General features: G+C 70.5%; 92 protein-coding genes, 1 pseudogene and 1 riboswitch (1 of these 94 running past the window's edge). Of the genes and pseudogenes, 65 read left to right on the top strand and 28 right to left on the bottom strand.

Annotated features, from left to right (window positions below; all coding sequences use genetic code 11):
* Together M1203_RS34870 and M1203_RS34865 are read left to right on the top strand one after the other, a co-directional pair.
* On the top strand, window positions 1-99 hold the final stretch of the coding sequence (locus M1203_RS34870; RefSeq protein ID WP_249953857.1) for a DUF1266 domain-containing protein. Its footprint begins 1,080 nt before the window's first position; only the last 99 of its 1,179 coding nucleotides appear in the window; the start codon falls outside the window, past its left edge; its stop codon occupies window positions 97-99.
* 14 nt (window positions 100-113) lie between these two features.
* Entirely contained in the window at window positions 114-1,301 is a 1,188-nt protein-coding gene (locus M1203_RS34865; protein WP_249953856.1) for a DUF1266 domain-containing protein, read from the top strand.
* Between the two features lie 147 nt (window positions 1,302-1,448).
* Here M1203_RS34865 and M1203_RS34860 read toward each other — a convergent pair whose 3' ends face one another.
* Entirely contained in the window at window positions 1,449-3,485 is a 2,037-nt protein-coding gene (locus M1203_RS34860) for a M4 family metallopeptidase (RefSeq protein ID WP_249953855.1), read from the bottom strand.
* Between the two features lie 435 nt (window positions 3,486-3,920).
* The gene (locus M1203_RS34855; protein ID WP_249953854.1) at window positions 3,921-4,538 is read right to left on the bottom strand and encodes a TetR/AcrR family transcriptional regulator; all 618 of its coding nucleotides are present in this window, start codon (window positions 4,536-4,538) and stop codon (window positions 3,921-3,923) included.
* A gap of 194 nt (window positions 4,539-4,732) precedes the next feature.
* Here M1203_RS34855 and M1203_RS34850 point away from each other — a divergent pair, with 194 nt between their 5' ends.
* Window positions 4,733-5,914, top strand: a complete 1,182-nt coding sequence (locus M1203_RS34850; RefSeq protein WP_249953853.1) for an alpha/beta hydrolase — start codon at window positions 4,733-4,735, stop codon at window positions 5,912-5,914.
* 39 nt (window positions 5,915-5,953) lie between these two features.
* Here the strand turns inward: M1203_RS34850 and M1203_RS34845 are convergent, their stop codons facing one another.
* The 4 genes from M1203_RS34845 to glgX all read right to left on the bottom strand — a co-directional run bounded on the left by M1203_RS34845 (window position 5,954) and on the right by glgX (window position 13,199).
* The gene (locus tag M1203_RS34845) at window positions 5,954-6,976 is read right to left on the bottom strand and encodes an alcohol dehydrogenase (RefSeq protein WP_249953852.1); all 1,023 of its coding nucleotides are present in this window, start codon (window positions 6,974-6,976) and stop codon (window positions 5,954-5,956) included.
* Between the two features lie 171 nt (window positions 6,977-7,147).
* On the bottom strand, window positions 7,148-9,100 hold the full coding sequence (locus M1203_RS34840) for an ABC transporter ATP-binding protein (protein WP_249953851.1): 1,953 nt from the start codon (window positions 9,098-9,100) through the stop codon (window positions 7,148-7,150).
* On the bottom strand, window positions 9,097-10,941 hold the full coding sequence (locus M1203_RS34835) for an ABC transporter ATP-binding protein (RefSeq protein WP_249953850.1): 1,845 nt from the start codon (window positions 10,939-10,941) through the stop codon (window positions 9,097-9,099). Before M1203_RS34835 ends, M1203_RS34840 begins: the two co-directional genes overlap by 4 nt.
* Window positions 10,942-10,991: 50 nt before the next feature.
* Window positions 10,992-13,199: a glycogen debranching protein GlgX gene (glgX, locus tag M1203_RS34830; RefSeq protein ID WP_374404738.1), complete on the bottom strand. Its 2,208-nt coding sequence runs from the start codon at window positions 13,197-13,199 to the stop codon at window positions 10,992-10,994.
* 353 nt (window positions 13,200-13,552) lie between these two features.
* On the opposite strand from glgX, the gene M1203_RS34825 reads away from it, so the two are divergent.
* From M1203_RS34825 to M1203_RS34785, 9 genes are all read left to right on the top strand, one after another.
* On the top strand, window positions 13,553-14,719 hold the full coding sequence (locus M1203_RS34825; RefSeq protein WP_249953874.1) for an Ig-like domain-containing protein: 1,167 nt from the start codon (window positions 13,553-13,555) through the stop codon (window positions 14,717-14,719).
* Window positions 14,720-14,981: 262 nt separating this feature from the next.
* Complete coding sequence (locus M1203_RS34820) at window positions 14,982-16,283, top strand: Ig-like domain-containing protein (RefSeq protein ID WP_374404725.1); 1,302 nt, start codon at window positions 14,982-14,984, stop codon at window positions 16,281-16,283.
* Between the two features lie 116 nt (window positions 16,284-16,399).
* Window positions 16,400-17,170, top strand: coding sequence for an enoyl-CoA hydratase/isomerase family protein (locus M1203_RS34815; protein WP_249953847.1), 771 nt, complete (start codon window positions 16,400-16,402; stop codon window positions 17,168-17,170).
* Window positions 17,171-17,421: 251 nt separating this feature from the next.
* Window positions 17,422-17,946, top strand: a complete 525-nt coding sequence (locus tag M1203_RS34810) for an ATP-binding protein (protein ID WP_249953846.1) — start codon at window positions 17,422-17,424, stop codon at window positions 17,944-17,946.
* Between the two features lie 73 nt (window positions 17,947-18,019).
* A complete protein-coding gene (locus M1203_RS34805) occupies window positions 18,020-18,850 on the top strand; it encodes a polysaccharide deacetylase family protein (RefSeq protein WP_249953845.1) in 831 nt (276 codons plus the stop codon).
* Window positions 18,850-20,088: a YncE family protein gene (locus M1203_RS34800; protein ID WP_249953844.1), complete on the top strand. Its 1,239-nt coding sequence runs from the start codon at window positions 18,850-18,852 to the stop codon at window positions 20,086-20,088. The genes M1203_RS34805 and M1203_RS34800 overlap by 1 nt, the downstream gene beginning before the upstream one ends.
* Window positions 20,089-20,209: 121 nt before the next feature.
* Window positions 20,210-20,911 carry an ADP-ribosyltransferase gene (locus M1203_RS34795; RefSeq protein WP_249953843.1) on the top strand — a complete coding sequence of 234 codons (702 nt, stop codon included), beginning with the start codon at window positions 20,210-20,212 and terminating at the stop codon, window positions 20,909-20,911.
* Between the two features lie 210 nt (window positions 20,912-21,121).
* Entirely contained in the window at window positions 21,122-21,334 is a 213-nt protein-coding gene (locus M1203_RS34790; RefSeq protein WP_249953842.1) for an EF-hand domain-containing protein, read from the top strand.
* Window positions 21,335-21,442: 108 nt separating this feature from the next.
* On the top strand, window positions 21,443-22,384 hold the full coding sequence (locus tag M1203_RS34785) for a CopD family protein (RefSeq protein ID WP_374404721.1): 942 nt from the start codon (window positions 21,443-21,445) through the stop codon (window positions 22,382-22,384).
* A 16-nt stretch (window positions 22,385-22,400) separates the two neighbouring features.
* Here M1203_RS34785 and M1203_RS34780 read toward each other — a convergent pair whose 3' ends face one another.
* Complete coding sequence (locus M1203_RS34780) at window positions 22,401-22,781, bottom strand: helix-turn-helix domain-containing protein (RefSeq protein WP_249953841.1); 381 nt, start codon at window positions 22,779-22,781, stop codon at window positions 22,401-22,403.
* A 117-nt stretch (window positions 22,782-22,898) separates the two neighbouring features.
* Here M1203_RS34780 and M1203_RS34775 point away from each other — a divergent pair, with 117 nt between their 5' ends.
* Entirely contained in the window at window positions 22,899-23,306 is a 408-nt protein-coding gene (locus M1203_RS34775) for a RidA family protein (protein ID WP_249953840.1), read from the top strand.
* A 104-nt stretch (window positions 23,307-23,410) separates the two neighbouring features.
* Here M1203_RS34775 and M1203_RS34770 read toward each other — a convergent pair whose 3' ends face one another.
* Window positions 23,411-25,639: a peptidoglycan recognition protein gene (locus M1203_RS34770; protein ID WP_249953872.1), complete on the bottom strand. Its 2,229-nt coding sequence runs from the start codon at window positions 25,637-25,639 to the stop codon at window positions 23,411-23,413.
* 309 nt (window positions 25,640-25,948) lie between these two features.
* On the opposite strand from M1203_RS34770, the gene M1203_RS34765 reads away from it, so the two are divergent.
* Window positions 25,949-26,470 carry an SMI1/KNR4 family protein gene (locus tag M1203_RS34765; RefSeq protein ID WP_249953839.1) on the top strand — a complete coding sequence of 174 codons (522 nt, stop codon included), beginning with the start codon at window positions 25,949-25,951 and terminating at the stop codon, window positions 26,468-26,470.
* A gap of 81 nt (window positions 26,471-26,551) precedes the next feature.
* Here M1203_RS34765 and M1203_RS34760 read toward each other — a convergent pair whose 3' ends face one another.
* The 8 genes from M1203_RS34760 to gcvT form a co-directional block, all read right to left on the bottom strand.
* Window positions 26,552-27,583 (bottom strand): YncE family protein, encoded by a 1,032-nt coding sequence (locus tag M1203_RS34760; protein WP_249953838.1) that lies wholly within the window; start codon window positions 27,581-27,583, stop codon window positions 26,552-26,554.
* Between the two features lie 91 nt (window positions 27,584-27,674).
* A complete protein-coding gene (locus tag M1203_RS34755; RefSeq protein ID WP_249953837.1) occupies window positions 27,675-28,451 on the bottom strand; it encodes a hypothetical protein in 777 nt (258 codons plus the stop codon).
* 62 nt (window positions 28,452-28,513) lie between these two features.
* Complete coding sequence (locus M1203_RS34750) at window positions 28,514-29,134, bottom strand: RNA polymerase sigma factor (RefSeq protein WP_249953836.1); 621 nt, start codon at window positions 29,132-29,134, stop codon at window positions 28,514-28,516.
* A gap of 78 nt (window positions 29,135-29,212) precedes the next feature.
* Window positions 29,213-29,644: a hypothetical protein gene (locus M1203_RS34745; RefSeq protein ID WP_249953835.1), complete on the bottom strand. Its 432-nt coding sequence runs from the start codon at window positions 29,642-29,644 to the stop codon at window positions 29,213-29,215.
* A gap of 155 nt (window positions 29,645-29,799) precedes the next feature.
* A complete protein-coding gene (locus tag M1203_RS34740) occupies window positions 29,800-31,182 on the bottom strand; it encodes an L-serine ammonia-lyase (protein ID WP_249953834.1) in 1,383 nt (460 codons plus the stop codon).
* A 144-nt stretch (window positions 31,183-31,326) separates the two neighbouring features.
* Window positions 31,327-32,595 carry a serine hydroxymethyltransferase gene (gene glyA / locus M1203_RS34735; protein WP_249953833.1) on the bottom strand — a complete coding sequence of 423 codons (1,269 nt, stop codon included), beginning with the start codon at window positions 32,593-32,595 and terminating at the stop codon, window positions 31,327-31,329.
* A 16-nt stretch (window positions 32,596-32,611) separates the two neighbouring features.
* On the bottom strand, window positions 32,612-32,989 hold the full coding sequence (gcvH, locus tag M1203_RS34730; protein ID WP_249953832.1) for a glycine cleavage system protein GcvH: 378 nt from the start codon (window positions 32,987-32,989) through the stop codon (window positions 32,612-32,614).
* A gap of 106 nt (window positions 32,990-33,095) precedes the next feature.
* Window positions 33,096-34,289 carry a glycine cleavage system aminomethyltransferase GcvT gene (gene gcvT, locus M1203_RS34725; protein ID WP_283959353.1) on the bottom strand — a complete coding sequence of 398 codons (1,194 nt, stop codon included), beginning with the start codon at window positions 34,287-34,289 and terminating at the stop codon, window positions 33,096-33,098.
* 153 nt (window positions 34,290-34,442) lie between these two features.
* Window positions 34,443-34,540, bottom strand: a riboswitch (glycine riboswitch).
* Between the two features lie 171 nt (window positions 34,541-34,711).
* On the opposite strand from gcvT, the gene M1203_RS34720 reads away from it, so the two are divergent.
* The 11 genes from M1203_RS34720 (at window position 34,712) to M1203_RS34670 (ending at window position 46,958) form a co-directional block, all read left to right on the top strand.
* Window positions 34,712-35,461: an AAA family ATPase gene (locus M1203_RS34720; RefSeq protein WP_249953831.1), complete on the top strand. Its 750-nt coding sequence runs from the start codon at window positions 34,712-34,714 to the stop codon at window positions 35,459-35,461.
* A gap of 176 nt (window positions 35,462-35,637) precedes the next feature.
* Window positions 35,638-36,378 carry an enhanced serine sensitivity protein SseB gene (locus tag M1203_RS34715; RefSeq protein ID WP_308404950.1) on the top strand — a complete coding sequence of 247 codons (741 nt, stop codon included), beginning with the start codon at window positions 35,638-35,640 and terminating at the stop codon, window positions 36,376-36,378.
* Window positions 36,379-36,641: 263 nt separating this feature from the next.
* Complete coding sequence (locus M1203_RS34710; protein ID WP_249953830.1) at window positions 36,642-37,427, top strand: enhanced serine sensitivity protein SseB C-terminal domain-containing protein; 786 nt, start codon at window positions 36,642-36,644, stop codon at window positions 37,425-37,427.
* 382 nt (window positions 37,428-37,809) lie between these two features.
* Window positions 37,810-38,808 carry an ABC transporter permease gene (locus M1203_RS34705; RefSeq protein ID WP_249953829.1) on the top strand — a complete coding sequence of 333 codons (999 nt, stop codon included), beginning with the start codon at window positions 37,810-37,812 and terminating at the stop codon, window positions 38,806-38,808.
* Window positions 38,809-38,850: 42 nt separating this feature from the next.
* Complete coding sequence (locus M1203_RS34700; protein ID WP_249953828.1) at window positions 38,851-40,611, top strand: ABC transporter substrate-binding protein; 1,761 nt, start codon at window positions 38,851-38,853, stop codon at window positions 40,609-40,611.
* Window positions 40,612-40,748: 137 nt separating this feature from the next.
* Window positions 40,749-41,759, top strand: a complete 1,011-nt coding sequence (locus M1203_RS34695; RefSeq protein ID WP_249953827.1) for an ABC transporter permease — start codon at window positions 40,749-40,751, stop codon at window positions 41,757-41,759.
* On the top strand, window positions 41,756-42,811 hold the full coding sequence (locus M1203_RS34690; RefSeq protein ID WP_249953826.1) for an ABC transporter ATP-binding protein: 1,056 nt from the start codon (window positions 41,756-41,758) through the stop codon (window positions 42,809-42,811). Before M1203_RS34695 ends, M1203_RS34690 begins: the two co-directional genes overlap by 4 nt.
* The gene (locus M1203_RS34685; protein ID WP_249953825.1) at window positions 42,808-44,019 is read left to right on the top strand and encodes a dipeptide ABC transporter ATP-binding protein; all 1,212 of its coding nucleotides are present in this window, start codon (window positions 42,808-42,810) and stop codon (window positions 44,017-44,019) included. The genes M1203_RS34690 and M1203_RS34685 overlap by 4 nt, the downstream gene beginning before the upstream one ends.
* 113 nt (window positions 44,020-44,132) lie before the next feature.
* Complete coding sequence (locus M1203_RS34680; protein ID WP_249953824.1) at window positions 44,133-44,801, top strand: trimeric intracellular cation channel family protein; 669 nt, start codon at window positions 44,133-44,135, stop codon at window positions 44,799-44,801.
* A gap of 48 nt (window positions 44,802-44,849) precedes the next feature.
* Window positions 44,850-45,683 (top strand): thioesterase family protein, encoded by an 834-nt coding sequence (locus M1203_RS34675; protein WP_249953823.1) that lies wholly within the window; start codon window positions 44,850-44,852, stop codon window positions 45,681-45,683.
* Between the two features lie 111 nt (window positions 45,684-45,794).
* Window positions 45,795-46,958, top strand: a complete 1,164-nt coding sequence (locus tag M1203_RS34670; protein WP_249953822.1) for a cysteine desulfurase family protein — start codon at window positions 45,795-45,797, stop codon at window positions 46,956-46,958.
* A gap of 46 nt (window positions 46,959-47,004) precedes the next feature.
* On the opposite strand, the gene M1203_RS34665 is transcribed toward M1203_RS34670, so the two are convergent.
* Entirely contained in the window at window positions 47,005-47,709 is a 705-nt protein-coding gene (locus M1203_RS34665; RefSeq protein ID WP_249953821.1) for an N-acetylmuramoyl-L-alanine amidase, read from the bottom strand.
* Between the two features lie 60 nt (window positions 47,710-47,769).
* Between M1203_RS34665 and mnmA the strand changes: the two genes are divergently transcribed.
* Window positions 47,770-48,903, top strand: coding sequence for a tRNA 2-thiouridine(34) synthase MnmA (gene mnmA, locus M1203_RS34660; RefSeq protein ID WP_249953820.1), 1,134 nt, complete (start codon window positions 47,770-47,772; stop codon window positions 48,901-48,903).
* On the opposite strand, the gene M1203_RS34655 is transcribed toward mnmA, so the two are convergent.
* Window positions 48,904-50,622 carry an alpha-amylase family glycosyl hydrolase gene (locus M1203_RS34655; protein WP_249953819.1) on the bottom strand — a complete coding sequence of 573 codons (1,719 nt, stop codon included), beginning with the start codon at window positions 50,620-50,622 and terminating at the stop codon, window positions 48,904-48,906. It lies immediately after the preceding gene.
* Window positions 50,623-50,825: 203 nt separating this feature from the next.
* Here M1203_RS34655 and M1203_RS34650 point away from each other — a divergent pair, with 203 nt between their 5' ends.
* Window positions 50,826-53,393 carry a beta-galactosidase gene (locus tag M1203_RS34650; RefSeq protein ID WP_249953818.1) on the top strand — a complete coding sequence of 856 codons (2,568 nt, stop codon included), beginning with the start codon at window positions 50,826-50,828 and terminating at the stop codon, window positions 53,391-53,393.
* Window positions 53,394-53,490: 97 nt separating this feature from the next.
* Here the strand turns inward: M1203_RS34650 and M1203_RS34645 are convergent, their stop codons facing one another.
* From M1203_RS34645 to M1203_RS34635, 3 genes are all read right to left on the bottom strand, one after another.
* Window positions 53,491-55,104 carry a peptidoglycan-binding protein gene (locus tag M1203_RS34645; protein ID WP_249953817.1) on the bottom strand — a complete coding sequence of 538 codons (1,614 nt, stop codon included), beginning with the start codon at window positions 55,102-55,104 and terminating at the stop codon, window positions 53,491-53,493.
* 292 nt (window positions 55,105-55,396) lie between these two features.
* Complete coding sequence (locus M1203_RS34640; protein ID WP_374404735.1) at window positions 55,397-56,173, bottom strand: alpha/beta fold hydrolase; 777 nt, start codon at window positions 56,171-56,173, stop codon at window positions 55,397-55,399.
* Between the two features lie 65 nt (window positions 56,174-56,238).
* Window positions 56,239-56,574, bottom strand: coding sequence for a DUF427 domain-containing protein (locus tag M1203_RS34635; RefSeq protein WP_249953869.1), 336 nt, complete (start codon window positions 56,572-56,574; stop codon window positions 56,239-56,241).
* 113 nt (window positions 56,575-56,687) lie between these two features.
* On the opposite strand from M1203_RS34635, the gene M1203_RS34630 reads away from it, so the two are divergent.
* From M1203_RS34630 to M1203_RS34540, 19 genes are all read left to right on the top strand, one after another.
* Window positions 56,688-57,227: a TIGR00730 family Rossman fold protein gene (locus tag M1203_RS34630; RefSeq protein WP_249953815.1), complete on the top strand. Its 540-nt coding sequence runs from the start codon at window positions 56,688-56,690 to the stop codon at window positions 57,225-57,227.
* 29 nt (window positions 57,228-57,256) lie between these two features.
* Window positions 57,257-57,946: an SDR family oxidoreductase gene (locus M1203_RS34625; RefSeq protein ID WP_249953814.1), complete on the top strand. Its 690-nt coding sequence runs from the start codon at window positions 57,257-57,259 to the stop codon at window positions 57,944-57,946.
* An 8-nt stretch (window positions 57,947-57,954) separates the two neighbouring features.
* On the top strand, window positions 57,955-58,995 hold the full coding sequence (locus M1203_RS34620; protein WP_283959361.1) for a methionine synthase: 1,041 nt from the start codon (window positions 57,955-57,957) through the stop codon (window positions 58,993-58,995).
* A gap of 8 nt (window positions 58,996-59,003) precedes the next feature.
* The gene (gene ligA, locus M1203_RS34615) at window positions 59,004-61,241 is read left to right on the top strand and encodes an NAD-dependent DNA ligase LigA (protein ID WP_283959360.1); all 2,238 of its coding nucleotides are present in this window, start codon (window positions 59,004-59,006) and stop codon (window positions 61,239-61,241) included.
* Between the two features lie 261 nt (window positions 61,242-61,502).
* Window positions 61,503-63,638 (top strand): bifunctional diguanylate cyclase/phosphodiesterase, encoded by a 2,136-nt coding sequence (locus M1203_RS34610; RefSeq protein ID WP_249953812.1) that lies wholly within the window; start codon window positions 61,503-61,505, stop codon window positions 63,636-63,638.
* A gap of 213 nt (window positions 63,639-63,851) precedes the next feature.
* Window positions 63,852-64,148, top strand: a complete 297-nt coding sequence (gene gatC, locus M1203_RS34605; protein ID WP_010984178.1) for an Asp-tRNA(Asn)/Glu-tRNA(Gln) amidotransferase subunit GatC — start codon at window positions 63,852-63,854, stop codon at window positions 64,146-64,148.
* Window positions 64,149-64,153: 5 nt separating this feature from the next.
* Window positions 64,154-65,665 (top strand): Asp-tRNA(Asn)/Glu-tRNA(Gln) amidotransferase subunit GatA, encoded by a 1,512-nt coding sequence (gene gatA / locus M1203_RS34600; RefSeq protein ID WP_249953811.1) that lies wholly within the window; start codon window positions 64,154-64,156, stop codon window positions 65,663-65,665.
* A complete protein-coding gene (locus M1203_RS34595; RefSeq protein WP_030351834.1) occupies window positions 65,662-65,904 on the top strand; it encodes a hypothetical protein in 243 nt (80 codons plus the stop codon). Before gatA ends, M1203_RS34595 begins: the two co-directional genes overlap by 4 nt.
* Before the next feature lie 98 nt (window positions 65,905-66,002).
* A complete protein-coding gene (locus M1203_RS34590) occupies window positions 66,003-67,274 on the top strand; it encodes an ATP-binding protein (RefSeq protein WP_249953810.1) in 1,272 nt (423 codons plus the stop codon).
* Window positions 67,271-67,912, top strand: coding sequence for a DUF4276 family protein (locus M1203_RS34585; RefSeq protein WP_249953809.1), 642 nt, complete (start codon window positions 67,271-67,273; stop codon window positions 67,910-67,912). Before M1203_RS34590 ends, M1203_RS34585 begins: the two co-directional genes overlap by 4 nt.
* The gene (gene gatB, locus M1203_RS34580) at window positions 67,909-69,417 is read left to right on the top strand and encodes an Asp-tRNA(Asn)/Glu-tRNA(Gln) amidotransferase subunit GatB (RefSeq protein ID WP_308404949.1); all 1,509 of its coding nucleotides are present in this window, start codon (window positions 67,909-67,911) and stop codon (window positions 69,415-69,417) included. The genes M1203_RS34585 and gatB overlap by 4 nt, the downstream gene beginning before the upstream one ends.
* Before the next feature lie 187 nt (window positions 69,418-69,604).
* A complete protein-coding gene (locus M1203_RS34575; protein WP_249953808.1) occupies window positions 69,605-70,861 on the top strand; it encodes an SLC13 family permease in 1,257 nt (418 codons plus the stop codon).
* 5 nt (window positions 70,862-70,866) lie between these two features.
* Window positions 70,867-71,346 (top strand): universal stress protein, encoded by a 480-nt coding sequence (locus tag M1203_RS34570; RefSeq protein ID WP_249953807.1) that lies wholly within the window; start codon window positions 70,867-70,869, stop codon window positions 71,344-71,346.
* A 150-nt stretch (window positions 71,347-71,496) separates the two neighbouring features.
* A complete protein-coding gene (locus M1203_RS34565; RefSeq protein ID WP_249953806.1) occupies window positions 71,497-73,671 on the top strand; it encodes a phosphocholine-specific phospholipase C in 2,175 nt (724 codons plus the stop codon).
* Window positions 73,672-73,829: 158 nt separating this feature from the next.
* On the top strand, window positions 73,830-76,058 hold the full coding sequence (locus tag M1203_RS34560; protein ID WP_249953805.1) for an MMPL family transporter: 2,229 nt from the start codon (window positions 73,830-73,832) through the stop codon (window positions 76,056-76,058).
* An 86-nt stretch (window positions 76,059-76,144) separates the two neighbouring features.
* Window positions 76,145-76,723, top strand: a complete 579-nt coding sequence (locus tag M1203_RS34555) for a GNAT family N-acetyltransferase (RefSeq protein ID WP_249953804.1) — start codon at window positions 76,145-76,147, stop codon at window positions 76,721-76,723.
* A 97-nt stretch (window positions 76,724-76,820) separates the two neighbouring features.
* Complete coding sequence (locus M1203_RS34550; RefSeq protein WP_249953803.1) at window positions 76,821-77,477, top strand: hypothetical protein; 657 nt, start codon at window positions 76,821-76,823, stop codon at window positions 77,475-77,477.
* A 235-nt stretch (window positions 77,478-77,712) separates the two neighbouring features.
* Window positions 77,713-77,886 (top strand): hypothetical protein, encoded by a 174-nt coding sequence (locus M1203_RS34545; RefSeq protein WP_249953802.1) that lies wholly within the window; start codon window positions 77,713-77,715, stop codon window positions 77,884-77,886.
* 52 nt (window positions 77,887-77,938) lie between these two features.
* On the top strand, window positions 77,939-80,986 hold the full coding sequence (locus M1203_RS34540) for an AAA family ATPase (protein ID WP_308404948.1): 3,048 nt from the start codon (window positions 77,939-77,941) through the stop codon (window positions 80,984-80,986).
* Between the two features lie 54 nt (window positions 80,987-81,040).
* Here the strand turns inward: M1203_RS34540 and M1203_RS34535 are convergent, their stop codons facing one another.
* Both M1203_RS34535 and M1203_RS34530 read right to left on the bottom strand, forming a co-directional pair.
* Window positions 81,041-82,186 (bottom strand): PQQ-dependent sugar dehydrogenase, encoded by a 1,146-nt coding sequence (locus M1203_RS34535; RefSeq protein ID WP_249953800.1) that lies wholly within the window; start codon window positions 82,184-82,186, stop codon window positions 81,041-81,043.
* A gap of 105 nt (window positions 82,187-82,291) precedes the next feature.
* Complete coding sequence (locus tag M1203_RS34530) at window positions 82,292-83,287, bottom strand: aldo/keto reductase (RefSeq protein ID WP_249953799.1); 996 nt, start codon at window positions 83,285-83,287, stop codon at window positions 82,292-82,294.
* A gap of 72 nt (window positions 83,288-83,359) precedes the next feature.
* Here M1203_RS34530 and M1203_RS34525 point away from each other — a divergent pair, with 72 nt between their 5' ends.
* The 6 genes from M1203_RS34525 (at window position 83,360) to serA (ending at window position 93,201) form a co-directional block, all read left to right on the top strand.
* A complete protein-coding gene (locus tag M1203_RS34525) occupies window positions 83,360-84,298 on the top strand; it encodes a 2-hydroxyacid dehydrogenase (protein ID WP_249953798.1) in 939 nt (312 codons plus the stop codon).
* Between the two features lie 382 nt (window positions 84,299-84,680).
* The gene (locus M1203_RS34520) at window positions 84,681-87,530 is read left to right on the top strand and encodes an EAL domain-containing protein (RefSeq protein ID WP_249953797.1); all 2,850 of its coding nucleotides are present in this window, start codon (window positions 84,681-84,683) and stop codon (window positions 87,528-87,530) included.
* Between the two features lie 237 nt (window positions 87,531-87,767).
* Window positions 87,768-89,633, top strand: coding sequence for an acetolactate synthase large subunit (locus tag M1203_RS34515; protein WP_249953796.1), 1,866 nt, complete (start codon window positions 87,768-87,770; stop codon window positions 89,631-89,633).
* Window positions 89,634-89,677: 44 nt separating this feature from the next.
* Window positions 89,678-90,202, top strand: coding sequence for an acetolactate synthase small subunit (ilvN, locus tag M1203_RS34510; protein WP_030351817.1), 525 nt, complete (start codon window positions 89,678-89,680; stop codon window positions 90,200-90,202).
* A gap of 164 nt (window positions 90,203-90,366) precedes the next feature.
* Window positions 90,367-91,368 carry a ketol-acid reductoisomerase gene (gene ilvC / locus M1203_RS34505; protein WP_249953795.1) on the top strand — a complete coding sequence of 334 codons (1,002 nt, stop codon included), beginning with the start codon at window positions 90,367-90,369 and terminating at the stop codon, window positions 91,366-91,368.
* A 240-nt stretch (window positions 91,369-91,608) separates the two neighbouring features.
* Window positions 91,609-93,201, top strand: coding sequence for a phosphoglycerate dehydrogenase (gene serA, locus M1203_RS34500; RefSeq protein WP_249953794.1), 1,593 nt, complete (start codon window positions 91,609-91,611; stop codon window positions 93,199-93,201).
* Between the two features lie 49 nt (window positions 93,202-93,250).
* Here the strand turns inward: serA and M1203_RS34495 are convergent, their stop codons facing one another.
* A complete protein-coding gene (locus M1203_RS34495) occupies window positions 93,251-94,489 on the bottom strand; it encodes a helix-turn-helix domain-containing protein (protein WP_249953793.1) in 1,239 nt (412 codons plus the stop codon).
* Between the two features lie 191 nt (window positions 94,490-94,680).
* On the opposite strand from M1203_RS34495, the gene M1203_RS34490 reads away from it, so the two are divergent.
* From M1203_RS34490 to M1203_RS38870, 4 genes are all read left to right on the top strand, one after another.
* The gene (locus M1203_RS34490; protein WP_249953792.1) at window positions 94,681-95,607 is read left to right on the top strand and encodes a proline dehydrogenase family protein; all 927 of its coding nucleotides are present in this window, start codon (window positions 94,681-94,683) and stop codon (window positions 95,605-95,607) included.
* A gap of 57 nt (window positions 95,608-95,664) precedes the next feature.
* Window positions 95,665-97,296, top strand: coding sequence for an L-glutamate gamma-semialdehyde dehydrogenase (gene pruA / locus M1203_RS34485; RefSeq protein ID WP_249953791.1), 1,632 nt, complete (start codon window positions 95,665-95,667; stop codon window positions 97,294-97,296).
* A 123-nt stretch (window positions 97,297-97,419) separates the two neighbouring features.
* Window positions 97,420-97,980, top strand: coding sequence for a GNAT family N-acetyltransferase (locus M1203_RS34480; RefSeq protein ID WP_249953790.1), 561 nt, complete (start codon window positions 97,420-97,422; stop codon window positions 97,978-97,980).
* Window positions 97,981-98,238: 258 nt separating this feature from the next.
* On the top strand, window positions 98,239-98,370 hold the full coding sequence (locus tag M1203_RS38870; RefSeq protein ID WP_106979439.1) for a hypothetical protein: 132 nt from the start codon (window positions 98,239-98,241) through the stop codon (window positions 98,368-98,370).
* Between the two features lie 12 nt (window positions 98,371-98,382).
* On the opposite strand, the gene M1203_RS34475 is transcribed toward M1203_RS38870, so the two are convergent.
* Window positions 98,383-99,960, bottom strand: coding sequence for a metallophosphoesterase family protein (locus M1203_RS34475; RefSeq protein ID WP_249953789.1), 1,578 nt, complete (start codon window positions 99,958-99,960; stop codon window positions 98,383-98,385).
* Between the two features lie 128 nt (window positions 99,961-100,088).
* On the opposite strand from M1203_RS34475, the gene M1203_RS34470 reads away from it, so the two are divergent.
* The 3 genes from M1203_RS34470 to cimA all read left to right on the top strand — a co-directional run bounded on the left by M1203_RS34470 (window position 100,089) and on the right by cimA (window position 104,507).
* Window positions 100,089-101,138 (top strand): 3-isopropylmalate dehydrogenase, encoded by a 1,050-nt coding sequence (locus M1203_RS34470; RefSeq protein ID WP_249953788.1) that lies wholly within the window; start codon window positions 100,089-100,091, stop codon window positions 101,136-101,138.
* A gap of 225 nt (window positions 101,139-101,363) precedes the next feature.
* On the top strand, window positions 101,364-102,452 hold the full coding sequence (locus M1203_RS34465) for a branched-chain amino acid aminotransferase (RefSeq protein ID WP_249953787.1): 1,089 nt from the start codon (window positions 101,364-101,366) through the stop codon (window positions 102,450-102,452).
* A gap of 438 nt (window positions 102,453-102,890) precedes the next feature.
* Window positions 102,891-104,507: a citramalate synthase gene (gene cimA / locus M1203_RS34460; RefSeq protein WP_249953786.1), complete on the top strand. Its 1,617-nt coding sequence runs from the start codon at window positions 102,891-102,893 to the stop codon at window positions 104,505-104,507.
* Window positions 104,508-104,569: 62 nt separating this feature from the next.
* On the opposite strand, the gene M1203_RS34455 is transcribed toward cimA, so the two are convergent.
* Window positions 104,570-106,459: a ricin-type beta-trefoil lectin domain protein gene (locus M1203_RS34455; protein WP_249953785.1), complete on the bottom strand. Its 1,890-nt coding sequence runs from the start codon at window positions 106,457-106,459 to the stop codon at window positions 104,570-104,572.
* Window positions 106,460-106,758: 299 nt separating this feature from the next.
* On the opposite strand from M1203_RS34455, the gene M1203_RS34450 reads away from it, so the two are divergent.
* Window positions 106,759-107,739 (top strand): LacI family DNA-binding transcriptional regulator, encoded by a 981-nt coding sequence (locus M1203_RS34450; RefSeq protein ID WP_249953784.1) that lies wholly within the window; start codon window positions 106,759-106,761, stop codon window positions 107,737-107,739.
* A 103-nt stretch (window positions 107,740-107,842) separates the two neighbouring features.
* A complete protein-coding gene (locus M1203_RS34445; RefSeq protein ID WP_249953783.1) occupies window positions 107,843-109,213 on the top strand; it encodes a hypothetical protein in 1,371 nt (456 codons plus the stop codon).
* Window positions 109,214-109,302: 89 nt separating this feature from the next.
* Here the strand turns inward: M1203_RS34445 and M1203_RS34440 are convergent, their stop codons facing one another.
* Window positions 109,303-109,911, bottom strand: coding sequence for a YceI family protein (locus M1203_RS34440; protein WP_249953782.1), 609 nt, complete (start codon window positions 109,909-109,911; stop codon window positions 109,303-109,305).
* Between the two features lie 248 nt (window positions 109,912-110,159).
* On the opposite strand from M1203_RS34440, the gene M1203_RS34435 reads away from it, so the two are divergent.
* The 4 genes from M1203_RS34435 (at window position 110,160) to M1203_RS34420 (ending at window position 115,147) form a co-directional block, all read left to right on the top strand.
* Window positions 110,160-110,669 carry a hypothetical protein gene (locus M1203_RS34435; RefSeq protein ID WP_249953781.1) on the top strand — a complete coding sequence of 170 codons (510 nt, stop codon included), beginning with the start codon at window positions 110,160-110,162 and terminating at the stop codon, window positions 110,667-110,669.
* Window positions 110,670-110,814: 145 nt separating this feature from the next.
* Window positions 110,815-113,163, top strand: coding sequence for a polysaccharide lyase 8 family protein (locus M1203_RS34430; protein WP_249953866.1), 2,349 nt, complete (start codon window positions 110,815-110,817; stop codon window positions 113,161-113,163).
* Window positions 113,164-113,314: 151 nt separating this feature from the next.
* On the top strand, window positions 113,315-114,898 hold the full coding sequence (locus tag M1203_RS34425) for an acyl-CoA carboxylase subunit beta (RefSeq protein ID WP_249953780.1): 1,584 nt from the start codon (window positions 113,315-113,317) through the stop codon (window positions 114,896-114,898).
* 45 nt (window positions 114,899-114,943) lie between these two features.
* Window positions 114,944-115,147 carry an acyl-CoA carboxylase subunit epsilon gene (locus tag M1203_RS34420; protein WP_249953779.1) on the top strand — a complete coding sequence of 68 codons (204 nt, stop codon included), beginning with the start codon at window positions 114,944-114,946 and terminating at the stop codon, window positions 115,145-115,147.
* Window positions 115,148-115,238: 91 nt separating this feature from the next.
* On the opposite strand, the pseudogene M1203_RS34415 reads toward M1203_RS34420, so the two are convergent.
* Window positions 115,239-115,343: pseudogene (locus tag M1203_RS34415) on the bottom strand (ATP-binding protein); the annotation flags it as partial.

Genomic DNA, 115,343 nt, shown 5'->3' with positions numbered 1-115,343 from the left:
GACGACGACTCCGACGCCAGGTATCAGGAGTCGCTCGACCATCACCGCGTCCTCACCCAGGACCCCGCCGGCCCCTACCGGAACATCCCCTGGTCATGAACCCCACGAACCCAATGAACCCCACGAACCCCACGAGTCCCGCTAACACCCCCGCGTACGGCACCCCTTGGATATCGCCGTCCGAGACCGAACGCCTGCTGTACGAGGCCGGGGCGCGCGGTGACGTCGAGGCCCAGCTACGGGTGCTGGCGGGCGAGGGGCTGTACATCGGCGCGCCGAAGGCCGAGGTCGACGCGGAGCCCGACATCGTCCACTGGCGTCCGCACCGCGACGAGGCCGGACGGAGCTGCAAGCCGGTCCTCACGCGCGGGATGCTGCCGCCGTGGCACCCCGAGTGGGTGTTCCACCGTGTCTCACTCCGGTGGATCGCCGAGTTCGAGTGGCGGGACCCTCGGCAACTGCTCGCGGTCAACGCGGGTACCCCCGCACAGCTTCTGCTGCCCGCCCTGCCCCAGCACCGCGCGCTGTGGCTGCGGTACTACGCGGAGAACGACCGCTCGTCACGCGGCCGGCTGATCGCGCTGCGGCACGGTCCGCTGCACGGGCCGCTCGCCTACGGTCTGGCCTGCGGCGCGCATCTGGCCGTCGGGAACGGGGTGCCGTGGAACGAGGTCGGCACCGCCTACCACGACTACACCGAGGAGGTCGCGCTGCTCCGTGACTCCTGGGACGTCACCGAACGCACTGGCTGGCAGCGGGAGTTGAAAGCACTGCTGGACGCGCGCAACAGCCCGCCCGAGCCCGATTTCGCCCTCCGGGTGCGCGAGGAGCTACGGGCCGGTCTCGGCGGCCCGCCGTCGGCCGACCTGTGGCGCGAGACGGCCGCCGGGCACGCCCAGGACCTCGGGGCCGGCCACGGCGCGGTCAAGGGCATCGAGGAGCTGGTGCGGCGCATCGTCCGGTACGAGGCCAGGTTCCGCGCCGACGGGCTGCTGCCGCCGGACGGCAGGGTGAGCACCACGGTCGCCTACGACTACGGGCGTGCGGTGAATCTGGCCCGCTGGGGGCTGTCGGCGCGGTTCTGCGATCCGTACGAGGCCCAGCAGGCGATCGTGCACGCCGGGGCGCTGAGCAAGTCGGCGTACCGCTCGTGGGAGGACTTCTCCGCGGCGTACGCGCTCGGCAGGGTGCTGCGCTTCGACGGCGAGGAGTACGGCTCGTTCTACGAGCAGAACGTCGTCGCCCACCGTCAGCTGACGGAGAACGAGGGCAGCCCCTGGCGGAACATCCCCTGGCGCTGAGCGACCGTGGGCCGGGCCCGACGCGAGCCGAAGGACTCGACGCGAGCTGACGGACTCGACGCGAGCCGAGGGGACTGGGCGCGGACACGGAACCGCCCGGGGTGTCGTCACACCCCGGGCGGTCCGCCGATCGCAGGGTCCCGCGGCTCAGCTCGTCGGGAAGGTGAGCTTGAAGCTGTTGATACGGCCCGTGTCCTGCGCCGCGACATCCTGGACCCTCAGCTGCCAGGTGCCGTTGGCCACCTCGGACGAGGCGTTCACGGAGAAGGTCTCCACGACGTTGTCCGCGGAGTCGCTGCCGCTGGAGTTCTTCAGCCGGTACGCGGTGCCGTCCGGCGCGACCAGGTCGATGACCAGGTCACCGCGCCAGGTGTGCGTGATGTCCACGCCGACCAGGAGGTTGGTCGGGGCGTTGCCCGTGATGCCGGTGACGTTGATCGAGGAGGTCACCGCCGCGCCGTTGTCCGGGATGGCCACCGCTCCGGTGTTCTCGAAGACCGTGCCGCCCCCGCCGCCACCACCGGGGCGGGTGCCGACCGCGATACCCGCCCAGGCGTTCGCGACGGCGGTGTACTCGGGGCTGGTGGTGCCGTACAGCTCACCGGCGACCGCGAGCGTGCCGGTGCGGGCCGCCGCGTAGTTGGTCGTGGAGGTGAACTTCGTGGTGAGCGCCTTGAACCAGATCTGCTCGGCCTTCGCCCGGCCGATGCCGGTCACCGGCAGACCGTCGGAGGTCGGGGAGTCGTACGAGACACCGTTGACGACCTTGGCGCCGCTGCCCTCGGAGAGCAGGTAGAACCAGTGGTTCGCCGGGCCCGAGGAGTAGTGGACATCGATGTTGCCGATGCCGGAGTACCAGTAGTCCTTGGACGCGCCGTCCTTGCTCGGCTTGTCCATGTAGCGCAGCGGGGTGCCGTTGCCGTTGATGTCGATCTTCTCGCCGACCAGGTAGTCACCCGGGTCCTGCGGGCTGTTGGCGTAGAACTCGACCGCCGCGGCGAAGATGTCGGAGGTGGCCTCGTTCAGACCGCCGGACTCGCCGCTGTAGATCAGACCGGCGGTGGCGGCGGTGACGCCGTGGGACATCTCGTGCGCGGCCACGTCGATGGAGGTCAGCGGCTTGGCGTTGCCCGATCCGTCGCCGTACGTCATGCAGAAGCAGCTGTCCTGCCAGAACGCGTTGACGTAGTTGTTGCCGTAGTGGACCCGGGAGTACGCGCCGACGCCGTCACCGCGGATGCCGCTGCGGCCGTGCACGTTCTTGAAGTAGTCCCAGGTCTCCCCGGCGCCGTAGGCGGCGTCGGCGCCCGCGGTCTCCAGGTTGGACGGGGTGCCGTTGCCCCAGGTGTCGGTGGAGTTCGAGAAGAGCGTGCCGGTGCCCGAGGTGCCGCGGTTCAGGTTGTACGTCCTGTGGTTGCCGCGACCGCCGTCGGTCAGGTTGTACGTCGACCCCGACTGGGTGGAGCCGAGGGTGACCTGACCGCTGTACTGGGTGTTGCCGACGCCGTTGTTGACGGCCTGCCACTCGTACAGCTTCTTGCCGGTGGCGGCGTCGGTGACGACATGCAGCTCGTTGGGGGTGCCGTCGTCCTGGAGTCCGCCGACGACGGTCTCGTAGGCGAGGGTCGGTGAACCCTGCGCCATCCAGACCACCTTGCGCGGCGCGCGCTCGGCCTCGGTCTTCTTCGAACCGTCCGCGGCGGCGGCGCCGAGCGCCTGCTTCTCGGCGACGGCCGGCGCGACCTCGGCCGTGGTGGCGACGTTCTTCAGCGCGGCGGCGGACGCCTTGCTGACGGACTGGGTCGTGCCCGCCTTCGTCGCGGCGACGACGAGGTCACCACCGAGGACCGGAAGGCCCTGGTAGGTGCGCTCGTACCGGGTGTGCGTGGTGCCGTCGACGTCCTGGACGACATCGCGGACGACGAGCTTCTCCTGTGCGCCGAGGCCGAGTTCCTTGGCGGTGGCCGCCTTGGACGCGTCGGCCTCGCGTATCAGCGCGGTGCGCTGTGCGGGGGAGAGGGTGCGCGGCAGCGCTCCGGGGTCGGCCTTGCCGGCGACGGGCGCGGCGGGCGCGCTGTCCGGCTGGGCGCTGGCGGTGCCGGCCTGGACACCGACGGTGAGAAGAGCTGCTGCGGCGATCAGAGCGCCGGTCGCGGTGGCGCGGCGGCTGAGCGTGGGTCTCACGCGAACTCCTTCTGCGAGGGGGGTACCGGGCAGCTCGGTGGGCCGTCCGGACAGTGCACGCGGAGCAAGGTGGTGCGGAGAACGGGGGAAGAGTGGCAGGCGTGACGGCTGGCTGTCAGGAGCGCGTCAACAAGTTGGCCGGAATTCGTTCGCTGCCCGAATGGCCTTGTTCGTTAAGCGGACGTTTCGTCGATCATTGCGGTGGTGTTTCCGGGGGTTCGCGGTAGCCGGATCCGGACAGGGTGCGGAGATCCGGCGGGCGGCTCGCGCTGTTGTGGATTGTGAACGGGGTGTGGTGCGAGGGGCCGATGTGCCGTGACGCGATCACTGCGGATCGTGGCTCGTTTCGTACCATCGGTTGTACGGAGCGGACACGGCCCGTGGGCGTGCCTCCCGGCCCCTCCGATGCCGGACCCCCCGACCCTTTGGCACGTCCTAGGCGGGTCGGTACGAGGTGATCAGCCGGGCGAGATGCGCACCCGCCGTACGCAGCGGTTCGTCGCTCCTGGACACCTGAGCCGCGAACTCGGCGCCCTCCAGCGTGCTGATCACCGTATGTCCCAGGTCCTGGGCGTCCTCGTCGGGGATCCCGGCGCGGCGGAGCGCGTCGGTCACGAGCCCGCGCCAGTGCGCGAAGGCCAGCGCGGCGGCCCGCTGGATGTCCGGTGCGCGGCCGGCCGTTCCCAGGGCGGTGGCCGTGACCGGGCAGCCGTCGATCCAGTCCGAGGCGCGCAGGCCGGTCGCGAGGCCCTCGGCGCAGGCGACGACCGCCCGGGCCGGGTCCGGCTCGCCGGCCAGCACCTCGCGCAGGATCGTGGCGAACTCCCGGTCGCCGTGCTCGATCGCGGCGACGGCCAACTCCTGCTTCCCGCCGGGGAAGAAGTGGTAGATGGAGCCCAGTGTGGCGTTGGCCTCCTGGGCGATCTGCTTGATCCCGGACCCGTCGTACCCCTGTCGCTGCATCAGCCGCGAGGCGGCCCTGACGACCCGTTCGCGGGTGCCGAGGGTGGCCTCCGGATCGCCGTCCGAGTGGTGCCGAGCGGTGGTCTTCATCGGATCAGGCTATCGGGTGGAGCGTTCGCTCCAGTGCCCCCCGCCGACGAGGAGCGGGGCGTTTGACCACGGGTGGCGCGACCCCGAGTCCGGCGGACCCTGAGTCCGGCGGACCCTGGGGTGGGGCGGGAGTCAGGGACGGGTCGGCCCGTGGTCGGACGCGCCGGTCCGGCCGCTCGCCTAGCGTCTGGGGCATGAAGCGACTTCACCGTACGGCGACCGCCGCGGCACTCGCGCTCCCGGTCGTCGCGGCAGGTACCGCCTCGGCGCTACCGGCACCCTTACCCGTCACCGCGCCCGCCGCGCCCGGTTCCGTGGCCAGGGCCGAGACGCCCCAACTGCCCCGGCCCACCGGCCCGTACGCGGTCGGCCGGCACTCGCTGCACCTCACGGACCACTCCCGCCCCGACCCCTGGGTGCCGGAAGCGGGCGCGCGTGAACTGATGGTCACCCTGTACTACCCGGCGCGGGCCGGTACGGGCACGCCGGCCCGGTACGCGACCACCGAGGAGATCCGGCTGCTCATTGAGTCCCAGAACCTGGACGCCACCGTTCCGCCGGAGACACTGAGCGCGACCGGTGTACACAGCCGTGTCAACGCCCGCCCCTCAGAAGGCGGTTCGCATCCCCTAGTGGTGCTCTCCCCGGGCTTCACCGTCTCCCGCTTCACCCTCACCGCCCTCGCGGAGGATCTGGCGAGCCGCGGGTATGTGGTCGCCGCCCTGGACCACGCCTACGAGTCCGCGGGCGCGGCCTTCCCGGGCGGCCGGACGCTGACCTGTGTCGCCTGCGACAAGCTCAGGGAAACCGAGGACTACGGCGTCGCCACCACGGTCCGCGCCCAGGACGTGTCCTTCCTCCTGGACCGGCTGACCGGGAGCTCGCCTGCCTGGCGGTACGCGCACCTCATCGACAAGAAGCGGATCGGCATGGCCGGCCACTCGCTCGGGGGCGCGAGCGCGGGATCCGCCATGGCGGGCGACAGCCGCGTTCGGGCGGGCATCAACATGGACGGGTCCTTCCACGGTTCCGTACCCCCCGAAGGGCTCGACGGCCGCCCCTTCATGATGCTGGGCACCGAAGTGCTCCACCATCCCGGCGGCGAGGACGACAGCTGGGACACGGCCTGGGAGCGCCTGGACGGCTGGAAGCGCTGGCTGACCCTCGCGGGCTCGGACCACTTCACCTTCACCGACGCCCCGTTGCTCGCCGAGGAGTTCGGGCTGCCCACGCCGGAGCTCTCCGGGGAGCGCTCGATCGACCTCACCCGCGCGTACGCCGGGGCCTTCTTCGACCAGCACCTGAGGGGCATCCCGAGGTCCCTGCTGGACGGCCCGACGGCGGCCGACCCGGAGGTGCGGTTCAACAACCCCTGACGGGTGAGGGAAGAAGCGAGATCGGGGCCGGGGCGCGCGTCAGTGGGGGGTGAGCACCATCCGGAAGCGGGCGGCGCCGGAGAGCATCCGGTCGTACGCCTCGGCCGTCCGGTCCAGCGGCATGACCTCGATCATCGGGCGGATCCCGTGCAGGACACTGAACTCCATGGTGTCCTGCACGTCCTGAGCGGTGCCCGAGGGATGGCCGCGAATGATCCTGCCGCTCATCAGGAGCTGGCCCGAGGTGATGCTCATCGGCTCGGGGGCCGCGCCGATGAGGACCAGCTCGCCCCGGTGGGACAGCCCGTCCACGGTCGCCGTGACGGCTTCGGCGTTGGCGGCGGTCGCGAGGACGACCTTCGCGCCGCCGAGTGACCGCAGCGCGTCCGCGACCGGGGTGTCCGCCGTACTGTCGATGTAGTGGTGCGCCCCGAGCTCTCTGGCGAAGTCCTCCTTGGCGGCCCCGCGGGCGATGGCCACGGTCTCGAAGCCCATCGCGACGGCGTACCGCACCCCCAGATGGCCGAGACCGCCGATGCCCAGTACGGCGACCAGGTCGCCCGGCCGCGCGGAGCTGCGCCGCAGTCCGTTGAAGGTGGTCACCCCCGCGCAGGCCATGGGACCCGCGTCCGTCGCCGCCAGCCCGTCGGGGATCCGGGCCAGGGCGTCGGCCGGCGCGATGACCGACTCGGCGAAACCGCCGTCGTACGTCCATCCGGGGACCTTCAGGTTCTCGCACACGATGAAGTCGCCCTGCCGGCACGGCACGCAGTGGTGGCAGCTGCCGCCGAACCACCCCACCGTCACGCGTTCTCCCACCTGCCAGCCACTCCGCGTCCCGTCGCCCAACTCCTCGATCCGTCCGGCGATCTCGTGCCCGGGGACCACCGGAAACCGCACGCCCGGCAGGAGGCCCCCCACGAAAGCGCTGTCGCTGTGACAGACCCCGCAGGCGTCCACGGCCACCCGCACCTCCCCTGGCCCCGGCCGCGGGACCTCACGCTCGACGATCTCGAACGGCCCGTCGGCGGAGGCGACCTGCGCGACTCGGTAGGTGCTCATCTGGATCTCTCCGGGGGCGGAGGGGTACGGAACGGAGGGGTACGGGGAAGCGAAGCCCCCCGAACCAGCAGACCAGCTCGGACCCGGTCACGCGCGCCGAGTGAAGCAGGCGAGTTCCCCCGTGGCGGACCGGCGCGGTCCAGCGGGTCCTTGTCCCGGGCCCGGTTTCCGTCAGGCCAGGCTGTCGCGCCAGGCTCGATGGAGGCCCGCGAAGCGGCCCGTGCCGGCGATCAGGTCCGCGGGGGCGCCGTCCTCGACGATGCGGCCGTGTTCCATCACCAGCACCCGGTCCGCGATCTCGACCGTCGACAGGCGGTGCGCGATGACCACCGCCGTACGGCCGCGCAGGACCGTGTCCATCGCGCGCTGCACCGCGCGCTCGCCCGGGATGTCGAGGGAGCTGGTCGCCTCGTCGAGGATCAGGACCGCCGGATTCGCCAGCAGCGCGCGGGCGAAGGCGACGAGTTGGCGCTGGCCCGCGGAGATGCGGCCACCGCGCTTGCGCACGTCCGTGTCGTAGCCGTCGGGCAGGCCGCTGATGAACTCATGGGCGCCGATGGCCTTCGCCGCGCCTTCGATGTCCTCGCGGGAGGCGTCCGGGCGGCCCAGGGCGATGTTCTCGGCGACCGTGCCGGAGAACAGGAACGCCTCCTGGGTCACCATCACCACTCCACGCCGCAGCTCGGGGGTGTCCAGCTCGCGCAGATCGACGCCGTCGAGGAGGATCCGGCCCTCCGTCGGGTCGTAGAACCGCGCCAGCAGCTTCGCCAGCGTCGACTTGCCGGCGCCCGTCGAGCCCACGACCGCGACCGTCTGGCCCGCCGGGATCGTCAGATCGAAGCGGGGCAGGACCTCGCCGCCCGTGCGGTACGCGAAGCCCACCCCGTCGAAGACGGCCTCCCGGCCCGGGAACTCGCCGGTGAGCGCGGGCAGCGTCCGGGGGTTCGACGCCTCGGGTACCGAGGGCGTCTGGGCCAGCAGGCCCGCGATCTTCTCCATCGAGGCCGCCGCCGACTGGTACGAGTTGAGGAACATCCCCAGCCGGTCGATCGGGTCGTACAGCCTGCGCAGATACAGCACCGCCGCGGCCAGCACACCCAGCGCGAGCGTGCCGTCCGCCACCCGGTAGGCGGCCCACAGGACGATCGCGGCGACGGCGGTGTTGGCGACGAAACGGGAGCCGACCACATACCGGGCCATCTCCAGCAGCGCGTCGCCGTTGCTGTGCTCATGGCGGTGGTTGAGCGCGTGGAAGTCCCTGTCATTGGCGCGCTCGCGGCGGAACGCCCGCACCGGCCTGATGCCGTTCATCGTCTCCGCGAACTTCACGATCACGGCCGCGATCGCGGTGGAGCGCAGGCCGAAGACGATCCCCGCCCGCCGCTGATAGAGCCGCACCAGCAGATACAGCGGTACGAAGGAGAGCACCGCCAGCGATCCGATCCCCAGGTCCAGATAGAGCAGCATCGCCGAGATGTACGCGAAGGCCAGCACCACCCCGATGAGTTCCTGAAGGCCCTCGCCGAGCAGCTCGCGCAGTGACTCCACATCGGTCGTCGACCGGGAGATCAGCCGCCCGGAGGTGTAGCGCTCGTGGAAGTCCAGGCTCAGCGCCTGGGCATGGCGGAAGATCCGGCCGCGCAGATCGAGCAGTACGTCCTGGTTGACCCGGGCCGAGACCCGGATGAAGGCGTACTGGAACGCCCCCGAGCCCAGCGCGCAGATCAGATACCCCGCTCCGACGGCGTACAGCGGCCCGTTGTCGCCGTCGCGGAAGGCGGGCACACCGCGGTCGATGGCGTACGCGACGATCAGCGGGCCCGCCTGGGAGGCGGCCTGCTGGAGCAGCAGGAGCAGCGCGGCCAGCGCGACCCGCCCGCGCCTGACCTTCAGCAGGGACCGCAGCAGGGCGCCGGTCGCGCCGGGGGGCGCGGGCAGGGCGTCCTGGCCGAACGGGTCGTCGGCGTCTGCGGTGTGGGCCTGTGCGGCGTGGGCCTGGGTGGCGTGTGCCTCGACGGCATCGGGCGCGGCCGGCGGCGTGGGGGAGCCCTTGCCACCCGGCTCGACCGGGCCGTTCGCGTCCGGGCCCGGGGCGCCCTGGCCCGTGGTGGTCGATGTCGTCATCGGATGCTCTCCTCAACAGGCCCGGAAGCGGCTTCGGCTTCGGCTCCGGATCCGGCCCCGGGATCCCGTTCCGTCCCGGACATCAGCCACGCGTACTCCTCGCTGCTGCGCAGCAGCTCCTGATGGGTGCCGACGGCGGCGATCCGGCCCCCCGACATCAGCGCCACCCGGTCGGCGAGCAGCACCGTGGACGGCCGGTGCGCCACCACCAGCGCCGTGGTCTCCCGGAGCACCTGCCGCAGCGCGGTCTCCACCAGCGCTTCCGTATGGACGTCCAGCGCGGACAGCGGATCGTCGAGCACGAGGAAGCGCGGCCGGCCGACCACCGCCCGTGCCAGCGCCAGCCGTTGGCGCTGGCCGCCGGAGAGGCTGTGTCCCTGCTCGCCGACCTCCGTCCCGGTCCCCTGCGGCAGATCCTCGACGAACCCCGCCTGGGCCACGTCCAGCGCACGCCGCAGCGCGTCCTCGTCGGCGTTCTCCGCGCCCATCAGCACGTTCTCCCCGACGGTCGCCGAGAACAGCGTCGGTTCCTCGAACGCCACCGACACCAGCTCCCGCAGCCGCTCGCGCGGCATCAGCGCGATGTCCTCGCCGTCCAGCGTGATCCGCCCGGCGGTCACTTCGTGCAGTCGCGGTACGAGGGCGGTCAGCGTGGTCTTGCCCGAACCGGTGGCCCCGACGATGGCCATCGTCTCGCCTGGCCCGATGTGCAGATCGATACGGTCCAGGACGGGCGTGGAGCCCGCCTCGGCGTCCGGGTAGCGGAACGAGACGCCCTCGAAGCGCAGCCCGCGCCCGGCCCCGTGATCCGAGGTCCCTCCCGACGCGCTCCCCGGCGCGTCCTCCTCTTCCTCCCGTACGTCCATGACCTCGAAGAACCGCTCGGTCGCCGTCGCGGACTCCTGGCTCATCGCGAGCATGAACCCGATCGACTCCACCGGCCACCGCAGCGCCAGCGCCGTCGACAGGAAGGCGACCAGCGTGCCGGTCGAGAGCCCGCCGTCCGCGACCTGGATCGTGCCAAGCACCAGCGCGGCGGCGACGGCCAGTTCGGGAATGGCCATGATCACGGCCCAGACGCCCGCCAGCAGCCGCGCCTTCTCCAGCTCTGTCGCGCGCAGCCGCTGGGTGAGCGCCCGGAACGCGAGGGACTGGCTGCGGTGGCGGCCGAAGCCCTTGATGATCCGGATGCCGAGCACACCCTCCTCGACCACCGTCGTCAGATCGCCCACTTGGTCCTGCGCCCGGCGCGCGACCAGCGCGAACCGCGACTCGAAGTACGAACAGACGATGACCAGCGGTACCACCGGGATCATCAGCACCAGCCCGAGCGACCAGTCCTGGATCAGCAGGATCAGAAAACCCACCAGGATCGTCGTCGCGTTGACCAGCAGAAACGTCAGCGGGAACGCCAGGAACATCCGCAGCAGCATCAGGTCCGTCGTGCCGCGCGACAGCAGCTGACCCGATGGCCACCGGTCATGGAACGCCACCGGCAGCCGTTGCAGATGCCGGTAGAGATCCGCCCGCATCGCCGCCTCCACACCGGCCAGCGGTCGCGCCACCAGCCACCGGCGGAAACCGAAGAGGACCGCCTCGACGATTCCCAGCACCAGCAGGAGCAGCGCCCCGAGCCAGATTCCCCCGGTGTCCCGGTCCGCGACAGGACCGTCCACCATCCACTTCAGTACGAGGGGGAACACCAGCCCGAGACAGGAAGCGAAGATCGCGACAAATGCCGCACTGAACAGACGTACGCGCACCGGTCGTACGTACGGCCACAGCCGCAGCAGAGAGCGAACGGAGGACCGGTTCTTGGTGGCTGCATGTGTTTCGGACATCAGGGGCGAGCCTACGGTTCACCACTGACATCGCTCATGTGGTTTTCCCCTCACCCCCGCACCCTGAGGAGCAGCACCGCCCGCGCCGGGACCGTGACCGTCGCTCCGCCCTCGTACACCGTGCCCGGCGCCTCCGTCTGCTCCTCCCGGGTGGTGTCCACCACCACCTCGTACGCGCGCGCCCAGGGGGCCCCCGGCAGCACGAACTCCACCGGCCGCCCGGCCGCGTGCAGGATGGTCAGGAAGCTGTCGTCCGTGATCTTCTCGCCGCGCGCGTCCCGGCCCGGGATGTCCCGCCCGGACAGGAAGAGCCCGAGCGTCGAGGCCGGCGCGTACCAGTCCTCCTCCGTCATCTCCGAGCCCCGACGGGTGAACCACGCCAGGTCGCGCAGCCCGTCCGGGGCCTGTGGACGGCCGGAGAAGAACGCGCGGCGGCGCAGCACGGGATGGGCGTGGCGCAGGGCGAGCAGCCGGGCGGTCAGTGCGTGCAGCCCCTGCCCGCCCGGGCTCTCCAGCAGCGACCAGTCCAGCCAGCTGACCGGGCCGTCCTGGCAGTACGCGTTGTTGTTGCCGCGCTGCGTACGGCCCATCTCGTCGCCCGCGACCAGCATCGGCACGCCCGTCGAGACCAGCAGGGTGGTGAGCAGATTGCGCGACTGCCGCCGGCGCAGGGCGTTGACCGCGGCGTCGTCCGTCTCGCCCTCCACTCCGCAGTTCCAGGCGCGGTTGTCATGCGTCCCGTCCCTGTTGCCCTCGCCGTTGGCCTCGTTGTGCTTCCGCTCGTACGACACCAGATCGCGCAGCGTGAAGCCGTCGTGCGCGGTGACGAAGTTGATCGAGGCGTACGGCCGCCGGCCGCCCCACGCGTACAGATCGCTGGACCCGGACAGCCGGTAGCCGAGATCCCGTACGTCGGGCAGGGCGCCGCGCCAGAAGTCCCGCACGGCGTCGCGGTAGCGGTCGTTCCACTCCGTCCACAGCGGCGGGAACGATCCGACCTGATAGCCGCCGTTGCCCACGTCCCAGGGCTCGGCGATCAGCTTCACCCGGCGCAGCACCGGGTCCTGGGCGATCACCGCGAGGAACGGCGAGAGCATGTCGACGTCGTGCATGGAGCGCGCCAGGGCCGCCGCCAGATCGAAGCGGAAGCCGTCGACGCCCATCTCCGTCACCCAGTAGCGCAGTGAGTCGGTGATCAGCCGCAGCACCTGGGGCTGGACCACATGGAGGGTGTTGCCGCAGCCCGTGTAGTCCGTATATCGGCGCGCGTCGGCCGGCAGCCGGTAGTAGCCGCGGTTGTCGATACCGCGCAGGGACAGGGTCGGCCCCTGCTCCCCGCCCTCCGCGGTGTGGTTGTAGACCACGTCGAGGATGACCTCTATCCCCGCGGCGTGCAGCGCCCGCACCATCTCCTTGAACTCCGCGACCTGCTGTCCCCGCGTGCCGCTCGCCGCGTAGCCCGAGTGCGGCGCGAAGTAGCCGATGGAGTTGTAGCCCCAGTAGTTGCGCAGCCCGCGCCGCAGCAGATGGTCCTCGTGCGCGAACTGGTGTACGGGCAGCAGCTCCACCGCCGTCACCCCGAGCCGCCGCAGATGGCCGATGGCCGCCGGATGCGCGAGCCCCGCGTACGTACCGCGCAGCTCCTCCGGGATCCCCGGGTGCAGTTGGGTGAAGCCCCGCACATGCAGCTCGTAGATGACCGAATCGGCCCAGGGCGTCTTGGGCCGGCGGTCGTCGGCCCACTCGTCGTCGGGCGCGCCGTCATGGACGACGACCCCCTTGGGGACGTACGGGGCGGAGTCGCGGCTGTCCCGTACGGTGTCGGCCACCTCCCGCTGCGGCCAGTCCCGTACATGGCCGTAGACCTCCGGGGGCAGCGCGAAGTCTCCGTCCACCGCGCGGGCGTACGGGTCGAGCAGCAGCTTCGCCGGATTCCAGCGGGCACCCGTCCAGGGGTCCCAGCGGCCGTGCACCCGGAATCCGTACCGCTGTCCCGGCCGGACGCCGGGCACGAAGCCGTGCCAGATCTCATGGGTCAGCTCGGTCAGCGACAGCCGGGTCTCGGCGCCGCTGTCGTCGAAGAGACAGACCTCGACCGCCTCGGCGCCGCCCGCCCAGAGCGCGAAGTTGGTGCCCGCCACGCCGTCGGGGCCCACTCGGTAGCGCGCCCCCAGCGGCGTCGGCGCGCCCGGCCAGACCACGGGCCCCGGGGCGGCGGGCTCGCGGCGGTGGCCGTTGCCCGCGACGCCGGGTCCGATGCCCGTTCCGGGGCCGGGCCCGACGCCCGTTCCGGGGCCGGCTCCGACGCCCGTTCCGATGCCCTTCGCCCCGCCCGCCTCCTTCCGCCTCTCCTGCACTGCCTTCTGCTCGGCTGCGCTCGCCACTGACCGGCCTCCCGCGGCTCGTCGGCCTCGCGGATCGGGCGCACGACGTCCCGGCCGTGGCTCCCCTCGCGTGGTCCTCCCACCTGTTCTGCCCGCAAGAGGGCCCGCCCTCACGTTTCCACCGGAGGGGCGTGGTCGTTGGGCGGGACGTGAGACACGTACTGAAGCGGACAGACCCCAAGCGGGCAGGGACCGGCGTGGCCGCCGTTCTGACATGGGCAGGACTGATGACCGGGCTGCTGGCCGGCCTGGCGGGATGCACGGGCACCGAGTCGTTCACAGAGGGCAAGTCGCGCGCTCCCGGGGACACGATCCGGATCACCCCCGAGGACGGGGCGAAGGGCATCGGCCGGTCCGACCCGATCGAGGTGCGGGTGCCGGACGGCCGGCTGGAGCGCGTCAAGGTCGTCCAGGTGGAGGACGCGCAACCCACCGAGCTGCGCGGACGGATCTCCGCGGACGGCCGGTCCTGGACACCGGAGAGCGGCGCGCGGATCGCGCTCGCCGCCAAGTACAGCGTCGACGCCGTGGCCGTGGACGCCGCGGGCCGCCGCTCGGCGCGCCACTCCACCTTCACGACGGCGGTCCCCACCGACCGGTTCATCGGCTACTTCTCCCCGGAGAACCGCGCCACCGTCGGCACCGGCATGATCATCTCCTTCGACTTCAACCGGAGGATCCAGGACCGCGAGGCCGTCGAGCGCGCCATCACCGTGACGGCGGACCCGCCGGTGGACATCGCCGGGCACTGGTTCGGCCACGACCGGCTCGACTTCCGGCCGCGCGAGTACTGGGAGCCGGGCACGGAGGTCACGATCGAGCTGGCCCTGCGGGACGTCCAGGCCGCGCCGGGGGTGTTCGGCATCCAGGAGAAGACCGTCGGCTTCACCATCGGCCGGTCCCAGGTCTCGGTGGTCGACGCCGAGGAGCACACCATGGAGGTACGGCGCGACGGTGAGCTGGTCTCGACCGTGCCGATCACCGCGGGCGCGGCCAAGACCACCACCTACAACGGGAAGATGGTGGTCACCGAGTTGTACGACGTCACCCGCATGAACGGCAGGACGGTCGGCTTCGGCGGTGAGTACGACATCAAGGACGTGCCGCACGCGGTACGGCTCACCACGTCCGGGACGTTTCTGCACGGCAACTACTGGGCGCCCGCCGACACGTTCGGCTCCCAGAACGTCAGCCATGGCTGTGTCGGCCTGCGGGACGTGAAGGGCGGCGGCCCCGACACCCCGGCCGGCTGGTTCTTCGACCGGACCCTGATCGGCGATGTCGTGCAGGTGGTCAACTCCCATGACCGTACGGTCGCTCCCGACAACGGTCTCGGTGGCTGGAACCTCGACTGGAAGCGGTGGAAGGCGGGTTCGGCCCTCACCGCCGGCTGAAGCCGCGAAGCCCCGACGTCGCGAAGCCCCGAAGCCGCGGCCGTCGTTGGCCAACTCCTCGGCGCGGCCCCCGGCCCCGGACGGGCCGGCCCCTCGTACGGCCCGTATGACCTGCGCCGTCCCGGCCTGTTGGGACGGAATGGTGACAGACGCGAGAGCACCGTAAGGCTCGCGGTGTGATTATCTGTCGCGAGCGCGTGCACTCGACGCGCGGGAGTGCGGGCCGTGGCGGGGCCAGGCCGTGCGAGGGGAGACGACCGAAGTGAATGGGCTGCCGATATCGGGGACATCGGCCGGGTCGGACCGGGCGCCGCTGGGCGAGAGCCCGGAGCGGCGAACGGAACGGCGAACGGGACGAAGGGGAAACGGCGGAACGGGGCTGCTGGCACTGATGCTCGGTGCGCTCCTCCTGGTCGTCACGGCGTGTGGCGGGGGCGGGGGTTCCGGCGCGGGCGACGGTGACAAGAACGGCGAGGGCGCGGGGAAGGTCGAGAACGCGGCGTCGGTGGCCGTCGTGACGATCGCCCCGAAGGACGAGGCGAAGGCCGTGGCGACCACGGGCGCCCTCAAGGTCTCGGCCGCCAAGGGCAAGCTGACCACGGTCACCGTCCAGGACGACAAGGGCAATCCGGTCGAGGGCAAGCTGACCGCCGACGGCACGGGCTGGGAGCCGCTCCAGCATCTGGCCGGCGCCACCAAGTACAAGGTGCACGCGATCGCCAAGGACGCCGAGGGCCGGGAGTCGGCCAAGGACACCACCTTCACCACGCTCGTCCCGAAGAACACCTTCATCGGCCACTACACGCCCGAGGACGGATCCACGGTCGGGGTCGGCATGCCGGTCTCGATCAACTTCACCCGGGGCATCACCGCGCCCGAGGCGGTGGAGAAGGCCATCACGGTCACGGCCGAGCCGTCCGTGCCGATCGAGGGCCACTGGTTCGGCAACGACCGCCTCGACTTCCGCCCCGAGAAGTACTGGGCGCCGGGTACGAAGGTGACCGTGAAGCTCAACCTGGACGGTGTCGAGGGCCGCCCCGGGGTCTACGGCGAGCAGGCGAAGTCCGTGCGGTTCACGATCGGCCGCAGCCAGGTCTCCACCGTCGACGCGAGCGCCAAGACGATGAAGGTCGTACGGGACGGCAAGCAGATCAAGAACATCCCGATCACCGCGGGCGCCCCGGCGACCACCACGTACAACGGTCAGATGGTCATCAGCGAGAAGTACGAGGTGACCAGGATGAACGGCGCGACGGTGGGCTTCGGCGGCGAGTACGACATCAAGGACGTGCCGCACGCGATGCGGCTGTCCACGTCGGGCACCTTCGTCCATGGCAACTACTGGGCTTCCGCGGGCACGTTCGGCTCCGCGAATGTCAGCCATGGCTGTGTCGGGCTGCGGGACATTCGCGGCGGCGGGAACAACGGCACCCCGTCGGCGTGGTTCTACAACTCCTCGCTCATCGGTGACGTGGTGATCGTGAAGAACTCGAAGGACAAGCAGATCGCCCCGGACAACGGCCTCAATGGCTGGAACATGTCCTGGTCGGAGTGGATCAAGTAGGACGTCCGTCGATTTCCACCACTTCCTCCCGGGAGATACGGGCCCGGTGCGCCGCGATCAGGCGCACTGGGCCCGTCCGCGTATCGGTGCCGGTTAGCGCCGGTTAACCTGCGCCCATGGCATTCGTGAATCTTGAGGTCTCCGGCGGCGTCGGCACGATCCGGCTCGACCGCCCTCCGATGAACGCACTCGACTCCTCCATCCAGGACCGGCTGCGCGAGCTGGCCGAGGAGGCGGGCCGGCGCGACGACGTACGGTCCGTGATCCTGTACGGCGGCGAGAAGGTCTTCGCGGCAGGCGCCGACATCAAGGAGATGCGGGGGTGGGACCACGCGGCGATGGTCGCGCGCTCCCGGGCGCTCCAGGAGTCGTTCACCGCCGTCGCCCGTATCCCCAAGCCCGTCGTCGCGGCGGTCACCGGCTACGCGCTGGGCGGCGGCTGCGAGCTGGCCCTCTGCGCGGACTTCCGGATCGCCGGGGCCAACGCCAAGCTCGGCCAGCCCGAGATCCTGCTCGGGCTGATCCCGGGCGCCGGCGGTACACAGCGGCTCGCGCGGCTGGTCGGCCCGTCCAAGGCCAAGGACCTCATCTTCACGGGCCGTCAGGTGAAGGCCGACGAGGCGCTGGCGATCGGGCTGGTCGACCGGGTGGTCCCGCCGGAGGAGGTGTACGAGCAGGCGCACGCCTGGGCCGCGAAGCTCGCCCAGGGGCCCGCGCTCGCACTGCGGGCCGCCAAGGAGTCGGTCGACGCGGGTCTGGAGACGGATCTGGAGACCGGTCTTACGATCGAACGCAATTGGTTCGCGGGCCTCTTCGCCACGGAGGACCGCGAGCGCGGCATGCGATCGTTCGTGGAGGACGGTCCCGGGAAGGCCAAGTTCCTCTGAAAGCAGCCCTGTTGGCCGGGAGCGGGGCGCGGCGTCAACCCGGCGCCCGGCTTAGCGCAACCTTAAGAGAACCTTAAGGTATTTACCGTGATCGCTCTTGGTGATCACCCCATTGCGGGTCGTTATCGCAGGTCAGTGAGTTGTGCAAGCTCAAGTTCTGCCCTTGGCATATGCCGTTCGCGCCCCCTGGAATGACTCATTCCGGGGGGTCGATTCACCCGGAACGGCCCCCGGGAGGGTTCAGGGCGGCCATGATGGGGGACATGGCGGGCCTGGAGGGTGTGGAGCAACCGCGGCAGCGCGGCGACGCTGCCGCCACGCGGTGGATACCGTCCGCCGATGACGAACAGGCGCTCAAGGCGCTGGAATTGTTCGGCAATCCGACGGAGGCGGAAGTCCGTCTGCCCTCCCGCCCCGAATCCGCCCTCGCCGCCCGCCGGATCACCCACTGTGTGGTGCTGAGGCAGTGGGCGCTCTCGCCGGGGACCGCCGAGCACGCCGTGCTGCTCGTCTCGGAACTCGTCGGCAACGCCGTACGGCACACCGGCGCCCGGGTCTTCGGGTTGCGGATGCTGCGCCGCCGCGGCTGGATCAGGATCGAGGTGCGGGACCCCTCGCGCGGGCTGCCGTGTCTGATGCCGGTGCACGAGATGGACACCAGCGGGCGCGGCCTCTTCCTGGTGGACAGGCTCTCCGACCGCTGGGGGGTGGATCTGCTGCCGCGCGGCAAGACCACCTGGTTCGAGATGCGGGTCTCCGACCGCCAGCTGCCCTGAAGGTGACGACCCGTACGTCCCGTTAAACGGGTCAATCGTCACCTTTCGCCCTCCTTCCCCCTTAAATGGGGGCGTGATCCCGATCGACCGTCGCAGTGCGCTGCGCGCCGGAGCCGGCGCGGCCGTGGCGGGCGCCCTCGCCACCGGCTGTACGGACAGCGCCCCCGCCACGCCCACCGGTTCGGCGTCCGGTCCGCCGCGCGGCTCGGACCCCGGATCGCCGCCAGGGCCGTCCGCCGGATCCAGCATCGGGAGCGGGCGGCCCGCCGCCCGTACCGCGCCCCAGCCACGCCGGTTCCCCGGGCAGGGCGCCGAGATCACGCATGGCCCCCGCGACCGCGCGCGGGTCGCCCTCACCTTCCACGGCCAGGGCGACCCCGCCACCGCCACGGCCGTGCTGGGGGAGGCGGAACGCGCCGGGGCCCGGATCACCGTCCTCGCCGTGGGCGGCTGGCTCGACGAGCATCCGGCCCTCGCCCGCCGGATCCTGGACGGCGGCCACGATCTCGGCAACCACACACTGCACCACATCGACATCTCCGAACTGGACGAGGCCGCGGCCTACGCGGAGATCACCGGCTGCGCCCAGCGGCTGCGCAGGCTCACCGGCTCCATCGGCAGCTGGTTCCGCCCCTCCCGAACCCAGCACGCCACCCCGCTCATCCTCCGGCTGGCACGGAAGGCGGGCTACCCGCACGTCCTGTCGTACGACGTCGACTCCCTCGACTTCACCTCGCCCGGCGCCGCGGCCGTCACCCGCACCGTCACCGGACAGATCCGCAACGGCTCAGTGGTGAGTCTGCACTTCGGCTACGCGGACACGGTCGCCGCGCTGCCCGCCCTCCTCGACGCACTGGAACGCCGCGGCCTGCGCGCGGTGACGACCACGGAGCTGCTGACCTGATGCTTCCCCCCACTCCACGGACCACAGGGCGGCCCGCCCCGATTCCCCCGCGGGCCGCCGAGCGGATCACCAGACGGACCACCGCCCTGCTGGGGGCCGCCGCCCTCGCCCTGCTCGCGAGCTGCGCGAGCCCGGACACCGAGCAGCCGGAGCGGAAGGCGACCAAGGCCGCCGCCCGGCCCGTCGTGCCCGAGCGGAGCGTGCCGGCCGGACTGCCGGGCATGCCACCCGTACTCGACCCCAAGGACATCTACGCCGCCGACCGGCCCGGCATGTTCTCGCCCATCGTGAAGGGCTTCCCGTCCCGGGTGTATGTGCCCAACACCCACTCCGACACGGTCTCGGTGATCGACCCCGCGACATACAAGGTCATCGAGACCATCGACGTCGGCAGACAGCCGCAGCACGTCGTGCCCTCCTGGGACCTGAAGACCCTCTGGGTCAACAACAACCGCGGCCATACGCTCACTCCGATCGACCCCGCCACCGGAAAGGCGGGCGAGCCGGTCGACGTACACGATCCGTACAACCTCTACTTCACGCCCAACGGCAGATACGCCATCGTCATGGCCTCGCTCGACCGCCAGCTGGTCTTCCGCGATCCGCACACCATGAGGGTGAAGAAGACCGAGCCGGTCACCTGCGCGGGCGTCAACCACGCCGACTTCTCGGCGGACGGCCGGTACTTCATCGTCTCGTGCGAGTTCTCCGGTGAACTCCTCAAGGTCGACACGGAGCGGATGAAGGTCATCGCCCAGCAGAAGCTGCCCTTCCAGGGAGCCATGCCGCAGGACGTGAAGATCTCGCCGGACGGCAGGACGTTCTACATCGCCGACATGATGGCGCACGGCGTGTGGGTGCTGAACGGCGAGAAGTTCACCACCCCGAAGCTGCTGCCGACGGGCGAGGGCTGCCACGGCCTGTATGTCAGCCGGGATTCCAAGGAGATGTACATCTCCAACCGAGGCGAGGGCACCATCTCCGTCTTCGACTTCGCGAAGAACAAGCTGGCGAAGAAGTGGCATCTGCCGGACGGCGGCAGCCCCGACATGGGCGGCGTCTCGGCAAACGGCAAGGTCCTGTGGCTGGCGGGGCGTTACGACTCCGAGGTGTACGCGATCGACACACGCAGCGGTAAGCAGATCGCCCGGATCCCGGTCGGCGGCGGCCCGCACGGACTGGCGGTCTACCCGCAGCCCGGCCGCTACTCGCTGGGGCACACGGGAGTCTTCCGCTGACGCGGAGTTGACGTCGGGCGGACGCCAACTCGTACGTGTGCGGGCAAGGTTGTGGACCGACACGCCCCTGAACGGGTGACGGTCCACGGCCTGCCGCCGTACAGCGTGGAGGGTGCACCCCATGATCACTCCTCGTTCGCGGCGGCGCGCCGCCGCCGTCGCCCTGTCCGTCACCGCCGTCCTGATCCCGGCCTCCGCCACCGAGGCCGCGTCCACGGCGACCCGGACCTCCGCCGGGGCCGCCCCGGTCACGTCCTCCCCGGTCGCGTCCGCCCCTGTCACGTCCGCCCCCGTCACGTCCGCCCCCGCGCGCGCCGCTTCCTTCAAGGCCGCGGAGAGCTGTCCCCGCGTCAGCGACCCGATCTTCGCCGCGGCGGACCGTACGGTCGAGGTGGAGCGGATCACCCCGGCGCCCGCGTGGCGCACCGACTGCCGGCAGCTCTACCGCGCCGACAGCCGGAAGCCGGAGGTGATCTTCGAGCAGGGCTTCCATCCGAAGGCGCCGGTGGACGGGCAGTACGACGTGGAGAAGTACGTCCTGGTCAACCAGCCCTCGCCGTATGTCTCCACCAGCTATGACCACGACCTGTACAAGCAGTGGTACAAGAGCGGATTCAACTACTACATCGACGCCCCCGGCGGTATCGACGTCAACAAGACGATCGGCGACACCCACAAGTGGGCCGCCCAGGCGGAGGTTGCCTTCCCCGGCGGGATCTCGCGGGAGCGGATCGTCGGTGTCTGCCCGGTCGACAAGGTGAAGAAGACCGAGATCATGTCGGAGTGCCTGGACAATCCGCACTACCAGCCGTGGCGCGGCTGACCGGCGCCGCCAGGTGGCCGGCCGGCCCGGCCTTCCTCGGAACGCCCGCACAGCGCGGGCGTTCCTTGGTGTCGGGGGTCGGGCGTTGGGCGTCCGGTGACCCGCGTGCGCCGGGCCTGTGACGGGCTACCTCCCCGGGCTGCCGCCGTTCGGGTGAACGTGTACGGATAATCTGACCCCGTTAGTACGGCAATACGAAGGGGCGGAACAGTGGCGGACATTGACGACGCGCGCAAGGCGTTCGAGCGGTTCGACGCGAACGGCGACGGGCTCATCACGGCGGCGGAGTACAAGAGCGTGATGGCGCAGCTCGGCGACTTCCATGTGACCGAGACCGTGGCGCAGGCCGTGATCAACGCTCACGACGGGAACGGTGACGGGCTGCTGACGTTCGACGAGTTCCTGGCCTCGCGCAAGAGCTGACCCGGGCACGCGGCGGTGCGGGGCGGGCGCGGCCGGGACGACCCGGGCCATCAGCCGCACGCCCCGCTCGCGTTGCCGCAGGACGCGCCGGGCAGAGAAGATCAAGCGGTGATATATCCGGGTTCGTCCGTTGAAGAAGCCACCGGCTCGGCCGGCCGCAGGGCCGCCCTGATAGCCGGCGGCGTCCTGTTCGCCGCGCTGGTCGTCCTGCTCGGCGCGGGCATCGCCTCGCGCGGGACCGGCGAGCTGCGCATACCCGGCGCGGGCGGTACCACCGCGCTGCGGGTCGCCGTCTTCGCCGGGCTCGCACTCCACCTCGGCGAGCTGGCCGGAGCCCGGCTCGCCGGTACCGGACCCGTACCACGCGGCTGGGCGCTCGCCGCCGCGCTGACCGGGGCGGCTGCCTCGGCCGGACAGATCATCCTGCTCGCGTCCGTGAGCGGCCTCGACATCACCGCGGTGTACGGCACCGTCGAGGGCCGTCTGTTGCTCTTCATGGCCAACGGCTTTCTGCTGGCGGCCGGCTGTGTCGCCCTGAACCGCCCCCTGGCGGCCCTCGCGCCCCTGGCCGTGGTCGTCGGCGCGGAGGCCCTGCGGGCGCACCCGGAGCCGTACACCCCGATGCTGGGCACCGCCCTCACCGTCGTCCATCTGACCGCGGCCTCGCTGTGGACCGGCGGGCTGCTGTACGTACTGCGCACGATGTGGCTGCGCCGGAGCGATCCGGCCGATGCCCGCCAGGTGCTCGCCCGTTACGCCCGGCTCGCCGGCTGGCTCTTCGCCGCGCTCGTCGCGACCGGAACGCTCTCCACCCTGCGCAGGCTCCCGGTCGACGTCGTGATCAGCACGGCGTACGGCCGGGTGCTCATCGCCAAACTGCTGCTGGTCGCGGTCGTGAGCGCACTCGCCCTGACCGCCAGACGGCGGCTGCGCGGCGGCGCGGACGCGGGGCCGCCAGCACGTGCCGAACTGGCCGTGCTGGCGGTGATCGTCCTGCTGTCGGCGATCCTGACGGTGGTCCCCGACCCGCACTGGCTCAGCACCCGCTGACGGGCTGTCCGGTCCGTCAGGCGTCGAAGCGATGGCGGGAGGCCTCGATATGGCCGAGGTATCGATGGGTCCAGTCGCACATTCCGTCGACCGTCTGCCGCAGCCCCCGGCCCGGCTCGGTCAGGGTGTACTCGACCCGCGGCGGCACGGTGGGGTGCACGGTCCGCTCGACCAGCCCGTTGCGCTCCAGCATGCGCAGGTTCTGGGTGAGCATCTTGTGGCTGATGCCCTCGATCTCCTGGCACAACTCGCTGAAGCGCAGGGTGTGGTCACCGAGGGATTCGATGATCAGCAACGCCCACTTGTTGGCGACGTCCGAGAAGATCTCCCGCGCCAGGGAGTCCGCGCGCGTCAGGTCGGCTTCGTCGGGCGAGCCCGTGTACTGCTTGGTCACCATCAGGTTCCCCAGTCACCGAAAAGTGCGTTCTTCCATGTCAGCGTTCACTCTCCTACGGTTCTCAAGTAACCACAAGAGACCACGGGCCGTCGGGCTCGTGACAAGGAGGCGGGCGGCATGGCCATCACCCTGGTAGATCCCAGCGGGTTGCCGAAGATCGATGTCTACCGGCAGGTGTCGATCGCGACCGGATCGAAGCTGGTCTTCATCGCCGGGCAGGTCGCCTGGGACGCCGAGGGGAAGACGGTCGGCGACGGCGACCTCGCCGCCCAGGTCGAGCGGTGCTACCTCAACATCGGCACGGCGCTGGCCGAGGTCGGGGGCTCCTTCGACGATGTGGCGAAGCTGACCGTGTACGTCGTCGACTGGACCCCCGACAAGATGCCCCTGTTCCTGGAGGGGGTCGCCCGCGCGTCCGCGAAGCTGGGCACCACCCCCGTACCGCCGGGCACGCTGCTGGGCGTCGCGGCACTGGACGTGCCCGCCCATCTGGTCGAGGTCGAGGCCACCGCGGTCATCGACTGAACATCCGCCCGGCGGGACGTTCTCCGGCCCCGGGCACGGCGTTGGCCCTCGCGACCGCGGTCGGGTCACGAGGGCCAACGCCTTGCCGGGGCCGGGGCCAGGGCTTACTTGATGTGGACGAGGCCGTCGGTGGTGATGGTGGGCCGGCCGCTGGTACCGACCACGACGATCTTGACGGTGTGCTTGGCGCTGCTGGACCAGGTCTTGGTCCAGATCGCGTCCCGGTACAGGGTGGCGGCGGACTTCAGGTCGACCGTGGCGACCTTGGCGCCGTCGACATAGACGTATGCCTGGCCGGAGCCGGAGGCGCGGGAGACCACCCAGGCGGCGGAGCGGCCGGTGAAGGTCCAGGTGAGACTGGCGTTCTTGGCGGCGCTGGAGTAGGACTTGCCGCCCAGATAGCTGGTGGAGGAGCGGGTGGTCCAGCTGCCGGACTTGACGGCTGAGCTCTCCTGGAGGATCACGGGGGTGTACGAGGGGGAGGACGTGCGGTAGTTGCCGGCGTAGTCGTAGGCCCGCATCGACCAGGTGGTGGCGGTGCCCGACGTGGCGGTCCGGTTGGAACTCGTGGTGGTCGGGCCGAAGGTGGCCGTGGCCGGGGAGAGCAGGCTCACCTGGCGCAGAGCCTTGTCATCCGCGGCCTTCCAGCCGAGGGTGACCGGGACGGCGGTGGTGTTGACGGTGCCGGTGCGCAGGGAGAGCGTCGGGTTGGTGGTGAAGGTCGGTGCGGTCGTCTCCGCCACGACGTTCAGCGCGGCACTGGTGGCGGTCTTTCCCGACTGGTGTACCGCCCGCACGGCGACGGTGTGACTGCCCAGGGCCAGGGTGGCGCCGGCGGAGGTGGCGGCTCCCGAGGTGGTGGCGGCGACCTTGCCGTCGACCAGCAGCTCGAAGCTCTTGATGAGCGCGGCCGGCGTGGTCGCCGTCCACTTCACGGTGATGGCGCCCTTGGTGTAGTACGTCGAGCCCGAGAGGGCCGCGCCGTCGACCGAGGTGGCCTTGAGACCCTGCACCGGGCCGGCCGCCAGGGCGCGGATCGCCGGCAGCTGGGCGTAGAGGGAACCGCCGGGGCACTGGGTGTTGTAGCCGTCACGGTGGCTGGTGATCCGAGGGAAGGCGTAGGTGCTGCCCGCGGTGAAGCTGGTGCCGAAGTAGTTCTTCTGGGTGGCGCCGGCGGTGAGCTGGGTGGTCCCGGCCGGGTCGGCGCCGTACTGGCCGAGCTTCCACGCCGCCACGCGGGCGATGGAGGCCAGCGCGGCGCTGGAGGCGTTGGTGGACGTGTAGTCGCCGAGGACGGAGATGCCCGTGGACTCCCGGTTCCAGCCGTAGGCGTGAGCACCGAGCACCGGCAGGTCGACACCGCCCTTGCGGCCCTCGAAGAGGGTGCCGCACTTGTCGACGAAGAAGTTGTAGCCGATGTCCTTCCAGCCGTTGACCTGTACGTGGTACGCGTGGATGCCCCGCACGATCGACGCCGAGTCGGCGCAGGAGTAGTCGTTGGTCCCGGCGGTGTGGTGGACGAACACGGACTTCACGTCCGCGTTGTACTCCGGTGCGTCGGGGCTGATCGACTCATCCGCGCCCCAGCCTGCGCGCGAGGTGATCGGTGGCCTGGGCACGGTGGACGGCGGCGCCGTGGGCGTGGCGGAGGCGGACGGGCTCGGGGACGCGCTCGCGCTCGCGGACGCGCTCGCCGAAGCCGAAGCCGGGGGCGAGGGCGGAGTTGAGGCCGAATCCGAAGCCGAAGTCGAAGGATCCGGCGACGGGGAGTCGGTGGCGCCGGGTGTCTCCGCCACGAACGCGGCCGGTTCGGCCACATCGGCACCGGCCTTCATCTCGGCGGTGGTCGCGACCCCGGGGTCGACCAGGTTGACCTGGAGCCCCTTGGGCAGGCCGGAGCTGGTGGTGCCGTCCTCGTCGACGACCTGGACCTGCACGCCGTCGGAGGGGCCGACCCACAGCGGCTCGGACGCGCCGCGCGCGTCCGGGCCGGCCTCAGGGGCCGCCACCGGGTTGACACTCGCGCCAAGATCCCGCCAGGCGGTCCACTCGCCGGTCTCGCTGCTGCGGGTACGCACCTCGGCGGTGCCGTGCAACTTCTTGGCGGCACCGGTCCAGGAGACGCCGAGCAGCGAGAACTGCTGGGTGTCCGTGTTCGGCAGCTCCCGCTTGCCGCTCGCGGTGCTCTTCAGCGTCAGGTCGTAGACCTTCACCGGCCGCTTGGCCCCGCCCTGTGCGCCGGGTTGGCCGGCCGGGTCGGCGACGGCATAGGTCACCACGCCCCCGCCCCCCAGCACCACCGCACCGAGCGTCAGCCACGCCCGTCGCTTCAGGCTCAGTGGTTTGTAGGCATGCGATGTACGACGACTCAAGATGTATCCACCCCAAAGCGGGCCGGAAAGGCCGCGGAAGAAAGTCAGAAGAAAGTCACGTGGGGCACATACGTCACACGCATGACCCATTCCTCCAGCGCACGCCGGTCGGGAATCGTCACGGCCGCGGGGAGAAGAGTGACGGCGATCACTCCGCGGTCGGATCGGGTCCCGACGGGGCGACACGAACATGGTCTAGTACGGACTGGCATCGCCGCGGGCGGTGCGGGCGGACCGGCGTCGGTTCGAAGTGCTGGAAGGGGCAGAGCGGTGGCAACACTTTCAGAGATACAGGCCCTGTTGGGTGAACCCCGGTTCAACTGGGTGGATCCGGCACCATGGATCGAACTGGAGCGGGAACTCGGCACTGAATTCCCCGCGGACTTCCGAGAGATCGTGAACGCCTACGGCTCGATCGAGATCAATGGGCAGTTGTATCTGAAGCACCCCGCCAGTCATCTTCTGCACGACCTGGGAAGAACCATCAAGGAGGGTCTCGAACTCTGGCGCGACGAGGACATGGCGGAGTTCTTGCCCGGTCCGGTAGGGGGAGCCCCCGGGGAATTGGTGCCAGTGGCGACGGCCACGACGGGCGAGGCGATTTTCCTTCGCGTTCCCGACGACGCCTCGTCGCCCTGGCGTGTGCTGGTCCAGGAGTTCGACAGTCCCGCGTGGACGCTTTATGAGATGACGTTCGGCGAGTGGTTGCTGGCTTATCTCAAGGGCAGAGACGTGACGCTGTGTTCTCGCAACTTCGCGCCCGACGGCCCGTTCTTCGCATTCCTGCCCTGAGGACGAACGCGGCGGTTTCCCCTGTCGTCATGACAGGGGAAACCACCGGTGCTCAGGGGCGCTACTCGGTGATCGTCACCGTCATCCGGCGTCCGGGAGGACATGGAGCGTGGGGGCGCTGCCGTAGAACAGGCCCGTGACGGCGAAGAGGCGGTTCTCGTCCGGGGCCCAGGCGAGGCCGTCGCGCTGGAGGTCGTTCACCACGTACTGGTGGAGCGACGGCCAAGTGGAGTCCGGGCCGTAGGTTTTCACGAAGTCGTTGACCGCGCCGGTCGCCACCGTTCCGTCGGCCGCCACGGCCACCGCGTTCGGGAACTGCCAGCTGGAGTAGAAGCCGTTCGACGACAGGTCCGACAGGCGGACGATCTGGTGATCGGACGGGTTGTTCGCCGCTACGACGATGTTCTGGCCGTCCGCCGTCACCGCGAAGTCGTTGAGGAACGCGATCGACGGCGACGAGGAGAAGCGGCGCTCGGCGCGCTTGTGCAGGCCGCCGCTCGCCGTGTCGTAGACCGCCAGGGAGGCCGGGCTGACGCCCTCCTCGCCCGCCACCAGCACGTTCGGGTCGGCGGGGGACGACGCCAGGGTTGGGGCGTCGTACCAGTACCGGCCACTGGGGACGAGCGTCGCCGCCGGGGCCGGGGAGGCCACGTCGAGCGAGCCGATGCCGCCGCTGCTGCCGACCGTGTAGCCGAACCACAGCGTGCCGCCCGCCATCGCCAGGGTCTGGGGCGAGGTGTCCGCGCCGGTCGGGTAGCGGTTGGTCTCGGTCAGGGTGGCGGTGTCGATCTCGGCGATCGCGCCGACCGCCGACAGGGCCACGTACAGCTTGCTGGAATCCGCCGAGAGCACGAGGCCCGCGGCCCCCTCCTCGGCGGTGATCTGCCGGACGACCGAGCCCGCGTAGTCGGTGACGACGATGCTGCCGCCGGCCGGGTCGCTGACGAACACCCGGTCGTGCACTCCGTCGACGACGATGTCCCGGAACGAGGCGCTGGGCAGCGCCACACTTGTCTCCTCGGCCGCGGCCGGCACCGTCCCCGCCCCGATCAGGGTCAGCGAGCCGATCAGTGCCACTGCCACCGCGGTGGCGGTGCGTTTGTGGATGCGCAAGTGGAAAGAACCTCCTTGGAGTTGGGGATCGTTATTGACCCCCCGTTCAAAGAGCGCAGGGCGATCGGCATGTGTCACTGGGAGCGCGGTGCTACTTGTCCTTGTTGTTGTTCCCGCCCTTGTTCCCGTTGTTGTCAGGCGCGTTGTCGGCCGCCTTGTTCGGCTTCTCGACGGTGGGGCCGCCCTTGGTGTTCCCCACCGCCTTGCCCGAGTTCCCGCCCTTCTCGGCCTGGGCCAACCGATCCGCGCAGTAGGCGGTGACGTTCTCCGCACCGCCCGCGGCCGTGATCAGCCGTTGCCAGGCCGTGGAGTTCACCGCGTTGCCCCGGCCCCTGACCGACTCGTACGCGCGGCAGTGGGCCTCGGTGTCCTTGGCCGTTGCCGGGCGGCCGGAATCGGCGGAGGCGCGGGGCGCACCGGACTTCGTCGCGTCCGGCTCCGCGGTGGAGCGTTTCGGGGCGCTCGGCGACGGACGCTGTCGTTCGCGGACCTTGTCCTTCCGGTCTGCGGCAGGGGCGTCCGAGCCCGCGCCGACGCCCGCGACCGCGACGCCGCCCAAGGTCAGGCCGGTGACGAGCAGGGCGATGGTGGCTTTCAACGAGCGCCGTGTCCCCCCGTGCTTCCTCGGCCGCCAGTCGTCCCACCGCCGGGTCCGCGCGTCCTCGTGCGTTCCCGCGTCACGGGCGGCGCGGAACGCGGCCGTCGCGCGCTGCTCGGCCTCCGCGGTCGTGTCGTCCTCGATCAGCGCGCGGGCCAGCAGCGGCTCCAGTACGTCGCCCTCGGCCTCGTCCGCGCTGCCGTGCGCACGGCTTCCGGGGTATGTGCGCCGACGGCCCCACGTTCTGCCGTAGCTCTGTCGATCACCCATGCCCGTGCCCATTCCTGCCCGACGACGGTTCGGTCCGTTGTTGTCTCTGGCGCCGTGATAGTTCATGTCGACTGACCCAGCGTGTGACGATTCTCTTCCGTCACAGCGGCGGCTCCGAGCTGGCGTGCGAGACGTCTCAGCCCTCGGTACGCGGCGGTGCGCACCGCACCGGGCCGCTTGCCGAGGACACGAGCGGCGGCGGGGCCGTCGAGACCGACGACGACGCGCAGGAGCACGGCCTCGGCCTGGTCGCGCGGCAGCGAGCTGACCAGAGCCAGGGCCTGCGCGGTGGAGAGCGACTCCAGGGCCTGGTCATGAGTGGTGTGCGGATCGGGCAGCTCGACGAGTACGTCCTGTTCGAGGATGACAGGCTGGGGACGTACCCGCCGGCGGCGCAGATGGTCGAGGGCCCGGTGCCGGGCGATGGTCGCCGTCCAGCCGCGGAAACCGGCTCCGTCCCCTTTGAACCGTCCCAGGTCACGGGCGATCTCCAGCCAGGCGTCCGAGGCCACGTCCTCGGCGTCGTCACCGACGAGCCCCCGCAGATAACCGAGCAGTCCCGGCTGTACGAGCCGGTAGGCGGAGGCGAAAGCCGCTTCGTCGCCGTCCTGGGCCCGCGCCACGGCCGCGCCCAGCTCCTCGTCGTACGCCCGTGTGTGCCTGGGCTCCCTTCCGTGGCCCAAAACTGTCCCCGTTCGCACCGAGTTCGTAGCACTTCGCGCCGTGCGACACGGTTCGGCCGTGTCCACGCCCCGTGATCATCAGGCCGCCGCCTGCCGGGCCCTCCCATGGAGCATCAGGTAGAAGATCTGCAGCGACTCCCCGGGACCACCCACCTCGAAGCGGTTGAGGACCTTGCCGAGGGGGTTCCAGACACGACCGTCGGGCATACGCACCCCGACGGGCTGGCCGAAGTAGGCGCGCTGGGCGGCGTCGAAGTCCACCCACACCGCTCCGGCGCGCCGCACCAGCACCTCACCGACGTACGCCCCGAGGCTGAGAAGCGCGTCGCGCACCCGCTCCCGGTCGGCCCCGCCCTTGCGGAGCCCGTCGACCAGGAAGTCGACGATACGCAGACTGCGCACGGAGTAGTCGAGCGGGATCCGGTGCCGGGCGATGACGCGGGCGACGAAGACCGTCGCGTACGGACGCATCTCGCCCGCGCGCGGCACATGTTCGTCCACTGTGTCCATGAGTCCCACCCTTCGCTCGTTTCGGGGGAACTCCCAGCGCGGCTCCCCCAGTTGCTCAAGCGGATGCCGCACCGTGAACATCACGGGTCATGGGTGTGTCCATCGACACACGGCGAACTCGTCGACCGCGTACAACCTTTGTGGGCCTGAGGCCGTCAGCACTCGATGATGTTCACCGCGAGACCGCCGCGGGCCGTCTCCTTGTACTTGACCGACATGTCCGCGCCCGTCTCCTTCATGGTCTTGATGACCTTGTCCAGGGAGACCTTGTGGCTGCCGTCGCCGCGCAGCGCCATCTTCGCCGCCGTGACCGCCTTCACCGCCGCCATGCCGTTCCGTTCGATGCATGGGATCTGGACCAGGCCGCCGACCGGGTCGCAGGTCAGGCCCAGGTTGTGTTCCATGCCGATCTCGGCCGCGTTCTCGACCTGTTCCGCGCTGCCGCCCAGGACCTCCGCGAGGGCGCCCGCGGCCATGGAGCAGGCCGAGCCGACCTCGCCCTGGCAGCCGACCTCGGCGCCGGAGATGGAGGCGTTCTCCTTGAAGAGCATGCCGATGGCGCCCGCGGCGAGCAGGAAGCGGACGACGTTCTCGTCCTTCTCCTCCGCCGTGGCGCCGCCGGCCGCGAAGTTCATGTAGTAGTGCAGTACGGCCGGGATGATGCCCGCCGCGCCGTTGGTGGGGGCGGTGACGACACGGCCGCCCGCGGCGTTCTCCTCGTTCACGGCCATCGCGTAGAGCGTGACCCACTCCATGGCGTGCGCCTGCGGGTCGCCCTCGGCGCGCAGCTGGCGTGCCGAATGGGCCGCGCGGCGGCGGACCTTGAGGCCGCCGGGCAGGATGCCCTCGCGGGCCATCCCGCGCGAGACGCACGCCTGCATGACGCGCCAGATCTCCAGCAGGCCGGTGCGGATCTCGTCCTCCGTGCGCCAGGCCTTCTCGTTCTCCAGCATCAGCGCGGAGATCGACAGACCGGTGTCGGACGACAGCCGCAGCAGCTCGTCGCCGGTGCGGAAGGGGTACTTCAGCACGGTGTCGTCGAGCTTGATCCGGTCCTCGCCGACGGCGTCCTCGTCCACGACGAAGCCGCCGCCCACCGAGTAGTACGTCTTCTCCAGAAGCACGGCGCCGGCCGCGTCGTACGCGAAGACCGTCATGCCGTTGGCGTGGTACGGCAGGGTCTTGCGGCGGTGCAGGACCAGGTCCTTGTCGGCGTCGAAGGCGATCTCGTGCATGCCGAGCACATTGAGCCGGCCGCTCTCGCGGATACGTTCCGCCTGGCCGTCCGCGCTCTCCACGTCGACGGTGCGCGGTGAGTTGCCCTCCAGGCCGAGGAGAACGGCCTTGGGGGTGCCGTGGCCATGGCCGGTCGCGCCGAGCGAGCCGTACAGCTCGGCCCGGATCGAGACGGTGTGGGCGATCAGGCCCTCGTTCTTGAGCCGGCGCGCGAACATCCGCGCCGCGCGCATCGGACCGACCGTATGGGAGCTGGACGGGCCGATTCCGATCGAGAACAGGTCGAAGACCGAGATGGCCACGGGGAACTCCTTGCTGGTTGGTAGACGCCGTTGTCTGCCGGGGTGGTGCAGAGATGACGGTGACACGCGGGGGAACGTGGTGCGGGGCACCGCGCCGCACGGTCCAGTGTGCGCGGTGCCCCGTAACTCAGGCCGTACGGATGGCTACAGGCCCGGGTACAGCGGGTGCTTCTCGGCGAGCGCGGTGACCCGGCCGGCCAGCGCCTCGCGGTCGAAGGAGGGCTTCAGGGCCGCCGCGATGATCTCGGCGACCTCGGTGAAGTCCTCGGTGGTGAAGCCGCGGGTGGCGAGCGCGGGCGTACCGATCCGCAGGCCCGAGGTGACCATCGGGGGGCGCGGGTCGTTCGGGACGGCGTTGCGGTTGACGGTGATGCCGATCTCATGGAGCCGGTCCTCGGCCTGTTGGCCGTCCAGCTCCGAGTCACGCAGATCGACGAGCACGAGGTGCACGTCCGTACCGCCGGAGAGCACGGAGACGCCCACCTCGGTGACGTCCGGCCGGCCCAGCCGCTCGGCGAGGATCCGGGCGCCGTCCAGGGTGCGCTGCTGGCGCTCCTTGAACTCGTCCGTGGCCGCCACCTTGAAGGAGACCGCCTTGCCCGCGATGACATGCTCCAGCGGGCCGCCCTGCTGGCCGGGGAAGACCGCGGAGTTGATCTTCTTCGCCAGCTCCTTGGTGGAGAGGATCACACCGCCGCGCGGACCGCCGAGGGTCTTGTGCGTGGTGGTCGTGACGACATGCGCGTGCGGCACCGGGTTGGGGTGCAGGCCCGCGGCGACCAGCCCGGCGAAGTGCGCCATGTCCACCATCAGATACGCGCCGACCTCGTCCGCGATCCGGCGGAAGGCCGCGAAGTCCAGCCGGCGGGGGTACGCCGACCAGCCGGCCACGATCAGCTTCGGACGGGACTCCTTGGCCAGCCGCTCGACCTCGGCCATGTCGACCTGGCCGGTCTTGTCGTCGACGTGGTACGCGACGACGTTGTAGAGCTTGCCGGAGAAGTTGATCTTCATGCCGTGGGTGAGGTGCCCGCCGTGCGCGAGGTTCAGACCCATGATCGTGTCGCCGGGGGAGAGCAGCGCGAACATCGCCGCCGCGTTCGCCTGGGCGCCGGAGTGCGGCTGTACGTTCGCGTGCTCGGCGCCGAAGAGCGCCTTCACCCGGTCGATGGCGATCTGCTCGATCACATCGACATGCTCACAGCCGCCGTAGTAGCGGCGGCCGGGGTAGCCCTCGGCGTACTTGTTCGTCAGCACGGAGCCCTGCGCCTCCATGACCGCGACCGGAGCGAAGTTCTCCGAGGCGATCATTTCGAGCGTGGACTGCTGGCGGTGGAGTTCGGCGTCGACAGCGGCGGCGACGTCGGGGTCGAGCTCATGGAGCGAGGCGTTCAGAAGCGACTTCGAAGACATCACGGTCCCTGGGGTCTCAGTTGCCGGAAAACTCTGTGTACTCATCGGCGGTGAGCAGGTCGTCGGGCTCCTGCGTGACACGTACCTTGAACAGCCAGCCGCCCTCGAACGGGGCGGAGTTCACCAGTGAGGGGTCGTCCACGACGTCCTGGTTCCGCTCGGTGACCTCGCCGGTCACCGGGGCGTACAGATCGCTGACGGACTTGGTGGACTCCAGCTCCCCGCAGGTCTCGCCCGCGGTCACCGTCTCACCGACCTCAGGAAGCTGGGCGTACACGACATCGCCGAGGGCGTTCGCCGCGTACTCCGTGATGCCGACCGTCGACACACCGTCCTCGGTGGCCGTCAGCCACTCGTGCTCCTTGCTGTAGCGCAGCTGCTGGGGGTTGCTCATGATCTGAATTCTCCTGTACGCGGGGGTGTGGTGCGGAACAGCTGTCTTACGGACCGAGACGGCGCCCGGGTCGCGGACACGACCGAGGGGTGTGCTGACGTCCGTATCACTTCTGGCGCTTGTAGAACGGCAGCGCCACGACCTCGTACGGCTCGTGGGAGCCGCGGATGTCGACGCCGACGCCCGCCGTGCCGGGCGCGGCGTGCGAGGCGTCCACGTACGCCATGGCGATCGGCCTGCTCAGGGTCGGGGAGGGGGCGCCCGAGGTGACCTCGCCGATGACGGCGCCGTCCGCGACCACCTGGTACCCGGCGCGCGGGACCCGGCGGCCCTCGGCGATCAGGCCGACGAGCTTGCGGGGCGGGGCGGACGCGGCGCGCTCGGCGGCGGCCCGAAGGGCCTCGCGGCCGACGAAGGCGCCGCCGTTCGAGGTCTTCTCGAACTTCACGACCCGGCCGAGGCCGGCGTCGAACGGGGTCAGCGCGGTGGACAGCTCGTTCCCGTACAGCGGCATGCCGGCCTCGAGACGGAGGGTGTCGCGGCAGGACAGCCCGCAGGGCACCAGCCCGACGCTCTCGCCGGCCTCGGTCAGCGCCTGCCACAGCCCCTCGGCGTACCGGGGCTCGACGAACAGCTCGAAGCCGTCCTCGCCGGTGTAGCCGGTACGCGCGATCAGCGCGGGGACACCGGCGACGGTGCCGGGCAGGCCCGCGTAGTACTTGAGCCCGTCCAGATCGGCGTCGGTCAGCGACTTCAGGATGCCCGGGGACTCGGGGCCCTGGACCGCCAGCAGCGCGTACGCGTCCCGGTCGTCGCGTACGGCCGCGTCGAACCCCTCGGCGCGGGCGGTCAGCGCGTCCAGCACGGTCTGGGCGTTGGAGGCGTTGGCGACGACCATGAAGGTGTCCTCGCCGAGGCGGTAGACGATCAGGTCGTCCAGGATTCCGCCGTCCTCCTGGCAGATCATGGTGTAGCGGGCGCGGCCCACGGCGACGGCGCCGATATTGCCGACCAGCGCGTAGTCGAGGAGGTCACCGGCCGCCGGTCCCGAGACGGTGATCTCACCCATGTGGGAGAGGTCGAACAGACCCGCGCGGGTGCGGACGGCCTGGTGCTCGTCGCGCTCGCTCGCGTACCGCAGCGGCATGTCCCAGCCCGCGAAGTCGGTCATGGTCGCGCCCAGCGCGCGGTGCGTGGCGTCGAGGGCGGTGAGACGCGGGGCTCCAGGGGCGCCCGGGGCGGTGGCGGGGGCGCCGGAGGTGCCGGGCGTGCTGGTGCCGCTCGAGGGGACATGGCTCATCGGTGTGACTCCCAGGGCATGACGGCGAGGACGATCCTCCCCATCTGTCATCGGAACCTGAGAGGTTCATCACGGCCACCCGTATCAAAGAGAGTGGTCATGACTTGCACCTTGGGTGGAGCCGCAGAGCTGCGGCCCGCTTTTCAGATCTGCCTCATCCACGCGGTACGGGGCCTGAGAGATTCAAGGGAGGAACTTGCTCCTTCGGCGCCCGGCGCACACGGTGACCGGGACTCTCCCGCGCGGATTCAAACGGCCGGTATGGAGTTGGCGGGCACATCATCGCACGCATCGCCGCCGAGCGGGACGCCCGGTCCGCAACTCGCCGACCCCCGCAAAAAGCTTGTGGCGCATTACCATTTCTTTACACTTCTTGGGCAAGGGTCATGGGCCAGGCCGACTGAGCTGACAGGGGGACGGCGATGATGTCGCAGGGGTCCGACACGTACCCGACGACCGCGGGGGTGCCCACACAGACGGGCACAGCCGCACAGCCCGGCGCACCCGCCCGGGACGGCACGGTCCGGGAGGGCACCCTCCGGGACGGCGCGGCTCGCCTCGCGCGGGTCGTCCGCGATCTACGGGAGCGGGGGCCCGCCCCGGCGGGCGGCGCGCGAGGGCGCGGCACGAAGAGCCTGGTGTTCGCCGAAGGCGATCTGGTGGTCGTCTCCGGGCTGCCCGGCAGCGGCAAATCGACCTTGATCCGGCGGGCCGCCGAGGCCACCGGTATCGACTCCCAGGACACCAGGGACCGCTGGGCACGCCGGCTGCCGGGCGCCCTGCCCTACGCCGTCTACCGCCCGCTCGTCCGGATAGCGCACTACGCGGGCCTGTGGCGCGCGCTCGGCTCCGGCGGGAGCGTCGTCGTCCATGACTGCGGTACGCAGACGTGGGTACGGCGCTGGCTGGCCCGTGAGGCCCGCAGGCGTGGCCGCCGGCTCCATCTCGTCCTGCTGGACGTCTCGCCCGAGGTGGCGCGCGCGGGCCAGCGGGAGCGCGGCCGGGGCGTGTCCGGTTACGCCTTCGCCCGGCACCGCCGCGCGGTCCGCCGCCTGCTCGCCGACGCCGAGAGAGGCCACCTCCCCCGGGGCTGCGCCTCGGCGGTCCTCCTCGACCGGGGCGCGGCGGCGGCACTGGAGCGGATCGCGTTCCCGGTCACCCGGGCGGAGTGAGCGACCACCCCGCTCATGCGCGCCACCCCGCCCACGCGCCCGCCCGCCGGGCCACGGACGGGATCCGGCCATCCGACCCAATCGCCCGGCCGGACGGAGCCGTTCGGGGGCGGCGCGGGAACCGGCCCTCGGTTTAAGGTGCTGCCGCGGGGGCGAGGGTGGCGAAGGAGAGCACGGTGAACACAGCATGGCCGGGCAACGAGCTGGAAGAGGTGCTCATGGCCTCGCTCGGCGCCGACGCGGCGGGCGGACGGCTGGTCGAGGTCCTGGGACGCAGTGAGGTCTGGGTGCCACTGCCCCAGGGCGGCGGCCCCGACAGCCCCGACCTCGATCTGCCGACGCTGGAGATAGAGGGCATCCCCTATGTCCCGGTCTTCAGCTCCGAGCAACAGTTCCTCCAGTGCGTCGGATCCCATATGGCCTTCACCGTCGCCCCCGCCCGTGACTTCGCCCGGGGGCTGCCTCCGCAACTCGGTATCGCGGTGAACCCGGGCGGTGTCGTGGGGATGCCGCTGCCGCCGCCGGCCGTCGCCGAGCTGTGCCGGGTGGGGCGTACGCCGCTCGACGGCCCGGCGAGCGGAGGCCGGGTCCGGCTCTTCCAGCCGGACTGGCAGGAGGATCCGGTCGAGTTCCTCTCCGCCGCCGGGGCCGAGTTCGAGGCCTCCGGCGTGGTGCTCTCGGCCCGCCGCGCGCTCGCCAGCGTCGAGGGCGATCCCCCCGCGCTGTTCATCGGTGTCCAGCTCTCCTCCTGGGAGGCCGGGGACCGTAACGCCCCCATGGACGCGCTCGGCCGGGCGCTGGGCCGGGTCGCGGTGGGCTGGCCCGTCAATCTCGTCCTGCTGGACGTGGCCCAGGACCCCGTCGCCGACTGGCTGCTGGAGAAGGTGCGGCCGTTCTATCAGCGCGCCCACGCATAGTCGCGCGCGGAACGGGCAGTCGGTACGAGCCGACAACCACGGGCGGACAGGGAAAGAGACCGGCCATGCCCGCGCCCCCATGGCGGGCGCGCCGGTCGTCAAGTCTGTGTCAGGAAGCCCCTCTAAGCTGGTTTGATGGCTGGGCCGCCGCACCGTGTGCCCGGCGGGTCGCCCTTCCCGCGGCGGACCGTGCCGGGCGCCCGCGGACGCGCGGACTTCGGGGGGCTGGACGAGTGGTGGATCGAAGAGGGGCGGGACCCAGAGTGAGCGCGTCAGGCACCGCGGCGGCCGGGCAGGTCGAGCACATGCTGCGCCAGGTGACGCCTGGACGTTACGACGCGTACGAGGCGCTGCTCCAGGCGCTCGCCGACGACAGTGTCTGGATGCTGCTCTGGCACGGCCGCGCCGGATCGCCCGAAGCCCAGTACGGCAACATGGAGATCGACGGCCTGGGGTACGCCCCGTGCGTCACCTCCGCCCAGGAGCTGGCGGTCAGCGGTTGGACACGGGCCCACGAAGTGGTCTCGGGACGCGACATCGCCCGCGCCCTCTACCCGGACCGCTGGGGGATCTGGCTCAATCCGCACGCCCCCGGCGGCGGTGTCGGCATCCCCTGGCTCGATCTGCGCCGGATCGCCACCGGTCTCGACCGGATGCCCGCGGGACCGCTCAGGCTCTCCGAGCCCGCCATCGAACTCCCGCAGTTCTACGCCCAGCTGACCCAGAACGCGCATCGCACGCCCGCCGTGCGCTCCCTGCGCCGTGCCTGGGTGCAGCCGGCCCTCGGCGCCCCGTATCTCGCGATCGGCCTCGACCTGTACGACACGGGCCCGGCCTCCGTCGACTCCGTACGCACGATGATGGGGCAGTCGATCGCCGCGGTCCCGGACGGGCTGCCGGTCTCGACCGTCGCGATGTCCGACGAGTACGACCCGGTCACGATGTGGCTGCGCGCCAACACCAGGCCCTTCTACGACCGCGAGGCGCATGCCGCGCCCGCGCCGTCTCCGGGTTACGGCTACCCGCCGCCGGCCACCCGCGCATACTGAGCGGCACCGCGCGCGGTACGGCGCCGTGCGGCGAGGCGCGCACGCACCGGTTTCCTCCCTCGTGGGGGAAGTTGGGCGCCATGTCCGATCTGAGGGAATAGTGACCGAGATGGTCCGCTGAGAAGATCACAACGTCCGGATAACGGTAACCCTCGGATCGCATCACGGTTGAGCAAACATTCCCCGTGAGGGCTGGCGGGTGATCGCGAAAGGACTGAAGACTCCGTGCAGCAGGTGGAGTCGGCCTAGTGTGCGATGCGCTGACAGAAAGCAGTTCCCCCCACATTTTCCGGGGGACCACCATGCGACATGTGAAGTGAAAGTGCCGCTACAGCGGCGGTCATGGGCCGGCCACCGTCGGCCGAGAGGGGTCTCCAGCGCAATGACGGCACCTATCGAGACCACCGGGTCGGCGGCGCAAGCGCAGCCGGAAGCGGTGCTGGAAGGCGCCGGGGGCAAGCAGATCGAGGGCCGTTCGCTCGGCCGGATCGCGTGGACGCGTTTCAAGCGGGACAAGGTCGCCATGGCGGGCGGCGTCATCGTGATCCTGCTCGTCCTTGTCGCCGTACTCTCCAAACCGCTCCAGTCGGTCTTCGGTCTCGACCCCAACGCCTTCAACCAGGACCTCGTCGATCCCACGCTGCTCGCGCCCAAGGGCAGCTTCGGCGGCATCAGCTGGGATCACCCCCTGGGTGTCGAACCGCAGACGGGCCGGGACATCCTGGCCCGCATCATCGAGGGCTCCTGGGTCTCCCTGGTCGTCGCGGCCGGGTCCACGCTGCTCTCCGTCGTCATCGGTGTCGTGATGGGCGTCGTGGCGGGCTTCTACGGCGGCTGGGTCGACAGCGCGATCAGCCGCATGATGGACACCTTCCTCGCCTTCCCGCTGCTCCTCTTCGCGATCTCCATCTCCGCGTCGCTCCAGGGCAGCGTGTTCGGGCTCGAAGGGCTCTCGCTGCGCATCGCCGTACTGATCTTCGTCATCGGCTTCTTCAGCTGGCCGTACATCGGCCGGATCGTGCGCGCGCAGACACTCAGCCTCCGGGAGCGGGAGTTCGTGGAGGCGGCCAGATCGCTCGGCGCGCGCGGCCCGTTCATCCTCTTCCGTGAGCTGCTGCCCAACCTGATCGCGCCGATCCTGGTCTACTCGACGCTGCTGATCCCCACCAACATCCTCTTCGAGGCTTCCCTGAGCTTCCTCGGCGTCGGTATCGCCCCGCCGCAGTCCTCATGGGGCGGCATGCTGTCCACCGCGGTCGATCTGTACCAGGTCGACCCGATGTTCATGATCATTCCCGGCATGGCGATCTTCATCACCGTGCTGGCCTTCAATCTGCTGGGGGACGGGCTGCGTGACGCACTCGACCCCCGTGGCAAATAATCGCGGCCTCGCCGCACCATCGATCGAGGGGGCTTTCCTCAGGTGAACAGCAGAAAGACAGCATCGGCCATAGCCGTCACGCTGGCGTTGGCGCTCGGTGCGACCGCCTGCGGCAGCGGTGACAGCAAGGACAAGGACGGCAGTGGGGGCGGCAGCGCGAAGGCCGATGCCGGACTGAGCAGCATCGTCAACGCCAGCACCAAGAAGGGGGGAACGGTCACGTACGAGCACTCCAGTGGCCCGGACTCCCTGGACCCGGGCAACACGTACTACGGCTGGGTGCAGAACTTCTCCCGCCTGTACGGCCGTTCCCTGGTGACGTTCAAGCCGGCCGCCGGCAAGGAGGGCCTCCAGGTCGTTCCCGACCTGGCGACCTCGCTCGGCAAGGGCAGCCCCGACGCCAAGACCTGGACCTACACGCTGCGCAAGGGCGTCAAGTTCCAGGACGGCACCGAGGTCACCTCCGCGGACGTCAAGTACGCCATCGAGCGCTCCAACTTCGCGCCCGAGGCCCTCTCCAACGGTCCGACGTACTTCAAGTCGTACCTGGAGGGTGGCGAGAAGTACAAGGGTCCGTACAAGGACAAGTCCCCCGAGGGTCTCAAGTCCATCGAGACGCCGGACAAGTACACGATCACCTTCAAGCTGAACAAGCCGTTCGCGGACATGGACTACCTGGCCGCGTTCTCGCAGACGGCCCCGGTCCCGCAGAAGGCCGACAAGGGCGCCGAGTACGTCCAGAACATCGTGTCCTCGGGCCCGTACAAGTTCGACTCGTACAGCGAGAGCCGCGGCGCGACGCTCTCCCGCAACCCCGAGTGGGACCCGGCGTCCGACCCGATCCGCAAGGCGCTGCCGGACAAGATCGAGCTGAAGTTCAACGTCAACGCCTCGACGATCGACGAGCACCTGCTCAGCGACTCGATCACCGCGGACATCGGCGGCACCGGGCTCCAGTCCAAGACGCAGCCGAAGGTGCTCGTCAAGGCCGACGAGAAGGCCAAGACGGACAACCCCTACGCGGGCGCGCTCCAGTACCTGGCGATGAACGTCAACGTGAAGCCGTTCGACAACATCGACTGCCGCAAGGCCGTGCAGTACGCGGTGAACAAGGCCGGTGTGGTCGACTCCATCGGCGGTGCGGTCAAGGGCGAGCCCGCCTCCACGATGATCCCGCCGTCGGTCGCCGGGTACAAGAAGTTCGACCTGTACCCGACCCCGGGCAACAAGGGTGACGCCGCCAAGGCCAAGGAAGCGCTCACCAAGTGCGGTCAGCCGAACGGCTTCAAGACCTCGCTGACGGCGCGTTCCGACCGTCCCGACGAGGTCCTGGCCGCGACGCAGATCCAGCAGAGCCTGAAGGCGATCGGCATCACCGCGGACATCAAGCAGTTCCCGGCCGACAAGTACTTCACGGACTTCGCGGGCTCCCCGAAGTGGGTCCACGACAACAACGCCGGTCTGATGATGATGGCGTGGGGCGCCGACTGGCCGACCGGGTACGGCTTCCTCGACCAGATCGTGAACGGCGCGGCCATCAAGCCGTCCGGTGGCACGAACCTGATGGAGCTGAACGACCCGACGATCAACAAGGCGCTGACCGACGGTATCGGCACCCTCGACGCCACCGCCCGCGGTGACAAGTGGGGCGAGGTCGACAAGCTGGTCATGGAGAACGCCTCGGCGGTTCCGCTCTTCTACCGCAAGAACCTGCTCTACCGCCCGGAGTCGGCGACCAACGTCACCGTCGCCGAGTCGTACCTCGGTATGTACGACTACGTGCTGATGGGCTCGTCCAAGTAAGTCCGCGGGACCCTCACAGCACATTCGGTAACACACTCAGTAACACCTGTTACATCAAACAGCACCCCCCGAAAGGCAGGTGAAGGTGTGGGGTCGTACGGGCGCACCCCGCCCGTACGACCCGGCACCGCACGGCTGTGGCTGCGTACATCATCCGACGCGTATTCGCCGCGGTGTTGCTGCTGCTGGTGGTCAGCGCAGTCACGTTCGCGATCTTCTTCCTGGTGCCCCGGCTGGGCGGCCAGACGACCGATTCACTGGCCGCCCAGTACGTCGGTAAGGGCGCCGATCCCGACGCCATCGCCGCCATCAAGGCGAACCTGGGACTGGACGATCCGCTCTACCTCCAGTACTGGCACTTCATCAAGGCCATCGTGGTCGGCGCCGAGTACAACCTCGGCCCCAACCCCTCGGTGTGCCACGCGCCGTGCTTCGGCTACTCCTTCAAGACACATGTCGAGGTCTGGCCCGAGATCGTTCAGCGCATCCCGGTCACCTTCTCGCTGGCCATCGGCGCGGCGGTCATCTGGGTCATCTCCGGTGTTGCGATCGGTGTCCTCTCCGCGCTCAAGCGGGGCTCGATCTTCGACCGGCTGACCATGGGCATCGCCCTGGCCGGCGTCTCGCTGCCGATGTTCTTCACCGGCCTGGTCTCCCTCGCCCTGTTCAGCTTCCACTGGACGATCTGGGAGAACCTCGAATTCGTGCCCTTCTCCGAGAACCCCGGCGAATGGGCGTGGAACCTCATCCTTCCCTGGTGCACCCTCGCCTTCCTGTACTCCGCCCTCTACGCGCGGCTCACCCGCGCCGGGATGCTGGAGACCATGGGCGAGGACTACATCAGAACCGCGCGGGCCAAGGGTCTGCGCGAGCGTCAGGTGGTCGTCAAGCACGGCCTGCGCGCCGCACTGACCCCGCTCGTCACCATCTTCGGCATGGACTTCGCGCTGCTGCTGGGCGGCGCGGTCATCACCGAGCGCGTCTTCTCCTTCCAGGGGATGGGCGCGTACGCCATCCAGGGCGTGACCAAGAGCGATCTGCCCATCGTGATGGGTGTGACGCTGGTCGCCGCCTTCTTCATCGTTTTCTGCAATCTGCTGGTGGACCTCGTGTACGCCGCGATCGACCCCCGGGTGAGGCTCTCATGAGCGACGACGTGCGCACGACGAAGGACGCGGGCGGCTCGTTCCTCTCCGTACGGGACCTCCGTATCCACTTCAACACCGACGACGGTCTCGTGAAGTCCGTCGACGGCGTCAGCTTCGACCTCCAGGCGGGCAAGACCCTCGGCATCGTCGGTGAGTCCGGCTCCGGGAAGTCCGTGACCTCACTGGGCATCATGGGGCTGCACAACTCCGAGCGCGCCCGGATCTCCGGTGAGATCTGGCTGGACGGCGAGGAGCTGATCGGCGCGGGCCCCGAGCGGGTGCGCGAGCTGCGCGGCCACAAGATGTCGATGATCTTCCAGGACCCGCTGTCCGCGCTGCACCCGTACTACAGCATCGGCGCGCAGATCGTGGAGGCGCACCGCGTCCACAACAAGGTCGACAAGAAGACCGCCAAGAAGCGGGCCATCGAGATGCTCGACCGGGTCGGGATCCCCGAGCCGGCCCGGCGCTTCAACGACTATCCGCACCAGTTCTCCGGCGGTATGCGCCAGCGCGCGATGATCGCCATGTCGCTGGTGAACAACCCCGAGCTGCTGATCGCCGACGAGCCGACGACCGCCCTCGACGTGACCGTCCAGGCGCAGATCCTCGACCTCATCCGGGACCTCCAGAAGGAGTTCCGCTCGGCGGTCGTCATCATCACCCACGACCTCGGTGTCGTCGCCGAGATCGCGGACGACCTGCTGGTGATGTACGCGGGGCGCTGTATCGAGCGCGGCGCCGCCGAGAAGGTCTTCTACCAGCCGCAGCACCCCTACACCTGGGGCCTGCTCGGCTCGATGCCGCGCATCGACCGGGAGCAGACCGACCGGCTGGTGCCGGTCAAGGGAACCCCGCCCAGTCTGATCAACGTCCCGTCCGGCTGCGCCTTCCATCCGCGCTGCCCGTACGCCGACATCCCCAAGGACAACCTCACCCGCACCGAGCGTCCGGACCTGAGGGAGATCACCGACGGGCACTTCTCCGCCTGCCATATGTCGGCGGCGGAGCGGGAACAGATCTGGACCGAAGAGATTGCGCCGAAGCTGTGACTGAGCTGAAGAAGAAGATTCCGGAGCAGGAGTCGGGGGCCGGGTCCGCGTCCGGGTCCGACAGTTCAGGACCCGAGCCGATCCTCAAGGTCAGCGGTCTGGTCAAGCACTTCCCGATCACCAAGGGCGTGCTGAAGCGCAAGGTCGGAGCGGTCCAGGCGGTCGACGGACTCTCCTTCGACGTGCGCCCCGGCGAGACCCTGGGCGTCGTCGGCGAATCGGGCTGCGGCAAGTCGACCATGGGCCGGCTGATCACGCGGCTGCTCGAACCGACCGGCGGAAAGGTCGAGTTCGAGGGCCGGGACATCACGCATCTGTCCGCCGGAGCGCTGCGTCCGATGCGCCGCGACATACAGATGATCTTCCAGGACCCGTACGGTTCGCTGAACCCGCGCCACACCATCGGCGGGATCGTCAGCACCCCCTTCAAGCTCCAGGGCATCGAGCCCGAGGGCGGCGTGAAGAAGGAGGTGCAGCGGCTGCTGGAGCTGGTGGGCCTCAGCCCCGAGCACTACAACCGCTACCCGCACGAGTTCTCCGGCGGCCAGCGCCAGCGCATCGGTATCGCCCGCGCCCTGGCGCTCAACCCGAAGCTGGTCGTCGCGGACGAGCCGGTCTCGGCGCTGGACGTGTCGATCCAGGCGCAGGTGGTGAACCTGCTGGACGACCTCCAGGACGAGCTGGGTCTGACGTACGTGATCATCGCGCATGACCTCTCGGTCATCCGCCATGTCTCGGACCGGATCGCGGTGATGTACCTCGGCAAGATCGTCGAGCTGGCCGACCGCACGTCGCTGTACGAGTCGCCGATGCACCCGTACACGAAGGCGCTGCTCTCGGCCGTACCGGTGCCCGACCCGAGCAGGCGCGGCGGGAAGAGCGACCGGATCCTGCTCAAGGGCGATGTGCCGTCGCCGATCTCGCCGCCGAGCGGCTGCCGCTTCCACACCCGGTGCTGGAAGGCGACGGAGGTCTGCAAGACGACCGAGCCGCCGCTGATCCAGCTGGCGCCGGGCCACCAGGCGGCCTGCCACCACCCGGAGAACGCTCCCGACCAGCGTCCGAAGGACACGGTGTCGGTGGCGGCGCGGGAGACGGTGGAGCTGGCGGCGCAGACGCCGGACGAGGCCCCGGGCGACGCCCCGGCCACCGGTGACGCGGCTGCCGAGGCGCCCGCCGAGGACGCGAAGAGCACGGGCAAGGAGTAGGGGATCCCCGGTCCTGAGCCCGAGCGGTCAGGACCGGGTCGGGTCCGTAGGGGCCGATGGTCCGCCGGGACCGTCCTTCGGGGCGTGTCCCGGCGATCCCGCACAATGTCCGAGTGCTCCACGACCTCTTCACACCCTCCGTCCAGCATGCGCTCGATCTCGCCGGAATCTTCGTCTTCGCGATATCCGGCGCCCTGCTCGCCGTACGCAAGAACTTCGATGTCTTCGGTATGGCGGTACTCGCCGAGATCACCGCGCTCGGCGGAGGGCTGCTCCGTGACCTGATCATCGGGGCCGTCCCGCCCGCGGCCTTCACGGATCTCGGCTATTTCTCCATGCCTCTGGTGGCCACCGCGCTGGTGTTCTTCCTCCATCCCCAGGTGGAACGCATCCAGGGTGCGGTCAATGTCTTCGACGCGGCGGGCCTCGGTCTCTTCTGTGTGACCGGCACCACCAAGGCGTACGAGTACGGTCTCGGTCTCACCGCCTCGGCGGCGCTCGGGCTGGCCACGGCGGTCGGCGGCGGTGTGCTCCGTGACGTCCTCGCCAATGAGGTGCCCTCGCTGCTGCGCTGGGACCGCGATCTGTACGCCGTCCCGGCCATCGTCGGTGCCGCGATGGTGGCGCTCTGTATACGCTTCGACGCGCTCAACGGGCTGACCAGCGCCTTCGCCGTACTGACCGCCTTCGTCCTGCGACTGCTCGCGATGCGCTTCCACTGGCGGGCGCCGCGCGCCTGGAACCGGCGCTCGGCCGCGGCCGAGGAGACCTCTGCTCTGTGAGCTGCGTAAGCTACCGCTTAGTACAATCCTGTTGTACGGTTACCTGTCATGGCACAGGCATCCATCGGTGACAGCGAGTTCGACCGCGGTACCGCCCTCACCCTCCGTGAACCGGGCGTCTACGACGCACAGCTCTCCCCGGGCTGGACGATCATGAACGTCGCCAACGGCGGCTATCTGCTGGCGCTGATGGGCCGCGCCCTCGGCGACGCGCTGCCGCACTCCGACCCCTTCGCCGTCTCGGCCCACTACCTCACCCCGTCCACGCCCGGCCCCGCCGTGGTGCGCACCGTCACCGTACGGACCGGACGGACCCTCTCCACCGGACAGGCCTCCCTCTTCCAGACCGCCGAGGACGGCCGCGAGGTCGAGCGGATCCGGCTCATCGCCTCCTACGGGGATCTGGACGCGCTGCCCGACGACGTACGGACGGCCGCCAAGCCGCCCGTCATCCCGCCGCTTGAGCGGTGCGTCGGCACGGACGTCGGCCCGCCGCCGCCCGGCGACTTCTCGATGCTCGACCGCCTCGCCATACGCATCGACCCGGCCACGATCGGCTGGGCGGTGGGCGCGCCCTCCGGGCAGGGCGACATGCGCGCGTGGTTCGAGTTCGCGGACGGCCGCGACCCCGACCCGTACTCACTGCTCCTCACCGTCGACGCCCTGCCGCCCACCTCCTTCGATCTCGGGCTGACGGGCTGGACCCCGACCGTCGAACTGACCACGCACATCCGCTGCCGTCCGGCGCCCGGCCCCCTCCGGGTGGCGATCATCACCCGCAATCTGGCCGGTGGCTTCCTGGAGGAGGACGCGGAGGTCTGGGACAGCGCGGACCGGCTGGTGGCCCAGTCGCGCCAACTGGCCCGCGCGCCACGGGAGTGAGCCGTCCGGCGCGGCCCGCGCGGAGAGCGGCCGGAACACGGCTGTACACCGGACGTTCCGGCGGACCGGCTGCGTGCCCGGCGGGTCCCGGCTCGTAGAATCGGGACCACCATGGCTTACCTCGACCACGCCGCGACCACTCCGATGCTGCCGGAGGCGATCGAGGCGATGACCGCCCAGTTCGGCCTCGCCGGCAACGCCTCCTCGCTCCACGCCGCCGGGCGCCGGGCCCGCCGTACCGTCGAGGAGGCCCGCGAGACGCTCGCGGAGGCCCTTGGCGCACGGCCCAGCGAGGTGGTGTTCACCTCGGGCGGTACGGAGGCCGACAACCTCGCCGTGAAGGGCCTGTACTGGTCCCGTCGCGCCGCCGACCCCGGCAGGACCAGGGTGCTCGCCAGCCCCGTGGAGCACCACGCCGTCCTCGACGCGGTGGAGTGGCTGGGGGAGCACGAGGGCGCGACCGTCGAGTATCTGCCGGTCGACTCCTACGGCCGGGTGCGTCCCGAGGCGCTGCGCGAGGCCATCGAGCGCGACCCGCTGGATGTCGCGCTCGCCACCGTCATGTGGGCCAACAACGAGATCGGCACCATCCTGCCGGTCCGTGAACTGGCCGAGGTGGCGGCCGAGTTCGACATCCCCCTGCACTCCGACGCCGTCCAGGCCCTCGGCCAGACGGAGCTGGACTTCGGTGCCTCGGGCCTCGCCGCGATGACCGTCTCCGGCCACAAGGTCGGCGGCCCGTACGGAATCGGCGCGCTGCTCCTCGGCCGGCAGTACACCCCCGTACCCGTGCTGCACGGCGGCGGCCAGGAGCGCCATGTGCGCTCCGGCACCCTCGATGTCCCGGCGATCGCGTCCTTCGCCGTCGCGGGAAGGCTCGCCGCCGAACGGCGCGAGGACTTCGCCCGCGACGTCGGCGCCCTGCGGGACGGACTGATCGAGGCGGTACGTACGGCCGTCCCCGATGTGGTGCTCGGCGGCGACCCGGTCCACCGCCTGCCCGCCAACGCCCACTTCAGCTTCCCGGGTTGTGAGGGCGATTCGCTGCTCCTGCTGCTGGACGCCCAGGGCATCGAGTGCTCGACGGGCTCCGCCTGTACGGCCGGTGTGGCCCAGCCCAGCCATGTCCTGCTGGCCACCGGCAGCGACCCCGATCTGGCCAGGGGCACCCTGCGCTTCTCCCTCGGCCACACCTCCACGGCGGCGGACGTGGAGGCGGTGGCGAAGGCCATCGGCCCGGCCGTGGACCGCGCCAGGAGCGCGGGCCTCAGCTGACGCTGACGCGGGCCTCGGCTGATCCGGGGCGGGGCTCCGTCGGGGGTCAGGCGTCCTGTACGAACTTCATGTAGCGGTCCCAGTCCCACTTCGTCCCCGGGTCCGTGTGGTCCGTGCCGGGGACCTCCACATGCCCGACGATGTGCTCGCGGTCGACGGGTATCGCGTACCGCCTGCATATGTCGGCGGTCAGCCGCGCCGAGGAGCGGTACATGGCGTCCGTGAAGGACGAGGCCTCGTCCACCCAGCCCTCGTGCTCGATACCGATGGAGCGTTCGTTGTACTCGCGGTTGCCCGCGTGGTACGCCACGTCCAGCTCGCGGATCATCTGTGCCACATGGCCGTCCTTGCGGACCACGTAGTGCGAGGCTGCGCCATGGCCGGGGTCGCGGAAGACCTTCAGCGCGACCTGATAGCTGCCCTGGACGACATGGATCACCACCCGGTCGATCGTGTAGTCGTCGGGACGGTCCGCCCGTCGCCAGTTCGCGGAGGAGGCCGCCACCCACTCGGAGCCCGCGTAGTCCAGCTCACCCTCCTTGCGCGGCTTGGCGACGCCGGGAACGCGATACCACAGATGCCCCAGCTCCTCCCGCGCGAGCACGCCCCCGCCGAGCACGGCCGCCGCGCCGCCGATCAGCACCGCCCGGCGGCGGACCTTCGTACCGTCCGACGGCGCGCGGCGGCTCCCGCCCGCGCGATGGCCCCCGCCCGCGCCGCCGCCCGTCGTGCTCTGTGTGTTCTCGCCCATGTGATCGTCAACGCATACTCGCGCGACTGTGGTTCCCCCGGGCCGTACTCTGGTTGGGCTATGACTCAGAATTCCCAGCGCACTCGCCCTCTTCGCGTCCTCGCCGCCATGTCGGGCGGCGTGGACTCCGCCGTGGCCGCCGCCCGTGCCGCCGAGGCGGGCCACGACGTGACCGGAGTGCATCTCGCGCTCTCCGCGAATCCGCAGTCCTTCCGTACCGGCGCGCGCGGCTGCTGCACCATCGAGGACTCCCGCGACGCGCGCCGCGCCGCCGATGTCATCGGCATCCCGTTCTATGTGTGGGATCTCGCCGAGCGCTTCCGCGAGGACGTCGTCGAGGACTTCGTCGCGGAGTACGAGGCGGGCCGCACCCCGAACCCGTGTCTGCGCTGCAACGAGAAGATCAAGTTCGCGGCGCTGCTCGACAAGGCGCTCGCCCTCGGCTTCGACGCCGTGTGCACGGGCCACTACGCGACGGTCGTCATGGGCCCCGACGGGGCGCGTGAGCTGCACCGCGCGAGCGACATGGCCAAGGACCAGTCGTACGTACTGGGAGTTCTCGACGAGCGTCAGCTCGCCCACGCGATGTTCCCGCTCGGCGACACGCTCACCACCAAGGACGAGATCCGCGCGGAGGCCGAGCGCCGGGGCCTGGCGGTGGCGAAGAAGCCCGACAGCCATGACATCTGCTTCATCGCGGACGGCGACACCCAGGGCTTCCTGGCGGACCGGCTCGGCCGGGCGGAGGGCGACATCGTCGACGAGTCCGGCACGAAGGTGGGCAGCCACGACGGCGCGTTCGGCTTCACGATCGGCCAGCGCAAGGGCCTGCGCATCGGCCACCCGGCGCCCGACGGCAAGCCGCGCTATGTGCTGGACATCTCACCGGTCGACAACACCGTGACGGTCGGCCCGGCCGCCGCGCTGGACGTCATGGCGCTGACCGCCCGCAAGCCCCGCTGGTGCGGCACGGCCCCCACCGGCCCCGGCGGCTACACCGCCCAGCTGCGCGCCCACGGCGGCGAGACCGCGGTGACGGCGGAGCTGGCCGACGGCACGCTCCACGTCCGCTTCGAGGAGCCCGTACGCGGCGTGGCGCCCGGCCAGGCGATCGTGCTGTACGACGGCACGCGCGTGGTCGGCTCGGCGACGATCGCGACGACGGAGCGGCGTACGGGAGCCCTGGCGGGCTGATCAGCCGACGGGCCTCCGGGGTGTGAGGTCGAACACGCCGTACGCGAAGCCCTGGGCCGTGATCGCCCCGCCGTCGACCGCCACGCCGGAGGCTTCGAGCGCGCGGGCGTGCGTGGTGTCAGGGGCATCGGGGGCGTCCGCCGTGCAGACCGCCGGGGTCGCGCGCGGGTTGACGACGACGAGATAGCGCCCGCCCCTGACGTAGACGAACGGGTAGCCGGAGTGCAGCACCTCGACACCGCCCGCCGCGCCCAGTTCCGGTGTCGCCCGGCGCAGGGCGATCAGACGGCGTACGAGATGGAGCAGCGAGCCCTCGTCGGCCCGCTGGGCGGCGACGGTGGGACGGTCGGGGCTGGGGTCGAGCGGGAGGTACAGGCTGTCCGCGGCGGGGGCGGTCGAGAAGCCCGCGTTCGGGCCCTCGTCCCACTGCATGGGCGTGCGGGAGCCCGCACGGTTGTAGCGGGGGCCCAGGACACTGCCCTCGGTGTCGGGCAGGCCGGGGATGAAGCGCATGCCGATCTCGTCGCCGTAGTAGATCGCGGGCAGCGTCGGCCAGGTGAGCTGGAAGGCGAAGGCGGCGGGGAGCTGTTCGGCGGTGCGCGGGCCGCAGTTGAGGCGCGCGAAGTCGTGGTTCGCGGTGGGCAGGGCGACGTGCCCGCCGTCACCGATGACGGAGACCGCGTCCCGCCAGGCGTCCACGAAGGTGCTCGGTGAGCCCTCGCCCCCGGGATCGAAGAAGCACTCGACCGGGTCCCAGCCGTCATTGTCGGTGCCGTGCCGGTTGTTCCACAGGGAGCGCAGCGGACGTCCCTCGGTCGGGCCGCCGAACTGGAGGAAGAAGTCGGTGTGGAAGCCGGCGGGAACCGATACGGCCGGGTCGCCCCACTCGGCGAGCAGGACCGCCTCGGGATGGGCGGTGTCGAGCCAGTGGCGCAGCTCGGTCCAGAGCTTGCGGGTCTCGCCCTGGCCGGGGTCGTCCTTGACGAGCGAGGCGGCCATGTCGACGCGGAAGCCGGCCAGTCCGAGACCGAGCCAGTGGTCCATGATCTCCCGCAGGGCGGCGCGGTTGGCCAGCGGGCCGGGGGCGTCGGGGGCCTGACGCCAGGGTTCGGCCGGATCGCTGCGCGCGTAGCCGAAGTTGAGCGCGGGCTGCGAGTCGAAGAAGTTCGGCAGATAGGCGCCGGGGCGAGCGCCGGGCGAGGCCACGAACCCGGCGGGCGGTGGGGTGTCCGCATCGGAACCGGCGCGGATGTCCCGCCCGGATCCGGTGTCTGTTCCCGCGCCGGGGCCGGTGCGCCTGTCCGTCCCGGGGCCCGGGCGCGCGTCGGTCCAGATGTAGCGGTGGTCCTCGGGGTCGTCGGCGGATGCCGTGAACCAGGGGTGCCGGTCGGAGGTGTGTCCGGCGACGAGGTCGAGCAGGACCCGTATGCCGCGCCGCCGGGCCTCGTCCACCAGCCGGGCGAGATCGTCGTCGGTGCCGTAGCGGGGCGCGACGGTGAAGTAGTCGCTGATGTCGTATCCCGCGTCGCGGAAGGGCGAGGCGAAACAGGGGTTGAGCCAGACCGTGTTCACGCCCAGCCAGGCGAGATGGTCGAGGCGTCCGGTGATACCGGCGAAGTCACCGATGCCGTCGCCGTCGGAGTCGGCGAACGACTGCGGGTAGATCTGGTAGAAGACGGCGTCGGCCAGCCAGGCCGGGGCGGGGCGGAACGGAGTCATGGTGTCGGTACGGCCTTCCCTGCGGTGACCGGGAGTTCAGCTTGTCATGCCCGTTACAGAAGCGTGACCGGGCGGACTCTTGTGAGTGTCGAAGAGCCTCCCCCAGGGTTCTGTATGCGCATACAGGCAGCGCATACATGCTGCCACACGCTCCCGCCCCAGGAGCCGCCACCCGCTCTCTTCCACTGAGGAAGTACGACGCCATGACGCATGTCCCCGCACCACGCCGCCGCACCGTCCTGGGCGGCGCCGCCCTCGGCACACTCGCCACGGCGGGCCTGTCCGCCCGGACCGACCCGGCCGCGCACGCGGCGCAGGCCGTGCGAGGAGCGCCCGCGGCCCCGGCCCCGGCCGGCTCCGTCTCGTACCGGAACAAACAGATCCTCATCGACGGCGAGCCCGCGCTCGTCCTCGCCGGCGAGATCCACTACTTCCGGCTGAAGCGGGCGGACTGGCAGTCACGGCTCGACCGGGCGAAGGCCGCCGGCCTCAACACCATCGCCTCGTACATCCCCTGGATGTGGCACGAACTCCCGGACGGCACCATCGATGTCACCGGCCGCACCCGCCCCGAACGCGACCTCGGCGCCTTCATCGACCTCGCCCACCGCAACGGCTTCCTGTTCATCGCCCGCCCCGGCCCCTTCACGATGGCCGAACTCAAGGGCGAGGGCGTCCCCGACCGGGTGCGCGAGGAGCACCCGGAGATCGTCTCCACCGGCTGGTACGACGCCCCCGCCACCACCCCCACCGTCGACTACCTCGCGCCCGCCTTCCTCGACGAGGCGCGCCGCTGGTACGCGGCCGTGATGCCGGTGCTCGCGCGACGGCTGCGCGGCAGGGGCGGCCCCGTCGTCTCCGTACAGCTCGACAACGAGATCGGCATGCTGGCGTGGGTCAGCAACTCGCCCGATCTCACGGACCATCTGACGGCGGACTTCGACGGCTGGCTGCGCGAGGAGTACGGGGAAGAACTGGCCGGCCGCTACCCGTTCGCCGATGCGGACCCGGCCGGACGGCGCAAGGCGATCCGCCACCCCGAGGACGCGTACGGCGCGGCACTGATGCACGATCTGGGCCGGTTCATGCGGGGCCGCTTCGCGCGGTACGTCACCGAGCTGCGCCGGGCCGCCGAGGCGGACGGCGTCACGGGCATCCCGTTCGTCATCAACATCCACGGCACCTCCGACAGCCGTGCCGAGCCCTTCCCCATCGGCATCAGCCAGCTGATGGAGACCTACGCGGGGATCGAGGGGACGATCTCGGGCGCGGACTTCTATCTGGGCGATCTGACCCTGCGCAATGTCACCGATCTGTATCTGATCAATGCCTTCATGGACGCGGTCAATGACAAGGATCAACCTGTCACGGCGCTGGAGTTCGACGCGGGGCACGCCGACTACGGGCAGAACATGGACAGTCAGACCAGCCCGTCCGGGGTCGATCTGAAGACACGTCTCTGTGTGGCGCAGGGCGCGAAAATGATCAACTACTACCTGTTCGCGGGCGGATTCAACCCGAAGCTCGACAAGCCGACGGGCGACGGGAACGACCGCATCGGCATCACGGGGGAGCGGCACGGCTTCGCGGCGCCGGTCGATCCGGAGGGCCGTCCTGGCGTCAGCTACGCGTCGACGCGCCGGACGGTACGTGCCATGGGCGGGCTCGCCGAGGTCCTCGCGCCGATGCGGGCGACCTATGACGAGGTGGCGCTCGGCTTCGTACCCGATCACTATCTGACCGAGTACCACCCGCCGAAGCTCGCGTCGGTCCAGCGGGTGCTGGACGAAGCGGTGAACACGCGCGGCGCCGGCCCCCGGGGCTCCCTGGCCCGCGCGATGCTCCTCGGCGGTTTCCGCTACCGGAGCGTCAACCTCCAGGCGGGCGACCTCGACCCGGCGCGCGTACCGGTGCTCGCGCTGGCCACCGGCGAGCATCTGGGGGCGGAGCTCCAGCGCGGGCTGGTCCGCTATCTCGAAGCGGGCGGAAAGCTGCTGCTGTCCGGCAGGCTCCCGGTCAAGGACATGGCCGACCGGCGGTGCACGGTGCTCGCGGAGGCGCTGGGGCTCACGGTTGGCGACACACTGACCGACGCGAACCGGTTCTGGCTCTCGGTCACCGCCCACGGCTGGGCGGCGCCCCTGCCGGAAGTGCGCCTCTCCCGCGCCCAGTTGTGCGCGCCCGCGCGCGGTACGACGGTGCTGCGCGAGCTCTCCACGGGCAAGGGCTGTGGCTTCGACATCCCCGTGGGCCGGGGGCGGGCCGTGGTGATCACCACGGACTACCAGTGCGATCTGACCTTCTGGGGCCGCGCCTTCCGCGCGCTGGACGCCGCACCCGCCCTCGGGCACAGCGCGACCGATCCGGGTGTCTTCCTGCTGACGACGGCGGACGACGCGCGTGGACGGCTGCTGCACGCCTTCAACGTCTCCTCCGGCTACGACCAGGACTTCACGGTCACCGAACACGGCAAACCCCTCTTCGGCGGCGAGAAGCTGCACCTGCCGGGGCGTACGGGGGCGATGCTGCCGCTCGGACTGGTGGCGGGCGGGCTGAGGATCGCGTACGCGACGGCGGAACTCACCGGTGTGGCCGACGACAGGGCGACCTTCCGCGCGCTCGGCGGGGAGGGCGGCGGGGGCGCGGAAGGCCGCGAATCGGTGGTCGCGGTGGAGGGCGGGGCGGTCTGCGACGGCGCCCGTGTGTCGACGGAGGGCGGACGGACGGTGCTGCGGGTACGGCGCGCCGAGTTCACCGTCCGCCGGGCCTGACGCACCGCGCGGCCCCGGGCTTTCCCGGGGCCGCGCGGTTCTCGGCGTGATCAGTCCGATGGCGGTCGGTGCGGTCGGAAGGGGGGGCCCTGTCCCGCTACCGGCCCGCCTGAAGGGCCGACCATGTCGCGGGACCGGCTACGCCGTCCACGGACAGCCCGCGGCCGCTCTGGTACTCACGTACGGCCTGGGTCGTACCCGGCCCGAACTGGCCGTCGGCGGAGACGGTCCGGCCGAGGGCCGCCGTCAACGCGCGCTGAAGACGCTCCACCACGGCGCCGGTGCTTCCTTCCCGCACCACGGAGGTGGTCCCGGCCGCGAGCAGCGCCGTCCAGGTCCGGGCGCCCACCACGCCGTCCGCGGGCAGCCCGCGCGCGCTCTGGAAGGACTTGACCGCGTTCGTGGTCCCGCTGCCGAAGATGCCGTCCACGGTGCCGGCGTTGTACCCCTGCTGGTTCAGCAGGGTCTGAGCGGCCTTCACCTGGGCGCCGGTCGAGCCGCCGCGCAGTGTGTCGTACGAGGGGAAGCTCAACTGGACGCCCCCGCCGCCCCCGCCGCCGCTGCTGCCTCCCACCAGCTGCATGAAGTAGTTCCAGTTCCAGTTCGGTCCCGGATCGGTGTGGTCGTTGCCCGGCACCTCCGAGTGGCCGACGATGTGCGCCCGGTCCTTGGGTATGCCGTACCGGTCGCAGAGGTACTTGGTGAGGGCGGCCGACGACCGGTACATCGAGTCGGTGAACCAGCTCGGGTCGCTGACGAAACCCTCGTGCTCTATGCCCAGGCTGGAGGAGTTGGCCGAGCGGGCGTGGTACGCGGTGTCGCTGTCGCGGACCATCTGGGTGATGGCGCCGTCCGAGGAGCGGACCACGTAGTGGGAGCTGACCTTCGAGGACGGGTTCTGGAACCAGCTGATGGTCCCGGCGTAGGAGCCCTGCGTGACATGCATGACCACGCTGCTGATCGACGCGGACCGGCCGGCGGCGTAGTTGGCCGAGTTGGCCGGCACCCACGCCGCGTCGGGGTAGTCGGGGGAGAGCGCGGCGCGCCGCCGATCCGTGTCCGCGGCCTCGTACGGGCCGCGTTCCGGCTCGACGGCGCGGGGCCGTACGGTGACACTCTCGCCGCCCGCGATGTCCGCGTCGATGCCCTGCGCGAGGAGCGTGTAGACGGTGTCGGCGTAGAGCCGCGCGGTGCGGACGTCGCTCGCCCCGCCGTACCGCGCCACCGCCGGGTACCACTCGTCCACATCGCCGCGCTCCGCGGTGTCCAGCCCCAGCCCGTCGGCGTAGGCGCGCAACACGGCCGCGCCGCCACGGATGTTGGCCGTCGTGTCCTCGCGCAGCTCGGTGCTCCGCTCGCCGGTCAGCTCGGCGGCCTTCTCCAGGGTGCGGTGTGTCGGATTGCTCACCAGATGCATCACCCCGTAGCCGTTGGCCTGGCTGGGTTCGCCGAGGTGTCCGTCGAGGTGTGTCTCGCCGTAGCCGACGGCCACCAACAGGTCCCGGGGGACATCGAATTCGGCCGCGGCCCGGGTGAAGGCCCGGCTCATGCCGTCCCGGTCGGACGGGGTGACGGGCGCGGGCGCGGCGCCCGCGGACTGGGCCGTGGCGAGGAGCACCGTGGTGACCAGGCCACCGAGTGCGGACAGCGCCGTTCTCCTCAAGGGCGTCCTCCGCCATGGCCTGTTCCCCGGCGTCGATCGTCGGTACATGCTTCCTCCTGGCCGATTCGCGGTCTCCGCCGGAGCGGATCCGTGGGGGCAACGCGAGTGGGGTCTGCGCGAGCGGGGTCTACGCGCATGGGTCCGCGTGCGTGGGTCCGTGCGCGTGGGTCCGCGTGCGCGGGGGTATGCGAGTGGGGGTCTACGCGAGTTGAACGCACCACTCCTATCGAGTGGTCATGCCCACGTCAAGTCCGCGTGCCGCGTACGCCACGGAAGTGACCCATCGGCCAGAAATCGCGCTTACCGGTGCAAAGTCACGCGCCCTCGCCGGCGAGAGGAGCTACGCCGCGAAGAACTCCGCCAGGACCGGCGCCAGCACATGCGGTGCCACCTCATGTGTCTGCCCCGTCAGCGTGCGGTGCCGGCCACGAGGGAGGGCCTGCGCCACCGCGCGGGCGGCGTCGCGCAGCGGCAGCGGGCTGGCGCCGCCGTCCACCACCATCGCGCGGGTCCTGATCGTCGCCAGCCGGTCGGCCGGGATGAGCCCCTGGCCCAGTACGGCGTTGTCGTACGCCAGGGTGTGCGCCAGCGCGGCCAGCTCCGGCCACATCGGGGACCGGCGCACCCGGGCGATCATCTCGGGCACCATCCCCACCAGCGAGAGGAACAGCTCCACCGCCTCGCCCCGCCGCCCCCGCGCGAGCAGATCCACGAGCCGCTCGCGATAGGCCGCGTTGCCCGGCAGCTCGGCCGGATCGGTGGCGTACGGAGGCTCGTACACGGCGAACTGGGTGATCGGCACGCCCGCCGCCGTCGCCTCCAGGACCAGGGCCGCGCCGGAGGACATGCCGTACACGGACGCGCTTCCGCCCGCCACCTCGACGAGCGCGGCCAGATCCTCGGTCTCCCGCTCCACCGCGTACGGACCGCTCTCGCCGCTGGCACCGCGCCCGCGCCGGTCATAGGTGATCACATCGAAGCGCGGCGCGAGCAGCTTTGCCAGCGGGGCGTCGGATTCGGCGGTGTCGAGCGCGCCCCCCACCAGAATCACCGGCGGCCCGTCCCCCGACCGCCGGTACGCGATCGGGGTGCCGTCCCCCGATGTCACCGTGCACACATTGTCCATACCGACTCAGACCCGCGTGCCCGGCGCAACTCATCGCTCGCGGCGGAAGTTTTTTCTCAGGCCGCGACGACCTCCGTGTCGTAGAAGCAGAAGTGGTCCTTGACCTGGGCGACTTCGGCCTTGGGCGTGGGGTACGCCCAGACGGCGTCCGGCGCGCCCGGCAGCGACCAGTACGAGGCGTCGCCCTTGAACGGGCAGTGGGTGGTGGTGTCGGAGCGCGTCAGCAGATCCGTGCGCACGTCCTCGGGCGGGAGGTAGTAGCGGACCGGACAGCCGGTCTCGCGCAGGAGCAGCGGCCTGCGGCTCTCCGCGACGATCTGTCCGTCGCTCACCACACGTACATGCTCGGTGCCCTGCTCGACGGTGATGGTGTGTCCTGCGGTCATGACGATCTGCCCCTTCGCCTTCGGAAGTACGGCCGGTTCCACCGCGTCGTCGACGCGCGGTCCCTCTACGGGATCAGCAACGAGCCATGGCGTGTTCTTCCCGCCCGTACCGTTGCCTCATGAATATCTGTGTCTTTCTCTCCGCCGCCGATCTCCCCGAGCGCTACACCCGCCCCGCCCGTGAATTCGCCGAACTGATCGGCAAGGGCGGCCACACCCTCGTATGGGGCGGCTCCGACAGCGGGCTGATGAAGGTGGTCGCGGACGGTGTGCGGGAGACGGGCGGGCGGCTGGTCGGGGTCTCCGTGGACTTCCTCAGCGGCGTGGCACGCCCGGACTCCGACGAGATGGTGGTCGCCAAGGACCTCGCCGAGCGCAAGGCCCTGCTGCTCGCCAAGTCCGACGCGGTCGTGATCATGGTCGGTGGTACGGGGACGCTGGACGAGGCCACCGAGATCCTGGAGCTCAAGAAGCACGGCCTGCACTCCAAGCCCGTGGTGCTGCTCAACACGGCCGGTTTCTACGATGGACTCAAGCAGCAGTTCCGGCGGATGGACGAGGACGGCTTCCTGCCGCTCCCCCTCACCGACCTGGTGTTCTTCGCCGAGGACGGGGTGAGCGCGCTCGCTTATCTGGAGGAGTCCGCGGGCGTTCAGTGATCGGGGCGCGGTGATGCGACCATGACCGCATGGCTACCCATCTGATCACCGGTGCGGGCTCCGGCATCGGCGCCGCCGTCGCGCGCCGGCTGCACGAGCGCGGCGACGACCTGATCCTGTTCGCCCGTGACGCCGGCCGCGCCGGGGAACTGGCCTCGGCCTTCCCCGGCGCCCGCACCCTCGTCGGCGACCTCGCCAACCCGGACCGGCTCTCCTGGGCGCTGGCCCAGCAGTCGCTGCCCGACCGGCTCGACTCGCTGCTGCACATCGCGGGCGTCGTCGATCTGGGCGCGATCGGGGACCTGACCCCCAAGAGCTGGCACCACCAGCTGAATGTGAACCTGGTCGCCCCCGCCGAGCTGACCCGGCACCTGCTGCCCCAACTCCGGGTCTCGCACGGCCAGGTGATCTTCGTCAACTCGGGCGCCGGGCTCAGCGCGCACGCCGAGTGGGGGGCGTACGCCGCGTCCAAGCACGGCCTCAAGGCACTCGCCGACGCGCTGCGCGAGGAGGAGCGGGCGAACGGGCTGCGGGTGACCTCCGTCTACCCGGGCCGCACGGCGAGCCCCATGCAGGCCAAGGTCCACCAGCAGGAGGGCAAGGAGTACGACGCCGCCCGCTGGATCGACCCAGGGTCCGTGGCGTCGACGATCCTGGCGGCGCTGGACCTGCCGCGCGACGCGCGGATCGACGACGTGACCGTACGGCCGGGCCGGTGAGCGCGCTGATGGACGAATCGCGCAACGAGCCGGCCACCGCGGCGTCGGCAGAACCGGCCGGGAGGCTCTGGGGAGCCGCCACGGGGGTCGGTTCGATGCCGGGCGGCGACGCGCGGGAGACCGCCAAGGCCGTCACCGGCAGCTTCGAAGACTTCCCGCATCTGCCCGAGCTGCCCGCCCGAGGCCCCGGCGCCGACATGATCGGCCGGACGGCCGGGCTGCTCGTCGAGGTCTACGCGCGTGTGGAGCCCAGCGGCTGGCGGATCGGCGACCGGCCGGGCCGTGACACCAAGCGGGCCCGGTCCTGGATGGGCGAGGACCTCGACGCGCTGGAGGAGTTCACCCAGGGGTACCAGGGCCCGCTCAAGGTCCAGGCGGTCGGACCGTGGACGCTGGCCGCCTCGCTGGAGCTGCGCAACGGCGAGTCGGCGCTGAGCGACCCCGGGGCCTGCCGGGATCTGACCGGCTCGCTGGTGGAGGGGCTGAGCGCGCATCTCGCGGAGGTGCGGCGCCGGGTGCCCGGCGCCGTACCGGTGCTCCAGCTCGACGAGCCGTCCCTCACCGCCGTACTGCGCGGCCAGGTCAGGACCGCCAGCGGCTACCGCACGCACCGCGCGGTGGACCGCCAGATCGTGGAGAGCGCGCTGCGCGAGGTGACCGCGCTCAGCGCCGGGACGGCGGTCGTGCACTCCTGCGCCCCCGACGTCCCGTTCGCGCTGCTGCGGCGAGCGGGTGCGGCGGCGATCTCGTTCGATTTCGGTCTGCTCACCGAGCGTGACGAGGACACCATCGGTGAGGCGGTCGAGGGCGGCACGAAACTCCTCGCCGGAATCGTGCCGGGCACCGACGGCCCATTGTCAGACCCTGCCGGTAGCGTCATGGGAGTCAGGACGCTGTGGCGCAGGCTGGGGCTGAGTCCGGGGATTCTCGCGGAGTCCGTGGTGCTCACCCCGTCGTGCGGGCTCGCGGGGGCCTCTCCCGCGTACGCGCGCGCCGCCATGGCGCACTGCGTCAGGGCCGCGAGATCCCTCGCGGACAACCCTGAGTGACGATCCGGATGACGGGTCCTGGTGAACGGGAGGACGAAACGGTGGCTGGCGAACAGCGGACGGCGGTGCCCGCCGAGGCACGGGAGCGGCATGGCCGACTCGCCGAGCAGATCGAGGAACACCGCTTCCGGTACTACGTGAAGGACCAGCCGGTCATCAGCGACGGCGAGTTCGACACACTGCTGCGGTCGCTGGAGGCGCTGGAGGAGGAGCATCCGGAGCTGCGCACGCCCGACTCGCCGACCCAGAAGGTCGCGGGGGCGTACGAGACGGACTTCACCGCGGTCCAGCACCGCGAGCGGATGCTCTCCCTGGACAACGCGTTCGACGACGAGGAGCTGGCGGCCTGGGCCGACCGGATCGCCAAGGACGTGGGCACGCCCGACTTCCACTATCTGTGCGAGCTGAAGGTCGATGGGCTCGCGGTCAATCTCACCTATGAGCACGGCAGACTGACCCGCGCCGCCACCCGCGGCGACGGCCGTACGGGCGAGGACATCACGCCCAACGTCCGTACGATCGCCGAGATCCCGCACCGGCTGACGGGCGAGCGCGTCCCGGATCTGGTGGAGATCCGCGGCGAGGTCTATTTCCCGATGGAGGCGTTCCAGGAGCTGAACGCGCGTCTGGTGGCCGCAGGTGACAAGCCGTTCGCCAACCCGCGCAACGCGGCGGCGGGTTCACTGCGCCAGAAGGATCCCAAGATCACCGCCACGCGCCCACTGCACATGGTGGTGCATGGCATCGGGGCCCGCGAGGGCTTCGACATCGACTGCCTCTCCCACGCGTACGAACTGCTGCGCGGATGGGGGCTGCCGACCGCCCGGCACAACAAGGTGGCCGGATCGATCCAGGAGGTACGGGAGTTCATCGCGTACTTCGGCGAACACCGCCACTCCGTGGAGCACGAGATCGACGGTGTGGTCGTCAAGCTCGACGAGATCCCCCTCCAGGGCCGGCTGGGCTCCACCTCGCGCGCGCCGCGCTGGGCGATCGCCTGGAAGTACGCGCCGGAGGAGGTCAACACCAAGCTGGTGAACATCCGGGTGGGCGTCGGCCGCACCGGGCGTGTCACGCCGTACGCGCAGGTCGAGCCGGTCACGGTCGCCGGTTCCGAGGTCGAGTTCGCCACACTGCACAACCAGGAAGTGGTGAAGGCCAAGGGCGTCTGGATCGGTGACACGGTCGTGATCCGCAAGGCCGGCGATGTCATCCCGGAGATCCTCGGCCCGGTCATCGATCTGCGGCCCGAGGACGCGTACGAGTTCGAGATGCCGGCGGTGTGTCCCGAGTGCGGTACGGAGCTGCGGGCCATGAAGGAGGGCGATATCGACCTCCGCTGCCCCAACGCCCGCACCTGCCCGGCCCAGTTGCGCGAGCGGCTGTTCTATCTCGCCGGCCGCAAGTGCCTGGACATCGAGAACTTCGGCTATGTGGCCGCCGCCGCCCTGACCAGACCGCTGGAGCCGGACACACCGCCGTTGGTCGACGAGGGCGATCTCTTCGATCTGACGGTCGAGCGGTTGCTGCCCATCAAGGCGTATGTCCTCGACCAGGACAGCGGGCTGCCCAAGCGCGACCCGAAGACCGGCGAGGAGAAGGTCGTCACGGTCTTCGCCAATCAGGAGGGTGAGCCGAAGAAGAACGCCCTGGCGATGCTGGGGAACATCGCGGCGGCCAGGGAACGCCCACTGGCGCGGATCATCGCCGGGCTCTCCATCCGTCATGTGGGACCGGTCGCCGCCGAGGCGCTGGCCAGGGAGTTTCGCTCGATCGACCGCATCGAGCAGGCGACGGAGCAGGAGCTGGCGGACGTCGACGGGGTCGGGGCGATCATCGCCACCTCCGTCAAGGATTGGTTCGAGGTCGACTGGCACCGCGAGATTCTGCGCAAGTGGCGGGCCGCCGGGGTACGTATGGAGGAGGAGGGCACCGGCGAGGACGAGGCACCACGGCCGTTGGAGGGCCTGACGGTCGTCGTCACGGGCACGCTGGAGCAGTACACGAGGGATGGCGCGAAAGAGGCGCTTCAAACCCGTGGAGCGAAGGTGACCGGCGCCGTCTCGAAGAAGACCGGCTTCGTGGTGGTCGGGGAGAACCCTGGTTCGAAGTACGACAAAGCGATGCAGCTGAAGGTTCCGGTCCTGGATGAACAGGGGTTCGCCATCCTGCTCGAACAGGGTCCGGACGCGGCCAGGGAAGCCGCGATCAGGCCGGAAGAGGCATCGGCCACCCCCGAGGAGTAGCGCGACAATCCCCCGGAAAGCGGAGTCCCACCCCGTCCAATTCGGGCCGCAAGCTCACCCGTTCGGCGCATACCAGATGGATAAGGATGGGCAGGTCGCATTCGGGCAACAGCTGTAGAGCGCTGCCCGTCGGAGCGTTCAGCGGCCTACTGTTGAGAGGTGCGCCTGTCGTGAACGGCTGAGTGGTGTGATTCCGGCCGTGTGTGCATGACAACGTGACATCGCGTGGCATCGGCTTCGCCGGCTGTGAGAGGGACGGGAATGAAACCGACCGAGAGCGCCGCCCCGGTCTCACCCCCGCGCGGATTCGCGCGAATTGCGGGCCTTGCGTCCAGGACGCCCGCTCTTGTGGTGGGATTCGCTGTCGTCGTCCTGGCGACGGGACTGGTCCATACGGTGCGCGACGGCCACGCGCTCTTCCCCGGTGGCACCGAGGGATGGGCCCTGGCCGTGCTGACCGGCATCATCGTGGGCCATCTGGTCGCCCTCGGCCGGGACCGCTGGTGGGGCGGCACGGGCTCCGGCGCCGCCCTCACCCTGGCCGTCCTGCTGCTCTACGGCTGGGTGGCGGCCGGACTGGTCTCGCTGGCTGTCGTGGTGCTGGTCGGGGTGGCCCGCAGACACCGCTGGCGGCTGGGTGTGCTGCACGGCGCGGCGGACATGCTGGGAATCGGCGCCGCCGCGCTCGTGCTCGCGCTGTTCGGTGTGGTTCCCACCGTCGAGCGCCCCTGGCAGCCGCTCGACTGGGGGTTCGCCGGCGTTGTGGAAATCGTGCTGGCCGCCGCGGCCCATCTCGTGGTCACCCGGGTGCTGCTCTGGTACGCGCTCTCCCCGCAGAGCGGCGGACTGCCGACCGTCGCCCGAACGGCCCTGTACCGGCAGGGTCTCGTCGCGGTCGCCCTGCTCGGTATCGCGCCGCTTATCTGTGTGGTCGCGGTGTCCCTGCCGGTCCTGCTGCCGCTCTTCGCGATCCCGCTGATCGCCCTCGACTCCACGCTCTGGATCGCCCGGGCACGGGCCGAGGAGCAGCTGCGCGACCCGCTCACCAAACTGCCCAACCGGCAGTGGCTGCTGGAGCGCACCTGGGCGGCGCTGGAGGAGGCGGAGGGTCTGGGCGCCAGGGCCGGACTGGTCCTGATCGACCTCGACCGCTTCCGCTCGGTCAATGACACGCTCGGTCACCTCGCGGGAGACCGGTTGCTGTTGCAGATAGCCGACCGGCTCCGGCTCGCCCTGCCACGCGGAGCCGAGGCCGCGCGGCTCGGCGGCGACGAGTTCGCGGTGCTGCTGCCGACCTGCGACTCGACGACCAGCGCCCAGCGGGTCGCCCGCCATCTGGTGGCCGAGCTGTCCTCGCCGCTGGACCTCGACGGGCTGACGCTCGTCCTGGAGGCGAGCGCCGGAGTCGCCGTCTATCCCGAGCACGCGATGGACGCCGAAGGACTGCTGCGGCGCGCGGACGTCGCGATGTACCAGGCGAAGCGGGACCGTACGGGCGTCGAGGTCTACGAGTCCAAGCGGGACTCCAACACCCCGGACCGCCTGGGTCTGCTGGGCGATCTGCGCCGCGCGCTGGACGCCGGCGAGGTGGAGCTGCACTACCAGCCCAAGGTCCGCTTCGACGGCCAGGTCGCCGGGCTGGAGGCGCTGGTGCGCTGGGTGCACCCGGAGCGCGGCCGGGTCCCTCCCGACGACTTCATCGCGATCGCCGAGTCCTCCGGTCTGATGCCTCATCTCACCGAATACGTACTGGAGATGGCGCTCGCCCAGGTCGCCCGCTGGCGGTCCCAGGGCCTGATGGTGCCGGTCGCGGTCAATGTCTCCCCGCGCGATGTGCACACCCCCGGTTTCGCGGGCGCGGTGGCGGCCCGGCTGGCCAGACACGGCGTACCGGCCGGCTCCCTTCAGCTGGAGATAACGGAACACGTCCTGCTGGAGGACCCCCAGCGGGCGGCCGACACGCTCGCGGGGCTGACCGGGCACGGCGTCAAGATGTCCCTCGACGACTTCGGTACGGGCTACTCCTCCCTGGTGCATCTGCGGCGGCTGCCCGTCAGCGAGCTGAAGATCGACCGCTCCTTCGTGGCCAGGCTCGCCGTCGACACCGAGGACGCGGAGATCGTCCGCTGCACGGTCGATCTGGCGCACTCACTGGGCCTGCTGGTGGTCGCGGAGGGCGTCGAGGACGACGAGACATGGGAGCGGCTGCGGGATCTGGGCTGTGACGCGGTACAGGGCTGGCTGGTGGCCGCAGCGATGCCGCCGCACGAGGCGACGGCCTGGCTGCTGGCCAGGGGCGAGCGCGGCTGGCAGCGCCCGTCGGAGCTGGAGGCGGCGCGCGTGCGCCGGCTGGCCGTCGAGCGCGCCAGGGAACAGTCGGGCCAGGTGGTCCAGTGACGGCCGCCGGGCCGGCCGCCCGCTGACGAGGGCGGGGTGCGTGAGGGCGGGCCGCGGTGAGGGCGAGGGTCCCCGGGACGGGATTCCCGGGGCCCTTGGAACGGGGTTCCAGGGGCCCTGGAACGGGGCGAGGGCAAACCGTTTCGTGGCCAGGGCGTCCGGCCCCATAGGATTGGGCGAAAACCAATCACACTCACCCCTGAGGATCGCTGCATGCCTGGCATTACGCGCGAGGAGGTCGCCCACCTCGCCCGGCTGGCGCGTCTGGAGCTGAAGGCCGAAGAGCTCGATCACTTCGCCGGACAGCTCGACGACATCATCGGCGCGGTCGCCCGCGTATCCGAGGTAGCCGACCAAGACGTACCGCCGACCTCCCACCCGCTGCCGCTGACCAATGTCATGCGCGCGGACGAGGTCCGTCCTTCGCTCACCCCCGAGCAGGCGCTCTCCGGCGCCCCTGCCCAGGAGCAGCAGCGTTTCAAGGTGCCGCAGATCCTGGGGGAGGACTAACAGCCATGACGGTCAACAGCAAGATCGAGAACTGCGTCAAGCTCACCGCCGCCGAGATCGCCGCGAAGATCGCCTCGGGCGAACTCACGGCCGTCGAGGTCACCGAGGCCCATCTCGCCAGGATCGAGGCCGTCGACGAGAAGGTCCACGCCTTCCTCCATGTCGACCGCGAGGGCGCGCTGGCCCAGGCCCGTGCCGTGGACGCGAAGCGGGCGGCGGGCGAGAAGCTCGGGCCGCTGGCCGGTGTCCCGCTCGCGCTCAAGGACATCTTCACCACCGAGGGCGTGCCGACCACCGTCGGTTCCAAGATCCTCGAAGGCTGGATCCCGCCCTACGACGCGACGCTCACGAAGAAGCTCAAGGCGGCCGACGTCATCATCCTGGGCAAGACCAACATGGACGAGTTCGCCATGGGGTCCTCCACGGAGAACAGCGCGTACGGCACCACCGGCAACCCCTGGGACCTGACCCGGGTGCCCGGCGGCTCCGGCGGCGGCTCGTCCGCCTCGCTCGCCTCGTACCAGGCGCCGCTGGCCATCGGCACGGACACCGGCGGCTCCATCCGCCAGCCCGCCGCGCTGACCGGCACGGTCGGCGTGAAGCCGACCTACGGCGGGGTCTCCCGCTACGGCATGGTCGCCTTCTCGTCCTCCCTCGACCAGGGCGGCCCCTGCGCCCGTACGGTCCTGGACGCGGCCCTGCTGCACGAGGCGATCGCCGGCCACGACCCGCTCGACTCGACCTCCATCGACGCGCCGGTCCCGCCGGTCGTCGAGGCGGCCCGCAACGGCTCGGTCGACGGGATGCGCATCGGGGTCGTCAAGCAGTTCCGCGGCGAGGGCTACCAGGCCGGTGTCGTCCAGCGCTTCGACGAGTCCGTCGAACTGCTCAAGGGTCTCGGCGCCGAGATCGTCGAGCTGGACTGCCCGTCCTTCGACCTCGGCCTCGCCGCCTACTACCTGATCGCGCCGTCCGAGTGCTCCTCGAACCTCGCACGCTTCGACGCCATGCGCTACGGCCTGCGGGTCGGCGACGACGGCACGAGGTCCGCCGAGGACGTCACGGCCCTCACCCGTGAGGCCGGCTTCGGCGACGAGGTGAAGCGCCGCATCATGCTCGGTACGTACGCGCTCAGCTCGGGCTACTACGACGCGTACTACGGCTCGGCACAGAAGGTCCGCACACTCATCACCCGGGACTTCGAGAAGGCGTTCGAGCAGGTCGACGTGATCGTCTCGCCGACGACCCCGACCACCGCCTTCCCGATCGGCGAGCGCGCCGACGACCCGATGGCGATGTATCTCGCGGACCTGTGCACCATCCCGACCAACCTGGCCGGCAACGCCGCCATGTCGCTGCCCTGCGGCCTCGCACCGGAGGACGGCCTCCCGGTCGGACTGCAGATCATCGCCCCCGCCATGAAGGACGACCGGCTCTACAAGGTCGGTGCCGCCGTCGAGGCGGCCTTCGTGGAAAAGTGGGGCCACCCGCTGCTTGAGGAGGCTCCGTCACTATGACCAGTGCAATGAGCAAGGCCAAGGGCTTCAAGAAGTCCAAGACCGGCACGTATCTGTCGATCGGAACCACCGCGTTCGGCGCGATCAGCGTCGTCAAGCAGGCCAGAACGGCCCGCAAGGACCACGACACGCTCCGGCTGGTCGACGCGGTCGTCTCCGCCGCCGCCATCGTCACGGGCGTCGCTCTGCTCCTGCGCGAGCTGAAGCGCCTGGGCGACGACGACGTTCTGCTGGGCTGACCGGCTGCCGGGGACCCGCGCAGGGCGGGCTCCCCGGCGGTACGCCGCGGCGTACCACCGCTGTCGTTGTCACCGTCGCGACGGAAGGAGGTGACCTGGTGATCACACGTATCGAGATCGACGGCTTCAAGTCGTTCGTCGGCTTCGGCCTGGACGTGCGGCCCTGCACCGTGCTCATGGGCGTCAACGGCGCGGGCAAGTCGAACCTCCTGGACGCCCTGGACTTCGTCCGGCGCACGGTCACCATGGGTCTCCCCAGGGTCTTCGACGGCGACAACCCCCGGCTTGCGGCGCGGGATCTCTTCCATCACGCCGACGGGCCGAGTGGTGCGTACACGACATCCGAGCTGACCATCAAGATCGGCATGATCACGCCGAGTGCCCATGGGCCGCTCCCGCTGGTCGTACGGCTGGTGGTGGACCGCGAGGGGGAACCGTCCGGACCCGTGAAGGCCACGGTCCGCCGTGGGCGCAGCGGGGTGTGGGTGAGCAGTCTCGCGGAGACGGACTGGATGGACCGTCTGGAGCTCCCGCGGTCCCTGCGTGCCGCGCTCGTCACCGCCGGGAAGTCGTTCGTGGAGACCACCGGGACCGACTGGGTGTCCCTCAAGGACAAGGTGCCCGCGACCGAGGGGACGACGGCGCTGCTCTCGCATCTCCTCCGCGAGATCGAGACCTGGGAGCGGATCGCGCTCGATCCCGCCGCCATGCGCAGGCCGTTCGGCGGCAGCGACGAGCTGACGCTCCTCCAGGACGGGAGCAATCTCGCGGCCGTGCTGGGGCGGCTCGGTCCCGGGGAACTCCGTGACATGGAGGCCGATCTGGCCGCGCTGATCCCGGAAGCGTCCGGGATCAGGCCGCTGTTCGACGACCGGCGAGGCGAGTACGACTTCGACGTACGGTTCCGGCACACCGGCTGGACGTCCCCGCCGATGCTCTCCGACGGCACGATGCGCGTCCTGGCGTTGCTGGCCGCCTGGTACGACGACCGGCGGGCGGGTCTGCTGGCCGTCGAGGAGATCGAGAACGGCCTGCATCCGACCCGGATCGCCGAGCTGGTGAGGCGGCTGCGCAGGGATGTCGACGACTTCCCGGACCTTGTCGAGCAGACCCCCCGTACCCGCGGTTTCCGCCAGCTGATCGCGACCACGCACTCTCCCGTGCTGCTCTCGGCCTTGCGCGACGACGCGTCGGGAAGCCTGGTCCTCCTGGAGCAGGCGTCGCACGTCGACCCGGCACGCACGGGAGTCTCGACCGTGACCCGAGCCCGTCCCGTCCGTACGCCCGTGGCGAACGAGGAGCCGGGCGATACGGTCACGGCCGAGCAGGTGAAGCGCCTGTTGGAGTCGATGGGGCAGGTGATCGCGTGAGCCGCGTACGCCTGCTCAGGCTGGGGCTGCTCGTCGAGGGCCCGAGCGATCTGCTCTTCCTCGAACGGCTGATCATCCGACAGCTGGAGGAAACGCTGCACGCCAGGGCGCTGAAGGCCACCGAAGTGCTCACTCCCTGCCAGACGGGTGCGGTCTACAGCACGGCCGAGCCGAAGGTTCTCCTCCAGGCGGCCACTGAACTGGCCGACCGGTGCGACGTACTGTTCATTCACCGGGACCACAAGGAGATTCCGGATGCCGAGGTGCTGCTGGAGGCGCTGTCCGGGCTGCCGAAGCAGGCGGCGGTGCCCGTGGTGCTCGGCCCCCGGGTGATGACCGAATCGTGGGTACTGGCGGACCGCGCCGCGCTGACCCGGGTCCAGCCGGCCGCCGATCTGTCGGCGCATCCGCATCCGCAACCCGCCGACGTGGAACAGGGAAACCCGGCGCCCGGCCATCCGGCCCACCCGAAGCGGGTGCTGGCGAACGTACTGAAGAAGGCACGGCGATCCGACCCCGGCGATTACTTCGCCCGCCTCGCCGACGAAGTGGATCTCTCCGTACTCGGAAAGCTGTCGTCCTATCAGCGCTGGCTGGCCGACACCGATGAAGCATTGATGAGGAAGAAGTACCTGTGACCGTCACTGAACTCGTGTCGTACGAGGACGCCCTCGCGACGTACGACCCCGTCATGGGCCTGGAGGTCCATGTCGAGCTCGGCACCAGGACCAAGATGTTCTGCGGCTGCTCGACCGAGCTGGGCGCCGAGCCCAACTCGCAGACCTGCCCGACCTGTCTGGGCATGCCGGGCTCGCTCCCGGTCGTCAACGCGATCGGCGTCGAGTCGGCCGTCAAGATCGGTCTCGCGCTCAACTGCGAGATCGCCGAGTGGTGCCGCTTCGCCCGGAAGAACTACTTCTATCCGGACATGCCGAAGAACTTCCAGACCTCCCAGTACGACGAGCCGATCGCCTTCAACGGCTATCTGGACGTCCAGCTGGAGGACGGCGAGATCTTCCGCGTACAGATCGAGCGCGCCCACATGGAGGAGGACACCGGCAAGTCGCTGCACGTCGGCGGCGCCACCGGCCGGATCCACGGGGCGTCCCACTCCCTGCTCGACTACAACCGCGCGGGCATCCCGCTCATCGAGATCGTCACCAAGCCCATCGAGGGCGCGGGCGAGCGCGCACCCGAGGTCGCCAAGGCGTATGTCGCCGAGCTTCGCGAGCTGATCAAGGCGCTCGGCGTCTCCGAGGCCCGGATGGAGATGGGCCAGATGCGGTGCGACGTGAACCTCTCGCTGCGCCCGCACGGGCGGGAGAAGTTCGGTACGCGCTCCGAGACCAAGAACGTCAACTCGCTGCGCAGCGTGGAGCGGGCGGCCCGTTACGAGATCCAGCGTCACGCCGCGGTGCTGGACTCCGGCGGCACGATCGTCCAGGAGACCCGCCACTTCCACGAGGAGGACGGCTCGACCACCTCGGGACGGGTGAAGGAGGAGGCCGAGGACTACCGGTACTTCCCGGAGCCCGACCTCGTGCCCATCGCCCCGCCCCGTGACTGGGTGGAGGAGCTCAGGCAGGGGCTGCCCGAGCTGCCGCGGGTGCGGCGCAACCGGCTCCGGGAGGAGTGGGGCGTCTCCGAGCACGACATGCAGTCGATCCTGAACGCGGGCGCGATCGAGCCGATCGTCGCCACGATCGACGCGGGCGCCCCGGCCGACCAGGCACGTAAGTGGTGGATGGGCGAGCTGGCCAGGCACGCCAACGAGTCGGGCCGCGCGCTGGACGAACTGCCCATCACCCCGGGGCAGGTCGCCCGGGTGGCGGAGCTCGTCGCGTCCGGCGATCTCAACGACAAGCTGGCCCGTCAGGTGCTGGAGGGCGTGCTCGCCGGCGAGGGCGACCCCGACACCGTCGTGGAGAAGCGCGGGCTCAAGGTCGTCTCCGACGAGGGCGCGCTCGGCGCGGCCGTGGACGAGGCCATCGCGGGCAACGCGGCCATCGCCGACAAGATCCGCGCGGGCAAGGTCGCCGCCGCGGGCGCGCTGGTGGGCGCGGTCATGAAGGCCACGCGCGGCCAGGCGGACGCGGCGCGGGTGCGTGAACTGATCCTTGAACGGCTCGCTCCGGCGGAATGAACCGGCGCGGCGCGCGGAGGCCGGGCGTCGAGGGCTGACGCCGGTTCGTCCGTACGCCACTGGGGGCGGCGCACCCGTCGGGTGCGCCGCCCCCGTTCGTTCGTCACGGCACCATCGTCCAGCGCCATCGTCCCCGCATCGTTCGTCCCCGCAGAGGCCGGTCCTTCCCCGTGAATGCCCGTGAACCGTGAACTCCGTCGTCGCTGAGATCGTCTCCGTCGCACTGCTGCTCGGCGTGCTGGCGTTCGCCGTCGTACGGCCGCGCGGTCTGCCCGAGGCGGTCGCGGCCGTGCCCGCCGCGCTGCTGGTCGTCGTGGTCGGCGCGGTCTCGCCCGAGGACGCCAGGGCGCAGACGTACACGCTGCTGCCCGTCGTCGTCTTCCTCGCGGCGGTGCTGGTGCTGGCCCAGCTCTGCGCCGAGGAAGGGCTGTTCACGGCGGCGGGCGAGCTGGTGGCGCGGTTCTGCGGCGGCCGGCCCCGGCGGCTGCTCGGCGGGGTGTTCGCCGTCGCCGCCGTCATCACCGCCGTCCTGAGCCTGGACGCCACGGTGGTGCTGCTCACCCCGGTCGTCTTCGCGACCGCCGCCCGGGTCGGTGCCCGGCCCCGGCCGCATGTCTACGCCTGTACGCATCTCGCGAACTCCGCGTCCCTGCTGCTGCCGGTCTCCAACCTCACCAATCTGCTGGCGTTCACGGCGAGCGGGCTCTCCTTCACCCGGTTCGCCGCGCTGATGGCGCTGCCGTGGCTGGCCGCGATCGCCGTCGAGTACGCCGTCTTCCGCCGCTTCTTCGCCGCCGATCTGGCCGCCGGCGCGCACCCCACGAGCATGGACGAGCGGCGCGAGGTGCCGGTGTTCACGCTGGTGGTGCTGGGGCTGACCCTGGCCGGGTTCGTGGTCACCTCGTTCGCCGGGATCGAACCGCTGTGGGCGGCCGTCGCCGGCGCGGCCGTACTCGCGGTCCGCGCCCTGCGGCAGAAGCGGACGACTCTCGGGGGGCTGGTCCGGGCCGCCTCCCCGCTGTTCTGTCTCTTCGTCCTCGCGCTCGGCGTGGTCGTCAAGGCGGTCGTCGACAACGGTCTGGACGCCGGGATCAGCCGGCTGCTGCCGGACGGCTCGTCGCTCTCCTCCCTGCTGGCGATCGCGGCGATCGCCGCCGTACTGTCCAATCTGATCAACAACCTGCCGGCGATCCTGGCGCTGCTGCCGGTCGTCGCGCCCGCGGGGCCAGGACCGGTGCTCGCCGCGCTGATCGGCGTCAACCTCGGGCCGAATCTCACGTATGTCGGTTCGCTCGCCACCCTGCTGTGGCGGCGCATCCTGCACGAGCACGACACCGAGCCCGCGCTGGGCGATTTCACCCGGCTGGGTCTGCTGACCGTGCCCGCGACGCTCGTCGTCTCGACCGTGGCGCTGTGGGGCACGCTGCTACTGATCGGAGGCTGACCACTGTGACCGTACCGCCGCCGCCCGGTCCACCGAGGACCGTTCTCGTCTGGATCACCGAAGCCACCTGGCCCGCCTGTGTCGACGCGGCGCGCGAACGCGCCCCGCACGACGACGTGGTGCTGCTCCATGTCAGTGACGAGGAGATCGCCGCCGCCGCGCACCAGGCCTTCACCGGGCTGCTCGGCCGCGGCCACAGCCCCGACCGCGACCCCGGCGCCCGGCTCGAAGCCCTCTCGGGCACGGCCGCCGCCGATCTGCTGGAGGCCGCCGCGCACCGGCTCGGCCGGCCCTGCGAGCTGCTCGACCACCACGGACGCGTGGAACACGAGGTCGTACGCGCGGCGGCCGGCGCGGCCCTGCTGATCTGCGCGCGCGACGGGGAGCGCGACCGCCCGGGGCCGCACAGCCTGGGCCGGGCGACCCGGTTCGTGGTCGACCACGCGGAGTGTCCGGTGCTGCTGGTGTGGCCGTACGGGGATTAGGCCCTGGGCGGGCCCGGTGGTGACGCGGCCGGGGAGGGGCGGGCCCGGTGGTGACGCCGCCGGGGGGAGGGCGTGGCTCTTCTTGGACGTTCACTCCTCGGCCGTTGTCGGGTCTTCTCTCGGACACCGGGCTTCATTACCGTCGCCGCCATGTCTCCGGAGATATCGCGCAGAAGAATGCTCGCCCTCGGCACCGGCGCCCTGGGTACGGCGGCGGTCGGATCGGTGCTGCCGCCCTCCTTGCAGGCCGCGCTGGCAGCCGAGCCGGCCGCGGGCGGGATGCGGGCGATCAAGCATGTGGTGATCCTCATGCAGGAGAACCGCTCCTTCGACCACTATTTCGGCACGCTGCGCGGCGTGCGGGGCTTCGGGGACCGTAACGCCGTCGAGCTGCCGTCGGGGAAGCCCGTCTTCGAGCAGCCGGGCCCGCTGGGGACCGTTCTGCCCTTCCCCATCAGGGACGCGGCCGAGACGCAGAAGAAGGACCTCCAGTACATCGGGGACCTGGACCACTCCTGGAACGGCGGGGCCGCGGCCTGGAACAACGGGTGGATGGACCGGTGGGTCTCCGCCAAGACCGCCGCGACCATGGCGTACTACGACCGCCAGGACCTCCCGCTCCACTACGAGCTGGCGGACACGTTCACCATCTGCGACGCGTACCACTCCTCCGTCCATACCTCGACGAGCCCGAACCGCAACCACCTGTGGAGCGGCTGGACCGGCTTCGAGGCCGACGGCCGGCGGGCCGTGGGCAATGACGCGTACGACGAGGCCAACCACCCCGGTTACTCGTGGCCGACCTACGCCGAGCGGCTGGAGGCGGCCGGGCGGAGCTGGCAGACGTACACGGAGTGGGAGAACTTCACCGACAACAACATCGAGTTCTTCACCACCTTCAAGGACATCGCACGCAAGGCGCTCACCAAGGCCCGTGCGCTGCCGGGCCGACCGGACGCGGCCGGCTTCACGTACATGGAGGCCTTCTACGCCGCCGTGCGCGACACCGAGGACACCGCGGAGCGCGAGCGGCTGCTCGCCGCGCTGGACGAGGGCGTCGCCGCGCTGACCCGGCGCGAGCGCTCGCTCTTCGAGCGCGGGCTGCGCCGGGTCGAGAGCGGCACCCTGGCCGAGCGGTTCCGGGCCGATGTGGCCGCCGGGACGCTGCCCGAGGTGTCCTATCTGGTGCCGTCGGCGATCGACTCCGAGCACCCCGGCTCGTCGTCGCCGATCGCCAGCGCCACGCTCGTCTACAAGGTGCTCGACGCGCTCGGCGCGCACCCCGACGTCTGGCGGCACACCGTCGTACTGATCAACTACGACGAGAACGACGGCTTCTTCGACCACGTACCGCCGCCCGTGCCGCCGGCCGAGGGCCCCTCCGGCTCCGCCGAGCGCTGGCAGGGCCGGCCGGTCGGGCTCGGTGTGCGTGTGCCGCTGCTGGTCGTCTCGCCCTGGACCGTCGGCGGCTATGTCTGCTCGCAGGTCTTCGACCACACCTCCGTGGTCCGCTTCCTGGAGAAGTGGACCGGTGTGGACGAGCCCAACATCACCGCGTGGCGGCGCAATGTCACCGGCGATCTGACCTCCGCCTTCGACTTCCAGCGCGGCCGGGGGCTGCCCGAGGTGGAACAGCCGGGGGAGATCCCGCCGTTCACCGGCCGCTGGCGGCCCGTACCGCCCGCCGAGCAGCGGATGCCCGTACAGGAGAAGGGCGTACGCCCCGCCAGGCCGCTGCCGTACCAGACCGACGCGTCCGGCCGGATCGAGGGGACGGACGAGGGGCGGGTGTTGAAGGTCGCGCTCAGCAACACGGGGCGCGCGAGCGCGCACTTCGCGCTCTATCCGTACGCCGGCGAGTTCGCGATCCCGCAGCACCGCGATGTAAGGGGCAAGGCGCAATGGGAGGTACCCCTTACCGGGCTGACCGCTGACGCGTACCGCTTCACGATCACCGGGCCGAACGGCTTCCGCCGCGAGTTCGCCGGACCGGTGGCCGGACATGGCGCGGAGGTCTCCTCGACCGTCGACCACCACGACCGCGATCTCCATCTCGACCTGCGCAACACGGGCGACCGGCCGATCACGTTCACGGTGCGGCCCCTGGGCTATGTCGACGAGGCCGATCTGGACGGCTGGACCCGGCAGATCACGGTGAAGCCGGGCCGCGGCCGGACCGTCGTCCACTCGGCGGCGGACGCGCACGGCTGGTACGACGTCGAGATCACCACCGAAGGAGACACCGACGCCGATGCCGCCGGGACCGGTTTCCGGCGGCGTCTGATGGGCCACATCGAGAACGGGCGGGTGAGCGTCTCCGGCTGAGCGGCCGGAAGCCAGGCCGGAGGTCAGGCCGGAAGCCCGGCCGGAAGTCCGTCCGGGTTCCCGCGCGCCGGGCGCTGTGAGTAAACCCACCAAACGGACAAACGATCACTATTCGCTGCGACAGTGGATCTCCCACGAGTGACGCAGGGAGCGATCCGTTGGCAGCCATCGCACGGTGGTGCATCAGGCACCGTCTCCTCGCCGTCCTCCTCTGGCTGCTCGCCCTCGGCGGTGTCTCGACCGCCGCGGGCGTGCTGGGCTCCTCGTACTCCAACGACTACGAGGCTCCCGGCACCGAGTCGGGCCGCGCCGCCCAACTGCTCAACGACGGTTTCCGGGGGCTCGGCGGCGACGACAACACCATCGTCTGGCACGCCGACCGCGGCTCCGGCACCGGTCCTGGGTACGGCTCCGTCCGTACGCCCGATGTCCGGCAGCGCATGGGGGAGATGCTCGACAAGGTCGGGAAGCTGCCGGGCGTCTCCTCCGTCGCCGGACCCTACGCGGCCGACGGCGCCGCGCAGATCAGCGCGGACGGACGGACCGCCTACGCGCGGATCACCTTCGCGCGGCCGACGGACGAGATACCCGTGTCGCAGGCGGAGGCGGTGGTCGACACCGCGAAGGCCGCCGCCGACGACGGGCTGGACGTACAGCTCGGCGGCAGCGCCGTCGCCCTGACCGAGTCCACCACGGCGCACACCGCCGAGATCGTGGGCGTGGGTGTCGCCGCCGTCGTCCTCTTCCTCGCCTTCGGCTCGCTCGCCGCCAGTCTGCTGCCCCTGGCCACGGCGCTGGTCTCGGTCGGCACGGCGTACGCGGGCATCGCGCTGCTCGGCCATGTGATGACGGTCGCCGACTTCGCGCCGATGCTCGGACTGCTGATCGGCCTCGGGGTCGGTATCGACTACGCGCTGTTCATCGTGACCCGGCACCGGACGGGCCTCAAACGCGGTCTGAGCGTCCATGAGGCGGCGGTCAACGCGGTCGCGACCACCGGCAGAGCCGTCGTCTTCGCCGGGGCCACCGTCTGTATCGCGCTGCTGGGCATGCTGATCCTGGGGCTGAGCTTCCTCAACGGGGTCGCGATCGCCGCCTCGCTCACGGTCGTCCTGACCGTCGCCGCGTCCGTGACCCTGCTGCCCGCCCTGCTCTCGTACATCGGCACGCGGGCGCTGAACCGGCGCGAACGCGCGCGGCTCGCCGCGCACGGACCGGAGCCCGACCGGCCCACGACCTTCGCCGCCCGCTGGTCCCTCTTCGTCGAACGCCATCCCAGACTGCTCGGCGCCGTGGCCGCCGCGGTGATGCTGATTCTCGCCCTGCCCACCTTCTCGCTGCATCTGGGCACCTCCGACCAGGGCAACAACCCGGCCTCCACCACGACCCGGCAGGCGTACGACCGGCTCGCGGAGGGGTTCGGCCCCGGCGTCAATGGCCCATTGACACTGGTCGCGCACCTGGACGGCGCCGACGACCGGCTCGCCATGGACCAGCTGCCCGGCACGCTGCGTACGACGGAGGGTGTCGCCTCCGTCGGCCCGATCACGTTCAACGGCAGCGGTGACACGGCGGCGCTCACCGTCGTACCCGACTCGGCGCCCCAGGCGAAGGACACCAGCGCGCTGGTCGACCGGCTGCGTACGGACGTCCTTCCCGAGGCCGAGGCCGGTACGTCCCTGGATGTGCACGTCGGCGGACTCACCGCGAGTTACGACGACTTCGCGGAGATCATCATCGGCAAACTGCCGCTCTTCGTCGGGGTCGTGATCACCCTCGGCTGTCTGCTCCTGCTGCTCGCCTTCCGGTCCGTGGGCATCCCGGTCAAGGCCGCGCTGATGAATGTGGCCGCCGTCGCCTCGTCCTTCGGGGTCGTCGTCGCGATCTTCCAGTGGGGGTGGGGGAGCGAGCTGCTGGGGCTCGGCAGCGCGGGCCCGATCGAACCCTTCCTGCCCGTGATCATGGTCTCCGTGCTCTTCGGGCTCTCCATGGACTACCAGGTCTTCCTGGTCAGCCGGATGTACGAGGAGTGGCTGGAGACGGGGGACAACCGGCGGGCGGTCCGCGTCGGCCTCGCCGAGACCGGGCGGGTGATCAACTCCGCTGCGGTCATCATGATCTCGGTCTTCCTCGCGTTCGTCCTCAGCGGCGAGCGGGTCATCGCCATGTTCGGGATCGCGCTGGCGGCCGCGGTCGCGCTGGACGCCTTCGTCCTCCGTACGCTGCTGGTGCCGGCCTTGATGCATATGCTCGGCGGCGCCAACTGGTGGCTGCCGCGCCGACTCGACCGCTGGCTGCCGCGGATCAGTATCGAAGCGCCGGAACGGCGCGAACATGCGAAGATCCCCGAGCCGCGCGAGACCGAGGACAGCGTGCTCGTACGGTGAACAGCCGTACGGCCGTTCCTTCGCAGGCACCTGTCCACTCGCACGCTTTCATTCGCACGCTTTCATTCGCACGTTGAAGGAGCCCGATGTTCGCGATACCCCTGGGTGACGGGGCGGAGCTGCGCCCGCTGGAACCCTGGCAGGCCGAGGAGTTCCTCGCCCATATGGACCGCGCCAGGGATCTGGTCGGTGAACACATCAAGCTGGCCGACGCCGTCACCGATCCCGTGTCGGCCCGCGCGCTGCTCACCTCGTACGCGGAGAAGCAGGCGGCCGACAGCGGCCGGATCTACGGGATCTGGCTCGACTCCACCCTCGTCGGCGGCGTGCTCTTCCGCGTCTTCGACGCGGCGACCGGCACCTGCGAGGTCGGCTGCTGGCTGGAGCCCGCCGGGACGGGGCGCGGTCTGGTCACGCGCGCGGCCCGGGTGCTGATCGACTGGGCGGTGGAGGAGCGCGGGATACACCGGGTGGAGTGGCAGGTGTCGTCCGCCAACACCGCGAGCGTCAACGTCGCGCGGCGGCTCGGCATGACACGGGACGGGGTGCTGAGGGAGAGCTATCCGCACCGCGGCGTACGGCAGAACACCGAGGTCTGGTCGGTCCTGGCGTCCGAGTGGCGCCATGTGCCGGACACGCCCCGGCGGGCGGACACCGCCGGCTGATCTCGCGGGACCCCCGGCACGACCTCGAAACGTTCTTTTCACCGCGAGTTTCGGCGTTCTCAGGAAGTTCTCAGACAGGGCCCCTAGCGTGCGCCGTATGAACCCGACCCCCGAGACCGAGACCGCCGCTCAGACCACCGACCCGGAGACGGCCGCGACCGCCGCCTCCGGAGCCGAGGCGGCGGCGGAGACCAAGACCGGCCCCAAGGCCGACCTCACGAAGGGGTCCGTCGCCGAGCACGCCGACAAGGACGCCGACAAGGACGCCGACAAGGACACCACCCCGGCCGACGACCTGACCGACGCCGACGCGGACGAGGAGGACGCCGACCTGGACGGTGAGGACGCCGCCGCGGCGAGCCGCCCGTCCGGTCTCGGCTCCGCCGCCGCCTCCATCGTCGCCGTCTGCCTCGGGATCGTCGCCCTCACCGGCACCTGGACCAGCCGGGTCCTCGCCGAGCGGCAGGGCCTCGTCGGCCAGCTCAAGACCGGCCAGTCGGGCACCGCCGAGCAGCAGATCGCCGCGATCTACGCCGACGGCTGGCACCTCACCGCCGCGGTCAACGGCGCCGTGGCCCTGGTGGCGCTGCTCGTCGGAGTGATCGTGCTGGCCCTGCCGCAGCGCACCGGCTGGGTACGCCCCTTCGCGCTGGCCGGAGCGATCCTCGGCTTCCTGGGGCTGCTGGTCTCGGTCGGCATGTACTTCGACCTCTTCGCGGCCCTGCCCACAGCGCCCGCCACCCCCACCCCCTGAGCCGCAAAGGCCCTCAGGCCCTCAGGCCCTAAGGCCCCCGCGGCGGCACAGCCGGGGCCTCAGGGCGTCAGAGCCTCAGGACCTTAGGGCCTTGGGTCGTACGGCGGTCCGCGCCCCTGTTTCTAAGGCACCGGGGCCCGCGAAGATGCGGCACTCTCCCGATGTGGCCGTACCTCCTGGGAGACGAAGGTAGAGGCATCACCAGATGCCGGAACACCTTCACCAGGGGGACTCCATGTTCGAGTTCGAGCTTCAGAAGATCAACGCGGCCGAGCTGATGCGCAGGGCCGACCAGCGGCGGCTCGTACGCGAGATCCGCACCGCCCGCCGACAGGCGCGACGAGCGGCCAAGCAAGCCCGGGAGGGGCGGGTGAACACCCCGCACCACCGGTTCGCGCGCGTGGCCTGACATGACGGCGCTCCACCTGATAACCAGTGCCGCGCTGTCAGACCCCTGTGCGATGCTCGGGCCCGTGGAGACCAGGTCAGTCAGCCCCGTGTTCGTCGGCAGATCCGCCGAACTCACCGCCCTCACCCAAGCGCTCGCCCGCGCCACCGCGGGCGAGCCGCAGGCGCTGCTCGTCGGTGGCGAGGCCGGGGTCGGCAAGACACGGCTCATCGAGGAGCTGCACAAGGCGGCCTGCGCCGAGGAGGCCGTCGTGGCGGTCGGCGGATGCGTCGAGATCGGCGCGGACGGACTGCCGTTCGCGCCCTTCTCCACCGCGCTGCGCTCCCTGCGCCGTCAGCTGCCCGACGAGCTGGCGGCGGCGGCCGAGGGGCAGGAGGACGAGCTGGCCCGGATCCTGCCCGAGCTGGGGCAGTCGGACCGCGGCGCGCTCGGGGAGGACGGCACCGCACGGCTCTTCGAGCTGACCGCGCGCCTGCTGGAGCGGCTGGCGGCGGACCGTACGGTCGTGCTCGTCCTGGAGGATCTGCACTGGGCGGACGCCTCCACCCGCCATCTGCTCGCCTATCTCTTCCGCGCGCTGCGCCGCGGCCGGCTCGTCGTGCTCGCCACCTACCGCGCCGACGACATCCACCGCCGCCACCCGCTGCGCCCGCTCCTGGCCGAGCTGGACCGGCTGCGCTCCGTCCGCCGTATCGAGCTCTCCCGTTTCAACCGCGCCGAGGTGCGGAGCCAGCTCACGGGCATCCTCGCGGCCGAACCGGACCCGGCCCTGCTGGAGCAGATCTTCGAACGCTCCGACGGCAACGCGTTCTTCGTGGAGGAGCTGGCCTGCTCCCTCGGGACGGGCTGTGGCCCCGGTCTGAGCGATTCCCTGCGCGATCTGCTGCTCGTCAGGGTCGAGGCGCTGCCGGAGGACGCCCAGCGGGTCGCCAGGATCGTCGCCGAGGGCGGCACGACCGTCGAATACCGGCTGCTGGCCGCCGTCGGACGGCTCGCGGAGGACGAGCTGATCGAGGCGCTGCGGGCCGCCGTCGGCGCCAATATCCTGCTGCCCACGGCCGACGGCGACGGCTACCGCTTCCGGCACTCCCTGGTGCGCGAGGCGGTCAGCGACGATCTGCTGCCGGGCGAGCGCTCCCGGATCAACCGCCGCTACGCCGAGGTGCTGGAGGCCGACCCCTCGCTCGTACGGGCCGATGAGCGCACCACCCGCCTCGCCAGCCACTGGTACCACGCGCATGACGCGGCCAAGGCACTCCCCGCGGTGCTGAGCGCCGCCGTGGAGGCGCGCCGGCGCTACGCGTACTCCGAGCAACTGAGGCTGCTCGAACGGGCCATGGAGCTGTGGGACGACGCCCCCGGGGACGTACGCGGCACCCTTCGGCCACCGGACGACGTCGAGGTCTATCCGCCCTGCGGCGGCGATCCGAAATCCCCGCCGCTGCGCTATCTCGATCTGATGGCGGAGGCGACGGTCGCCGCCCGCTTCGGCGGTGAGCGCGAACGCGCCCTGGCCATCTCCAAGAAGGCCCTACGGGTCCTGGAGGGCGAGGGCGGCGGGCAGGATCCGCTGCGCGCCGCCTGGTTCTGGATCCAGCGCTCGCGCCTGACGCAGGACCTCACACGCGGCGACGGCTGGCAGGAACTGGCCACCGCCCAGGAGCTGGTGCGCGGAATGCAGCCGTCCGCCGTGCACGCGGAGGTCCTCGCCACGGTCGCGAGCTGGGGCGCCCTGCACCAGCCGGGCCCCGACAGCCTGGCCGCCGCCGACCGGGCCGTGGAGTACGCCAGGCTGGTCGGCGCGGAACTCACCGAGCTGCACGCCCGCCTCACCCGCGGCTGGCTCACCGCCGACGCGGGCGGTGTCGAAGAAGGTATCGCCGAGATGTACGAGGCCCGCGACCGCGCCGCCGAGCTGGGCGCCGTCGGGATTCTGGGCCGGGCCAGTGTCAATCTGCCGTCCACGCTGGAGAGCATGGGGCGCTCCGGGGAAGCGGTGGCCGTCGCCGAGGAGGGTGTCGCCTTCAGCCATCAGCGCGGTCTCGCCGACACGGAGGCCTGGGTGCGGCACAACCTCGCCCACTCCCTGTTCTCCCTCGGACGCTGGACCGAGGCGGACGCCGTCCTCGACGACACGGTGGCGCTGGCCCAGTCCCACAAGGCACGCGGTCTGGTCGCCGGACGCCGCGCCGAACTGGCCCTGGCCCGAGGCGACTTCGACGAGGCACAGCGCCAGGTGGAGCTGACCCGGAGCTTCTTCGGCACCCATGACTTCCAGCCGCAGCACCTGATACCGCCGGCCCGGCTCGCGATGTGTATCGCGGCGCGGCGCGGCGCGCTGGCCGAGGCCAGGGCCGAGTTCGAGCGGATCACCGAGCACGGCTTCCCGCCGGGCACCCGGCAGCACGCACTGCCGCTGCTGTGCACGGCCGCCTCGATCGAGGCGGACGCCAGAGGGCTGCCGGACGCGGAGGCCGGACGCGCGGCGATGCTCAAGGCCATCCGCCTGCACGCCAAGCGGATGCCCACGCTCGTGCCGGTCTGGCACGCGTACGGCCTGCTGCTGGAAGCGGAGTTGGCGCGGGCCGGGGGCACCATGGCGCCGGAGCTGTGGGCGCGTGCCGTCGCCGCCTTCGAGGTGACGGAGCGCCCCTATGAACTGGCCCTTGTCCGGCAGCGCCGGGCCGCCGCACTGCTCGACCACCACGCCGACCGCGCCGAAGCCGCCGATCTGCTCATCCTGGCCCACACGGCGGCCCGGGGCCTCGGCGCCCACCCGCTGACCGAGGAGATCGAATCGCTCGCGGGGAGGGCCCGGATCAGCCTCACGCCGACGCCCGCCGGTGTCCGTACGGCCCGGGGCACCGACCCGGATCCCGACCCGGCCCGCGCACTCGGACTGACCCCCCGGGAACAGGACGTCCTCCGGCTGGTCGCCGCCGGTCACACCAACCGCGGGATCGCCGAGGAGCTGTACATCTCGCCCAAGACGGCGAGCGTCCATGTCTCCAACATCCTGGCCAAGTTGGGGGTGTCGGGCCGTACGGAAGCGGCGGCGCTCTCGCACCGCCTGCGCCTTTTCCCTGATTCCGCGGCCTGAAGGCCCTTCCGTACGCCCTCCCGTACGCCCTTCACCACGCCTCGGCGCGTATCGCTACGCGACATCCAGCAGAAGGATCCTGTCGTCCCCCGGCTTCGGTGTGCCCCGGCCATCGGTATTGCTGGTCGTCAGCCACACCTGGTCGCCGCCCACCGAGAGCACCGTGCGCAGGCGGCCGTACTCACCCTTCAGGAAGGCCTGTGGGGCGGCGGCGGCTTCCCGGCCCGCCAGCGGAATCCGCCACAGCCGCTCGCCCCGCAGCGCCGCCATCCAGATCGACCCCTCCGCGTACGCGATCCCGCTCGGCGACGCCTCGTCCGGCCGCCACTGGACGACCGGGTCGACAAAGCCCGGCTTATGGGCCTTTCCCTCCACGTCGGGCCAGCCGTAATTCTTGCCCGGCTCGATGAGATTCAGCTCGTCCCAGGTGTCCTGGCCGAACTCCGAGGCCCACAGCCGCCCCTCGGAATCCCAGGCGAGTCCCTGCACATCGCGGTGGCCCAGGGAATAGACGACCGAATTCGCCTCCGGATTGCCGTGCACGGGCTGCCCGTCCGGAGTCATCCGCAGAATCTTGCCGGCCAGCGACTTCTTGTCCTGCGCGAGCCTCTTCTCACCGGTGTCGCCGGTGGTCGCGTACAGCATCTTGTCCGGGCCGAAGGCGATCCGTCCGCCGTCGTGGAGAGTGCCCTTCGGAATGCCGCGCAGCACGGTGTCGGGCGCCCCCAATTGCCGCCCGGCGGGCTTCTTCTCGTCGTAGAACATCCGCGCGATGCGATTGTCCGACGCGGTCGTGAAATACGCGTACACCTGATGATCCGAGGCGTACGAAGGGGAGAGCGCGATGCCCAGCAACCCGCCCTCGCCCCCCGGGGAGACCCCGGGCACCGAGCCGATCACGGTCTTCTTCCCGGTCTCCGCGTCCACCCGGGTGATCGTCCCCTCGTCGCGCGAGGACACCAGCGCGTCACCCTCCGGCAGAGCGGCCAGGCCCCAGGGCGTCTTGAGCCCTTCCGTCAGGGTGGACACCACCCGCACCGAGCCCTTGGCGGGCGCGGCCGACGGGCTCGGCGCCGCGTCCCGCGACGTCGCGGCGGCCGGGGTCGTCGGTGCGCTCAGGTCGGGCACGGGACCCGAATCGCCGCCGGAGCCGCATCCCGTCAACACGAGCAGGGCGACAGCGGTCCCTACGGCCGTCACAGTTGAACGTTGCACGGTTCGATCCCTTCGAAGGCTGCGATTCCCCTGCGCTCTACCGTTCCCAACGTTTCTCACACCGCCGCCGTTCGCGCACCGCGACCGCGCTCACTCCCATGACTCCCGTACCGGCGGCAGCTCCGCGATCTCGGCCAGATCCCGTGCGGTCAGCGTCAGCTCCGCCGCCCGCGCGTTCTCCACCGCCCACCGCTCCCGCTTCGTCCCCGGCAACGGCACCACATGCCGCCCCCGGCTCAGCACCCACGCCAGCGCCACCTGCGCCGGGGTCGCGCCGTGCCGCGCCGCGATCCGCCGCAACCCCACCACCAGTGGCTGGTTCGCGGCCATCATCTCCGCCGTGAACCGCGGATGCCGCGCCCGTACGTCGTCCGGTTCGAAACCCTGCCCCGGCGTGAGCGTGCCGGTCAGAAAACCATTGCCCAGCGGCATCGCCGCCAGGAACCCGATACCCCGCGCCTCGCACCACGGCAGCAGCCGCTCCAGCGCCTCAGGCGACCACACCGAGAGCTCCGCCTCCACCGCGCTCACCGGAAAGATCTGCTGCACCCGCTCCAGCTGACGGATCGTCGACTCGTGCAGATGCGCCCCCGATCTGCGCCGGGAGGCGCGCGCCCCCACCGCGCACAGCCCGAGCGCCCGCACCTTCCCCGCGGCCACCAGCTCCGCCATCGCGCCCCAGGTCTCCTCGACCGGTATCTCGGGATCGGCGCGGTGCAGCTGGTAGAGATCGATCACATCGGTCTGCAGACGACGCAGCGAGGCGTCGCAGGCCCGCCGCACATAGCCGGGGCGGCCGTTGGCGACGATGTGCTGATCACCGACGAGCAGTCCGCACTTGGTCGAGACGAAGACGTCCGCGCGCCGCTGCCCGAGCACGCGCCCCAGCAGCAGCTCATTGGTGAAGGGGCCGTACATGTCGGCCGTGTCGAGCAGGCTCGTACCGGCGTCGAGCGCCGCGTGCACCGCCCGCAGCGAACGGTCGCCGTGCTGCTGCGAGCCGGTGTAGGCCCAGTGCATCGGCATACAGCCGAGGCCGATCGCGCCCACTTCGAGCGCCGCCGCACCGATTGTCCTGCGCTCCAACGCCGTACCCCTCCTTGTGCCGCCCACAAGCTAACCCCATCGCTCCGACACCCATCGCATAGCCTCCTGACCATGACTTCAGACGTATGGCTCCCCCTGCAGGCCGACGGGATCGAGGGACTTCCCGAGGGGCCGCGCTATCTCTTCTGGGACGGCGGCGAGGAGTACCCCGCCGACCCCGCCGACTGCGCCTTCTACGCGGTCCCGTACATGAAGGGACCCGAGATCGCGGTGCGGCCGCTCGCCGCCATGACCTCCGTACGCGTCGTCCAGACCCTCTCGGCGGGCATAGACCATGTGACCCCCGGCCTCGGCTCGCTCCCCGCCGGCGTACGCCTGTGCAACGCCAAGGGAGTCCACGAAGCCAGCACCGCCGAACTCACCCTGGCCCTGATCCTCGCCTCCCTGCGCGGCATCCCCGGCTTCGTCACCGGCCAGCAGCGCGAGGAGTGGCGCTCCGGCTTCTACCCGGCGCTCGCCGACAAGTCCGTACTGATCGTCGGGTACGGCTCGATCGGCGCGGCCATCGAGGACCGGCTCGCGCCCTTCGAGTGCGCGCGGGTGGCGCGCGTCGCCCGCTCGGCCCGCACCACGGAGCGCGGCGCCGTCCACGCGTTCACCGATCTCCCCGAACTGCTCCCCGACGCCGATGTGGTGATCCTCTCCACCCCGCTCACCGAGGGGACGAGGGGCCTGGCCGGAGCGGAGTTCCTGGCCCGGATGAAGGACGGCGCGCTCCTGGTCAACGTCGCGCGCGGCGCCGTCGTCGACACCAAGGCCCTGCTCACCGAGACCGAGAGCGGACGGATCAGGGCCGCCCTGGATGTCACCGATCCGGAACCGCTGCCCGCCGGCCATCCGCTCTGGCATGTGCCGGGCGTCCTGATCAGCCCCCATGTCGGCGGCTCCACCTCGGCGTTCCTGCCGCGCGCCAAGCGGCTGCTGGCCGGCCAGCTCACCCGGTTCGTCGCCGGCGAGGAGCCGCGCAACATCGTCCTCACCACCGGCTGACCCCGGGCCGGAGAAGCACGCGGCAGGACAGGACCCAGGTCCTGGCGTCGCAGCACCCCGCCGCAAGATCCGGAAGTGACTCGCCGGCCACTCTCCGCAGCCGTCCGGACACCCTCGTGGCCGACAACTCCCCTGGTCGTCACGGAGAGTAGAAGAACTATGTCCCTGAGTGACGAGACTGGTGTATCGTCCCGATCTGGGGGCTGCGGCGCGCCTGGGGCGGCGCAGCGGAGCGATCAGAATGCGAGGGGGGCGACGGGGCGATGTACGGCCAATGGACGAACGATCCGACGCGGCAGGGGCGCCGGCGACGGCCTCCGGACATCCCGGTCAACACGCGGGTTCCCTCGGCGGTGACCGCGACACCCCCCGGGGTTGTCCGGTGAGCGCCGAGGGCGTGCTCATCGGCAGGCGGGCGGTCTCCGGCAGTGGCTCGGGGCTGATCGCGCAGCTCTTGCTCGCCCTGATCTGCGCGGGCTACGCGGCCGGCGCGGCGCTGGGCTGGGGCTCGCCCGAACTGGCCCTGTTCATGGGTGACTTCGGGCTGAGCCTGGCCGCCGCGATCGCCGCGGTCTCCTGCTTCTTCTACGCACGCGGCCGCGGCAGCCGCTTCCGGCCCGCCTGGCTGCTGTTCTCGTTCTCCTCCGCGATGGCCTCAGGAGGGAACGCCGTCTGGGGCTGGTACGAGGTCATCCTCGACAAGCCGGTGCCCAGCCCCTCACTCGCCGATCTCTTCTTCCTCTGCTTCGCGCCACCCGCCATCGTGGGGCTGCTCGTCCTCGCCAAGCGCCCCGTCAGCAGGGCCGGCTGGCTCTGTCTGGCGCTCGACTCCTGGCTGATCGGCGGCTCGCTGCTCACCCTCTCCTGGAGCCTCGCCCTCGCGCGCACGGCGCATTTCCAGGGTGAGAGCGTGACCCAGGCGGCGCTCTCCCTCGCCTATCCGCTGCTCGACATCGTGCTGGTCAGCATGGTGCTCGCGCTGCACTTCCGACGGGCCACGGGCAGCCGCTCCGCCGTCAACACCGCCATCGCCGCACTCGCCCTGACGGTGCTGTGCGACGCCCTGTTCACCTCCCCGCTGCTGCGGGAGACCTATCGCTCGGGACAGCTGCTCGACGCGGGCTGGTTCGCCGGCTCGCTGCTCCTCGCGTACGCGCCATGGGGTATGCGCCGTGTCCCCGAGAGCCCGCCGCCGCCACGTCAGCCCCGTACCTCCCGTCCGATCGCGGGATCGCTCGCCGCGCTCACGCCCTATCTGGCCGCCGCGGTCTGCACACTGGGCATCCTCTACAACGTGATCGAGGACCGCCGGGTCGACCGGGTGGTGGTCCTCACCGGCTGCACGGTCGTGCTCGCGCTGGTCGTACGGCAGGGCATCATGCTCGTCGACAACATCGCGCTCACCCATGAACTGGCCCAGAAGGAGAACCACTTCCGGTCCCTGGTGCAGGGCTCCAGCGATGTGATCATGATCGCCGCGCCCTCCGGCATACTCCGCTACGTCAGCCCCGCCGCCACGGGCGTCTACGGCAGGGAGGCGGAGGACCTCGTCGGCGCGGAGCTGGCCTCGATCATCCACCCCGACGACCTCGGCAGGGTCGTCCACGAAGTACGGCGCTTCCTGGCCGCGCCCCCCTCCGAGGAACCCACGACCCGTATCGAGTGCCGCTTCAGATCAGGGACCGGCGACTGGCTCAATGTGGAGTCCACCGTCAACCGCCACCAGGGCGGGCTGATCTTCAACAGCCGCGACGTCACCGAACGCGTGCGCCTCCAGGCGCAGCTCCAGCACAACGCCGAGCACGACCCGCTCACCGACCTGCCCAACCGCGCCCTGTTCACCGAGCGCGTACGACAGGCCCTCTCCGGCCGTCGTACGACCGATCCGGGCACGGCCGTGCTCTTCATCGACCTCGACGGCTTCAAGGGCGTCAACGACCGGCTGGGCCATCAGGTCGGGGACGAGCTGCTGATCCTCGCCGCCCACCGGCTCCAGGACTCCGTACGGGCCGGTGACACCGCGGCCAGACTCGGCGGCGACGAGTTCGCGGCCATCGTCCTCGGCGACGGGAACGACGACAGGACCGCCCGCGAGCACCAGGTCCACGAGATCGCCGACCGGCTGCGCCTCCGGCTCTCGCAGCCGTATCGCATCGACGGCAACGATGTCCGGGTCGCCGCCTCCATCGGCATCGCCTTCGCCGAACCGGGCATAACCCCCACCGAACTCATGCGCAACGCGGACCTCGCCATGTACCGCGCCAAGGCCGCGGGCAAGAACCGCGTCGAGCTGTACGCGCCCCAGATGCAGGCGGAGGTCGTCCGCAGGACCGAGCTCGCCACCCGGCTGCGCACCGCCCTGCACGACGGCGAATTCGCCCTGCTGCACCAGCCGGTGGTGCATCTCACCACCGGGCGGGTCTCCAGCGTCGCCGCCCAGGCCCGCTGGCGCTCCGCCCAGGGCATCCTGTTCACCCCCGCGGAGTTCCTGCGCGTCACCGACGACGGCGACCGCACCGCGGAGCTCGGCCGCTGGCTCCTGGAAGAGGCCGTCTCCCAGGCCGCGGAACGGGCGAGAATCGGCCATTCCGTGTCCGTCGCGGTACGGCTCCCGGCCCGCAGACTGCTCGACAAATCCCTGCCGCCCGGCTTCATCGAGGCCCTGCTCACCCGCCATGGGCTGCCCTCCGGGGCCCTGATGATCGAGCTGTCCGACAGCGACCCGCGGGCCTCCATCGACGAGCTGGAGCACCGGCTCGTCGCGCTGCGCCGGCTGGGCGTACGGATCGCCCTCGACGGCTTCGGCAGTGGCTACGCCGCGATCAGCTCCCTGCGCAGGCTCCCGGTGGACGTACTGAAACTGGACCGCGGTCTGGTGGAGGGCGTCGTCGAGTCGGCGCGGCTGCACAAGATCACGGCCGGGCTGCTGCGGATCGCCGGCGATCTGGGCATGCAGTCCGTGGCCGACGGGGTCGACGTCCCCGAGCAGGTCCTCGCGCTGCGCGCCATGGGGTGTACGCACGGCCAGGGAATGGCCTTCTCCGGGCCGCTGGACGAGCACCGGCTGCGCCGCGCCCTGCTCGCCGGCACCTACCCCCTGCCGGGCGGTACGGCCTTGCCCGTGCTCACGGGCAGCGCCCTGCCCGGAAGCGCCCTGCCCGTCCGGCCCTCCCGGCCGTCCCCGGGTGACCGGATTCCCCACCCTTCGATGCCCCTCGATCCGCTCAAATAGTGAGACTCCCGTCCCACCCGCTTGACAGCCATGGCGCGCCGGAGGGAGGGTCAGTGCCATGCGCACCCGAATTCTCGTACTTGGAAAGCGCGTCGGCTGAAGCAGAGCATCGAACCGCTCCGCAGACCACACCGACGCGCTCCCCTCGCTTGCCTCACGGCACGAGGGGTTTTTTGTTGCACCGGCACACCCCAAACCCTCGCAAAAACCCTCAGCCTCTTCGAGAAGAGAATGCCGATGACCGAGCAGGCCACCGGGGCCCACCATCCGCAGCCGCGGGCCCGTAACGGCGGACCGTCCCCCGCCTCCGTTGAGCACGTCACGGGCGCGCAGTCCCTCGTCCGCTCTCTTGAGGAAGTGGGGGCCGACACGGTATTCGGCATCCCCGGCGGCGCCATCCTCCCCGCGTACGACCCGATGATGGACTCCACCCGGGTCCGCCATATCCTCGTCCGCCACGAGCAGGGCGCGGGCCACGCGGCCGAGGGCTACGCCCAGGCCACCGGCAAGGTGGGCGTCTGCATGGCCACCTCGGGCCCCGGCGCCACCAACCTGGTCACCCCGATCGCCGACGCGCACATGGACTCCGTGCCGATGGTCGCGATCACCGGCCAGGTGGCGAGCAAGGCCATCGGGACGGACGCCTTCCAGGAGGCGGACATCTGCGGCATCACCATGCCGATCACCAAGCACAACTTCCTGGTCACCAAGGCCGAGGACATCCCGCGCACCATCGCGGAGGCCTTCCACATCGCCTCCACCGGGCGCCCGGGACCGGTCCTGGTGGACATCGCGAAGGACGCGCTCCAGGCGGAGACGACCTTCAGCTGGCCGCCCACCCACGACCTGCCCGGCTACCGCCCGGTGACCAAGCCGCACGCCAAGCAGATCCGCGAGGCCGCCAAGCTGATCACCCAGGCCAGGCGCCCGGTGCTGTACGTCGGCGGCGGCGTCCTCAAGGCCGGCGCCACCGCCGAGCTGAAGGTCCTCGCCGAGCTCACCGGCGCCCCCGTCACCACCACCCTGATGGCGCTGGGCGCGTTCCCCGACAGCCACCCGCTGCACGTGGGAATGCCGGGCATGCACGGATCGGTCACCGCCGTCACCGCGCTGCAGAAGGCCGACCTGATCGTCGCCCTCGGAGCCCGTTTCGACGACCGCGTCACCGGCAAGCTGGACAGCTTCGCGCCGTACGCCAAGATCGTCCACGCCGATATCGACCCGGCCGAGATCGGCAAGAACCGCACCGCGGACGTGCCGATCGTCGGGGACGCCCGCGAGGTCCTGGCCGATCTGGTCCAGGCCGTCCAGTCCGAGCACACCGAGGGCCACGTCGGCGAGGCCGCCCGGACGGGATACTCCGCCTGGTGGCAGGACCTCAACCGCTGGCGCGAGACCTACCCCCTCGGCTACGACCAGCCGGGGGACGGCACCCTCTCGCCGCAGCAGGTCATCCAGCGCATCGGCCAACTCGCCCCCGACGACACCATCTACGCGGCGGGCGTCGGCCAGCACCAGATGTGGGCCGCGCACTTCATCGAGTACGAGAAGCCCGCCACCTGGCTGAACTCCGGCGGCGCCGGGACCATGGGATACGCCGTGCCGGCCGCCATGGGCGCCAAGGCGGGGCAGCCGGACCGCACGGTCTGGGCCATCGACGGCGACGGCTGCTTCCAGATGACCAACCAGGAACTCACCACCTGCGCGCTCAACAACATCCCGATCAAGGTCGCGATCATCAACAACGGCGCGCTGGGCATGGTCCGCCAGTGGCAGACCCTCTTCTACAACCAGCGCTACTCCAACACCGTGCTGCACTCAGGACAGGACACGGCCGAAGGCCCCAGCGGCGGCACCCGCGTCCCGGACTTCGTCAAGCTCTCCGAGGCCATGGGCTGTGTCGCGATGCGCTGCGAGTCCCCGGACGAGCTGGACGCGGTGATCGCCAAGGCCAACGCCATCAACGACCGCCCCGTCGTGGTCGACTTCATCGTCCACGAGGACGCCCAGGTGTGGCCGATGGTCGCCGCGGGCACCTCGAACGACGAGGTCATGGCCGCTCTGGGCGTCCGCCCCGACTTCGGCGACGGCGCGGACGACTGAGCCGCGGAACGAGAGCACGAGAGACCGAGAGAAGAGACCGAGACATGACCAGGCACACGCTCTCCGTTCTGGTGGAGAACACCCCCGGCATCCTCGCCCGGATCGCCGCGCTGTTCTCCCGCCGCGGCTTCAACATCGACTCGCTCGCCGTCGGTGTCACCGAGCACCCCGACATCTCCCGCATCACCATCGTGGTCAATGTCGAGGAACTGCCCCTTGAACAGGTGACGAAGCAGCTCAACAAGCTGGTGAACGTCCTGAAGATCGTCGAACTGGAGCCCGGCGCCGCGATCCAGCGCGAGCTCGTCCTGGTGAAGGTCCGCGCCGACAACGAGACCCGCTCCCAGATCGTCGAGATCGTCCAGCTGTTCCGCGCCAAGACCGTGGACGTCTCGCCCGAGGCCGTCACGATCGAGGCCACCGGATCGAGCGACAAGCTCGACGCCATGCTGAAGATGCTGGAGCAGTACGGCATCAAGGAACTGGTGCAGTCAGGAACGATCGCCATAGGACGTGGCGCGCGGTCCATCACGGACCGCAGCCTGCGGGCGCTCGACCGCAGCGCGTAACCCGTCGGCCCCCGTCCGTCAGCACGCCCCCGCCATCCCCGGTCCGCTCGTATGGCGAGACCGGGACACCCGCAGCGACCGTCCCGCCGTACGGTGGGACGCGAGCCGCGGCACTTTCGAAAGCCGCCTGCACCCCAAGCAGCGCACACCAAGGAGAAGACCCAGTGGCCGAGCTGTTCTACGACGACGACGCCGACCTGTCCATCATCCAGAACCGCAAGGTCGCGGTCATCGGCTACGGCAGCCAGGGCCACGCCCACGCGCTGTCGCTCCGTGACTCGGGTGTCGACGTCCGGGTCGGTCTGCACGAGGGCTCCAAGTCCAAGGCCAAGGCCGAGGAGCAGGGCCTGCGCGTGGTGACGCCCGCCGAGGCCGCCGCCGAGGCCGACGTCATCATGATCCTGGTGCCGGACCCGATCCAGGCCCAGGTCTACGAGGAGTCCATCAAGGACAACCTGAAGGACGGCGACGCGCTGTTCTTCGGTCACGGCCTCAACATCCGCTACGGCTTCATCAAGCCGCCGGCCAACGTCGATGTCGCGATGGTCGCCCCCAAGGGCCCCGGCCACCTGGTCCGCCGCCAGTACGAGGAGGGCCGCGGCGTGCCGTGCATCGCGGCCGTCGAGCAGGACTTCTCCGGCGGCGCCTTCGCGCTGGCCCTCTCGTACGCGAAGGGGATCGGCGGCACCCGCGCCGGCGTCATCAAGACGACCTTCACCGAGGAGACCGAGACCGACCTGTTCGGTGAGCAGGCCGTGCTCTGCGGCGGCACCGCCGCGCTGGTCAAGGCGGGCTTCGAGACGCTGACCGAGGCCGGCTACCAGCCGGAGATCGCGTACTTCGAGTGCCTCCACGAGCTGAAGCTGATCGTGGACCTGATGTACGAGGGCGGCCTGGAGAAGATGCGCTGGTCGGTCTCCGAGACCGCCGAGTGGGGCGACTACGTCAGCGGCCCGCGCGTCATCACCGACCAGACCAAGGTCGAGATGAAGAAGATCCTGGCCGAGATCCAGGACGGCACCTTCGCCAAGAACTGGATGGAGGAGTACCACGGCGGTCTGAAGAAGTACAACGAGTACAAGAAGGCCGACAGCGACAGCCTGCTCGCGACCACCGGCGCGGAGCTGCGCAAGCTCATGAGCTGGGTGGACAACGAGGACGCGTAACACCGCGCGCGGACGGCCCCGGCCAGGGATGAGCCGGGGCCGTCCGCACGGAACGCCGACGCGGGACCGCACGTACGGGTGATCCTTCCGCCAGGGCGGAAAACGGCCCGGTGACAGCACTAGACTGCACAGCACATACGCGTCAGGCCCACAGCGTCGTGCGTCTTCCACGCGGCCAGAACCCTCCACCGCATGCGGCCGTCGGGACGGCCGTCCGCTATGGGACTTGTGAGGACTCACGTGAGCTCGAAACCTGTCGTACTCATCGCTGAAGAGCTTTCGCCCGCCACCGTCGACGCGCTCGGTCCGGACTTCGAGATCCGGCACTGCAACGGCGCCGACCGCGCGGAGCTGCTGCCCGCCATCGCCGACGTGGACGCGATCCTGGTCCGCTCCGCGACCAAGGTCGACGCGGAGGCGATCGCCGCCGCGGCCAAGCTGAGGGTGGTCGCCCGCGCCGGCGTCGGCCTCGACAACGTGGACGTCTCCGCCGCCACCAAGGCCGGCGTGATGGTCGTCAACGCGCCGACCTCGAACATCGTCACGGCCGCCGAGCTGGCCTGCGGTCTGCTGGTCGCCACCGCGCGCCATATCCCGCAGGCCAATACCGCCCTCAAGAACGGCGAGTGGAAGCGCTCCAAGTACACCGGCGTCGAGCTGAGCGAGAAGACGCTCGGCGTCGTCGGCCTCGGCCGCATCGGCGTGCTGGTCGCCCAGCGCATGTCCGCGTTCGGGATGAAGATCGTCGCGTACGACCCCTATGTGCAGCCCGCCCGCGCCGCGCAGATGGGCGTCAAGCTGCTGACGCTCGACGAGCTGCTCGAGGTGTCGGACTTCATCACCGTGCATCTGCCGAAGACCCCCGAGACGCTGGGGCTGATCGGCGACGAGGCGCTGCACAAGGTGAAGCCGACGGTGCGGATCGTCAACGCCGCGCGCGGCGGGATCGTGGACGAGGAGGCGCTCGCCTCCGCGCTCAAGGAGGGCCGGGTGGCCGGCGCCGGTCTGGACGTGTACTCCAAGGAGCCCTGCACGGACTCCCCGCTGTTCCAGTTCGACCAGGTCGTCTGCACCCCGCACCTCGGCGCGTCCACCGACGAGGCGCAGGAGAAGGCGGGCATCGCGGTCGCCAGGTCGGTACGGCTCGCGCTCGCGGGCGAGCTGGTGCCGGACGCCGTGAACGTCCAGGGCGGGGTCATCGCCGAGGACGTACGCCCGGGGCTGCCGCTCGCCGAGAAGCTCGGCCGGATCTTCACCGCGCTCGCGGGCGAGGTCGCGGTCCGGCTCGATGTCGAGGTGTACGGCGAGATCACCCAGCACGATGTGAAGGTGCTCGAACTCTCCGCGCTCAAGGGCGTGTTCGAGGATGTCGTCGCCGAGACCGTGTCGTATGTCAACGCCCCGCTGTTCGCGCAGGAGCGTGGCGTCGAGGTCAGGCTGACCACGTCAAGCGAGTCCCCGAACCACCGCAATGTGGTGACCGTGCGCGGCACGCTCTCCGGTGGCGAGGAGGTCTCGGTCTCCGGCACGCTGGCCGGGCCCAAGCACCTCCAGAAGATCGTCGCGATCGGTGACTACGACGTGGAGCTGGCGCTGGCCGAGCACATGATCGTGCTGCGCTACGAGGACCGCCCCGGCGTGGTCGGCACGGTCGGCCGGATCCTCGGCGAGGCCGGGCTCAATATCGCGGGGATGCAGGTCTCGCGTGCGGAGGAGGGCGGCGAGGCGCTGGTCGTGCTCACCGTCGACGACAACGTACCGCCGGCCGTGCTGGCGGAGATCTCGGAGGAGATCGGCGCTGCCTCGGCGCGCTCGGTGGATCTGACCGACTAGGTCCTGTCCGGCCGGACAGGACCCAGCGGGTCCGGAGGCGAACCGGAGGTCACAGCCGGGTCGCCTTCAGGGCCATATGGAGCAGCAGCCGGTCCTCGCCGTCGTCCAGGTCCAGACCCGTCAGCTGTTCGATCCGGGAGAGCCGGTAGTAGAGCGTCTGACGGTGGATGCCGAGCGCCGAGGCCGTACGTCCCGCCTGGCCCGCATGGTCGAGGAACACCTCGGCGGTGTGGGCCAGTTCGGTGTGTACGGGGTCGAGCAGCGGCCGGATCACGGGGTCGGGCTCGGTGGGGAGCGCGGTCAGCAGACGGTACGCGCCGATGGACGTCCAGCGCGCCACCGCGCCGAACCGGGGCTGGGCGACCGAGGCGCGGGCCGCCGACACCGCCTCCTGCCAGGCCGCGGGCAGCTCGGCCAGACCGCGGCGGGGCGCGCAGGCACCGGCGGCGGCCCCCGGGCCCGCCTCCTCCCGCAGCCGGGCGACGGCCGTGAGGACGGGCGCGAGCGCGTCCGGCGAGCGGAGCCGTACGAGCAGGGCGAGCGTGTCCGCCTCGCCCGAGCCGTTCACCGAGCCGGCCGCCGGGCGGGTGATCGGGCCGGTCGAGGAGCCGTTCGGGCGCCCGTTCGCCGGGCCGTTCGCCCGGCCGCCCCCGGCCACCGCTCCGTACGGCAGTGTGCACAGCGCCGCCGTCCCCGGCACCGCCCGTACCCGTGGCTCCTCGCCGCGCCAGGGCGCCACACAGAGCACCACATGCGATCCGTCCGCGCTCGGCCCCAGCGCCGCCCGCAGTGCCGCCAGCGCCATGTCCCGCTGCCAGCCGGGCTCCGCCGTCAGTACGGCGCGCAGCTCGCGGGCCAGATCCGCGCCCGCCCGCACCTCGTCCGCGAGCAGATCGCCGATCCGTGAGGTCACCTCCATGGCCGCCGCGAGCCGGGAGGCGCTCGGGCCCGGGTCGGAGTCGTCGAGCAGCCAGACGTAACCGAGCACCGTGCCCCGGTGCCGTACGGGCAGACAGATCCGGCCACGGAAGACCCCCGCGTCCGGCGCGGCGGGGATCCTGACCGGTTCCGTCGCGCGGGTGATACCGAAGCCCTCGAACCAGGCGCGGACCGCCGGGGTGGACTTCCTGGTCAGGATCGAGCGCGTCCTGACCGGGTCCATGGCCGTGTCGTCGTCGCTGTCGTGCGCGCCGAAGGCGATCAGTCCGAAGTCCCGGTTCTCCAGCGTCGCGGGGACACCGAGCAGCGCCGAGATCTCGTCGACCAGCTCCTGATAATCGTCCTTCACTCGGACATTCTCCCACCGCTTTCAGACAGATGTCTGAGATCCGGGCCACGGATGCGTGACAGGTGTCGATGGCAGAGGATCGGCCCGATCTTTAGGTTTCACAGTGGTTCTCCTTGCCGTACTGAACTGATCGTTTCTGTTTGGCGGATGTTCGGTTACGGCTCTCTCGATCTCACCCGTGGAGGTGCCCCGTGCTGGGTCCCGTGATCCTTGCCGCGTCGCGGAGCGACAGAATGCGCCGCGTCGTCTCGGCCGCGCCGGTCACCAAGCCCGTGGTGAACCGTTTCATCGCCGGTGAGTCGGTCGAGGAGACGGTCCCCGTGATCCAGGACATGGCGGGCCGCGGTCTGGAGGTCACCCTCGATGTCCTCGGCGAGGACATCACCGACCCGACCGAGGCGCTGGCCGCCCGGGACGCGTATCTGCGGCTGATCGACGCCCTCACCCCGCTTGAGCTGGGCGTACGTGCCGAGATGTCGGTCAAGCTCTCCTCCTTCGGCCAGGCGCTGCCCGGCGGACACGACCTCGCGCTGAAGAACGTCACCGCCGTCGTCGAGGCCGCCGCCGAGATCGGCACCACGGTCACCCTCGACATGGAGGACCACACCACCATCGACTCGACGCTCGCCATCCACAGCGAGCTGCGCGAGCGCTTCCCGGCGACCGGCGCGGTCGTCCAGTCGTACCTCTTCCGCACCGAGGAGGACTGCCGGGTCCTCGCCGAGGCCGGCTCGCGCGTGCGGCTCGTCAAGGGCGCCTACAAGGAGCCCGCGTCCGTCGCGTACCAGGACAAGAGAGAGGTCGACCGGGCCTATGTCCGCTGCCTCAAGATCCTGATGAACGGCGGCGGCTACCCGATGGTGGGCTCCCACGACCCGCGCGTCATCGCGATCGCCCAGAGCCTCGCCCGCCGCGCCGGACGTAAGCTCGATGAGTACGAGTTCCAGATGCTGTACGGCATCCGGGAGGCCGAGCAGGACCGGCTGGCCGCCGAGGGACACCGGATGCGTGTCTACATCGCGTACGGCACCGACTGGTACGGGTATTTCATGCGCCGCCTCGCCGAGCGCCCCGCCAACCTCGCGTTCTTCCTGCGTTCGCTGGTCAGCCGCGGCTGAGCCGCCGCCACCGAAACCGACCGCCCCCGACCCACTGATGAAGGAGATTCGGCACCCATGGACGCTGTGACCCAGGTTCCCGCGCCGGTCAACGAGCCGGTGCACGGCTACGCCCCGGGCTCCCCGGAGCTGGCCCGTCTTGAGGTCAAGCTCAAGGAGCTGGCCGAGAACCCCGTCGACCTGCCGATGACGATCGGCGGCGAGAAGCGGATGGGCGGGGGCGAGCGCGTCGACGTCGTACAGCCGCACAACCACCGGGCCGTGCTCGGTACGTTCGCCGGTGCCACCCAGCAGGACGCCCGTGACGCGATCGACGCGGCCCTGGCCGCCGCACCCGGCTGGCGTGCCATGTCCTTCGACGACCGCGCCGCGATCATCCTGCGCGCCGCCGAACTGCTCGCCGGACCGTGGCGCGAGACGCTGGCCGCCGCGACCATGCTCGGTCAGTCGAAGACCGCCCAGCAGGCCGAGATCGACACCCCCTGCGAGCTGGTCGACTTCTGGCGCTTCAACGTCAAGTACGCCCGTGATCTGCTCGCCGAGCAGCCGCCGGCCAACTCGCCCGGCGTCTGGAACCGGCTCGACCACCGGCCGCTCGAAGGCTTCGTCTACGCGATCACGCCGTTCAACTTCACGGCGATCGCGGGCAATCTGCCGACCGCGCCCGCGCTCATGGGCAATGTCGTGGTCTGGAAGCCGTCCCCGACCCAGACCCTCGCGGCCGTGCTGCTGATGGAGCTGCTGGAGGAGGCCGGCCTGCCCAAGGGCGTCATCAACCTGGTGACGGGCGACGGCATCGCCGTCTCCGAGGTGGCCCTGAACCACCGCGACCTGGCCGGCATCCACTTCACCGGTTCGACCAGGACCTTCCAGCACCTGTGGAAGACCGTCGGCAACAACATCGAGACGTACCGCTCCTACCCGCGGATCGTCGGCGAGACCGGCGGCAAGGACTTCGTCGTCGCCCACCCGAGCGCCGACCGCGCGGTCCTCAAGACGGCGCTGACCCGGGGCTCGTTCGAGTACCAGGGCCAGAAGTGCTCCGCCTCCTCGCGCGCCTATGTCCCGGCGTCGATCTGGAACGACGGGTTCAAGGAGGAGTTCGCGGCCGAGGTCGACGGGATCGCCATGGGCGATGTCACCGATCTGTCGAACTTCATCGGCGCCGTCATCGACGAGCGCGCCTTCGCCAAGAACAAGGCCGCCATCGACCGCGCCGCCGCCGACCCGACCTGCACGATCGTCGCGGGCGGTACGTACGACGACTCCGTCGGCTACTTCGTCCGGCCGACCGTCATCGCCTGCACCGACCCCGAGAACGAGGTCTTCACGACCGAGTACTTCGGCCCGATCCTCGCCGTGCACGTCTACGACGACGCCGACTACGAGACGGTGCTCGCCCAGATGGAGTCCGTCTCGGCGTACGCCCTGACGGGCTCGATCATCGCCGGTGACCGCGCCGCCGCGGCCGACGCGATGGAGAAGCTGCGTTACGCGGCGGGCAACTTCTACATCAACGACAAGTCGACGGGCGCCGTCGTCGGCCAGCAGCCCTTCGGCGGTGGCCGCGCGTCCGGCACCAACGACAAGGCGGGCGCCCCGCAGAACCTGATGCGCTGGACGCTGACCCGCGCCATCAAGGAGACGCTGGTCCCGCCGACGGACTACCGCTACCCGCACATGGGCTGACGGTTCGTCATATCCCACCCACTCCGCCCCCGTACCGGCCGCCCCCCATCGCCGGTACGGGGGCGGCTCCATGCCCGGGGCCTCCATACCCCGGAGCGCCGTCCTCCTGAGAGAGTGGCGCCCATGACGGAATCCCTGCGCACCGCCCACACCTTCGAGCTCTCGCCGGCCGAACTCACCCGTATCCGGGCCCTGTTGGACGCCGCCTTCCGGGGCGGGTTCTCCGACGAGGACTGGGACCACGGGCTCGGCGGTGTGCACGCCCTCGTACAGGACACGGACGGCGCGATTCTCGCCCACGGCAGTGTGGTCCAGCGCCGGGTGCTGCACGACGGCCGCTCCTACCGCATCGGCTATGTCGAGGCCGTGGGCGTACGGCCCGACCAGCACCGACGCGGGCTGGGCGGCCGGGTGATGGCCGCGCTGGAGCGGGTGATCGACGGCGCGTACGCCGCCGGGGCGCTCTCCGCGTCGGACGCCGGGGCGCCCCTCTACCGGGCACGCGGCTGGCAGCCCTGGCCGCACCGGATCGAGGCGCTGGGGCCCGCGGGAGTGGTCCGGCTGCCGGAGGAGGAGGGCTCCACCTATCTGCGTCCGGCGGCGGGGTTGCCGCTGCCGGGATCCGCGTCCCCGGGCGGCGACGCACCGCTGATCTTCGACTGGCGCGACGGCGATGTGCTGTAGGCCACGAGGGATTTCCGCAGGTCGGAACGATCACCGTCTCAGATAGTAGGAAGTCCGAGTAACTGTGGAGACAGAGCGGTGATCCTCGCTTAACTTGGAATGAGCCGAACGTCTCGCTCCATCGAGCGAATGGCGGCCGTTGGCACGCGCCCCCACGCAGGTAACCCCTGTCGCGTATGCCCCCGCCCCTTCCGGCCGTGCCCCCCTTGGCGGTTCTGCCCCGCCGTGTGGCTCAGCTATCTCAAGGAGTCGATCACCATGGCCGAGACGACTGTCCGTCGCCGTGTCCGTCACACCCCTCACACCAGCGAATCCGACCGCAAGAACGCCGCCGCCGCCCTGCAGCGTGCTCTCGACCGCAGGGACAACGGCGGCTCGACCGGCCACTGACCGGCGCGAACGTCAGCGCGTGATCGTGAAGTGGTCCACGCGCTCGCCGCTCTCGGCGAGCGCGGAGACCTTGAGCGCCGGGCGGCGCCCCGTCGTCACCTCGACGGCGAGGAACGAGAACCCGGTGTAGCGCACGCGCGACCACTCCACGGTCTCGGTGGCCTTGGCGCCGCCCTTCTCCCAGTGGTACGAGGGCACGCTCTCGACATCGGCGACATGGCCCTCGTAACTGTCCGGCACGGGGAAGTCGTAGAGCGCCTTGCCCGCGCCTCCAGCCGTGACGTACACGATGCCGTCACGCACCGAACTGACCGACTCGCCGATCGGCACCCGGCGCCCGATGGCGCCGCCGCGCAGCGCGTCGGTGCGTTCGTAGACATGGTTGTGGCCGTTGACCACCAGATCGACGCGGTGCTTGTCGAAGAGCGGCACCCACGCGTCGCGCACCCCGCCGTCCGAGGCGTGCGCGTTCGTGGTCGAGAAGGCGCAGTGGTGGAAGAACACCACGATGAAGTCGATGTCCTTGTGTGCGCGCAGTTCGCCGAGCCGCCGGTCCAGCCAGCGGGTCTGGGCGCCGTCGGTGTAGCCGGTGTTGGCACGGATCTCGTGGGAGACATCGTTCGCGTCGAGGGCGACCACGCCGACATTGCCGTATGTGAACGAGTAGACGCCCGGCGACTTCACCGGATCGAGTCCGCTGTGCGGCAGGGACCAGCGCGCGTTCTGGCCGCCGTAGCCGTCGGGGGAGTACCAGGCCTCCATGTCGTGGTTGCCGGTGGTCACCATCCACGGCACCCGCGAGGCCACCGACTCGGTCTGTGCCAGGAACTGGTCCCAGACCCGGGCGTCATAGATGTCCGTGGGCAGCCCCTGGCCGCTGCTGTCGGCGTAGCAGATGTCCCCCGCGTGCAGATGGAAGACCGGGTTCTGGCCAAGGATCACCTGGTCGTTGGCGAGGGCGTCGTACGAGACGCCCTGGTCGCCGAAGGCGGTGAAGACGAACGGCTCGGCGCGCGCCGGGGCGGTGCGGAAGGTGCCGACCGTCCCGAGATTGCGCGTGTCCGCCGGGTCGAAGCCGTCGTGTCCCACGCCGTAGTAGTACGTGGTCCCCGGGCGCAGCCGCTCCAGCGGGACATGCAGGTAGTACTGGTCCACCGCGGGCAGCTTGGCCGACAGCGACGGGGTGTGCAGCGACCGCACCTCCGCCTTGATCTTCTGGCTCAGGTCCCAGGGCTTGAGCCCGACCCGGACGTAGGGGTTCTTCACCGCGAACGGCACCTGCCAGGAGACCGACATCATCGTCTTCGGGTCGGCGCCGAAGGCCAGATGTCGGCCGAACGGGGCCACCAGCGATCCGTCCACCCGGACGGCGGCCGACGAGGGCACGAACGCGGGGGCGGTGTCCGCGGTGGCCCCCGCGGTGACGGCGCTGGAGCCGAGCAGACCGGCGCCCGCCACCGTCCCGGCCGCGAGCGTGCCGGCCCGCAGCAGACCGCGTCGGCCGATCTTCTCGCGCAGATACGCGTGCTGCTCCGGCATGGTCATACGGGAGGCGAGATGGTCGGGAATCCCGACGCGGGGAGTTTCCATGTGCCGACGGTGGCACCAACGGGTGGCAAAGGCGTGTATCGCGGGCATACAGTCGACGACTGCTTCGCAATGTGTCCACAGAATGGACACGCGATGTCATGCACTGGGACGGAGGGTAGGGTGCCTCCATGTCTCGCAGCCTCAATCTCGCAGTGATCCCCGGTGACGGCATCGGCCAGGAGGTCGTGGCCCAGGGCCTGAAGGTCCTGAGCGCGGTCCTTCCCCAGGATGTGAAGCTGGAGACCAAGGAGTACGACCTCGGCGCGAGCCGCTGGCACCGCACCGGGGAGACCCTTCCGGACGCGGAGCTGGAGGCCCTCAAGGGGCATGACGCGATCCTGCTCGGCGCGATCGGCGATCCGACCGTGCCGTCCGGCGTCCTGGAGCGCGGGCTGCTGCTCAAGCTGCGCTTCGCCTTCGACCACTACGTCAATCTGCGGCCGTCGAAGCTCTTCCCCAACACGGCCACGCCGCTGGCGGGCCGCCCGGACATCGACTTCGTCGTCGTCCGCGAGGGCACCGAGGGCCCGTACACCGGCAACGGAGGTTCGCTGCGCACGGGCACGCCCGCCGAGGTGGCCACCGAAGTGAGCCTCAATACGGCGTACGGCGTGGAGCGGGTCGTCCGGGACGCGTACGAGCGCGCCAACTCCCGTCCGCGCAAGAAGCTGACGCTGGTCCACAAGAACAACGTCCTCGTCTACGCGGGCCACATGTGGAAGAACATCTTCGACCGCGTGGGCCAGGAGTACCCGGACGTCGCCACCGACTATCTGCATGTCGACGCCGCGACGATCTTCTTCGTCACCCAGCCCGACCGCTTCGACGTGATCGTCACCGACAACCTCTTCGGTGACATCCTCACCGACCTGGCCGCCGCCGTGACCGGCGGAATCGGCCTGGCCGCGTCCGCGAACATCAATCCGGACCGTACGTTCCCGTCCATGTTCGAGCCGGTCCACGGGTCGGCGCCGGACATCGCGGGCCAGGGGAAGGCCGACCCCACGGCCACGATCCTCTCCGTCGCCCTGCTGCTGCGACACCTCGGGTTCGACACCGAGGCCGTCCGGGTGGAGGAGGCCGTCGCGGCCGACCTCGCCGGGCGTGACGGTACGGCGGCCACCGCGCGTACGACCGACCAGATCGGTGACGCGCTCGCCGTACGAGTAGCGAGCTGACCCGTCGACTCCACACAGCCGCCGGGTCTTCGGAGCCCGGCGGCTGTTCTTTTGCGGCCATCGGGTGCCACCATCATCCAAGGGCCGCTTTCACCCCGTTTCATGCACCGTCCCACCCACGCGATAATCGGCGTGGGCCGCGGCATGCGGGAATGCTCGGACGTCCTAGTAGCAGTAGCGGCGTGAACGCGGTCCGTCACATCAACCGGTGAAGGACGAGTACTCATGACCACGCCCACGATCGAACTCAAGCCCTCCTCGAACCCGCTGTCCGACGCGGAGCGCGAGGCGATCCTGGCCAACCCGGGGTTCGGCCGCCACTTCACCGACAACATGGTGACGATCCGGTGGACGGAGGGACGCGGCTGGCACGACGCTCAGCTCATTCCGTACGGGCCCCTGTCGCTCGACCCGGCGAACATGACCCTGCACTACGCGCAGGAGATCTTCGAGGGGCTCAAGGCCTACCGTCGCCCCGACGGATCGGTCGCCACCTTCCGGCCCGAGTCCAACGCCGAGCGGTTCCGGGTCTCGGCCCGCCGGCTCGCCATGCCGGAGCTCCCCGTCGAGACCTTCATCGCGGCGTGCGACGCGCTGGTCCAGCAGGACAGGGCATGGGTGCCGGCGCACGGCGGGGAGGAATCCCTCTATCTGCGCCCGTTCATGATCGCCACCGAGGTCGGGCTCGGGGTGCGGCCGGCGAACGAGTATCTGTTCCTGGTCATCGCCTCGCCCGCCGGCGCGTACTTCCCCGGCGGGGTGAAGCCGGTCTCGGTCTGGCTCTCGGAGAACTACGTTCGCGCGGTGCCGGGCGGCATCGGCTTCGCCAAGACCGGTGGCAACTACGCGGCGTCCTTGCTCGCCCAGGCGGAGGCGGCGGAGAAGGGCTGCGAGCAGGTGGTCTACCTGGACGCGGTGGAGCACCGCTGGGTCGAGGAACTGGGCGGGATGAACCTGTACTTCGTGTACGGCGACCGCATCGTCACCCCCGAGCTGACCGGCTCCCTGCTGGCGGGCGTCACCCGTGACTCGCTGCTGAGCCTCGCGGCCGACCTCGGCTACAGCTCCGAGGAGGGCCGGATCTCCAAGGAGGACTGGCGCCGCGACACCGAGAACGGCACGCTCACCGAGGTCTTCGCGTGCGGTACGGCCGCGGTGATCACCCCGGTCGGTGAGGTCAAGTCGACAGGCGGCGAGTGGACCCAGTCAGGCGGACGCCCGGGTGAGGTCACGATGAAGCTGCGCGAGGCCCTGCTGGACATCCAGACGGGCCGGACGGCGGACACCCACGGCTGGATGCACCCGCTGGGCTGACGGCCGGCTGTCACCAGGGCGAACGCGGAGGCCCGCGTCCGGAGCGAACCCGGGCGCGGGCCTCCGCCGCGCCTCCGTCCGGCCCCCCCCGTCGTATATCGCGCTGCCCGTTTTCGTACGTCCCGGGGCCCGCTTTCGTCACGCACCGCTCATCTGTCCCGACCGCATCGTGAGACAGGCCTTCCTCAAAGCCGGAGGCATGCGAAAATCGGCCTGTGCTCTCGTTCGCCATGATTATCGGCAGCAAGCGCGCCGGTCCGCAGTGATCGCCTCGTACCACCATGTACGGCGCGGCCACCGTGCCTCAGACCCGCGCGCAGACCTCTCGCACCCGCGAGGGGTTTTTTCATTTTCCGGCCCCCACCCTCGCCGGAAATGAGGCGAGCGATGATGGGGGCAAGTGGAGCCAGTCCTTCCACTCGACAGGAGCTACACACCATGACCACTGAGTCCACTGGACCCACGGGGAAAGACGACAGTTTTCATGTCTTCGACACGACGCTGCGCGATGGCGCCCAGCGTGAAGGCATCAATCTGACCGTCGCCGACAAACTGGCCATCGCACGGTACCTGGACGACTTCGGCGTGAGCTTCATCGAGGGCGGCTGGCCCGGCGCCAACCCGCGGGACACCGAATTCTTCGCGCGCGCCCAGCAGGAGATCGACTTCAAGAACGCCCAGCTCGTCGCGTTCGGTTCCACCCGCAGGCCGGGCGCCAGGGCGGCGGAGGACCCCCAGGTCAAGGCGCTGGTCGAATCCGGCGCGCCGGTGGTCACCCTGGTCGCCAAGTCGCATGACCGCCATGTCGAACTGGCGCTGCGCACCACCCTCGACGAGAACGTCGAAATGGTCCGCGACACGGTCTCCTACCTGCGCGAACAGGGCCGCCGCGTATTCGTCGACTGCGAGCACTTCTTCGACGGCTACCGCGCCAACCCCGAGTACGCCAAGTCCGTCGTACGGGCCGCCACCGAAGCGGGCGCCGATGTCGTCGTCCTCTGTGACACCAACGGCGGCATGCTGCCCGCCCAGATCCAGGCCGTCGTCACCACCGTGCTCGCCGACACCGGTGCCCGCCTCGGTATCCACGCCCAGGACGACACCGGCTGCGCCGTCGCCAACACCCTCGCCGCCGTCGACGCCGGCGCCACCCATGTCCAGTGCACCGCCAACGGCTATGGCGAGCGCGTCGGCAACGCCAACCTCTTCCCGGTCGTCGCCGCGCTGGAGCTGAAGTACGACAAGCGTGTCCTGCCCGCGGGCGCGCTCGCCGAGATGACCCGGATCTCGCATGCCATCGCGGAGATCGTCAATCTCGCCCCCTCCACCCATCAGCCGTATGTCGGCGTCTCCGCGTTCGCCCACAAGGGTGGACTTCACGCCTCCGCGATCAAGGTCGATCCCGACCTGTACCAGCACATCGACCCCGAACGGGTCGGAAACACCATGCGGATGCTCGTCTCCGACATGGCGGGCCGCGCCTCCATCGAGCTGAAGGGGCGGGAGCTGGGCATCGACCTCAGCGGCGACCGCGACTTGGTCGGCCGGGTCGTGGGCCGGGTCAAGGAGCGCGAGCTCAAGGGGTACACCTACGAGGCGGCCGACGCGTCGTTCGAGCTGATGCTGCGCGAGGAGGTCGAGGGCCGGCCCCGTAACTACTTCCGTACGGAGTCCTGGCGCGCGATCGTCGAGGACCGGCCCGACGGGACGCACGCCAACGAGGCCACCGTGAAGCTGTGGGCCAAGGGCGAGCGGATCGTCGCCACCGCCGAGGGAAACGGCCCGGTCAACGCCCTGGACCGGGCCATGCGGGTCGGCCTGGAGCGGATCTATCCGCAGCTGGCCAAGCTGGAGCTGGTGGACTACAAGGTCCGCATCCTGGAAGGCAGGCACGGTACGGAGTCCACCACGCGCGTGCTGATCACCACGGGGGACGGGGTCGGCGACTGGTCCACGGTCGGGGTCGCCGAGAATGTGATCGCGGCCTCCTGGCAGGCGCTGGAGGACGCGTATACGTACGGACTGCTGCGGGCCGGGGTCGAACCGGCGGAGTAGTCACCCACTCCGCGCGGTCGCCCCGGCCACTGAATCGACACGACCTGTTGCCGGGTGGGGGACTAGCTCTGGAGCCGCCACTTCTGGTTGGCGGCTCCGGTGCAGGTCCAGATCTGGGCGCGCGCGCCGTTGGCCGAGGAATTGTCCGTCACATCGAGGCACTTGTCCGCCGCGGTGTTGACGATGTCACCGGTCCCGGCGTTGTACGACCACTGCTGGGCACCGCTCCCGTTGCAGTCGTACAACTGCACCTTGGCGCCGTTCGCCGTCGACGCCGACGTCACATCCAGGCACTTGCCCAGGGACCTGATCGTCGAGTCCGTGCCGACCGTCCAGCGCTGGGCCGTCGAGCCGTTGCAGTCGTAGAGCTGGACGGCCGTCCCATTGGCGCTCGCGCCGCCCGCGACGTCCAGGCACTTGCCGGCGAGCCCGACGAAGGTGCCCGAGGTGCCGGTGCCGCCACCGCCGGACTGGGTGCCGGACCAGGTGAAGGTCGCCGACGTCTTGCCGGGCAGGGAGTAACTGAAGTTCTGCCCGCCCCAGTTGACCCGCAGCTCGCGCGCGGCCGACGCGTCGTTGTACGCGATCAGCGCCTTGGAGCCGTCCGGGTTGCGCCAGGCCACATTGGGCACCGTGGTGCTGGCGGTGGAGGCGATGCGCTCCGCGCCGGGCTTCACGAACTTCGTCAGATGGCCCATCGTGTAGTACTCGATGGTGTAGTCGACCTGGCCGTGCCTGCCGTCACCGTTGTGGACCGTGATCAGCCCGTCGCAGGTGCCGCAGCCGCCGTTGTGCGGCCCCCGGTTCTGATCCACCGCGAGCGACCACTTGGTCACCGACTTCGCCCAGTTACGGGTGTAGTCGATGATGTTCGACATGTCCTCGCGCTGCTGATTGGCGATCCAGGTGCCGCCCGAGTGCTCGGTCTGGAAGGCGTTCAGCTGCGGATACTGGTTGTGGACGTCCGTCTGCTTCTGGACGTTGCCGCCGTAGCCGTGCCAGGCGACGCCACCGAAGTTGGGGTGGTTGCGGATGGCCGCGTCGTTCACGGTCTCGGCCGCGTACGCGTCGTAGGTGTCCCAGTTCCAGTCGTGCGCCAGCACCTTGGCGGACAGTCCCGCGCTCTGGAGCTTGGGCAGCAGTTCGTTCTTGGTGAAGTACGCGAGACCCGAGGCGTTCCAGCTCATCGACGGATAACCGGCGCAGCAGGTCGGCTCGTTCTGCGCCGAGACATAGTCGACCGGGATGCCCTGGTCGCGATAGGCCTGGAGATACTTCACGAAGTAGTCGGCGTAGGTGCCGTAGTTCTCGGCCTTCAGCCAGCCGCCGTTGAGCTGACCGCTGTCCTTCATCCAGGCCGGCGCCGTCCAGGGCGAGGCCATGGTCGTCAGCGCCGGGTTGAGCTGCTTGGCCTGCTTGGTCAGCGGCAGCACATCGGCCAGATCGTGCGCGAGGGAGAACCGCGCGAGGGTGGGATCGGTCTGGCCCGCCGGCAGGTCGTTGTACGTGTAGCCGAAGCGCGCGAGGTCGGAACCGCCCATGGGGTTGCGGATGAAGGAGAGCCCGATGCCTTCGGTGGGGGAGAAGAGCTTCCTCATCGTGTCGTCACGGGTCGCCTGGGAGAGCGCGCCGCTGCCCTTCATCAGCCAGGCCGCGGTGTCCGTGAAGGAGGCGCCGCCGCCCGTGAAGGTCTGATAACGGGTGCCCTCGTCGACGCTGACGTTCGTACCGCTGCCGCCGTTGCCCGGCTGGAAGTTGACGGGGGTCTGCTGCTGGAGACCGCGGGTGACATGGCGTCCTCCGCTGTCGTCGGTGGTCGTCAGCCAGATATTGACCTGCTCGCCCGCGGCGTGCGCCGTACCGGCGGAGAGGCCGGTGAGTCCGGCGGTGGTCAGGGCGCCCGCGAGGAGCACCCTCGTCAGCCGCCGCCCGCTGCCAGTCGATCTCGACATAAGTCTGCTGCCCTTCATCGGCAGTGCGTGGGGGGTGGAGCCGTGCGGCGTGAGTGAACTGCCGTTACGAACCCCCGTCAAGAGGCCGCGTATTCAGGAACTGAACGCTCAACACCCCTGCGCCGTCTCTGACCTGCGGTCGGTCTGCTAGGTAACAAAGGTTCGGACCAATCTCGGCGTGAAGTGTTGACGGCGCTCCTGGGCGCCGGTTAACTCACCGCCGAGCACCGGTACCGGTTCCGGGACCGGTTCCGGCCCAGGGGCCGCGACCGGTTCCCCACCTCTTCGGGGAGGCCACGATGCGTGTCACCATCGCCGATGTCGCCCGGGAGGCCGGGGTCAGCAAGACGACCGTGTCGCGGGTGATCAATACCAAAGGTGAAGTCGACCGGGGCACGGCCGCCCGCGTCCGGGCCGTGATCGCCCGGCTCGGTTACGTACCGAGCTCGGGCGCCGTCGGACTGGCCCGCGGCCGGGGCCATACGATCGGCATGCTGGTGCCGGCGCTGAGCTGGCCCTGGATGGGCGAGGTCCTTCAGGGGGTCGTGGACACCGTCGAGGCGGCCGGTTACGGCCTGCTGCTCTTCACCTGCAACCGCGGCCCCGAATCGGTGGAGCACTTCGTCACCCAGGTCTCGGCCCGCGCCTTCGACGGACTGCTCGTCGTGGAGCCGGAGAACACCCTCGACACCATCATCGGGCTGCACCGCAAGGGGCTGCCCGTCGTACTGATCGACGACCGGGGCAGCCGCCCCGAGGGCTTTCCGTCCGTGATGACCACCAACCACGAGGGCGGCGCCTCCGCGGCCCGCCATCTGCTGGCCGGCGGGCGCGGCAGACCGCTGGTGATCACCGGACCCGCGCACTTCGGCTGTGTACGCGAACGGCTCAGGGGCTTCCGTGAGGTCCTGCCCACCGATCTCGTCATGGTGGGGGACTTCACCGAGCTGTCGGGACGGCTCGCGGTGGAGAAGCTGCTCACCAACGAGGTCCGCTTCGACTCCGTGTTCGCGCACAACGACATCAGCGCGGCCGGCGCGCTGCGGGCCCTGCGGGCGGCGGGGCGCACGGTCCCCGACGATGTCGCGGTGGTCGGCTTCGACGACATCCCGCTGGCCCGGCACACGGAGCCGCCGCTGACCACCGTCCGCCAGCCCACCCGGCGGATGGGCGAGACGGCGGCACGGCTGCTGCTCGGACATCTCGCCGGGACATCGCCCGGCCTCGGCGAGCCGGTTGTCCTGCCCACCGAGATCATCGTCCGGGAGTCGGCTCCGTAGGTCTCCGTCCCGTGCCCCGCCCGCCTTCCGCTCGCCCTGCCGCCCTCCTTCACCCCTCCTTCGCCCGTCCGGTTTGGCCGTACTTCGGGTAGCGTCAATAGGTATGAGGACGAGGCCGATTTCCCTGCTGTCCGGACTGCTTCTCGCCTTCCTCGCCGCGGCCTTCCTGGTGGCGCCGGGCGCGTGGGCGGCCCCCGATGCGCCAACGCCCACCAACGTGTCCGCGGCCACCGGCCCCGAGGCGGTGGCCGCGGCCCTCAAGAAGGGGCCGGTCTACGTGGACCCACGGGCCACGGGACAGCTTTCGGCGTCGGAGGCCGAGGCTCTGGCGAAGAAGATCAAGGACGCGGACAAACCCCTCTTCGTGGCGGTCCTGCCGGCCACCGCCGAGTTCCCGGCCTCGTCCGTGCTGAGGACCGTACGGGCCGAGACCGGCGTGACGGGGCTGTACGCCATCCGTCTCGGTGACCGGTTCAACGCGGGCGCCGACTCCGCGGTGCTGCCCAGCCAGGCCGTCCGCAATCTCACGGACGCGGTCAAGGCGGGCGGCCCGGTCGACGCCGCGACCGAGCTGAACAACTTCGTCGACCAGGCCCTTCCGCAGACCCGGGGCCAGGCCCCGGCCTCCTGGGACACGGGGTCGGGACCGGGCGGCGCCGGCGGCTCGTCCACCGGGCTGATCGTCCTCGGCTCGGTGATCGTGGTGGGCGGCGCGGGCGCGTACGCGGTGGCGCGCGCCAACCGCCGCAAGCGCGCCGAACGCACCCGCGAGGCGCTGGAGAAGCTGCGGGTCGTCGTGGACGAGGACATCACCGCCTTCGGCGAGGAGCTGGACCGGCTGGACTTCCACCCCGGCGAGCCGGGCGCCGACGACGCGATGCGCGGGGACTACGAACGCTCCCTGGACTCGTACGAGAAGGCCAAGTCCCTGATGGGCGCGGCGGAACGGCCCGAGGACGTACGCGGGGTGACCGAGGCGCTGGAGGACGGCCGGTTCGCGCTGGCCACGCTCGCCGCGCGCAGGACGGGCGCGCCGCTTCCCGAGCGCCGTTCGCCGTGCTTCTTCGACCCCCGGCACGGCCCCTCCACGACGGACGCGGAGTGGGCACCGCCCGCCGGTGTCCCGCGTACGGTCCCGGTCTGCGCGGCCGACGCCGCCCGGCTGGCGGACGGCACGGACCCGGAGACCCGTACGGTGCAGACCGAGCACGGCCCCCGCCCCTACTGGGAGGCCGGACCGGCGTACGGGCCGTGGGCCGGCGGCTACTTCGGCGGCGGGCTGCTGCCGGGACTGCTGGTCGGCACGATGCTCGGCTCGATGATGGCGACCCCCGCCTACGCCGCGGACTTCGGCGGCGGTGACCTGTCCGGCTTCAGCGGCGGAGACTACTCGGGCTCGGACTTCGACCCGGGCGACTTCGGCGGCGGAGGCTTCGGCGGGGGAGGGGACTTCGGCGGCGGTGGCGGGTTCTAGACCTGGACGAGACTTCGGACTTACTCGTCCAGTGCTTCTGGAACCCGGTGCCCGCACCGCTGAGAATCCGGTGCCTGTCCCGCTGTGGGTCAGGCCTTCTTGATCGCGGAGATGTCGAAGCTCAGCTTGACCTTGTCGCTGACCATCACACCGCCGGTCTCCAGGGCGGCGTTCCAGGTCAGACCCCACTCGGAGCGCAGGATCGTGGCGCTGCCCTCGAAGCCGACGCGCTCGTTGCCGTACGGGTCGGTGGCCGAGCCGTTGAACTCCAGGTCGATGGTGAGCGGTCGGGTGACGTCCTTGATGGTGAGGTCACCGATGAGCCGGTAGGTCTCCGTGTCCAGCTGCTCGACCGAGGTGGAGCGGAAGGACATCTTCGGGAACGTCTCGGCGTCGAAGAAGTCGGCGCTGCGCAGATGACCGTCGCGGTCCGCCATGCCGGTGTCGACACTCGCGATGGATACGTCGATCGACGCCGAGGAGGCCGCCGGGTTCGTACCGTCCAGGCTCAGCGAACCCTCGTGCTCGGTGAAGGCGCCCCGGACGTTGGTGACCATCGCGTGCCGGACGGTGAAGCTGATCGTGCTGTGCGCCGGGTCGATGGTGTATTCGCCGGTCAGCGCGGCGAGCGCCGGGTCCACCGTGGCGGTGGCGGCCGAGGCCTGGGCGGAGTCGTTGGTGCGGCCGAAGAGTCCCATGGTTGCTCCTGAGAAAGTGGTGGCGCGGGGCGGTTGTTTAACCTTCAACGAGCATCACCATAGACGGGTCTGGTTCGGATTTCAACAATGTCACCCGATCGAGGCCGATTGAACGCGTCGCCCTCTGGCGGACGCGCGTAGACATCGGGCACGATCTCCCTGTTCCACCTGCCCCACCGCCCCATTGGCCCCACCGCCCATCGGCACCAATCGGCTCCACGGTCTTCAGCAGGAGAGGGAATCCCCCCATGAGAATCCGCTCGGTCATCAGCGCGCTCGCCCTTGTGCTCGGCGCGCTCTTCGCCCCCGGCTTCGGTGTCCTCAGCACGGCCACCGATGCCCAGGCCGCCACCAAGATCACCCACGCCACCGCGACCTCGATGTTCCGCTCGTCCGGGATCACCTGGTCCTCGTCCGGCGGCTGCTCCGACCGCAACAACCCGACCTGTACGTCGTTCGACCAGCTCAACCTGGACACGGCCAAGGGGGCGCAGACCCTGAGGAGCGCCAGCGGCTGCGGTCTCAACATCACCGGTGGTACGGAGACCGGCCACGCGGGCGGCACGTACTCGCACTGGAACGGCTACAAGCTGGACTTCGGCAAGGCCACCTGCGTCAACAACTACGTCAAGAACACCTTCACGTACATCGGGGTGCGCGGCGACGGCGCCCCGCAGTGGCAGTCCGGCGCCGGCAACATCTACGCCGACGAGGGCAACCACTGGGATGTGACGTTCTACAACTGCGGCGGCTGCTGACGCCGTTGGCGGTCCTCGGACACGACGGTGCCCCGCCTTCCCGGCATGGGAGGGCGGGGCACCGTTGCAAGCCTTCGAGCGCGGTGCTAAACCAACCACCAGCCGGTCTACGCCACTTCCGATCACGGGGGTCTCCGTGTCGCCGCTGTCCGCCTGGTCCCGTCGCGCCTTTCTGACCGCCACGGGCGCGGGCGCCCTCGCGCTCCCGCTTCCGTTCTCCCGCCCGGCCGCCGCCCGACAGCGCGCCGCCGCCGACGAGTTCGAGGAACTGCGGCGGCGCTGGGTGGATCTCCAGCTCGGCACGGACTACGACCCGGCCGTCGAGCCGTACGCCTCCCGGCTCGCGCGGACCGGCGAACTCGCCGCGCGCTTCCGGCGATCGATGGCCCCGGCCGCCGCCTCCCTCTGGCCGGACCATCCCTTCGATCCACCCGCCGGAATCACCCAGAGCTACAGCCGGCTGTGGACCATGGCCCAGGCGTTCTCCCAGCCGGGCACCGGCCTCTCGGGCGACATGGCGCTCCTCGCCGACGTCCTGCGAGGTCTCGATCATCTCGCCGCCACCGTCTACCGCCCCGCGACCACTCCGTACGGCAACTGGTGGGAGTGGCAGATCGGCTCCCCGCGGCTGCTCATGGATCTCGTGGCCGTTCTGTACGACCACCTCACCGAGGAGCAGCGGGCCGCCGCCTGCGCCGCCGTCGACCACTTCGTCCCCGACCGGCTGCTCGCCGACTACTCCGGCACCAGCACCGGCGCCAACCGGGTCGACCTCTGCCGCTCCGTGGCCCTGCGCGGGGTGCTCGGCCGGGCCCCGGCCAAGCTCGCCCTCGCCCGTGACGCGCTCTCGCCCGTCTTCCCGTATGTCACGAAGGGCGACGGTCTCTACGCCGACGGCTCCTTCATCCAGCACACCTGGGTCGCCTACTCCGGTACCTACGGACAGGTCATGCTGGACGGGCTCGGCCGGCTGTTCACCCTGCTCGCCGGCTCCACCTGGGCCGTCACCGACCCCGCGCGGCAGATCATCCTCGACAGCGTGGAGCGCGCCTACGCCCCGCTGATCTACAACGGACTGATGATGGACGGCGTCAACGGCCGGGCCATCAGCCGCGGTTACCTCAAGAGCGACGACCAGGGGGTGCTGCGAAGCGACCACTTCCATGGCCAGGGACTGATCGCGGCCATCCCCCTGCTCGCGGGCGGCGCCTCCCCGGCCGAGCGCGACCGATGGATCGCCCGGGTCAAGGGGTGGATCGAGCGGGACACGTTCTCACCGATCCTCACCGCCCGCCAGTTCGACGTCGCCGATCTCGCCCGGCTGGGCGCCGTCGCCGCCTCGGCCGTCCCCGCCGCCCCCGAGCCGGTCGGCCATACGCTCTTCACGGCGATGGACCGCGCCGTGCACCGGCGGCCCGGCTGGGCCGCCGCGCTCTCCATGGCCTCGGACCGGATCACGTACTACGAGTGCGGCAACGGCGAGAATCCACGCGGCTGGCACACCGGCGCCGGAATGCTCTATTGGTGGGGCGCGGACCGGGGCAATGACCAGTACACCGACTGGTTCTGGCCCACGGTCGACCCGTACCGGCTGCCCGGTACGACGGTCTCCACCAAACGGCTCGCGGACCGGGCCGGCGGCGAGTGGGGCGCCCCCAAACCGGCCGTACGGTGGGTCGGCGGCGCGACCGACGGGGAGTTCGCCGCCGTGGGCCAGCATCTCAAGGGGCTCGGCTCCACCCTCGAAGCACGCAAGTCCTGGTTCTTCGCGGCCGACGCCGTCATCTGTCTGGGCGCCGGGATCACCGCCACGGACGGGGTGCCGGCCGAGACGGTCGTGGACAACCGCAACCTCGGCGAGAACGGCGCCGACGCCTTCACGCTCGACGACGGGCCACGCCCCCGCTGGGCCCATCTGGAAGGCCACGGGGGCTGGGTCTTCCCCGGCGGCGCCGGCGTACGGACTCTCGCGGAGGCGCGCACCGGCGCCTGGAGCGATATCAACACCACCAGTTCCACCGAACGGCGTACCCGCCGTTATCGGACTCTCTGGCTGGACCACGGCATCGATCCGGTGGACGCCTCGTACGCCTATCTGCTGCTGCCCGGCGCCTCCCGGCGTACCGTGGCGGGCCGCGCCGCCGACCGTCACTGGCTCAGGATCCTCGCCAATACGGCGGCCCTCCAGGCGGTGGAGATCCGCTCGCTCGGCTGTACCGCCGCGAACTTCTGGCAGCCGGGGACGGCCGGGCCGCTCACCGCGTCCGCTCCCGCGAGCGTGCTCGTCGTGGTCCGCGGCCGTACGGCGGTGCTCCTCGCGAGCGCTCCCACCCGCGACGGGGAGCCGCTGGAGATCCTCTGGGACCGGCCGGTACGGCGGGTCACCGGCCGGGACCCGGCCGTCGAGGTGCTCGCGGCGGGCCGTGGCGTACGGCTGAGGATCACTCCGGGAACAGCCGGCGCGAGCCACCGCTGTGAGTTTGCCGTGCGCTGACATCTAGGGGAATCCCACAAGAGCCGGGGGTAGCTTGCTGTTCAGGAACCCCGCATCGGGCCGGGTTCTGTCCAGGCCCACCAGGAATACCGCCGCGAGACTGTGTGGAGTCTACGGCGCGATTCCTTGGTGCTCTTCGTAGGGTTGGGACATGACCGTAGTGGACGAGACGCAGGGCGAGCCCGTAGACGCCCGGGGCCGTGTGGCCGAATTGCACGCCCTGCGCGAGGAGGCCCGTCGCGGGCCGAGCGAACGGGCGACCGAGGCACAGCGCGCGAAGGGCAAGCTGACCGCTCGGGAGCGTATCGAGCTGCTGCTTGACGAGGGGTCGTTCCAGGAGGTCGAGCAGCTGCGCAGGCACCGCGCCAGCGGCTTCGGCCTGGAGGCCAAGAAGCCGTACACCGACGGTGTCATCACCGGCTGGGGCACGGTCGAGGGCCGTACGGTCTTCGTGTACGCGCACGACTTCAGGATCTTCGGCGGCGCCCTCGGCGAGGCCCACGCCACCAAGATCCACAAGATCATGGACATGGCCATCTCGGCCGGCGCGCCCCTGGTCTCGCTGAACGACGGCGCGGGCGCCCGGATCCAGGAGGGTGTCTCCGCGCTCGCCGGCTACGGCGGGATCTTCCAGCGCAACACCCGCGCCTCCGGTGTCATCCCGCAGATCAGCGTGATGCTCGGGCCGTGCGCGGGCGGCGCCGCCTACAGCCCGGCGCTCACCGACTTCGTCTTCATGGTCCGTGAGACCTCGCAGATGTTCATCACGGGCCCCGATGTGGTCAAGGCCGTCACCGGCGAGGAGATCACCCAGAACGGCCTCGGCGGCGCCGATGTGCACGCCGAGACCTCGGGTGTCGCGCACTTCGCGTACGACGACGAGGAGACCTGCATCGCCGAGGTGCGCTACCTCCTGTCGATGCTTCCGCAGAACAACCGGGAGAACCCGCCCACGGTCGCCTCCGAGGACCCGGCGGACCGCCGCTCCGACGTGCTGCTCGATCTGGTCCCCGCGGACGGCAACCGCCCGTACGACATGCACAAGGTCATCGAGGAACTCGTCGACGAGGGCGACTTCCTGGAGATCCACGAGCGGTGGGCCCGTAACATCATCTGCGCTCTGGCGCGACTCGACGGTCAGGTCATCGGCATCGTCGCCAACCAGCCGCAGTCGCTCGCCGGGGTCCTGGACATCGAGGCATCGGAGAAAGCTGCGCGCTTTGTCCAGATGTGCGACGCTTTCAATATCCCCATTGTCACGCTGCTGGATGTCCCCGGCTTCCTGCCGGGCGTCGACCAGGAGCATGGCGGGATCATCCGGCACGGTGCCAAGCTCCTGTACGCCTACTGCAACGCCACCGTGCCGAGGATCTCGCTGATCCTGCGCAAGGCGTACGGAGGGGCCTACATCGTGATGGACTCCCAGTCCATCGGAGCCGACCTCACCTACGCCTGGCCGACCAACGAGATCGCGGTGATGGGCGCCGAAGGTGCCGCCAACGTCATCTTCCGCAAGCAGATCGCCGAAGCCGAGGACTCCGAGGCCATGCGAGCCCGCATGGTCAAGGAGTACAAGGCCGAGCTGATGCATCCCTACTACGCGGCGGAGCGCGGACTGGTCGACGACGTCATCGACCCCGCGGAGACCCGTGAGGTGCTCGCCAGCGCGCTCGCGATGCTCCGCACCAAGCATGCCGACCTGCCGTCCCGCAAGCACGGCAACCCCCCGCAGTAGCCCGCGGCCCGCGCCCTCCCGCCGAGAAGACGGAGACACGACTCCATGAGCGATCCCACGAACGAATCCCTGCTGCGCGTCGAGAAGGGCCAGGCCGGCCCCGAGGAGCTGGCCGCCATCACGGCGGTACTGATGGCCCGTGCCGCCGCGCAGCCCGAGGCCCCCTCCCACCGGGGCCGCTCCACCGCCGGCTGGCGCCGTCTGGAGCGCACGCCCGGCTTCCGCGCCCCCCACAGCTGGCAGGGCTGAGCCCACCCCGTAGCACACGGCGCTGACACACGGCACCGACGAAGGCCCCCGCACTCTCCGGAGTGCGGGGGCCTTCGTATGACCGTCATGGTTACCGGAGTCGGGCCATGAGGGCGTGTTCGACGAGGGTGATGAGTCCGCTTTTGGCGTCGGCGCGGTGGCGGGCGTCGGTGGTGATGATGGGGGTGTCGGGGCC

The organism is Streptomyces sp. 35G-GA-8, assembly GCF_023534745.1.
In the GTDB taxonomy this organism is placed as follows: Bacteria; Actinomycetota; Actinomycetes; order Streptomycetales; family Streptomycetaceae; genus Streptomyces.
Note: the sequence above shows the minus strand (reverse complement) of the source record. Positions and strands in the feature narration are given on the sequence as shown.

Excerpts from the sequence above, each read along its gene's own strand:
- pruA (WP_249953791.1), top strand. The coding sequence starts at position 95,665 with ATGGACGCTGTGACCCAGGTTCCCGCGCCGGTCAACGAGCCGGTGCAC.
- M1203_RS34480 (WP_249953790.1), top strand. The coding sequence starts at position 97,420 with ATGACGGAATCCCTGCGCACCGCCCACACCTTCGAGCTCTCGCCGGCC.
- M1203_RS34720 (WP_249953831.1), top strand. The coding sequence starts at position 34,712 with ATGATGTCGCAGGGGTCCGACACGTACCCGACGACCGCGGGGGTGCCC.
- M1203_RS34850 (WP_249953853.1), top strand. The coding sequence starts at position 4,733 with ATGAAGCGACTTCACCGTACGGCGACCGCCGCGGCACTCGCGCTCCCG.
- M1203_RS34755 (WP_249953837.1), bottom strand. The coding sequence starts at position 28,451 with ATGGGTGATCGACAGAGCTACGGCAGAACGTGGGGCCGTCGGCGCACA.
- M1203_RS34825 (WP_249953874.1), top strand. The coding sequence starts at position 13,553 with ATGACCGGGCTGCTGGCCGGCCTGGCGGGATGCACGGGCACCGAGTCG.
- M1203_RS34565 (WP_249953806.1), top strand. The coding sequence starts at position 71,497 with ATGTCTCCGGAGATATCGCGCAGAAGAATGCTCGCCCTCGGCACCGGC.
- mnmA (WP_249953820.1), top strand. The coding sequence starts at position 47,770 with ATGACTCAGAATTCCCAGCGCACTCGCCCTCTTCGCGTCCTCGCCGCC.
- M1203_RS34470 (WP_249953788.1), top strand. The coding sequence starts at position 100,089 with ATGTCTCGCAGCCTCAATCTCGCAGTGATCCCCGGTGACGGCATCGGC.
- M1203_RS34420 (WP_249953779.1), top strand. The coding sequence starts at position 114,944 with ATGAGCGATCCCACGAACGAATCCCTGCTGCGCGTCGAGAAGGGCCAG.
- M1203_RS34645 (WP_249953817.1), bottom strand. The coding sequence starts at position 55,104 with ATGTACCGACGATCGACGCCGGGGAACAGGCCATGGCGGAGGACGCCC.
- gcvH (WP_249953832.1), bottom strand. The coding sequence starts at position 32,989 with ATGAGCAACCCCCAGCAGCTGCGCTACAGCAAGGAGCACGAGTGGCTG.
- M1203_RS34440 (WP_249953782.1), bottom strand. The coding sequence starts at position 109,911 with ATGGGACTCTTCGGCCGCACCAACGACTCCGCCCAGGCCTCGGCCGCC.
- M1203_RS34435 (WP_249953781.1), top strand. The coding sequence starts at position 110,160 with ATGAGAATCCGCTCGGTCATCAGCGCGCTCGCCCTTGTGCTCGGCGCG.
- M1203_RS34425 (WP_249953780.1), top strand. The coding sequence starts at position 113,315 with ATGACCGTAGTGGACGAGACGCAGGGCGAGCCCGTAGACGCCCGGGGC.
- M1203_RS34865 (WP_249953856.1), top strand. The coding sequence starts at position 114 with ATGAACCCCACGAACCCCACGAGTCCCGCTAACACCCCCGCGTACGGC.
- M1203_RS34675 (WP_249953823.1), top strand. The coding sequence starts at position 44,850 with ATGGCACAGGCATCCATCGGTGACAGCGAGTTCGACCGCGGTACCGCC.
- M1203_RS34815 (WP_249953847.1), top strand. The coding sequence starts at position 16,400 with ATGGCATTCGTGAATCTTGAGGTCTCCGGCGGCGTCGGCACGATCCGG.
- M1203_RS34625 (WP_249953814.1), top strand. The coding sequence starts at position 57,257 with ATGGCTACCCATCTGATCACCGGTGCGGGCTCCGGCATCGGCGCCGCC.
- M1203_RS34475 (WP_249953789.1), bottom strand. The coding sequence starts at position 99,960 with ATGGAAACTCCCCGCGTCGGGATTCCCGACCATCTCGCCTCCCGTATG.
- M1203_RS34650 (WP_249953818.1), top strand. The coding sequence starts at position 50,826 with ATGACGCATGTCCCCGCACCACGCCGCCGCACCGTCCTGGGCGGCGCC.
- M1203_RS34610 (WP_249953812.1), top strand. The coding sequence starts at position 61,503 with ATGAAACCGACCGAGAGCGCCGCCCCGGTCTCACCCCCGCGCGGATTC.
- M1203_RS34810 (WP_249953846.1), top strand. The coding sequence starts at position 17,422 with ATGATGGGGGACATGGCGGGCCTGGAGGGTGTGGAGCAACCGCGGCAG.
- M1203_RS34795 (WP_249953843.1), top strand. The coding sequence starts at position 20,210 with ATGATCACTCCTCGTTCGCGGCGGCGCGCCGCCGCCGTCGCCCTGTCC.
- M1203_RS34465 (WP_249953787.1), top strand. The coding sequence starts at position 101,364 with ATGACCACGCCCACGATCGAACTCAAGCCCTCCTCGAACCCGCTGTCC.
- gcvT (WP_283959353.1), bottom strand. The coding sequence starts at position 34,289 with ATGAGCCATGTCCCCTCGAGCGGCACCAGCACGCCCGGCACCTCCGGC.
- gatC (WP_010984178.1), top strand. The coding sequence starts at position 63,852 with ATGCCTGGCATTACGCGCGAGGAGGTCGCCCACCTCGCCCGGCTGGCG.
- M1203_RS34515 (WP_249953796.1), top strand. The coding sequence starts at position 87,768 with ATGACCGAGCAGGCCACCGGGGCCCACCATCCGCAGCCGCGGGCCCGT.
- M1203_RS34450 (WP_249953784.1), top strand. The coding sequence starts at position 106,759 with ATGCGTGTCACCATCGCCGATGTCGCCCGGGAGGCCGGGGTCAGCAAG.
- M1203_RS38870 (WP_106979439.1), top strand. The coding sequence starts at position 98,239 with ATGGCCGAGACGACTGTCCGTCGCCGTGTCCGTCACACCCCTCACACC.
- M1203_RS34545 (WP_249953802.1), top strand. The coding sequence starts at position 77,713 with ATGTTCGAGTTCGAGCTTCAGAAGATCAACGCGGCCGAGCTGATGCGC.
- M1203_RS34630 (WP_249953815.1), top strand. The coding sequence starts at position 56,688 with ATGAATATCTGTGTCTTTCTCTCCGCCGCCGATCTCCCCGAGCGCTAC.
- M1203_RS34525 (WP_249953798.1), top strand. The coding sequence starts at position 83,360 with ATGACTTCAGACGTATGGCTCCCCCTGCAGGCCGACGGGATCGAGGGA.
- M1203_RS34835 (WP_249953850.1), bottom strand. The coding sequence starts at position 10,941 with ATGTCCGAAACACATGCAGCCACCAAGAACCGGTCCTCCGTTCGCTCT.
- M1203_RS34780 (WP_249953841.1), bottom strand. The coding sequence starts at position 22,781 with ATGGTGACCAAGCAGTACACGGGCTCGCCCGACGAAGCCGACCTGACG.
- M1203_RS34855 (WP_249953854.1), bottom strand. The coding sequence starts at position 4,538 with ATGAAGACCACCGCTCGGCACCACTCGGACGGCGATCCGGAGGCCACC.
- ilvN (WP_030351817.1), top strand. The coding sequence starts at position 89,678 with ATGACCAGGCACACGCTCTCCGTTCTGGTGGAGAACACCCCCGGCATC.
- M1203_RS34445 (WP_249953783.1), top strand. The coding sequence starts at position 107,843 with ATGAGGACGAGGCCGATTTCCCTGCTGTCCGGACTGCTTCTCGCCTTC.
- gatA (WP_249953811.1), top strand. The coding sequence starts at position 64,154 with ATGACGGTCAACAGCAAGATCGAGAACTGCGTCAAGCTCACCGCCGCC.
- M1203_RS34620 (WP_283959361.1), top strand. The coding sequence starts at position 57,955 with ATGGACGAATCGCGCAACGAGCCGGCCACCGCGGCGTCGGCAGAACCG.
- M1203_RS34595 (WP_030351834.1), top strand. The coding sequence starts at position 65,662 with ATGACCAGTGCAATGAGCAAGGCCAAGGGCTTCAAGAAGTCCAAGACC.
- M1203_RS34800 (WP_249953844.1), top strand. The coding sequence starts at position 18,850 with ATGCTTCCCCCCACTCCACGGACCACAGGGCGGCCCGCCCCGATTCCC.
- M1203_RS34550 (WP_249953803.1), top strand. The coding sequence starts at position 76,821 with ATGAACCCGACCCCCGAGACCGAGACCGCCGCTCAGACCACCGACCCG.
- glyA (WP_249953833.1), bottom strand. The coding sequence starts at position 32,595 with ATGTCTTCGAAGTCGCTTCTGAACGCCTCGCTCCATGAGCTCGACCCC.
- M1203_RS34655 (WP_249953819.1), bottom strand. The coding sequence starts at position 50,622 with ATGACTCCGTTCCGCCCCGCCCCGGCCTGGCTGGCCGACGCCGTCTTC.
- M1203_RS34745 (WP_249953835.1), bottom strand. The coding sequence starts at position 29,644 with ATGGACACAGTGGACGAACATGTGCCGCGCGCGGGCGAGATGCGTCCG.
- M1203_RS34670 (WP_249953822.1), top strand. The coding sequence starts at position 45,795 with ATGGCTTACCTCGACCACGCCGCGACCACTCCGATGCTGCCGGAGGCG.
- M1203_RS34555 (WP_249953804.1), top strand. The coding sequence starts at position 76,145 with ATGTTCGCGATACCCCTGGGTGACGGGGCGGAGCTGCGCCCGCTGGAA.
- M1203_RS34705 (WP_249953829.1), top strand. The coding sequence starts at position 37,810 with ATGACGGCACCTATCGAGACCACCGGGTCGGCGGCGCAAGCGCAGCCG.
- ligA (WP_283959360.1), top strand. The coding sequence starts at position 59,004 with ATGACGGGTCCTGGTGAACGGGAGGACGAAACGGTGGCTGGCGAACAG.
- M1203_RS34540 (WP_308404948.1), top strand. The coding sequence starts at position 77,939 with ATGCTCGGGCCCGTGGAGACCAGGTCAGTCAGCCCCGTGTTCGTCGGC.
- M1203_RS34775 (WP_249953840.1), top strand. The coding sequence starts at position 22,899 with ATGGCCATCACCCTGGTAGATCCCAGCGGGTTGCCGAAGATCGATGTC.
- M1203_RS34845 (WP_249953852.1), bottom strand. The coding sequence starts at position 6,976 with ATGAGCACCTACCGAGTCGCGCAGGTCGCCTCCGCCGACGGGCCGTTC.
- cimA (WP_249953786.1), top strand. The coding sequence starts at position 102,891 with ATGACCACTGAGTCCACTGGACCCACGGGGAAAGACGACAGTTTTCAT.
- M1203_RS34665 (WP_249953821.1), bottom strand. The coding sequence starts at position 47,709 with ATGGGCGAGAACACACAGAGCACGACGGGCGGCGGCGCGGGCGGGGGC.
- M1203_RS34455 (WP_249953785.1), bottom strand. The coding sequence starts at position 106,459 with ATGTCGAGATCGACTGGCAGCGGGCGGCGGCTGACGAGGGTGCTCCTC.
- M1203_RS34840 (WP_249953851.1), bottom strand. The coding sequence starts at position 9,100 with ATGACGACATCGACCACCACGGGCCAGGGCGCCCCGGGCCCGGACGCG.
- M1203_RS34690 (WP_249953826.1), top strand. The coding sequence starts at position 41,756 with ATGAGCGACGACGTGCGCACGACGAAGGACGCGGGCGGCTCGTTCCTC.